The organism is Pelosinus baikalensis (assembly GCF_020819555.1).
Lineage (GTDB): Bacteria > Bacillota > Negativicutes > DSM-13327 > DSM-13327 > Pelosinus > Pelosinus baikalensis.
On the sequence record NZ_JAJHJB010000014.1, the window covers coordinates 1 to 111,469 of the forward strand.

Annotated in this window: 98 protein-coding genes, 3 pseudogenes and 5 riboswitches; of the genes and pseudogenes, 83 read left to right on the plus strand and 18 right to left on the minus strand. The window is 39.3% G+C overall.

Annotation, left to right across the window (positions count from 1 at the left end):
* The 7 genes and pseudogenes from LMF89_RS11340 to LMF89_RS11370 all read left to right on the plus strand — a co-directional run.
* A pseudogene (locus LMF89_RS11340) lies at positions 1 to 512 on the plus strand (ArnT family glycosyltransferase); the annotation flags it as partial.
* A gap of 25 nt (positions 513 to 537) precedes the next feature.
* The gene (locus LMF89_RS11345; RefSeq protein WP_229535172.1) at positions 538 to 2,190 is read left to right on the plus strand and encodes an ArnT family glycosyltransferase; all 1,653 of its coding nucleotides are present in this window, start codon (positions 538 to 540) and stop codon (positions 2,188 to 2,190) included.
* Between the two features lie 234 nt (positions 2,191 to 2,424).
* A complete protein-coding gene (locus LMF89_RS11350) occupies positions 2,425 to 3,186 on the plus strand; it encodes a transposase (RefSeq protein ID WP_229535173.1) in 762 nt (253 codons plus the stop codon).
* Positions 3,187 to 3,558: 372 nt separating this feature from the next.
* Positions 3,559 to 4,062: a hypothetical protein gene (locus LMF89_RS11355; protein WP_229535174.1), complete on the plus strand. Its 504-nt coding sequence runs from the start codon at positions 3,559 to 3,561 to the stop codon at positions 4,060 to 4,062.
* A gap of 167 nt (positions 4,063 to 4,229) precedes the next feature.
* Complete coding sequence (locus LMF89_RS11360) at positions 4,230 to 5,369, plus strand: alpha/beta hydrolase family protein (RefSeq protein ID WP_229535175.1); 1,140 nt, start codon at positions 4,230 to 4,232, stop codon at positions 5,367 to 5,369.
* A 39-nt stretch (positions 5,370 to 5,408) separates the two neighbouring features.
* Positions 5,409 to 6,539, plus strand: a complete 1,131-nt coding sequence (locus tag LMF89_RS11365) for an alpha/beta hydrolase family protein (protein WP_229535257.1) — start codon at positions 5,409 to 5,411, stop codon at positions 6,537 to 6,539.
* A gap of 279 nt (positions 6,540 to 6,818) precedes the next feature.
* Positions 6,819 to 7,421 carry a porin family protein gene (locus tag LMF89_RS11370; protein ID WP_229535176.1) on the plus strand — a complete coding sequence of 201 codons (603 nt, stop codon included), beginning with the start codon at positions 6,819 to 6,821 and terminating at the stop codon, positions 7,419 to 7,421.
* A gap of 97 nt (positions 7,422 to 7,518) precedes the next feature.
* On the opposite strand, the gene LMF89_RS11375 is transcribed toward LMF89_RS11370, so the two are convergent.
* The 3 genes from LMF89_RS11375 to LMF89_RS11385 all read right to left on the minus strand — a co-directional run bounded on the left by LMF89_RS11375 (position 7,519) and on the right by LMF89_RS11385 (position 10,826).
* A complete protein-coding gene (locus tag LMF89_RS11375) occupies positions 7,519 to 8,487 on the minus strand; it encodes a DUF535 family protein (protein WP_229535177.1) in 969 nt (322 codons plus the stop codon).
* Positions 8,488 to 8,536: 49 nt separating this feature from the next.
* Positions 8,537 to 9,451: a lysophospholipid acyltransferase family protein gene (locus tag LMF89_RS11380; RefSeq protein WP_229535178.1), complete on the minus strand. Its 915-nt coding sequence runs from the start codon at positions 9,449 to 9,451 to the stop codon at positions 8,537 to 8,539.
* Between the two features lie 517 nt (positions 9,452 to 9,968).
* Entirely contained in the window at positions 9,969 to 10,826 is an 858-nt protein-coding gene (locus LMF89_RS11385) for a helix-turn-helix transcriptional regulator (RefSeq protein WP_229535179.1), read from the minus strand.
* Positions 10,827 to 11,119: 293 nt separating this feature from the next.
* On the opposite strand from LMF89_RS11385, the gene LMF89_RS11390 reads away from it, so the two are divergent.
* The 24 genes from LMF89_RS11390 (at position 11,120) to LMF89_RS11505 (ending at position 36,943) form a co-directional block, all read left to right on the plus strand.
* Positions 11,120 to 13,294 (plus strand): glycoside hydrolase family 3 C-terminal domain-containing protein, encoded by a 2,175-nt coding sequence (locus tag LMF89_RS11390; RefSeq protein WP_229535180.1) that lies wholly within the window; start codon positions 11,120 to 11,122, stop codon positions 13,292 to 13,294.
* A gap of 38 nt (positions 13,295 to 13,332) precedes the next feature.
* Positions 13,333 to 14,841 (plus strand): sugar ABC transporter ATP-binding protein, encoded by a 1,509-nt coding sequence (locus tag LMF89_RS11395; RefSeq protein WP_229535181.1) that lies wholly within the window; start codon positions 13,333 to 13,335, stop codon positions 14,839 to 14,841.
* On the plus strand, positions 14,819 to 15,799 hold the full coding sequence (locus tag LMF89_RS11400; RefSeq protein ID WP_229535182.1) for an ABC transporter permease: 981 nt from the start codon (positions 14,819 to 14,821) through the stop codon (positions 15,797 to 15,799). The genes LMF89_RS11395 and LMF89_RS11400 overlap by 23 nt, the downstream gene beginning before the upstream one ends.
* A 122-nt stretch (positions 15,800 to 15,921) precedes the next feature.
* Positions 15,922 to 16,950: a sugar ABC transporter substrate-binding protein gene (locus tag LMF89_RS11405; RefSeq protein WP_229535183.1), complete on the plus strand. Its 1,029-nt coding sequence runs from the start codon at positions 15,922 to 15,924 to the stop codon at positions 16,948 to 16,950.
* 217 nt (positions 16,951 to 17,167) lie between these two features.
* Complete coding sequence (locus LMF89_RS11410; protein ID WP_229535184.1) at positions 17,168 to 17,413, plus strand: hypothetical protein; 246 nt, start codon at positions 17,168 to 17,170, stop codon at positions 17,411 to 17,413.
* A gap of 47 nt (positions 17,414 to 17,460) precedes the next feature.
* On the plus strand, positions 17,461 to 18,552 hold the full coding sequence (locus tag LMF89_RS11415; RefSeq protein WP_229535185.1) for a phosphotriesterase family protein: 1,092 nt from the start codon (positions 17,461 to 17,463) through the stop codon (positions 18,550 to 18,552).
* Positions 18,553 to 18,925: 373 nt separating this feature from the next.
* Positions 18,926 to 19,107, plus strand: a riboswitch (cobalamin riboswitch).
* A 186-nt stretch (positions 19,108 to 19,293) separates the two neighbouring features.
* A complete protein-coding gene (locus LMF89_RS11420; RefSeq protein ID WP_229535186.1) occupies positions 19,294 to 20,133 on the plus strand; it encodes a sirohydrochlorin cobaltochelatase in 840 nt (279 codons plus the stop codon).
* Positions 20,134 to 20,225: 92 nt separating this feature from the next.
* On the plus strand, positions 20,226 to 20,759 hold the full coding sequence (gene cobO, locus LMF89_RS11425) for a cob(I)yrinic acid a,c-diamide adenosyltransferase (RefSeq protein ID WP_229535187.1): 534 nt from the start codon (positions 20,226 to 20,228) through the stop codon (positions 20,757 to 20,759).
* Positions 20,760 to 20,834: 75 nt separating this feature from the next.
* A riboswitch (cobalamin riboswitch) is annotated at positions 20,835 to 21,016 on the plus strand.
* A 213-nt stretch (positions 21,017 to 21,229) separates the two neighbouring features.
* Positions 21,230 to 23,143 carry a TonB-dependent receptor plug domain-containing protein gene (locus LMF89_RS11430; RefSeq protein ID WP_229535188.1) on the plus strand — a complete coding sequence of 638 codons (1,914 nt, stop codon included), beginning with the start codon at positions 21,230 to 21,232 and terminating at the stop codon, positions 23,141 to 23,143.
* A 64-nt stretch (positions 23,144 to 23,207) separates the two neighbouring features.
* Positions 23,208 to 24,173 (plus strand): TIM barrel protein, encoded by a 966-nt coding sequence (locus LMF89_RS11435; RefSeq protein WP_229535189.1) that lies wholly within the window; start codon positions 23,208 to 23,210, stop codon positions 24,171 to 24,173.
* 3 nt (positions 24,174 to 24,176) lie between these two features.
* Positions 24,177 to 25,127, plus strand: a complete 951-nt coding sequence (locus tag LMF89_RS11440; protein WP_229535190.1) for an ABC transporter substrate-binding protein — start codon at positions 24,177 to 24,179, stop codon at positions 25,125 to 25,127.
* Positions 25,124 to 26,194, plus strand: coding sequence for a FecCD family ABC transporter permease (locus tag LMF89_RS11445; RefSeq protein WP_229535191.1), 1,071 nt, complete (start codon positions 25,124 to 25,126; stop codon positions 26,192 to 26,194). Before LMF89_RS11440 ends, LMF89_RS11445 begins: the two co-directional genes overlap by 4 nt.
* Positions 26,191 to 27,432 (plus strand): ABC transporter ATP-binding protein, encoded by a 1,242-nt coding sequence (locus tag LMF89_RS11450; RefSeq protein ID WP_229535192.1) that lies wholly within the window; start codon positions 26,191 to 26,193, stop codon positions 27,430 to 27,432. Before LMF89_RS11445 ends, LMF89_RS11450 begins: the two co-directional genes overlap by 4 nt.
* A 30-nt stretch (positions 27,433 to 27,462) precedes the next feature.
* Positions 27,463 to 28,110 (plus strand): MotA/TolQ/ExbB proton channel family protein, encoded by a 648-nt coding sequence (locus tag LMF89_RS11455; RefSeq protein ID WP_229535193.1) that lies wholly within the window; start codon positions 27,463 to 27,465, stop codon positions 28,108 to 28,110.
* Positions 28,097 to 28,507, plus strand: a complete 411-nt coding sequence (locus tag LMF89_RS11460) for an ExbD/TolR family protein (RefSeq protein WP_229535194.1) — start codon at positions 28,097 to 28,099, stop codon at positions 28,505 to 28,507. Before LMF89_RS11455 ends, LMF89_RS11460 begins: the two co-directional genes overlap by 14 nt.
* A gap of 5 nt (positions 28,508 to 28,512) precedes the next feature.
* Positions 28,513 to 29,250, plus strand: a complete 738-nt coding sequence (locus tag LMF89_RS11465; RefSeq protein WP_229535195.1) for an energy transducer TonB — start codon at positions 28,513 to 28,515, stop codon at positions 29,248 to 29,250.
* 124 nt (positions 29,251 to 29,374) lie between these two features.
* On the plus strand, positions 29,375 to 30,142 hold the full coding sequence (locus tag LMF89_RS11470; protein WP_229535196.1) for an SDR family NAD(P)-dependent oxidoreductase: 768 nt from the start codon (positions 29,375 to 29,377) through the stop codon (positions 30,140 to 30,142).
* 116 nt (positions 30,143 to 30,258) lie between these two features.
* A riboswitch (cobalamin riboswitch) is annotated at positions 30,259 to 30,439 on the plus strand.
* A gap of 332 nt (positions 30,440 to 30,771) precedes the next feature.
* A complete protein-coding gene (gene cobI, locus LMF89_RS11475; RefSeq protein ID WP_229535197.1) occupies positions 30,772 to 31,479 on the plus strand; it encodes a precorrin-2 C(20)-methyltransferase in 708 nt (235 codons plus the stop codon).
* 59 nt (positions 31,480 to 31,538) lie between these two features.
* Entirely contained in the window at positions 31,539 to 32,465 is a 927-nt protein-coding gene (locus tag LMF89_RS11480; protein WP_229535198.1) for a sirohydrochlorin cobaltochelatase, read from the plus strand.
* 85 nt (positions 32,466 to 32,550) lie between these two features.
* Positions 32,551 to 33,519: an ABC transporter substrate-binding protein gene (locus tag LMF89_RS11485; RefSeq protein ID WP_229535199.1), complete on the plus strand. Its 969-nt coding sequence runs from the start codon at positions 32,551 to 32,553 to the stop codon at positions 33,517 to 33,519.
* Entirely contained in the window at positions 33,509 to 34,525 is a 1,017-nt protein-coding gene (locus tag LMF89_RS11490; protein ID WP_229535200.1) for a FecCD family ABC transporter permease, read from the plus strand. Before LMF89_RS11485 ends, LMF89_RS11490 begins: the two co-directional genes overlap by 11 nt.
* Positions 34,525 to 35,313 carry an ABC transporter ATP-binding protein gene (locus LMF89_RS11495; RefSeq protein ID WP_229535201.1) on the plus strand — a complete coding sequence of 263 codons (789 nt, stop codon included), beginning with the start codon at positions 34,525 to 34,527 and terminating at the stop codon, positions 35,311 to 35,313. The genes LMF89_RS11490 and LMF89_RS11495 overlap by 1 nt, the downstream gene beginning before the upstream one ends.
* Before the next feature lie 50 nt (positions 35,314 to 35,363).
* A complete protein-coding gene (locus LMF89_RS11500) occupies positions 35,364 to 36,203 on the plus strand; it encodes an ABC transporter ATP-binding protein (protein WP_229535202.1) in 840 nt (279 codons plus the stop codon).
* Complete coding sequence (locus tag LMF89_RS11505) at positions 36,203 to 36,943, plus strand: ABC transporter permease (protein ID WP_229535203.1); 741 nt, start codon at positions 36,203 to 36,205, stop codon at positions 36,941 to 36,943. The genes LMF89_RS11500 and LMF89_RS11505 overlap by 1 nt, the downstream gene beginning before the upstream one ends.
* A gap of 109 nt (positions 36,944 to 37,052) precedes the next feature.
* Here LMF89_RS11505 and LMF89_RS11510 read toward each other — a convergent pair whose 3' ends face one another.
* On the minus strand, positions 37,053 to 38,240 hold the full coding sequence (locus LMF89_RS11510) for a M20 metallopeptidase family protein (protein ID WP_229535204.1): 1,188 nt from the start codon (positions 38,238 to 38,240) through the stop codon (positions 37,053 to 37,055).
* A gap of 217 nt (positions 38,241 to 38,457) precedes the next feature.
* Here LMF89_RS11510 and LMF89_RS11515 point away from each other — a divergent pair, with 217 nt between their 5' ends.
* Entirely contained in the window at positions 38,458 to 39,429 is a 972-nt protein-coding gene (locus tag LMF89_RS11515) for a metal ABC transporter substrate-binding protein (protein ID WP_229535205.1), read from the plus strand.
* A 42-nt stretch (positions 39,430 to 39,471) separates the two neighbouring features.
* On the opposite strand, the gene LMF89_RS11520 is transcribed toward LMF89_RS11515, so the two are convergent.
* Both LMF89_RS11520 and LMF89_RS11525 read right to left on the minus strand, forming a co-directional pair.
* The gene (locus tag LMF89_RS11520; protein WP_229535206.1) at positions 39,472 to 40,320 is read right to left on the minus strand and encodes a heparan-alpha-glucosaminide N-acetyltransferase; all 849 of its coding nucleotides are present in this window, start codon (positions 40,318 to 40,320) and stop codon (positions 39,472 to 39,474) included.
* A gap of 36 nt (positions 40,321 to 40,356) precedes the next feature.
* Positions 40,357 to 40,695, minus strand: coding sequence for a cupin domain-containing protein (locus LMF89_RS11525; protein WP_007940613.1), 339 nt, complete (start codon positions 40,693 to 40,695; stop codon positions 40,357 to 40,359).
* Positions 40,696 to 40,881: 186 nt separating this feature from the next.
* Between LMF89_RS11525 and asnB the strand changes: the two genes are divergently transcribed.
* Entirely contained in the window at positions 40,882 to 42,726 is a 1,845-nt protein-coding gene (asnB, locus tag LMF89_RS11530; RefSeq protein ID WP_229535207.1) for an asparagine synthase (glutamine-hydrolyzing), read from the plus strand.
* A 134-nt stretch (positions 42,727 to 42,860) separates the two neighbouring features.
* Here the strand turns inward: asnB and LMF89_RS11535 are convergent, their stop codons facing one another.
* Positions 42,861 to 43,169, minus strand: a complete 309-nt coding sequence (locus tag LMF89_RS11535; RefSeq protein WP_439651940.1) for a hypothetical protein — start codon at positions 43,167 to 43,169, stop codon at positions 42,861 to 42,863.
* A gap of 291 nt (positions 43,170 to 43,460) precedes the next feature.
* Between LMF89_RS11535 and LMF89_RS11540 the strand changes: the two genes are divergently transcribed.
* The 13 genes from LMF89_RS11540 (at position 43,461) to LMF89_RS11600 (ending at position 56,509) form a co-directional block, all read left to right on the plus strand.
* Positions 43,461 to 43,772 (plus strand): hypothetical protein, encoded by a 312-nt coding sequence (locus tag LMF89_RS11540; RefSeq protein ID WP_007959941.1) that lies wholly within the window; start codon positions 43,461 to 43,463, stop codon positions 43,770 to 43,772.
* Positions 43,773 to 44,260: 488 nt separating this feature from the next.
* Entirely contained in the window at positions 44,261 to 44,560 is a 300-nt protein-coding gene (locus LMF89_RS11545) for a hypothetical protein (RefSeq protein WP_229535209.1), read from the plus strand.
* 27 nt (positions 44,561 to 44,587) lie between these two features.
* Entirely contained in the window at positions 44,588 to 44,923 is a 336-nt protein-coding gene (locus tag LMF89_RS11550; protein WP_229535210.1) for a hypothetical protein, read from the plus strand.
* Positions 44,924 to 45,101: 178 nt separating this feature from the next.
* Positions 45,102 to 45,569, plus strand: coding sequence for a hypothetical protein (locus tag LMF89_RS11555; RefSeq protein ID WP_229535211.1), 468 nt, complete (start codon positions 45,102 to 45,104; stop codon positions 45,567 to 45,569).
* 250 nt (positions 45,570 to 45,819) lie between these two features.
* Entirely contained in the window at positions 45,820 to 46,959 is a 1,140-nt protein-coding gene (locus tag LMF89_RS11560) for an iron-containing alcohol dehydrogenase (protein WP_229535212.1), read from the plus strand.
* Positions 46,956 to 47,864, plus strand: a complete 909-nt coding sequence (locus tag LMF89_RS11565; protein ID WP_229535213.1) for a decaprenyl-phosphate phosphoribosyltransferase — start codon at positions 46,956 to 46,958, stop codon at positions 47,862 to 47,864. The genes LMF89_RS11560 and LMF89_RS11565 overlap by 4 nt, the downstream gene beginning before the upstream one ends.
* Positions 47,865 to 47,896: 32 nt before the next feature.
* Positions 47,897 to 48,241 carry an SMR family transporter gene (locus LMF89_RS11570; protein WP_007959948.1) on the plus strand — a complete coding sequence of 115 codons (345 nt, stop codon included), beginning with the start codon at positions 47,897 to 47,899 and terminating at the stop codon, positions 48,239 to 48,241.
* Between the two features lie 12 nt (positions 48,242 to 48,253).
* Positions 48,254 to 48,664 carry a divergent PAP2 family protein gene (locus LMF89_RS11575; RefSeq protein ID WP_229535214.1) on the plus strand — a complete coding sequence of 137 codons (411 nt, stop codon included), beginning with the start codon at positions 48,254 to 48,256 and terminating at the stop codon, positions 48,662 to 48,664.
* A gap of 23 nt (positions 48,665 to 48,687) precedes the next feature.
* Positions 48,688 to 50,382 carry a hypothetical protein gene (locus tag LMF89_RS11580; RefSeq protein ID WP_229535215.1) on the plus strand — a complete coding sequence of 565 codons (1,695 nt, stop codon included), beginning with the start codon at positions 48,688 to 48,690 and terminating at the stop codon, positions 50,380 to 50,382.
* Complete coding sequence (locus LMF89_RS11585) at positions 50,375 to 51,931, plus strand: DUF4127 family protein (RefSeq protein ID WP_229535216.1); 1,557 nt, start codon at positions 50,375 to 50,377, stop codon at positions 51,929 to 51,931. Before LMF89_RS11580 ends, LMF89_RS11585 begins: the two co-directional genes overlap by 8 nt.
* Positions 51,932 to 52,386: 455 nt before the next feature.
* A complete protein-coding gene (locus LMF89_RS11590; protein ID WP_229535217.1) occupies positions 52,387 to 53,283 on the plus strand; it encodes a C1 family peptidase in 897 nt (298 codons plus the stop codon).
* Positions 53,284 to 53,582: 299 nt separating this feature from the next.
* Positions 53,583 to 54,464, plus strand: coding sequence for an FRG domain-containing protein (locus LMF89_RS11595; RefSeq protein ID WP_229535218.1), 882 nt, complete (start codon positions 53,583 to 53,585; stop codon positions 54,462 to 54,464).
* Positions 54,465 to 54,632: 168 nt separating this feature from the next.
* Positions 54,633 to 54,717: riboswitch (cyclic di-GMP riboswitch) on the plus strand.
* A 103-nt stretch (positions 54,718 to 54,820) separates the two neighbouring features.
* Positions 54,821 to 56,509, plus strand: coding sequence for a methyl-accepting chemotaxis protein (locus LMF89_RS11600; RefSeq protein ID WP_229535219.1), 1,689 nt, complete (start codon positions 54,821 to 54,823; stop codon positions 56,507 to 56,509).
* 89 nt (positions 56,510 to 56,598) lie between these two features.
* Here the strand turns inward: LMF89_RS11600 and LMF89_RS11605 are convergent, their stop codons facing one another.
* On the minus strand, positions 56,599 to 57,432 hold the full coding sequence (locus tag LMF89_RS11605; protein WP_229535220.1) for an AraC family transcriptional regulator: 834 nt from the start codon (positions 57,430 to 57,432) through the stop codon (positions 56,599 to 56,601).
* Between the two features lie 332 nt (positions 57,433 to 57,764).
* Here LMF89_RS11605 and LMF89_RS11610 point away from each other — a divergent pair, with 332 nt between their 5' ends.
* Together LMF89_RS11610 and LMF89_RS11615 are read left to right on the plus strand one after the other, a co-directional pair.
* Positions 57,765 to 60,020: a TonB-dependent receptor gene (locus LMF89_RS11610; protein ID WP_229535221.1), complete on the plus strand. Its 2,256-nt coding sequence runs from the start codon at positions 57,765 to 57,767 to the stop codon at positions 60,018 to 60,020.
* Between the two features lie 526 nt (positions 60,021 to 60,546).
* Positions 60,547 to 62,118: a nitrite/sulfite reductase gene (locus LMF89_RS11615; RefSeq protein ID WP_229535222.1), complete on the plus strand. Its 1,572-nt coding sequence runs from the start codon at positions 60,547 to 60,549 to the stop codon at positions 62,116 to 62,118.
* A 328-nt stretch (positions 62,119 to 62,446) separates the two neighbouring features.
* Here LMF89_RS11615 and LMF89_RS11620 read toward each other — a convergent pair whose 3' ends face one another.
* Both LMF89_RS11620 and LMF89_RS11625 read right to left on the minus strand, forming a co-directional pair.
* Positions 62,447 to 63,142 carry an LrgB family protein gene (locus LMF89_RS11620; RefSeq protein ID WP_229535223.1) on the minus strand — a complete coding sequence of 232 codons (696 nt, stop codon included), beginning with the start codon at positions 63,140 to 63,142 and terminating at the stop codon, positions 62,447 to 62,449.
* A 1-nt stretch (position 63,143) separates the two neighbouring features.
* Positions 63,144 to 63,521 (minus strand): CidA/LrgA family protein, encoded by a 378-nt coding sequence (locus LMF89_RS11625; RefSeq protein ID WP_229535224.1) that lies wholly within the window; start codon positions 63,519 to 63,521, stop codon positions 63,144 to 63,146.
* A 168-nt stretch (positions 63,522 to 63,689) separates the two neighbouring features.
* Between LMF89_RS11625 and LMF89_RS11630 the strand changes: the two genes are divergently transcribed.
* The 33 genes and pseudogenes from LMF89_RS11630 (at position 63,690) to LMF89_RS11790 (ending at position 102,441) form a co-directional block, all read left to right on the plus strand.
* Positions 63,690 to 64,265: a YqaA family protein gene (locus tag LMF89_RS11630; RefSeq protein WP_229535225.1), complete on the plus strand. Its 576-nt coding sequence runs from the start codon at positions 63,690 to 63,692 to the stop codon at positions 64,263 to 64,265.
* 320 nt (positions 64,266 to 64,585) lie between these two features.
* The gene (locus LMF89_RS11635; protein WP_229535226.1) at positions 64,586 to 66,457 is read left to right on the plus strand and encodes a hypothetical protein; all 1,872 of its coding nucleotides are present in this window, start codon (positions 64,586 to 64,588) and stop codon (positions 66,455 to 66,457) included.
* A gap of 407 nt (positions 66,458 to 66,864) precedes the next feature.
* Complete coding sequence (locus tag LMF89_RS11640; RefSeq protein WP_007958474.1) at positions 66,865 to 67,653, plus strand: electron transfer flavoprotein subunit beta/FixA family protein; 789 nt, start codon at positions 66,865 to 66,867, stop codon at positions 67,651 to 67,653.
* An 18-nt stretch (positions 67,654 to 67,671) separates the two neighbouring features.
* Positions 67,672 to 68,715 carry an electron transfer flavoprotein subunit alpha/FixB family protein gene (locus LMF89_RS11645; RefSeq protein WP_007958472.1) on the plus strand — a complete coding sequence of 348 codons (1,044 nt, stop codon included), beginning with the start codon at positions 67,672 to 67,674 and terminating at the stop codon, positions 68,713 to 68,715.
* Between the two features lie 16 nt (positions 68,716 to 68,731).
* The gene (locus LMF89_RS11650; protein WP_229535227.1) at positions 68,732 to 70,159 is read left to right on the plus strand and encodes an FAD-binding oxidoreductase; all 1,428 of its coding nucleotides are present in this window, start codon (positions 68,732 to 68,734) and stop codon (positions 70,157 to 70,159) included.
* 125 nt (positions 70,160 to 70,284) lie between these two features.
* On the plus strand, positions 70,285 to 71,352 hold the full coding sequence (locus LMF89_RS11655; protein WP_007958469.1) for a nucleoid-associated protein: 1,068 nt from the start codon (positions 70,285 to 70,287) through the stop codon (positions 71,350 to 71,352).
* 26 nt (positions 71,353 to 71,378) lie between these two features.
* Positions 71,379 to 71,660, plus strand: a complete 282-nt coding sequence (locus LMF89_RS11660; RefSeq protein WP_229535228.1) for a hypothetical protein — start codon at positions 71,379 to 71,381, stop codon at positions 71,658 to 71,660.
* A gap of 452 nt (positions 71,661 to 72,112) precedes the next feature.
* Positions 72,113 to 72,505, plus strand: a complete 393-nt coding sequence (locus LMF89_RS11665; protein ID WP_229535229.1) for a PTS sugar transporter subunit IIA — start codon at positions 72,113 to 72,115, stop codon at positions 72,503 to 72,505.
* Between the two features lie 24 nt (positions 72,506 to 72,529).
* Positions 72,530 to 73,006 (plus strand): PTS sugar transporter subunit IIB, encoded by a 477-nt coding sequence (locus tag LMF89_RS11670; protein WP_229535230.1) that lies wholly within the window; start codon positions 72,530 to 72,532, stop codon positions 73,004 to 73,006.
* A gap of 64 nt (positions 73,007 to 73,070) precedes the next feature.
* Positions 73,071 to 73,334 carry an HPr family phosphocarrier protein gene (locus tag LMF89_RS11675; RefSeq protein ID WP_229535231.1) on the plus strand — a complete coding sequence of 88 codons (264 nt, stop codon included), beginning with the start codon at positions 73,071 to 73,073 and terminating at the stop codon, positions 73,332 to 73,334.
* A gap of 4 nt (positions 73,335 to 73,338) precedes the next feature.
* Positions 73,339 to 75,051 (plus strand): phosphoenolpyruvate--protein phosphotransferase, encoded by a 1,713-nt coding sequence (gene ptsP / locus LMF89_RS11680; protein WP_229535232.1) that lies wholly within the window; start codon positions 73,339 to 73,341, stop codon positions 75,049 to 75,051.
* Positions 75,052 to 75,136: 85 nt separating this feature from the next.
* A complete protein-coding gene (pfkA, locus tag LMF89_RS11685) occupies positions 75,137 to 76,099 on the plus strand; it encodes a 6-phosphofructokinase (protein ID WP_229535233.1) in 963 nt (320 codons plus the stop codon).
* A gap of 570 nt (positions 76,100 to 76,669) precedes the next feature.
* On the plus strand, positions 76,670 to 79,618 hold the full coding sequence (locus LMF89_RS11690) for a sigma-54-dependent transcriptional regulator (protein WP_229535234.1): 2,949 nt from the start codon (positions 76,670 to 76,672) through the stop codon (positions 79,616 to 79,618).
* 448 nt (positions 79,619 to 80,066) lie between these two features.
* Entirely contained in the window at positions 80,067 to 83,003 is a 2,937-nt protein-coding gene (locus LMF89_RS11695) for a sigma 54-interacting transcriptional regulator (RefSeq protein WP_229535235.1), read from the plus strand.
* Positions 82,990 to 83,475, plus strand: coding sequence for a PTS sugar transporter subunit IIA (locus LMF89_RS11700; RefSeq protein ID WP_229535236.1), 486 nt, complete (start codon positions 82,990 to 82,992; stop codon positions 83,473 to 83,475). Before LMF89_RS11695 ends, LMF89_RS11700 begins: the two co-directional genes overlap by 14 nt.
* Before the next feature lies 1 nt (position 83,476).
* A complete protein-coding gene (locus LMF89_RS11705; RefSeq protein ID WP_229535237.1) occupies positions 83,477 to 83,776 on the plus strand; it encodes a PTS sugar transporter subunit IIB in 300 nt (99 codons plus the stop codon).
* A 23-nt stretch (positions 83,777 to 83,799) separates the two neighbouring features.
* Positions 83,800 to 85,056 carry a PTS galactitol transporter subunit IIC gene (locus LMF89_RS11710; protein ID WP_007958442.1) on the plus strand — a complete coding sequence of 419 codons (1,257 nt, stop codon included), beginning with the start codon at positions 83,800 to 83,802 and terminating at the stop codon, positions 85,054 to 85,056.
* A gap of 116 nt (positions 85,057 to 85,172) precedes the next feature.
* Positions 85,173 to 86,201, plus strand: a complete 1,029-nt coding sequence (locus tag LMF89_RS11715) for a zinc-binding dehydrogenase (RefSeq protein ID WP_229535238.1) — start codon at positions 85,173 to 85,175, stop codon at positions 86,199 to 86,201.
* Positions 86,202 to 86,424: 223 nt separating this feature from the next.
* Positions 86,425 to 87,108: a deoxyribose-phosphate aldolase gene (gene deoC / locus LMF89_RS11720; protein ID WP_229535239.1), complete on the plus strand. Its 684-nt coding sequence runs from the start codon at positions 86,425 to 86,427 to the stop codon at positions 87,106 to 87,108.
* Positions 87,109 to 87,164: 56 nt separating this feature from the next.
* The gene (gene rpe, locus LMF89_RS11725; RefSeq protein ID WP_229535240.1) at positions 87,165 to 87,833 is read left to right on the plus strand and encodes a ribulose-phosphate 3-epimerase; all 669 of its coding nucleotides are present in this window, start codon (positions 87,165 to 87,167) and stop codon (positions 87,831 to 87,833) included.
* Positions 87,830 to 88,888 carry a galactitol-1-phosphate 5-dehydrogenase gene (locus LMF89_RS26210; RefSeq protein ID WP_229535241.1) on the plus strand — a complete coding sequence of 353 codons (1,059 nt, stop codon included), beginning with the start codon at positions 87,830 to 87,832 and terminating at the stop codon, positions 88,886 to 88,888. The genes rpe and LMF89_RS26210 overlap by 4 nt, the downstream gene beginning before the upstream one ends.
* Before the next feature lie 46 nt (positions 88,889 to 88,934).
* Positions 88,935 to 89,393: a ribose 5-phosphate isomerase B gene (gene rpiB, locus LMF89_RS11735; RefSeq protein ID WP_229535242.1), complete on the plus strand. Its 459-nt coding sequence runs from the start codon at positions 88,935 to 88,937 to the stop codon at positions 89,391 to 89,393.
* Positions 89,394 to 89,417: 24 nt separating this feature from the next.
* Positions 89,418 to 90,232 (plus strand): annotated as a pseudogene (locus tag LMF89_RS11740) (transketolase).
* 28 nt (positions 90,233 to 90,260) lie between these two features.
* Positions 90,261 to 91,193 (plus strand): transketolase family protein, encoded by a 933-nt coding sequence (locus tag LMF89_RS11745; protein WP_229535243.1) that lies wholly within the window; start codon positions 90,261 to 90,263, stop codon positions 91,191 to 91,193.
* Positions 91,194 to 91,469: 276 nt separating this feature from the next.
* Positions 91,470 to 92,383, plus strand: a pseudogene (locus LMF89_RS11750) (ATP-dependent 6-phosphofructokinase).
* A 532-nt stretch (positions 92,384 to 92,915) separates the two neighbouring features.
* Positions 92,916 to 95,798: a sigma 54-interacting transcriptional regulator gene (locus LMF89_RS11755; RefSeq protein ID WP_229535244.1), complete on the plus strand. Its 2,883-nt coding sequence runs from the start codon at positions 92,916 to 92,918 to the stop codon at positions 95,796 to 95,798.
* Positions 95,799 to 95,871: 73 nt separating this feature from the next.
* A complete protein-coding gene (locus tag LMF89_RS11760) occupies positions 95,872 to 96,321 on the plus strand; it encodes a PTS sugar transporter subunit IIA (RefSeq protein ID WP_229535245.1) in 450 nt (149 codons plus the stop codon).
* Between the two features lie 44 nt (positions 96,322 to 96,365).
* Entirely contained in the window at positions 96,366 to 96,674 is a 309-nt protein-coding gene (locus LMF89_RS11765; protein WP_007940120.1) for a PTS sugar transporter subunit IIB, read from the plus strand.
* 29 nt (positions 96,675 to 96,703) lie between these two features.
* Complete coding sequence (locus tag LMF89_RS11770) at positions 96,704 to 98,125, plus strand: PTS galactitol transporter subunit IIC (protein ID WP_007958431.1); 1,422 nt, start codon at positions 96,704 to 96,706, stop codon at positions 98,123 to 98,125.
* A gap of 27 nt (positions 98,126 to 98,152) precedes the next feature.
* On the plus strand, positions 98,153 to 98,953 hold the full coding sequence (locus tag LMF89_RS11775) for an HAD-IIA family hydrolase (RefSeq protein WP_229535246.1): 801 nt from the start codon (positions 98,153 to 98,155) through the stop codon (positions 98,951 to 98,953).
* A 304-nt stretch (positions 98,954 to 99,257) separates the two neighbouring features.
* The gene (locus tag LMF89_RS11780) at positions 99,258 to 100,613 is read left to right on the plus strand and encodes a sn-glycerol-1-phosphate dehydrogenase (RefSeq protein WP_229535247.1); all 1,356 of its coding nucleotides are present in this window, start codon (positions 99,258 to 99,260) and stop codon (positions 100,611 to 100,613) included.
* Between the two features lie 65 nt (positions 100,614 to 100,678).
* Entirely contained in the window at positions 100,679 to 101,374 is a 696-nt protein-coding gene (locus LMF89_RS11785; protein WP_304622602.1) for an L-ribulose-5-phosphate 4-epimerase, read from the plus strand.
* Positions 101,371 to 102,441 carry a 2-hydroxyacid dehydrogenase gene (locus tag LMF89_RS11790; protein ID WP_229535248.1) on the plus strand — a complete coding sequence of 357 codons (1,071 nt, stop codon included), beginning with the start codon at positions 101,371 to 101,373 and terminating at the stop codon, positions 102,439 to 102,441. Before LMF89_RS11785 ends, LMF89_RS11790 begins: the two co-directional genes overlap by 4 nt.
* Before the next feature lie 323 nt (positions 102,442 to 102,764).
* Here the strand turns inward: LMF89_RS11790 and LMF89_RS11795 are convergent, their stop codons facing one another.
* The 8 genes from LMF89_RS11795 to LMF89_RS11830 all read right to left on the minus strand — a co-directional run bounded on the left by LMF89_RS11795 (position 102,765) and on the right by LMF89_RS11830 (position 109,220).
* Positions 102,765 to 102,953 carry a hypothetical protein gene (locus LMF89_RS11795; RefSeq protein WP_007933564.1) on the minus strand — a complete coding sequence of 63 codons (189 nt, stop codon included), beginning with the start codon at positions 102,951 to 102,953 and terminating at the stop codon, positions 102,765 to 102,767.
* Positions 102,954 to 103,175: 222 nt separating this feature from the next.
* Entirely contained in the window at positions 103,176 to 103,910 is a 735-nt protein-coding gene (locus LMF89_RS11800; protein WP_229535249.1) for an MBL fold metallo-hydrolase, read from the minus strand.
* 150 nt (positions 103,911 to 104,060) lie between these two features.
* A complete protein-coding gene (locus tag LMF89_RS11805) occupies positions 104,061 to 105,131 on the minus strand; it encodes an APC family permease (RefSeq protein ID WP_229535250.1) in 1,071 nt (356 codons plus the stop codon).
* A 111-nt stretch (positions 105,132 to 105,242) separates the two neighbouring features.
* Positions 105,243 to 105,512 carry an amino acid permease gene (locus tag LMF89_RS11810; RefSeq protein ID WP_229535251.1) on the minus strand — a complete coding sequence of 90 codons (270 nt, stop codon included), beginning with the start codon at positions 105,510 to 105,512 and terminating at the stop codon, positions 105,243 to 105,245.
* 322 nt (positions 105,513 to 105,834) lie between these two features.
* Complete coding sequence (locus tag LMF89_RS11815; RefSeq protein ID WP_229535252.1) at positions 105,835 to 106,404, minus strand: DJ-1/PfpI family protein; 570 nt, start codon at positions 106,402 to 106,404, stop codon at positions 105,835 to 105,837.
* Positions 106,405 to 106,484: 80 nt separating this feature from the next.
* The gene (locus LMF89_RS11820) at positions 106,485 to 107,435 is read right to left on the minus strand and encodes a magnesium transporter CorA family protein (protein WP_229535253.1); all 951 of its coding nucleotides are present in this window, start codon (positions 107,433 to 107,435) and stop codon (positions 106,485 to 106,487) included.
* Positions 107,436 to 107,447: 12 nt separating this feature from the next.
* Positions 107,448 to 107,750 (minus strand): EutN/CcmL family microcompartment protein, encoded by a 303-nt coding sequence (locus LMF89_RS11825; RefSeq protein WP_007933542.1) that lies wholly within the window; start codon positions 107,748 to 107,750, stop codon positions 107,448 to 107,450.
* 309 nt (positions 107,751 to 108,059) lie between these two features.
* Positions 108,060 to 109,220: an iron-containing alcohol dehydrogenase gene (locus tag LMF89_RS11830; protein WP_229535254.1), complete on the minus strand. Its 1,161-nt coding sequence runs from the start codon at positions 109,218 to 109,220 to the stop codon at positions 108,060 to 108,062.
* Between the two features lie 301 nt (positions 109,221 to 109,521).
* Between LMF89_RS11830 and cobS the strand changes: the two genes are divergently transcribed.
* Positions 109,522 to 110,280, plus strand: coding sequence for an adenosylcobinamide-GDP ribazoletransferase (cobS, locus tag LMF89_RS11835; RefSeq protein WP_229535255.1), 759 nt, complete (start codon positions 109,522 to 109,524; stop codon positions 110,278 to 110,280).
* An 18-nt stretch (positions 110,281 to 110,298) separates the two neighbouring features.
* Complete coding sequence (cobC, locus tag LMF89_RS11840; RefSeq protein ID WP_229535256.1) at positions 110,299 to 110,910, plus strand: alpha-ribazole phosphatase; 612 nt, start codon at positions 110,299 to 110,301, stop codon at positions 110,908 to 110,910.
* Positions 110,911 to 111,015: 105 nt separating this feature from the next.
* Positions 111,016 to 111,212: riboswitch (cobalamin riboswitch) on the plus strand.
* The last annotated feature ends 257 nt before the right edge of the window (positions 111,213 to 111,469 follow it).

The window sequence follows — 111,469 nt, forward strand, 5'->3', positions numbered from 1 at the left end:
TTGTCTCATTCCTGATCGCAGGCTTGTTTTATTCCGGAACGGCGGTGACGGCAGAGCTGATGTATTCGGTGAAGGTGATAGCAGGAATTTTATTGCTGCTGACCACTTTTGTTCTGTTTCAGAGCTTTCGCCACAACTTTCGCGCTGTCTTTACCACCCAGGTATTGGGAACAATGATTTTTTTCACTGTTTTAATGACTCAAGTCCTGCCCATTATTACTCCTGGGCTTTCGGTGAAATCGTTTGTTCATGAGTTTCAGGAGTATTATGACGGACAGGCTCCGGTTTATGTTGAAAAATTTTACAGGCCGGGCTTTATGTACTACAGCGGTATAGCAGGCATTGAACTAAGCCAGGAGAATTTGGCGGCAGTTATAGCCAGCGAAAAAGACACAGCGTATTTGGTTATGAAAAAGAAAAAGTACGGGCAACTGCCCCCGGCAATTCAAAATAAACTTCGTCTACTTGTTGTGCAAGAGGATAAAATTCTTTTAATCCATGAAAACAAGTAGATGTCTTTAGAAAGGATTTATAGCAATGAAATTATTTGATGATGTAAGCAACTTTACCGCTTCCCCTAAAATCTATGGGGTCCTGTTTCTGATTTCGTTTTTTGGTTATATGTTTTTTAACCAAGCCATACCCATCACCGATCCGGTGGAATCGAACTATACGCTTACAGCAAAAGAAATGGTGTTGTCAGCGGACTGGGTGTCACCAAGGATTTATGGAAATGTCTGGTTTGATAAGCCAATATTTTTTTACTGGCTTACGGCATTATCATTTCAACTCTTTGGTTTTTCAGAGTGGGCAGCTCGGTTGGCGCCGGCTTTGTTTGCTGCCGTGGGAGTCGTGCTGCTGTATTGGTTTGTAAGCAAAACCAATACGCGAAGGTCCGCATTATTGGCAGTGGTGATTATGGGAACGTCCTTCGAGTATATATTGTTGGCTAAACTAGTGATTACCGATATGGTGTTCTTTGTGTTTAATTGCGCTGCTCTGGGATTTTTTTATCTGGGGTATGTAAAAATGGATGGCACCAAGCGATGGTATCTAGCTGCCTATGTCAGCATGGCGCTGGCTGTATTGACGAAAGGGCCGATTGGCGCTCTGCTGCCTACTCTAGTTATGCTGTTAGTTATTCTGTTGCAGCGCAATTGGACGGAACTTAAAGAAATGTATCTGCTGACAGGAGTTTTGCTCTTTGCCATTGTGGCGCTGCCCTGGTACGCTGCCATGTATACCTTGCACGGTATGGAGTTTATCAATAACTTTTTCGGTGTTCATAACTATCTTCGGGCAACCGTTTCCGAACATCCGAAAGATAATGTGAGCTACTATTATCTTGCTGTATTTGTGCTCAGTATGCTGCCTTGGTCTGCTCTGGCCGTAAAAGCTTTGATCCAAGGATATAAAGACTTGCGTTCCCGGAAGTCCCCGCTGCTGTTATTCCTTTTTCTGTGGATAGCTGCTTATTTTGGCTTTTATTCGCTAATGGCCACTAAATACCTGACCTATACGTTTCCCATCCTCTTTCCCGTGGCAATCCTAACAGCTATTCAACTGGAGCGGATGCTAGCGCAGGGGAAAACGAAGGAAATTTTCTACTGGATAGGGGTTCCTGCGGCCTTGCTCATGGTTGGATATATGATAGCGGCTTATCGCTATCTGGCGGGGTGGGAACTTGGCCTGGCTACAGCCGGTCTGCTACTGTTTCTGGTATTCAGCGTGTGGAAAGCAAGAAACCGGACTGCGGTCGATGTTTTCAAATTGCTTTGTCTGTGCCAATTGGGGTCATATATCATACTTTCCCTGTTTATATTTCCTGCCATAGCGGAAAGCCGGTCAGGAAAAGAGATTGCTAAAAGCATGGTCGATCTTGGAGTGGAGAAGATAGGGATGTATCAGTTTTACAGTACTTCGGCGGTTTTTTATAGCGGCAAGGTCGCAATCAAGCTTATACCGTCAAGTGAAGTGACTTTTCGTCAGGCGAAAGAGCTAGACTGGTCAAGCAAATACACCATGCCGACCCAGGGGATAGTTGAATTTGGGGCGAAGCCCCCGTTATCTGATCGTCTGATTATCGTGAGAGGTAAGCAAAGAGAGCAATTTCTGCTGGAGACAGCTAGGTTTAATTATCAATTGCTAAAAGATAGTAAAGGCTTGTCTTATTATTCTATTAAGGAATAAGGGACGTTGCTAATGCTGAATGGGACAGGGGGACAGATTCCTTGTCCCATTCTTTCTAATTCGCCCGGCATGTGTATGACATTGGGAACGGAAAACCTCAAAGGGGCGGTTCCGTTGAGGTTTATGCAAGAAATGAGAACATCAATGAGGTGTTAAAGTTCACTTGTAAAAACAGGGACAGGGATGTTGTTTCAAGAAAGGAGAAGTGATAAAAGAGAGTAAGAGGTGAAAGTTGTGGCAAGAAAACCAAGAGAAAAAAGCAACAGCGGAATATATCATATCATATTACGTGGAATCAACCGGCAAAGCATATTTGAGGATGATGAAGATCGGCAGAAATTAATCGAGGTTCTGGCGAAATCCAAAGAAATGAGTCAATGTCGAGTTTTTTCCTACTGCTTAATGGATAATCATGTGCACATCCTATTACAAGAAATCGAAGAATCTATTAGCATGATGATTCAGCGATTCAGTTCGAGTTACGTGATCTGGTACAATGGTAAGCATGAAAGATGCGGTCATTTATTTCAAGAGAGATTTAAAAGCGAGGCTGTAGAAACGGATAGTTATTTCTTAACGGTTTTGCGATATATCCATCAGAACCCCATAAAGGCAAAAATCGTAAAAGATGTAGCGAATTACAAATGGAGCAGCTATAGTGAATATACAGAGAGCGGACAGATTGTTGATAAAGAATATGCCTTAAATATGTTTTCGGACAAACCCGATGAAGCAGTTGTGCGATTTGTAAAGTTTTTAAGAGAAGCGAACGAAGATATTTGTCTTGAAATTCCGAGGATCAAAGTTAATGTAAGTGATGATGACCTTCGACGAATGGTCCGACAGGAATTTGGAATTGACGCAATAAAAATTTGCAATGAAACGAGGGAAAAACAAGACATTATATTGAAAGTAATGAAAGAAGTTGTCGGCACGAATATACGCCAGATAGCACGTATAATGGGGTTATCGTCAACAAGGATCTGGAAGGTCTGAAACAGAGTCCCTGTCCCTTTGTTTCTACAACATTTGTGCATGAAAAATCTTTGAAAAATTACTTCCTAATAGTATATAAAAACCTTTTCTGCGAATAAAAAGAGCTGATCAGTATCCTTGCAGGAGTTTTATATTTTAATGGCAAATAGAATAGAAATATGGTATTGCTTTTCAAAGAAAAACTTCTATTTATGTATTGTGTACATGATATAAGGAGATGGGAGTGACTCAAAAGTACTGTTCCTTTGAATTTTATATCCAACATGAATTTAAATAAGGAATAATATCCATAAGGCAATATCGGGAGATGGCTAGAGGGTATGTTTAGTTAATATTTGACGGTTTCAAGTGAGGGGGCAGTAATTATTTCTGATGAAGAACTTGCAAGGCAATTGCAGCAGGGAAAAGAGACCGCTTTGGAGACTATTGTTTCTCGCTACCATATATAAAGAGAATCTACTAGGCAAAGCGTATTATGAGGATGTGAAACAATTTTGGCTGCAGTATAAGCCAGTGCCTAACTTGGTGGCCGGCGAGGATGGGGATAGAAACCAGGCCGGGGGTGACAACCTGGTTGTAAAAGAGGTTTTTTTAATCCTTGATGATATTAGACAATCAGAGATCGGTGATGAGGGCGTAAAATCCTTTATGCAAAAAGTTCATGCGCTATCTATTGACACATACGACAGAGAGCTTGAGTGGCTCGATATGCTTCACATTATGGATGATCTTGGACAAGAGCTTTTACAAAAAGGCTATTCGATTCAGCAAGTCAATCGGATTATGGCAGAGCCAAGGCAAAAGGCGGAAACTATGAATTCCCTAAAATTATCTTCTGTGGAAGAAGCAAGGTCATTTAGGCTTAGGGTTCGTTGATGAAAGTGTTGATTGAGGATAAATAATAAATATATGTATGTATACAGACAAGGCACTTTTTTAGGTGCCTTGTTTTTCTATGAAAAATTGAACTTACTTTGAACCAAAGCTAATTCATTCTCGTATTTATTATGGAAAACAAAAATTGGGGAAGTAGGTGATTTTTTTTGAAGCGTTTATGGTTGATAGTTACTGTTTTCCTTTTAACTTTAGGAAATACCAGCGTTGGACTGGCACAGTGGGCTGGAGTTGAGTTACCTGCTGTGACTGGACCTTATGGGGTAGGAACAGTGGTTTTGCCGATGGTTGATTCGGGAAGGCCTGGAGTTTATGCCGATGGAAGTTCTTCTGAACACCGGGAATTTATGACTCAGATCTGGTATCCGACGGATCTAGGAGTCGATGGACCCAAGAGTACATATATGGATGAGGCTTCCGCCGAGTATATGCTAAAGGAAATCAATATGCCCGAAATAGATAAAAACATCCGGTTTCAGATTAAGACCCATGGGGTGGTTGGTGCGCAAGTTGCGGCTGGCCGCGATCGGTTTCCTGTGGTAATCTTCTCGCCGGGATGGCGGACCAGCTACTTCCTATATCAAAGCATTCTGGAGGATCTCGCTTCCCATGGATATGTCGTGGTGGGGGTAAACTCTCCTAATAGCGCGGGAATCGTGGCATTCCCAGATGGACATGTTCGTGTGACACCAGAAATCGAAGATAAAAGCGTTAAGGTACAATATAATCAGGATGTAGCAGATGATCTAAAGTTTGTAGCCAAGCAGTTATGGGTGCTTGACAGTAATTCACAATTACCGCTGAACGGACGAATTGATTTTGGACGTGTTGGTTGCTTTGGACATTCTTTTGGTGGCGCAGCGGCGGTTCAGGCCAGCATCCAAAGCATACGGCTCGCTGCCGCTGCAAACTTTGACGGTTCCCTGCGGGGAGAAGATTATAAAAAAAAGATTTCCAAGCCGATGATGATGATTTGGTCTGAGGTACATCCCCAAGGAGATTTGACAATGAGAACAATCTGGGGAAATCTACCTAAGGGGAGTTATCAGGCTCAGGTGAAAGGAACCAATCATATGAGTTTCAGTGATTATATGTTGGTAGTGAAATCAATAGGACTATCGGAAGCGGATGATAACCCTAATTCCATTGATTCGACTCGTGCGCTTCAAATTAGTAGGGACACTGTGCGAAGCTTCTTTGACGTGAATCTTAAACATGCCGATTCCAACCAGCTGAATAGGATAGGCCGGGAGTATCAGGAAGTTAAGCTTGAAGAAAAACGCAACTAATTTTAGATAGCAAAAGATATAGGAAGGGTAGAATATTTGATGAATGTAGGTTTTTTATTTGATTTTATTTTGGGGGTGTCAGATAATCCTAGTGTTGGGCTGACGCAGTGGAGAGGGTGTTCCTTACCTGCTATGACAGGACCTTATGGAGTGGGCACAGTGGTTTTACCGATGGTTGATTCGGGACGTTCCGGAGCTTATGCTGATGGAAGTACTTCCGAATATAGGGAATTTATGACACAGATATGGTATCCGGCGAATAGGGGAGTAGGTGGACCTAAAAACATATACCTAGATGGGCCTACTGCCAAGTACATACTAAAGGGGACGAGTATTCCGGAATTAGATGAAATATTCCGGTTCCTGATTAAGACTCACGCAGTGGTTGGCGCGAAAATGGTGACTGACTGTGAGCGGTTTCCAGTGCTAATCTTCTCGCCAGGATGGCGGATGAGTTACTTTATATATCAAAGTGTTTTGGAGGAGCTTGCTTCTCACGGATATATTGTGATTGGGGTGAACTCCCCCAATAGTGCACTGATCACATCTTTCCCAGACGGACATTTTCGTGTAACGCCAGATATTCAAGATGAAGGCGTTAAAGAGAAATATAATCAGGAAGTAGTAGATGATTTAAAGTTTGTAGTCAATCAGTTGATGGCACTTGACAGTAATCAACAATTGCCGCTGATCGGACGAATCGACTTCGGGCGTGTTGGGTGTTTTGGGCATTCTTTTGGTGGTGCAGCAGCGGTTCGGGCCGGTAGCCAAAGCTTACGGGTGGCCGCGATTGCAAACTTTGACGGTTCACTTCGGGGAGAAGATTATAAAAAAGTTATTTCTAAACCGATGCTGATGGTATGGTCTGAGTTACATTCCCAGGAGGATATGACAACGGAAGCGATCTGGGAAAATATTTTCCCAGGCAGTTATCAGATGGGGGTGAAAGGAACGGATCATATGAGCTTTAGTGATTACATGCTGATAGGGCAATCTATGTTGGGACATTCATTATCGGGAAATCCTGATCCCATTGATCCGGCTCGGGCGATTCAGATTACTCGGGATTGTATACGGACTTTCTTTGATGCTAAGCTTAAACATGCTAATCCGAATGAGATGGATAAGATAGCTAGCGGATATGGGGAGGTAAGGTTGAAAAAATCATAATGAAAAAAAGTGCTATGTGATGCTGCCAATCATAAAAAAAATTGCTGTTACTGAACTTATTTGCTGATATATATAGTTCTCTTACAAAACTATAAGATATGTGAACGATTAGCTTATGTAGATCGTATAAGTAGAGGATGGATAGCTTTGGTGGAATTGTTAGCACTAGTTACTGCAAAATAGAAGGTAGGGAGGAGAGAAAACCGTTTTGAATTACCTTACCATCTATCTATACTATATACGAGCTAGGGAGGGCATGAAAATAAAAAAGTATCTGTATTGACATTATTAGTAGCTACCGTATCTTTTACTGCAAGTGTGTTTGCAGCACCGCCAGTAACCGAGTTTAACAATAGTAGTGGGAGTATTGGTTTTTCGCAATGTAATTATAATGGCGAATTTGCAGGAAAAGGCAAAGAAAAAATTAAGGCAAAAGACTTTTACGGATCTTATGTATTAAGTGATAATCTGGCATTTACTGCAGATATTATGCATTCTGGTACAAAAAATATTACGGGTGTGGGGGATACTTCTTATCGGTTTAATAAAATAGGAGTTCAATATAAAATGACTGATAATATCTCGTTTTTGGTAGGGAATCTAAACAGAAATGTCTCTGTTAAAGGTGTCGATGATAGGAAAAACAGTCTTTATGCGGGAGCCTCTGTTGGTCAAAGACTCAGTGACAATATGAGTGCATATGCAAGTTATGTATTTGCTTCGAAGTATTCTGATTACAATCTAGGTATAATTTATGATATTACTAAAAATATTTATTTTGACGTAGGATACCGGAACATAAAGGCAAAAAATATAGGAGCATTCGTAGATAGAGATTTTACAGCCAAAGGAATTAATTGGTCAGTTGGATATAAAATATAGCCGCTAAGTTTAGATATCTTGATATCATAATAAAAAAGCTGCTATTTTACGTGAGTGCATTACGTAAAATAGCAGTTTTTTTAGCATATTTAGAGCTTTACATAATTTTTTTAATGGACATCAGATTTTCTTCTATAAGAGATGGCTTTAATGCCTCTCTAACATCTGCATCAATTGAATCAAGCATGGCAAATCTTTTTCTATAGAGATTGCGTTTATGTGAATCTACTTCTTCTAGACTTTTCCGAAGCTCAATGAGTGGTAGAGTGAAGAAACGTGAGTCGCTACATACTTCTCCTTGTGTTTCTTTCCAAAAATCATCCAACGATGTCTTGAGCCTTCGCTTAGAAGAAATGTGATGACTGGCCTGAAATCCATGATTAGATACCGCATAAATTTCTTCAAGTTGTAGCTGCTGAGCGATCGTACGCAAAACATAAATCATAAGGTTTTTCGGCCGATAACCGAAAAAGTGCTTTGTCAAATCACGGTTGGTTTGTAAATCCCCTTTTGAGCCTTGAAAAGCACCAATCCATAGTGCCTTTTGTCCCTTTATGTCTGAGGCGATCCAGAAAGTTACCAAATAAATTTTCTTTCCTCCCATAGTAAGTGTAACCGTCATTAAACCTTCTTTTCGATGACTGCGATTAAAATGCAGTATTAGTGAAAGAGTATCATGTTTATATTCCTGACTCCACAGTGGAATGCCTTCCCCAAAATAGATGTGCTGCAATGCCTCTTTGGAGAATTTGCTTTCAAAAAACAGGAAACATTCTTTCAACAAGGCTATTCTTTCCTGCATGGTAGAGTCATAATAAAACCATCGACGTACCGCTTGCTCAAGGATACATGTATTCGTATTTACAATATCCCGCCTTAGTGAATTTGTCATAAAAAAATCTAATAGTTCTGCCATCAGTTTATAATTGGCCAATGACTGGATGATAAAAACCAATCTACGACAATAATTTAAATGGAATGCATATGCTGACGAAGTACCCCAGGCTCTTCGATGTTGAATAAAGAAACTCAATTTATGTCCAAAATCTATATATTTATGTAACATAGGTTCTCCTTCTAATAAAATTAAAAAATCTAGCAAAATATAAGTGCTCTTAATTACACCTGAAATTCTCTGGAGAAGTGGCTACTTCTGAAGCAAAGTCTATCTTATTTATCGGTTGTGTCTTCCAACGGTTATGAAGCCAGAACCACTCACTAGGACATTTGCGAATTTGTTGTTCGATTATGGAAGTAAGTTGTTGCGTAATCTGAATAATGTCTTTTTCACGGTCGGCCGTCTTCAGCGGGCTGATAGGTTTGTAAAGGCTTATAATAGGTATTCCAGCTTCAGTTTCCGATATCATTATAGGCACGATAGGTGCATTGTTCATCCAGGAAAGTACTGCTGCCCCTTTTGCCGTTGACGAGGGGCGTCCCAGAAAATCGACAAAAATACCATCGCGGTGAGCATCTTGATCCATAAATATGGAGACCGCTTTTCCCTGATTTAAAAGACGTAGGACTTTGCGAACGTTAGTTTTATACGTTACGTGAATTCCTGCACATGTTCGATACTTATTAAGTATTTGATCTCCGAAGGAATTGGTTTGTTTTTGTACCACAGCCACTAACGGGATTCCACTGATAGCCAATGCTGCACCTGCTATTTCCCAATTACCGAAATGCGCTGTTGCCAAAATGACCCCGCGTTCATGTGAAAGCGCTTCTATCAAATTTTCTTTACCGCAAATAGTTACGTAAGAACTGATATTTTCTTTATTTAGCTTTGGTATCAATAGCATTTCCATGAACATCTTACCGAATCGTTTCGTACTGAGATATGCAATTTCTAAGGCTTCCTTCTCATTTAGTGCTAGAGCGTCCATAATATTTTTTACGGACATTTTTTTGCGATACTTCGGTAAAATAGTCCAAAACAGTTTTCCCAAAAGGAGCCCGACACCTATGAATAGTTGTCGTGGCAATGAAATAACGATAAAGGCAATAACTGTTATAATTCTTACCATAATATAATCCCCCTAATTGATAAATATACTGCTGATATAGCCAATAATTATATTACGATTCCTATAAACATATAGTTCACTAATTCATCCTACTACAGGGGAATTTGTTATTGGACGCACAAGGAGATTGTTTTTTTGAATCGGTGTGACAATTGTAAATGAAAAAAAGGAAGCAGCGCAGTGATGCTACTTCCTTTTTAAAAGTTTATAACATTGTTTAAGGTTTTAACTCTATTTTTGGCTTGTACGGATCAAGGTTAATGTAAGTGATGATGACCTTCGATAAATGGTCCGACAGGAATTTGGAATTGACGCAGTAAAAATTTGCAATGAAACGAGAGAAAAACAAGACGCGATATTGAAAGTAATGAAAGAAGTTGTTGGCACGAATATACGCCAGATAGCACGCATAACAGGGTTATCGTCCACAAGGATCTGGAAGGCATGAAACGGAGTCCCTGTCCCTTTGTTTTTGCCTTTGTTTTTGGGATACTGATGCTATATTCTTTGAAAATATCTAAAACTGCATTTTTTTGTACTCTACGGGTGTACAGCCTTTTAGCTTCTTAAAAGTTCTGTTAAAGGTAGCAATGCTGTTAAAGCCAGAGGAAAGGGCAATTTCGGTAATGGACATGTTATGAGCAATTAATAATCTAATTGCTTTTTTTATACGGCGTTCATTTAAATAGCTCAAAAAATGATTACCTGTCATTTCCTTAAAAATTCTTGAAAAATGGTATTCGCTAAAACCTGCGGCAGAAGAAACATCTTTAAGGGAGATGTCATTTTGATATTGTTCTTCAATATATTGAAATGCTAAATTTAATTTCTCTAAAATATGAAATTTTTTATTGCTGCTGCTGGATATTTCAGCATTGATATTGTTACAAACACTGCGGGATAATAACACCAGAATGTCAAATATTCGGGCATTTAGATATAGTGTATATCCCAATGCTCGATGCTGGTATTCATTAATTAGGGCAATAATGTTTTTTTCTAATTCGGTGTGCAATAAGGGGTCTTCTTTGGCAGAGATGAATTTTGTCATGGATAAAAAAGGAGTAAGCTGATGTGCTTGACCAAACACATCCAGTGTGGAGATTTCAAATTGAATAAAAAAACGATTTCCTTTGTTATTACGGGTATGAAAACTATGAATATCCCCACCAGCAATAAATAGAATATCTTTTTCACACATCGTATATTCTAGACCATTTACCGTAGCCCTATAGTCGTTTTCGACTGGATATACCAGTTCAGCAGCATGATGCCAATGCAAAGGCCAATCAAAGTTATCAAATGTATTTAATTCAATACGAAAGGGATAGGTTTCGGTATATATATCTTTTTCATGTAAGCCTTCTATGATCATAAATGCACTCCTAACTTATAATTTTACCCAAGATTAATTGGAAGACTATAAAATGGATCATCAAGAATATGGCTTAATTTTATTAGAAGATGTAATGGTTTCCTATGTAAAATACCATCAAGCAAGAAGTGATGATATTGCAGCAAGAAATGAGAATATTAAAAAAAATTAAAGTATTATACTATAGATTATAAACTAAAAGTTTCTGTTAGTGTTGCATTATTTAGGACAGAGATCTTATATTTTTTGATGAGCATGAAGCAAATAGCAATGGCGTGCAAGGGGATGAGAGAATGGAAATAGTTGATTATCAAGATGAGACATTGAGTTTTGAACAACGGGCAAAAGATTTAGTTTCAAGGATGACACTAGAAGAAAAAGTAACCCAAATGGTATACAGTTCACCAGCTATTCCTAGGTTAGGTATTCCGGCTTACAATTGGTGGAGTGAAGCACTGCATGGTGTTGCGCGAGCAGGTGTTGCTACTGTGTTTCCACAAGCAATAGGACTGGCAGCTACTTTTGATGAGAATCTGATTTATGATGTGGCCGAAGTAATTTCAATTGAAGGCAGAGCTAAATTTCACGAATTTCAGAGAAAAGGAGACCATGGTATATACAAGGGGTTAACATTTTGGTCTCCGAATGTCAATATTTTTCGAGATCCCCGATGGGGACGCGGGCAGGAGACTTTTGGCGAAGATCCCTATTTGACAGGGCGATTAGGCGTGTCCTTTATAAAAGGGCTACAAGGGCAGGATAAAAAATATTTAAGGGCGGCCGCCTGTGCGAAACATTTTGCCGTCCATAGTGGTCCGGAAAGCGAGCGACATAGTTTTGATGCTGTGGTTTCACCAAAAGATTTGCGAGAAACATATCTGCCTGCTTTTAAAGAATGTGTGAAAGAAGCAAATGTGGAAGCGGTAATGGGGGCATATAACAGGGTTAATGGTGAGCCTTGCTGTGGCAGTAACATGCTTTTAAAAGAAACATTAAGACGAGAATGGGGCTTTACTGGACATGTGGTATCAGACTGTTGGGCGATAAAAGATTTTCATGAAAACCATAGAGTAACCAGCAGCGCACCGGAGTCAGTAGCAATGGCGTTAAACAACGGTTGTGATTTAAACTGTGGCAACATGTATCTTAATTTATTGATTGCATATCAGGAGGGGTTAGTAACCGAGGAAGCCATAAATACGGCAGTAACAAGATTAATGCTCACCAGAATGAAACTAGGCTTGTTTGATGCTGCTGAGAACGTTCCATATACCAATATTGGCTTTCACCAAAATGATTGTCAAGAGCATCGAGAGTTTGCCTTAGAAGTATCCAAAAAAACCTTAGTACTACTAAAAAATGAAAATAATTTACTGCCCTTAGACCGCAATACAATATCATCCATTGCAGTTATTGGACCTAACGCTAATAGTAGAGAGGCGCTTACCGGCAATTATTGTGGTACAGCTTCGAATTATATTACCGTATTGGAAGGAATTCGCGAAGCAGTAGGAAAAGATACAATAGTCTCTTACGCCCAAGGCTGCCATTTGTATAGAGATAAGGCAGAGAACTTGGGAGAGGCGCGGGATCGATTTGCTGAAGCTGTTTCTACTGCAGAGCGAGCGGATATTGTCGTCATGTGCATGGGACTGGATGCGAGTATTGAAGGGGAAGAAGGCGATGTTTCCAACGAATATGCTAGTGGGGATAAATTGGGGTTAAATTTGCCAGGATTGCAGCAAGAACTGTTGGAAGTGATTTATAAAACAGGGAAACCGATCATTTTGGTGCTTCTTGCAGGAAGTGCTTTGACTGTTACCTGGGCTGCCGAGAAGGTGCCTGCTATTATACAAGCTTGGTATCCAGGAGCAGAAGGGGGAAAAGCGTTGGCTTCGGCGATTTTTGGTGAATATAGTCCTGTAGGTAAACTACCAATTACCTTTTATCGTACTACAGAAGAACTTCCTGAGTTTACAGATTACTCCATGAAAAATCGAACTTACAGATACATGACAAAGGAAGCTTTATATCCTTTTGGCTACGGACTTGGTTACACTACTTTTGCATATCGGCAGTTGCAGCTAAATCGTACAAAAATTTCTGCTGGGGAAAATGTTCAATGCTCTGTATTGGTTAAAAATACTGGGAATTTTGCATCTGATGAAACAGTACAGTTGTATATAAAAGATGTGAAGGCGAGCGTAGAAGTTCCTATTTGGGAATTACAAGGCATACAAAAAGTCCATTTGCTGCCTGGCACAGAACAAGAAGTATTCTTTGCCCTAACCCCAAGACAATTGGCACTGATTAATGAGGAAGGTAATTGTATATTGGAGCCTGGTGTATTTGAAATATATGTAGGCGGCTGTCAGCCGGATGCTAGGAGTCTTCAATTGCTGATTGGCAGGGTGATGGAAAAAATAGTATTAGAAGTTGTCGGAGAAGCTATAGAACTGGAGTATTAATGGGTTTTGCTATGAGGATATAAGGGGGATAACGTTTGATGCAAAAGAGACTGAGAATGGCAGGAATTGAAAAACGTTTTCCGGGTGTATATGCTCTAAGGGGTGTAAATCTTGAAGTTAACGCGGGAGAGGTACATGGACTCTTAGGTGAAAATGGTGCAGGAAAGTCAACACTTATGAAAATTTTAGGCGGAATTTATCCTCAGGATAAAGGGGAGATATTCATTAATGATGTTGATTGTACCGTTATGACACCAGAAAGAGCACAAGCACTGGGAGTCGGTTTTGTTCATCAAGAACTGAATCTTGCAGAAGCCTTAAATGTGGCGGAAAATATTTTCATGGGAAGAATGCCCTATAAAAATAAACTGTTAGGAATTATTGATTATCAAGAATTGTATAGGAGTACGCAAGCCATTCTAAAAAAGCTTGGTTCTAAAGTAAAGCCTACTGATATAGTGGGAACGCTGCCTACAGCGCAAAAACAGCTGTTAGAGATCGGCAGAGCAATTAGCTTGGATGCAAAAATCGTTATATTTGATGAACCAACTACTTCATTAGGTAATGATGATGTAGCCGCATTGTTTAAAATCATTAATACATTGAAACAAGACGGGGTTGCCATCATCTATATATCACATCGACTAAAAGAAATTTTCGAGATATGTGACCATGCCACCGTATTGCGGGATGGTCAGTATATAGGGACGGTTGATGTGAAAAGTGTGTCCCAGAATACCTTAATTACGATGATGGTTGGTCGAGATATTACAGAGTTATTTCCTAAAGAATATGGTAATATCGGGGAAACTATCTTGGAAATACAGGGATTATCGGACTATGCAGGCAGGGTCAAAAGTGTTTCATTTTATGCTAAGAGAGGTGAAATTGTTGGTTTTGCTGGTCTGGTAGGATCAGGTAGAACGGAAATCGTAAGAATGTTGTTTGGTGCAGATCCCATATCCCAAGGAACTATTAAAGTCAGGGGAGAAAAAGTCACGATAAATACGCCTAAAGATGCGATAAATCAAGGGATTTGTTTGCTTACCGAAGATAGAAAAGGCCAAGGATTATCATTGATCATGTCGGTAGCGGAAAACATCAACATGCCCAATATGCAAGATGCTATTTTAAAGCATAGCAAGCTTAAGGCAATTGCTGAAAAATTCAGAGTAAGTCTGCGAATTAAAACCGCATCCGTAGATACTGCGGTCGGTAATTTATCAGGCGGAAATCAGCAAAAGGTCGTTTTGGCTAAATGGCTAAATACTGCCTCAGAAGTATTTATTTTCGATGAGCCCACGAAAGGAATTGATGTGGGGGCTAAGGCTGAAATATATCAAATTATGAATCAATTAGTGAAAGAGAACAAGACTGTAATTATGATATCTTCTGAACTTCCCGAACTTTTGGGCATGGCAGACCGAATTTATGTCATGTGTGAGGGAAGATTAACAGGAGAAATATTGAAACAGGATGCAACGCAAGGGAAGATTATGGCGTTTGCTACCGTAGGGGGGCATCATGTTGAACCCAAAGCTCAATGACGGTTCATCTATATTTAGGAAAATAGATAGTAAGGATTTATTTCTGAAGTATTCCGTGTATATCGTCTTGGTTGTGTTAATAATTGCTTTTTCATTGATTAGTCCATTGTTCTTAAGCCAAGCTAATATTGGTAATTTTTTTCGGCAAGTTCCAACGGTTGGAATCGCTACTGTTGGGATAACGATGTTGTTAGTAACTGGAAGAGTCGATCTGTCAGCAGGAAGTATCGCAGCTTTTGCAGGAACGGCTGCTGTTTTTCTGGCTGTAAAAGGTTTTTCACCTCCTGTGGTCATTTTAGCAGCAATTGTGATAGGAATGTTTTGGGGATTTATCAACGGTTTCTTTATTGTAAGATTTAAGTTAGATTCATTTATCTTGACATTAGGTACTGACTATATGATTCGTGGTATTATCCTCTTTATAACCAATGGTATCTATGTGAAAGGTGTTCCCGATTGGTTTTATTTGTTATCCAATACGAAAGTGGGTGTAAATTTTATTTTCACAAATACCCTTGTTTTTGCAGCAGTGGTAATCGCTTTGACCTATGTGATGAACCATACTCGTTTTGGACGCTATTGTTATGCGGTAGGTTCTAATCAGGAAGCTGCTAGATTATCAGGAATTAACATTCAAAAACACATCATAAAAGTATATATGCTGGAAGGAGCTCTAGCGGCTCTGGCGGGTGTACTTTTAATGTCCAATCTAAATGTTGGAGCGCCAAGCGAAGCCGCTGGCGTCGGCTTATTTGCTATGGCTGCGGCAATCATTGGGGGTGCAGCTTTCAGTGGTGGTGTCGGGAATATCCCCGGAGCAGTTGTTGGTATTTTTACTTTAGAAATATTTCGTAATGGACTGGCTATTTTGGGTTTAAATTCTTTTATACAACAGGCTGTTACTGGCGGTATTATCGTTATTGCCGTAGTTGTAGATTACTATCGCCGCAATAGATAAAGGTAATACATAAAACACAATCAAACGTTATTAGGAGGTGTAATTTGGCAGATACTTTTAAAGCAGCATGATAGCTGCTAGCGGCAGGAGTATCAATAAGTAATATGTTGGGGGAGATGTAAATGAAAAAGAAGATACTGGCATTACTGCTCATTGGAATCATGATGGGAGTATTGACCGGCTGCTCGGGCTCCGATTCTAAATCTACTAGTAATGCGTCTGGCTCAGATAAAAAGACGTTATACTTCATCCCGATTGTAGATACAGGAGCATACTGGTCACCGATGAAAAAGGCAGCTGAGGAGCGGGCTAAGGAACTTGGCTATAATTTGGTATTTAAGACTTCACCTCCTAGTGAATCACAAAAAAATGAAAAACATATTGGATTTCTCCAGGAAGCTATAACGAGTAACGCTGTAGGAATTGCGATTGCGCCCATGGACCCGGATATGTTTGATCGGAAGGTGAAAGAAGCAAAGGATGCAGGAGTATCCATCGTTACTTTTGATGCAGATGTCAAAACAAAGGACAACCGAGCGGCTTATGTGGGAACCGATAACAAATTGGCTGGTGAAGAGTTGGGGAAAAAAGCTGCAGAATATTTAAAAGGAAAAGGAATTAAAAATGGTAAGATCGCTTTGGCAGCAGTAAATCTTACGCAAACAACTATGACATATCGGCAAGAAGGAATAAGAAAAGGGTTTGAGGGTGTAATGGGGGCGGATGCGCAAAGTTTTTCCTGGTTAGAACCCATCCAGGATAATGATCAAGCTTCTGAATCTAAAAGACAGTTAGAAGGGCAGATAACCTCTAATCCGGATTTAATTGCAGTATTTTCTCTAGGTTCCGAGGGGCCTGATACCGGGGTTATGGAAGCTATCAAATCACAAGGCAAGGCTGGGAAAATATATCACTTTGGTTTTGATTATACCCCTACTTGGGAAAATGGAATTAAAGAAGGATTGATTACAGGTATAGTAGACCAAGATTCCTACGCCATCGGTAAAACCATTATTGACGTAATGGACAAAATTATCAAGAAAGAGAAAATACAAGATAACTATCCAGTGGCGGTTAAATGGGTAGAAGCCAATCAAATAGTGGAGTATGGCAAAGATAAACAAAAACAATTTACGAATGAAACCAAGTAGTAAAAAGTAAAGGTGTGGTTTATAAGGGGCAAATCTTTGGTGATTATATATAGGTTGTGATGGAATCTATAAAAGAGGATACTACCTTAATCGGTGTGTATCCTCTTTCTTATGTTGCTGGCAGCTTTGATAATTGCCAGCTTCCAGTCCGTCTAGTTCCACTTTCAAAACAAGGGGACTGGGATGTTGTTTCAGGAAACAAAACAAGGGGACTGGGATGTTGTTTCAGGAAAGAAGAGGTGATAAAAATAGATTAAAATGTGAAAGTTGTGGCAAGAAATCAAGAGAAAAAGCAACAGCGGAATATAAGTCAGTATCAGGATCAAGGGATTATCATAAAAAAATGTTCCTCTGGCATTTGCATGGGCATATGATATTACGGATAATCGTGTCTGCCAGAATATACAACATTCCAGTTAAAATAACTTTTGATTTTCGGGGCGACTCTATCAAGCGTTCTTGAAGACACGCTAATGTAAAGGAAAGGATGATAGTATGTCGCAAAAGATTATGACGGTTTGCGGTCCGATCGCACCAGAACAGCTTGGTTTCACCTCTATGCATGAACATGTCCTTTCGGACTGCTCCATGTTTCGCAATCGAACTCGTAAATCCTGCTTTATCCCGAGTCGTCGCAACCTGAAGCTGGAAGATAAGCTAGTGCTGGAGAATCGTTCAGCCCTGCGTCATAACATAGTTTTATCTTTGGACAATATGAGGTTAGATGACAAGCAGATGATGACTGCCGAAGTCGGCGAATTTAAAGATCGTGGTGGCGATTCAATTGTTGAAGTTAGCGCACCTGGCATTCGCAGTTCGCCCAATGACCTTCTTGCCATTCGGCAGATAGCCGAACGTACGGGTGTTCATATTGTGGCTTCTACAGGTTTATATGCAGAATATACATGGCCAGCTTATTACCGTGATATGTCATTTGAACAGTTTGGTGCATTTTTGCGCCGCGAAATTGATCAAGGCGTTGGCGGAACTGGTATTTTTCCCGGCCATATTAAGGCGGCCTATGAGGTATACACTAAACAATTAGAAGACTATTTGCGCGCGGCAGCTTTCGTCTCCGGCGAAACGGGTTTGTCGCTGCAGGTTCACCTAGGACCTGATCTCACAAGGGACGAGGTGAGGCAGAATGTACTGCAGCCCCTATCTCGAGGTGGGTGTATTCCTGAAAGGACAATCTTGTGTCATGTCCAGCTGCTAATGGGCGTTCTTTCTATTGAACAACTTGTGAACAATCCTGGACATGTACCTTTTGATATCAGCCTGCACAGAGAGTTGCTTGATATGGGCTTTATACTTTCTTTCACTCCTTTTGGATTTGAGGCGGATGATGAGCCTTTGGGGATTGCTCATTATCCTGACTGGTATATTTTATCGGGGTTAGTGTCGTTGATCCGAGAGGGCTATGCAGGACAAATCGTTATCGGGAATGATGTATTTACTAAACTGGCTACACGTCGAGGTGGGGGTGAAGGTTATACGCGTCTCGCAGATTCTGTTGTACCATCATTAAAAAAATGCGGAGTGTCTGACAACGATATCAAAAAGATAATGGTAGAAAATCCAGCTCGTATTTTAGCCTTTTAAGGGTATAACTTATAAAAGCAAGGACCAGCTAACTTTGGTTAGCTGGTCTCATTTTTTATTCTGACTGTAATGGATAAAATTATCAGGATAGAAAAAATACAAGATAACTATCCAGTGGCGGTTAAGTGGGTAGGAGCCAATCAAATCCTAATCGGTGTGTATCCTCTCTCTCATATTGCTGGCAGCTTGGATAATTGCCAGCTTCCCAGTCCATCTATGGGTTTTCGAGGCATCTATTATATAGGTTCGTTTTAGGTTGTCATTCAACTAGAACTAGTGAAAAAATGGGTTTCTCAAATAGTCAATTCTTCCAGGGACTCTTACATTGACAAATCATACCGCTTGTTATACGATACAAGCGGTATGATAAAAAGTACATATGGATGGTATAGGTGCCCGTTAGGGCTTAATAGGGAAGTTCGGTTACATGCCGACGCGGTCCCGCCACTGTAATGAGGAGCATTCCCCTAGGTTTACCACTGAGATAAAATCTTGGGAAGGTTTGAGGAAGCGATGATTCTAAGTCAGGAGAACTGCCTATATAACAATCACCAATTGACCTGCGAGTGATGGGGAGGGGATTAAGTACAGATGTTAGTTGTATTTTTTCTGGCACATAAAGGCTGGAATTTTATAGAATGAGTCAGATTACTTAATGATAAGCTTCAATCTCCTGACCAATTGGTTAGGAGATTTTTATATGTATTCACTAACAGAAAGAAGAAATACGAGGAGTGGCTAATGATGAAAAAGGCTATTGTAGTTGTGAGTTTTGGTACAACCTATCAGGAAGGGTTACGACTAAATATTGAAAGTGTAGAAAATAAGATTAAAGCGAATTTTCCCGAATATGAAGTACGCAGAGCCTTTACATCTCGAATCGTTATCAAAAGGTTAGCAGCCAGAGATGGTATTCACATTGATACAGAAACAGAAGCAATCCAAAGGCTGGAAGATGAAGGATACAAAGAAGTATATGTTCAGCCATTGCATGTGGTTGGTGGCGAAGAATATGATAAGATCAAGAAAATCGTCGTTCAATACATTCATGGGCACCAAAAAGCATTTGACAAGATTGTAATCGGCCGTCCTTTGCTTTATTATACAGGGCAGGAAGACAGACCAGATGATTATGTAGAAGCCATTGAGGCTTTGACGGCACAATTGCCTAAAGTGGAAAGCAAAGAAGCCATTGTGTTTATGGGACATGGCGGCATACATCCTGCCAATACAGCCTATGCTGCATTGCAAATGAAAATCGAAGAAGCTGGACTGAATCATATATTTGTTTATACAGTAGAAGGTTTCCCGCCGCTAGAAAGTGTGATTGCAAAGTTAAAAAAGCGGGATATCAAGAAAGTAATATTGATGCCATTTATGCTGGTTGCTGGTGATCATGTCAATAATGACATGGCTGGTGATGATGAGGATTCTGCCAAATCCCAGCTAGTAAAGGCGGGTTTCACAGTGGATGTCTATCTCCATGGCTTAGGAGAAAATACGAAGATTCAAGATCTTTATGTGCAGCATCTTAAGGATGCTATGAGTCAAAAAGCCGGACATGGTATATGCAGGCATTGATATGTCGATAGCGAAATAGATAAAGGAGTAATAGCTAGATATTCTACAAAGTTGTTTCAAAGGGTTTTGAAAATAAGGGGGGAGGAATGGATATGGAAAACAGACATGGTTTAATTCTTGTTAACACAGGAAATGGCAAAGGAAAAACAACAGCAGCTTTAGGTCTTGGACTAAGGGCTTGGGGACAGGGATTCAAAGTGCTGATCATACAGTTTATTAAAGGCAGCTGGAAGTATGGCGAATTAAAAACGGCAGAGGCTTTGGGACCTAATTTTGTAATGCGTCAGATGGGGGAAGGTTTTGTTCGCAATGCGAATGAAGATGCTATGGCTGATCATCGTCATGCAGCTGAAGAAGCCTTGGCGATGGCGCGAAAAGAAATTGAATCAAACCAGTGGGATATGATTATTTTAGATGAAATTAACTATGCGATTAAGTTTGGCGTTCTATCTCTGGAAGCAGTATTAAAATTATTAGAGGACAAGCCCTCTGCATTGCATCTTGTGCTGACAGGGCGGGATGTACGTCCAGAAATTATTGATAAAGCGGATTTAGTGACGGAAATGAAAGAGATTAAACATCCCTATAAAAAAGGCATAAAAGCTCAAAAAGGGATAGAGTTTTAAAAAGAATTTGTTAATACTGATTCCTTGACAATTCTTTAAAGATATTATAAAGTGAATCTTATAATATGTAAAAAATTTCATATGGATGGTATAGGTGCCCTTTGGGGCTTAATAGGGAAGTCCGGTTTCATTCCGGCACGGTCCCGCCACTGTAATGAGGAGTGAACCCATGATATGCCACTGAGATAAAGGTCTTGGGAAGGTATGGGGGAGCAATGATTCTAAGTCAGGAGAACTGCCTATATAGCAATCACCGTTAGAACCTGCGAGAGATGGGGAGGGGATTTGTACGATAGTTTTTTTATTGTGCTTATTTTTCCCCGACGTATATATACGTCGGGATTACTATTTACTTTATGCTATTGTAAAATCTCTTGACCTTTTTGGGTTAAGAGATTTTTTTACGGGTTTTGTTGGAGAACTGCATAAATATTCTTTATATAAAAAAACAAAAATATAGGAGGAAAAGTGTGGGTAAGCAGATAAAGTTAAAACAAGCCAAGTTATGCGCCTGTGTACTGGGGAGTGCTCTATTATTACACATGCCAAATGTACAGGCTGCAGAGACAGAAGAACAAGAAGAGTATTCTTTTGACCAAATAGTGGTAACTGCCACTAAAACGCCAGTAAAAGTATTTGAAGCCAATGCGAATATGACGGTAATCACGCGAGATGAAATTGAAAAAAACCATTATCATGATTTGGTGGAAGTACTGCGAGATGTGCCAGGTGTCGCTGTGTATAATTATGGCGGTGGCGTAGGATACGAGCATTCTAATGGTTTAAGGATTAATGGAGCAAAAGAGATTGTCGTATTGATCGATGGAATAAAGATCAATGCTGCTACTAGCGGACCCTTTCCTTTTAGTGCCTATAGCTCTCTAGAAAATATTGAAAGAATAGAAGTACTAAAAGGATCTGCATCTGCATTGTACGGTTCCAATGCCAAAGGCGGCGTTATTAATATTATTACCCGCAAAGCGGAAAGTAATAGTACAACTCTAACTCTCACGGGAGGCAGTTATGGCAAAGAAAACTATTCGCTGCTGAATCAGGGAAAATCAGGAGATCTTAGTTGGGTTATAACGAGCCAGAAGGATATTCTAGGAGATTATAAAGATGGTCACGGTGTAAGGATTCCCCAACATCGAAATGGGGAAACTAACTCATTTAGGCTAACCCAAAATATCAACGATGACTCTGATGTAACATTGATGTATGATAACTACAAAGGGGATTACCGTTATGCAGATAGTGCTTATGGAATCGATAATCATAAAGCAGGCACTGCTGATAATTCTTCTTGGAAAATGATTTATAACAATAAGCTTTCGGAAAAAAGCCACAATCAATTATCTTTTCTCAGTGGTGACTACGATACAACCTATGATATAGGATCTACATGGGGCTCAACAACAACAACAGTTAAGACTATTGGAATTCAAGAGCAATTCACGCAAAAAATGGGTGATCGCCATATTTTTACTACGGGCTTTGATTTTAACCAAGATAAAGTAGTGAATATGAATGATATCAAACTGACAAATCGGGCTTTATACGCGCAAGATGAATGGAATATGACCAACCAATGGAAGTTAACCTCTGGTGTACGGTATGATAATCATTCTGATTTTGGCAGTCATACAACATCCCATATGAATCTTGGATATAAACAAAATGATAATACGAATTATTATCTTTCCTATAGTGAGTTTTTTATTGCTCCTACTCCAGTTCAACTATATGATGCTTATTACGGCAATCGAGACTTAAAACCAGAAGATGGACGGACGATTGAAGCTGGTGTGAATCATAAGTTTGATAATACATTAACGGGAACTTTTCATGTATTTCAAAGAAAGTCCAATCAAGTTGTTGCAGCATCTGCTGCTGATTGGAAATACTACAATATTAGTGAAGAGAAAGCTTATGGTTGGGATGTACAGTTAAACAAAAAATTCTCGAATCATGTTAGTGGTTTTGTTGGTTATACACAAACTACAGTTGAGTCACCAGGTAAGCAAGATAATGTAAGCGGGTACATACCAAAAGGTGCTTGGAATGTTGGTGTAAATTATCGTCAGGATCAATATGATGTTGCCTTGCTTGGTCATGGAATCATAGATCGAGTTGGTCCTACGCCAAGTAATGGATTACCTGCCTTACCTGCCACTACATATTGGGTATGGGATGTATCGATGAATTATAAAATCACGAAGCAAGCAAGGGCATTTATTAAAATTAATAACATATTTGATAAATATTATGCGGAGTTTTCTAATGTTGCTTACGGTAATAGTGGCAGTTCCTATACTCCAATTGCCGGAGACTGGTGGTCAAGTCCTGGTCGCAACTATCAAATTGGTATCCAATATCAGTTCTAGGTTATCATAAGAAGATGCTAATAGTAGCATCTTCTTCATAAATAAACAATAAAGGACTTATACTATGTTACAACTTGTGAATTTATCCAATTATGCATCTGATCTGGAGCTCATTTATAATAATCCCGTATGCTTAGAAGCTTTTTTGAATTATCATCATTTAGATGGTTTAGAAATGATGTTTTGTGATTCTTGGAATCCACGTGTCCATAAGAAGCAATGGATACAGGGGGTGCATCTGCGTTTTTGGCCGAACTGGCTGGATTTCTGGCGAGGAGACAAGACGGAACTGCTCAGGCAATTTGGCAGTGATGCAGAGATTGAAGCTTGTTACGGTGCTTTGACCCGTGAAGGCTGGCTAAATGTCTATCGTGAAAATCTTCGTATTGCTAAAATGGCAGGTGCCAAGTATGCCGTCTTTCATGTCAGTCAGACACGAATTCCAGAATTATTTCATTGGCAGTTTAGTTTCTCTGACCGACAAATCATTGAAGCTACGATTGAGGTGATTAATGAGCTGGCCCAGAGCATACCAGGGGATATGGAATTATTATTTGAAAACTTGTGGTGGCCAGGATTAACTTTAAAGGATAAAGAACTTACAGCGTTGTTACTTGATAGTGTAAAACATCCCAAGGCAGGGATTATGTTAGATATCGGCCATTTGATGAATACGAATCCAGAACTAAGGGATCAGGATGATGGTGTAGATTATGTACTGAAAATAGTTGATAACCTCGAAGAATATAAACATTATATTCATGGTGTGCATTTGCACCATTCCTTGTCCGGGAATTATATCAAACAGAGTAGAGGTACAGCTATGCCCCAAGACGATATTTTGGCAGCTGCCATGAGTCATGTGCTGCGCATTGATGAGCATTTACCCTTTAGTTCTCCATGTGTAAAGAAGATTATAAATTGTGTACAACCTACTTATGTAGTACATGAGTTTATGTATACATCGATAAATGATTGGTCCGAAAAAATCAGGATTCAGCAGGAAGCCTTGCAATATAAGGAGCGTTAATGGATGAAAAAATTGTCGTTTATTGCTTTACTCTTAAGTTGCTGCCTTCTGTTAGTAGTTGGCTGCAGCTCTAACCAACAGCAGGATGCACCTAAAACAGGAGGCTATGAAGTACAGGATTTCCAAGGTCATGTAATAAAACTTCCTCATAAACCCAGCCGAATTGTGTCCTTGTCCTTGGGGACAGATGAGATACTGGTAGACTTGGTTCCTTTGGAGCGCATTTTAGCTTTGACCTATTTGGCAGGTGACCCAGAAATATCCAACGTAAGTGAACAGGCTAAATTGGTATCCAAAAAGGTGAAGGCCAATCCGGAAGCAATTATCGCATTACAGCCAGACGTATTATTTATTGCTGATTGGCAGCCTATAGAATTAATTCAAACCATTCGTGACGCAGGAGTTCCTGTCTATGTATATAAAACACCGAGTACCATTGAAGACGTAAAACATGTGATTCGAGAAATTGCCCATGTTGTTGGAGAAGAGCAGATGGGACAGCGAATGGTAACCCAAATGGAGAATCAATTAGGAACGATTCAAAAATCACTAGAGAAAGTCAGTTCTAAGGAGCGAAAAACGGTAGTCCTTTTCTCTTTAATGGGAGGAATCGGAGGACAAGGCAGCTTATTTGATGATATCTGCCGATATGCAGGTGTCGTGAATGGGGCAAGTAAAGTAGGCATTGGTAAGAATGAAATGATGTCTAAAGAACAAATTATAGCTGCCAGTCCCGATGTTTTTATTATGCCAACGTGGAATTATAATGGTAAAACCAGTGTAGAGGAATTTAAAGCGGGAGTACGAGATGACCCCGCATTTCAAAGTCTTAGAGCAATCAAAGAGGAGCAGCTATTCACGATTCCCGATCGTCATTTAAGCTCTTCATCACAATATATTGTACAAGGAGTAACGGACGTTGCTAAGGCAGCTTATCCTCAATATAACCCATGAGAGAAACAATGCTAAAGAAGACACAAGGGAATCGGGCTAAAAAGGCTTGGAAGATTATGATAGTACTTAGTATAGTATTACTTGGTTTTATCGTATTTTCTATATCTTGGGGAACCATAACGGTGCCATGGGAAGATACACTAGCAATTATTGGACAGCATGTGCCCGTGATTAGCGGATATTTCCCCTCCGTTAATGCCGAATTTCAGGCTGTGGTGTGGAATATCCGTTTGCCCCGGGTACTTGTAGGGGTGTTAGTGGGAGCTGCATTAGGTGTATCGGGAGCCGTTATGCAGGGGGTATTTGGTAACCCTCTAGCTGATCCGGGAATTATTGGCGTTTCCAGTGGAGCATCTCTTGGAGCTGTTGCTGCCATTGCTCTTGGTCTAACGTCTTTTAGTATATTTATTATGCCGATGTTTGCGTTAGTGGGAGCCCTTGCCGCAGTGAGCGCAACGGTTTTTTTATCCATGTCACGGGGCAAAATTCTCGTGATGACCTTATTGTTGTCAGGAGTAGCCGTCAGTATGCTAATGGGGGCTTTAACATCTGGAATTTTGACTCTGATGAATGAATATCGGGTACGAGAATATTTATTTTGGGTGGTAGGGGGCTTAGATTATCGACGCTGGGAACATGTTTACCTGGCAGTTGGTCCAATTCTCATAGGTCTGATTGTTTTATGCTTGCTGGCACGGCATTTGAATGTTCTTGTACTAGGCGAACAAGAAGCTCGATCCGTAGGGGTGCCTGTAGTTGCATTGCGCCTGCTTTTATTATTTGTGGCTGCTGCTACTACGGCAATGGCAGTATGTGTGAGTGGTACCATTGGCTTTGTCGGTTTAATTGTACCTCATATTATGCGAATTATAGTTGGGCCGGAGCATCGCTGGCTGCTGCCAAGCAGTGCCTTAGCGGGTGCTTTGTTCTTAGTGTTCTGTGATACCTTAGGACGAATGATTTTTCCTCCTAATGAAATTCGTGTAGGTATTATGACAGCGTTACTGGGAGCCCCTTACTTCTTATATCTGCTGCGTAAAACGCAACAGTCTGGAGGAACCTCATGACACAGGAAATCATAACCGCCCATAATAGTAGTATTGTGCTTGGTGGAAAGAAAATTTTAGAGAATATTACCTGCAGCATAAGTGCTGGAGAATTTGTGGGGATTATTGGCCCCAATGGAGCAGGCAAAAGTACCTTGCTCCTTGCTTTGCGTGGTTTTCTGCCTTTAGCTGCGGGTGAGGTACAGTTATTAGGCCGTCCCATTACAACCTTGTCTGATAAGGAACTGGCTCGCCATATTGCCTATATGCAGCAGGAAGTAAATGTAGGTTTTGGTTATACGGCCTTAGAAGTGGTTTTAACTGGGCGTTATCCATATCTAAAATGGTGGCAGCATGAGCAGGCTGAGGATAAAGCAATAGTCCAGCAATATATGGAGTTTACAGGGGTGGAAGCATTAGCGGATAAACCGGTCCATTTGATGTCAGGCGGTGAGAAACAGCGTGTTTTATTGGCCAAAGTTCTGGCGCAAGAAACGCCGCTTATTTTTTTAGATGAGCCTACGGCTAGCCTGGATTTAGTCTATCAAGAAGAAATATTTCGTTATTGTCAATTGATCTCAAAGCAAGGTAAAACGGTATTGATAGTAGCGCATGATTTAAAATTGGCAGCTAAATTTTGCTCTCGGCTGCTGCTATTGGCAGACGGAAAAATGATTGCGGACGGCTCTCCTGAAAAGGTGATTACCAAAGAAAATTTACAAGCTGCTTATGGTTTGCATGCCGCTGTATTTATGAATAAAGTTACTGGTAATTTAGATATCCACACCTATGCTGCTGATGATGATAATCCCAATAAAGATACAAAGGTTCATATTATTTGCGGTGGGGGATCAGGGGAGAAAATTATTCGTTTGCTTTATGAAAGGGGGTATCGTCTGACCCTTGGTGTAATACAGCCAGGTGATGCGGATGCTAATGCAGCAGAAGCCTTTCATCTGCCATGCCTGCTGGGGCAGCCTTTTTCAAGCATTGATGAACTGTCGGCACAAGAGAATCGCAGGAAAATTAGCGCAGCCGATTGGGTAGTATTGTCAGATTTAACCTATGGGGAACAAAATATTGACAATTTACAAGCCGCTTTTATGGCTAAAAAATTAATTGTGATTGAGGATACACCGATTGAAGAACGGGATTTCCTTAATGGCCAAGCCAGTGATTTATATACAGAATTGGTAGAGATGCCTCAAGTTACCGTGATGACATTTCCGCGATTTATTACATTACTAGAGAAAAATTGAAAGTTTTTCAAGAAGGAGTGATAAAACAATATGGATTTTTTATTACAATGCATCAGTTTATTTTATAAGGGTGGTCCGGTCATGTATGTGATCGCGGCGTGTTCTTTTGTTGTAGTGGCAATTTCAGTGGAGCGGTTTATCTATTTTCGTCAGATGTCTACAGATGCTCAGCTATTTATTAATAAGCTGCAGCCTTTATTGGAAAGAATGAAAATTGCTGAGGCGCAGCAATTATGTGAACATACGCCAGCGGTAATCGGGCGCTTAGCGGCAGAAGGGTTAGAGGCTTATCAAAAGGAGAGTAACCTGGAAGTAATTATGGAAGGAACAGCCGCTTTATCAGCAGCCAGATTGAGAGAATACTTGAATTATCTAAGTTCCATTGTTACCTTATCCCCTTTGTTAGGATTATTAGGAACCGTAATCGGTATGATTAATTCCTTTAGCGTTTTCAATGTGAAAAATGGTCAGCCTATGGCTATCACTGGCGGAATTGGCGAAGCCTTAGTAGCGACGGCTACTGGTTTAATGGTAGCGATTATGGCGTTAGTTGTGCACACCTATTTTACCCACCGCTTAGATCAATTGATTACGGATATGGAACAAGTCTATACTCTCATCATAACTCGACTGGCGGGCAATAAAAAAACTCGGAGGGAAAATCATGAAATTGCGTAGCTTACGCATTGAGAAACAACCAGAATTAATGATTATTCCCATGATTGATATTATCTTTTTTTTATTAGTTTTTTTTATGATGAGTACGCTATATATGGTGGAGCAGCATACTATTCCTATCAATTTGCCGCAAGTTGCGGCTGTACAGCAGGAACTGTCCCAGAATATTAATATTACTATTTTACAAAATGGTAATATCATGTTTGATCAAGAGGAAATTCCTTTTTCCTTGTTGCAAAAACGGATTAGTATCGGGCTGGCAAAACAACCAGAAAATATATTTGTTGTACGAGCAGATAAACAAGCAGAGTATGGTCAGGTAGTGGCAGTATTAGATGAACTCAAAATGTCAGGGGCACATAGGGTGGCTGTGGCTACTGATCGGAAAGGAAGATAGAGCGCATGACATACCGACCACGTTGGCGTAAGGCCATTGGCATTTCTGTAATTTTTCATATATTATTTTTGGGTGTTATCGGTTGTCTGGCTGGCAAGGTTGTTACATCCATAGAAGCGGAACCTTACATTGAATTAGAATTACTTACGGATGCGTCTATAGAAGATTCAGGATCAGATGATACATTGCCAATTTCCCAGAGCGCACCTAGTGCTGCTCCTAACCAGACTATGCAAGTCAGGGCGAGTAAAGCCGCTTCGTCTGCTACCTCTGAGGTAGTGGCTGTGGCCAATGAGCTGGTGATGGAGGCAGTTGAGGCAGTAGCCTCATCCCAGTCTACAAGTAGTAATGAGTCGACTGGAGACTTTTCCGCTAGCAGCGATGCAGTTGGGAATAATGGGAGGAGCGGTAGCAGTGGCACTAATACTGGTTCTAATAGTGGGGGAAATGGCGGACGAAAAGGTAAGATTGTTCGGCCACAGATCTTATCTAAGGTAGATCCTGTTTATCCTGAAGGAGCGCGGACAGCTGGTTTGACAGGTACCGTAGTGATAAAAATTCAAATTTTGGCGAATGGATTACCTGGAGACGTAAGTATCAATACGACATCAGGACATGATATATTAGATGCTGCAGTGGTAGCAGCGGTTCAAAAATGGCGATTTGTGCCGGCTAAGGACCCAGAGAGCGGCGCCAGTATTATGTGTTATACAAACATGCCAGTCACTTTTCGTTTTAAGTAGGTAGACAGTAGAAAAGTAGGGGACTTGTTGTAATTTTATAGAGTAGATTACATTTTCAAAAATTAGATTTGTGATATAGTATAAGTAAGAAGCTAGTTTAGGATAATTTAGTAGGAGTTGAATCATGAATTACCAATTTGCGGGAAAAGTGGCGATGATTACTGGCGGTACTTCTGGTATTGGTTTGGAGGCTGCTCGCCAATTGCTGTCCCAAGGAGCTAAGACAGCCTTAATTGGACGTCAAAGGGAAAAAGGGCAAATGGCGTTACTCGAGTTAGCATCCTATGCTGATAATGTATGTTTTATACAAGGTGATGTCAGTTCTGTGAGTCAATGCCAAGAAGTAGTAGAAAAAACTGCAGCCCAGTTCGGCGGTCTGGATATTGTTATCAATGCTGCTGGTATATATATGGAAAAAATCATTGGTGAAGTTACGGAAGATGAGTTTGATCACATCATGAATATCAATATAAAAGGTACCTATTTTATTTGTAAATCTGCTTTGCCTTATTTGCGGCAGAGGGGTGGTGGAGCTATTATTAACGTGTCTTCTGATGCAGGGATTAATGGTAATTGTTTATGTACTGCCTATTGCGCTTCAAAGGGAGCGGTGACGACCTTTACAAAGGCATTGTCCTTAGAAAGTATTCACTATGGTGTCCGTGCTAATTGCGTATGCCCTGGTGATGTGGATACGCCTATGCTTAAACAGCAATTAGCAGAGGTAAACAATCCAGAGGAATATTTACGAGACATGGCATCGATGTATCCAATAGGGCGAATTGCCAAAGTTCATGAGGTGGCTCATGTAATCTGCTTTCTGGCATCGGATCAGGCATCCTTTGTTAACGGTGCAGTGTGGACAGTGGATGGCGGCTTAACTGCGTGTTAGATTGGTGCTGATATAACAAGATCGTTAAAATAAAAAAAAGAGTATAGAATATTACCAAGTATGTCCTTGACAAGAAAAAGTATTTATAATACTCTAAATAAGAGTGGACAGCAAAATTTCATATGGATGGTATAGGTGCCCTTTGGGGCTTAATAGGGAAGTCCGGTTAAATTCCGGCGCGGTCCCGCCACTGTAATGAGGAGTAACCCCATAATTATGCCACTGAGATTAAACTTGGGAAGGCTTGGGGAAGCAATGATTCAGAGTCAGGAGAACTGCCTATACAGCAATCACCGTTAAAACCTGCGAGAGATGGGGAGGAGATTCGTACAGTTATACTGTTGTATATTACACATGATAGTGACGTGTTTATATGATGGCAGGCTACTATAATTGTATTTATTGAAATCTTCCGTTATGTGTGACGGAAGATTTTTTGCGCTAGTAACGATGATTGTCCAGTAGGATTGTAGCTGAATTGGCTTTCATGCCAATTTTCTAATTTTTCAGAGTGCTGGTCAAGATTATTGGATAATGGTAAAATTAAGAGTGCAAATTCTCGTTTTACTCAGTTATCGTTATATGTACTTGTATATGTTGTACCACAAATTATAGTTAAGGAGGCCATTATGGCAGGAATTTTTTACGGTGTTGGTGTAGGGCCAGGAGACCCAGAGCTGCTCACATTAAAAGCAGTGGAGGTGATAAGAAACGCGGATGTGGTAATTGCCCCTAAAACAGAAAAAAAAGAAGGTAGTACAGCACTATCGATTGCTCATCCGTACTTGAAAACAGATGTTGAGATATTGAGGTTGGTTTTCCCGATGGTAAATGATGCTGCTACGCTAGCCAATGCATGGGAAAACAATAAAAATAGTATTCTGGCAGAACTGCAGGCTGGGAAAAAAGTTGTGTTTTTAACATTGGGTGATCCTATGTTTTATAGCACTTATATGTATGTATATCGTTTGTTAAAGGATTCTGGTTATGCTATTGAAACCATACCTGGGGTTCCGGCTTTTTGTGCGATTGGCAGTCAATTAGGTCAGCCGCTGGCAGAAGGAAATGATATACTTAGCATTATTCCGGCGACGATGTCAGAAGAAGAGTTAGATGCTATATTGGGAGTCGTCGATAATGTTGTATTAATGAAAGTTTACAAAAATTTTGGACAGGTTATAGCGAAGTTGAAAGAGCATGGTTTTGGTGAAAATTCTGTTATGATTAGTCGCTGTGGTTTGCCTGATGAACAAATTAGTTATAATTTGGATGAAGTGGATCCAACAAGTGTTAATTATTTGTCTACAATCTTGGCTAAAAAACGTAAGCTTGGTTAAGTGCAATATGATTACCCCAAAGACCTAGCACATAGAAAACTGAGTGGGGAGTTGTAGAAATGAAAATGAATTTTTTATATAAAATCGCTATGAGTTTTGCATTAAGTGTTTCCTTATTACTGGGTGCTAGTGCATTTGGCTTATCAAATGCAAGTGCGCAAGAGGTACCAAAAAGTCAAAAAGCCATCGTTGTGGTAAGCTTCGGTACTACTTTTGCAGAAGCTCGTCAATTAAATATTGAGAGTGTAGAAAAACGTATTGCCCAAGCCTTTCCTGAATATGATGTATATAGAGCTTTTACTTCCAAAATTGTTATGAAACGTTTGGCGGAAAATAGCAACATTCATGTGAATGATTTGGAAACCGTATTAAACAAATTAAAAAAAGATGGCTATAAAGAAGTTATTATACAAACAACTCATCTGACACCAGGTGAAGAGTATGATAAAAAAGTTGTGGCTACTGTAGAAAAGTTCAATGGAGCCTTTGATACCCTTTCTATAGGTCGTCCGGTATTATTCTTTCATGGTGAAAATGGTAAACCCAATGATTTCACCATTGCTGTAAATGCTCTTAAAAAACAACTTCCTGCATTGCAATTGCAAGGTAAAACTGTGGTATTTATGGGACATGGTTCACCACATCAACATAATCCAGCTTACCAAGCCTTACAAGAGCAATTTGATGCAGCTGGCTTACATGTGATTATCGGTGTAGTAGAAGAAACGGATCATCCTAATCTTCAAGATGTTGAAAAATTACTAAAAGAAAGAAATATTAAAAAAATTACCTTGATGCCACTCATGTTAGTTGCTGGTGATCATGCCAATAACGATATGGCTGGGGATGAAAAAGATTCTTGGAAGAATACGTTCCTTGCAGACGGATATCAAGTGGAAACCTATGTTCATGGTTTAGGTGAAAACACTGGAATCCAAGATATTTATGTACAGCATGTACGTGATGTCATTAAAGGTTTAAAATAAAAGTTAAGACAGTATTAAGAGGGGATGCCGGATCAAGTATATCCGGCCTTTCCCATTTGTTATATGTGTGGAAGGAGAGCGAGTCGTGAAAGGGAAATTGACATATTTAGTCTGTATGCTAAGTATAATGAGTGTAATCTTGGTAGGATGTGCTTCTTCAACTCAAGAAAAATCAACAACAAAATCTTCAGATCATTATCTGCAAATGACGGATGATGCAGGGCGCAATGTAGTATTGGAGCAAAAACCACAACGCATTGTTGTGTTATCCACCTCTTTCTTAGATGTATTATATGGGGTCGGTGGCAAAGCCGTAGGAAGACCAAGCTCTAAAACACCTCAGACCTTTCCCGCTCAGCATGAGATTCCAGAAGTAGGCTTTATTTATAATGTAAATGTTGAGCAAGTATTAACCCTTCAGCCAGATTTAATAATTGGTTTTCAGGGAATTCACGATAAATTAATTCCAACATTTGAAAGCAGTAAGGTTCCAGTGATGATATTGAAAATGAGAACCTATGATGATATTTTAGCGAAAGTCAAGTTATTTGGGGAGATTGCAGGCACGCAAGATCAGGCCGAAAAACTGCTTGCTGCTATGCAAGCCAAAATCAATGAGGTAACAGCTAAGTTGCCAAATCAAAGTAAAAAAGTGATTATATTGCACGCCACCGCCAAAAATGTTACTGTAGAGCTTGAGCATAGCATTGCAGGAAATGTGGCTGCTATCCTGAAACTCAAAAACATTGCGGCAGGTAGTACGCCAATCGCTGGTGATAGTGAAACGACTCCTTATAGTTTAGAGAAACTAGTAGAAGGAGACGCAGATGCTATTTTGGTTGTTACCATGGGTAATATGGCTGAAATTGAAAAAAGAATGAAAGCTGATATTGAAAGCAATCCGGCTTGGAGTGGTTTACGTGCAGTAAAAACAGGACAAGTATTTTTTCTGCCTGCAGAATTATTCCAACTCAATCCTGGTATTCGTTTTCATGAATCAGTAGAATATATGGCAAAAGTAATGTATCCTGAGGTTTATGGAAATGTTAAATAAGAAGATTTTCTCATGTAGAGGTACACGTGATCGGAGTGAATGGAGAGCATTTATTTTGGTGATATTCCTATTACTTGCTCTAGGGGGGATTGCCCTCAGTTTGAGTGTAGGAGCACTGTCCATTAGTCTGAATGAAATTATAACGGCTATTTTTTCTGATAATCCGGGGGCAAATCGACAAGTGATTTGGAACATCCGATTGCCAAGAACCTTAGTAGGCGCATTAGTAGGTGTTAATTTGTCCTTAGCTGGAGCGATTTTGCAAGGCGTTATGAAAAATCCCTTGGCTGACCCTCATATTATTGGGGTGTCATCAGGAGCTGGTTTAGCTGGCGTAAGCATTATGGTGCTGTTCCCTCATAAAGAATATTTAGTGACTCCCTTTGCCTTTTTTGGCGCTATGATAGCGGCTATTTTTATTTATATATTGGCTTGGAAAGGCGGCATTCGGCCAGTACGTATTATTTTAGCAGGGGTAGCTGTATCGGCCTTTTTGAATTCAGCTATTTCTGCATTATTAGTATTTTACAGTGATCGGGTTCATGGAGCATTGATGTGGATGGTGGGGGGATTGTCAGCTCGCAGCTGGCCTCACCTTGAGATTATTTTGCCCTATACGATGATTGGTGGAATCTTAGCTATATTGGGTGCCAGGCGGCTTAATATCTTAAATCTTGGAGATGAAATTGCCCGAGGGTTAGGTCTAAGTGTGGAAGTATCCCGCATTGCACTGACAGCAGTGGCAGCATTAATGGCGGCAAGTGCTGTTAGTGTTGTTGGTCTGTTGGGCTTTGTAGGATTGATTGTACCCCATGCAGCACGCTTGTTGGTCGGCTCGGATTATCGCTATCTTCTTCCAGCCTCTGCCTTATTGGGAGTCGCGGTTGTTACATTAAGCGATACCTTGGCTAGAGTGGCATTTGCTCCAATCGAAATTCCTGTAGGGATTATTATGGCCTTTGTCGGTGCGCCATTCTTTCTCTACCTGCTAAGGAGGGATGCATAATGTCCATTATGAAAGCAGAAGCATTATCTGTGAATTTTGATGATAAAATGGTCTTGAAAGATCTTTCCCTGGCAATTGAGGAAGGGAAAATTATTTCGATTTTAGGTCCTAATGGATCAGGTAAAAGTACCTTATTGAATGTCTTATCACGGAATATAAAACCTAATAAAGGGATTGTCTATTTAGACGGTCAGAATTTAGCTCAGCTTACCGGAAAAAAGCTCGCGCAGCAAATGGCTGTCTTGCCTCAATCTCCTCAGGCTCCCAGTGATTTAACAGTAAGGGATCTAGTCGAATTTGGGCGATTTCCCCATCAAAGCTGGTGGAGAGGAAAGTCAGAGCAAGATGAGGCTTGTGTTAGTTGGGCTTTGACGCAGACAGGTCTTACACAAATGGCTGATCGAGTGGTGAGTACTCTTTCTGGCGGTGAACGTCAGCGGGTATGGATAGCCATGGCTTTAGCACAAAAGCCAGAAATCCTATTATTGGATGAACCTACTACTTATCTTGATATTTGCCATCAGCTAGAAATCATGGAATTGTTAGCTGCTTTTAATCATGAGCATAAACTTACTGTTGTGATGGTGCTGCATGACATCAATCATGCTGCCAGATATTCAGACTATGTTGCCGTCTTGCAGCAAGGACAAATTTTTGCAGCGGGTAAACCCGCGGATGTCATTACGGAGCATACTCTGCGAGAAGTATTTAAGGTTGAAAGCGAAATCTCCTTTGATTCATCCGGTAAACCAATGGTAATGATCCGGGGGCTGACGTCAAGAAATTAATAATTAAGAATAGAAATAGATTTTTAAATAGGAGAAGTAGGGGATAGCAGATGATTCACATTGAGAATTTTAGTAAGAAATTTGGTGAACGCACCGCTGTAGATAATCTATCTTTAAAAATTGCCAAAGGAGAGATATTTGGCTTATTAGGACCAAATGGTGCAGGGAAAACAACTACCATTCGCGTACTAACCATGCTAACACGACCGACAGCAGGCAAGATTGTTATTGATGGCCGTGAGGCTTCTCATCAGGAACAGCACATTAAATCTGTCATTGGTGTAGTCCCTCAGCATTTTAATTTAGACAGTGATTTAACACCCTGGGAAAATCTTGAGCTTCATGGAAGACTTCACCATATGATGCCCCAGGTGCGTAACCAACGGATTGAAGAATTATTAAAGTTTGTAGAACTGGAAGATCGAGCTCATGAGATGGTGCAGAAATTTTCTGGCGGCATGAAGCGGCGCTTAATGATTGCCAGAGCGTTATTGCATCAGCCCAAAGTACTTTTCTTAGATGAACCCACAGTAGGGCTTGATCCGCAAGTACGCCGTCGTCTTTGGGATCTAATACGCCACTTGAAGAATGAGGGACTTACTGTTTTGTTGACCACTCATTATATTGAAGAGGCTGAAAATTTATGCCAGCGGGTTGCGATTATGGAAAAAGGGAGATTAATTGCCATAGATACTCCCATGGCATTGTGCCAGCGACTTGGCTCCTATGCAGTGGAATGGGCAGATGAAGAAGGCACAAAAACAAAATTCTTCGCTGATCGCAATGAGGCATCCACCTTTGCTGCTACATTAGTAACAACGACTACCCTGCGTCAGACAAACTTAGAAGATGCATTTGTAGAATTGACTGGGCGGAAGGTGGCAGGATAATGTTATATGATATTTGGACAGTCTTTTGGCGAGATTGGCTAGTGCTAAAAAGACGCATTGGCCGCTTTATTTTGTCTCGAATGGTCTCACCTATATTATATCTGGTGGCCTTTGGCTGGGGATTAGGACGGAGCATTCAGGTCAATCAAGGCAGTTATTTAGATTTTATTGTACCTGGCATTATTGCCTTGAATTCGATGAATATCAGTTTTAATTCAGTGGGGAGTCCTCTCAATATGAGTAGGGTATATCATAAAACATTGGAAGAATATTTAATTGCTCCCATATCTTCTATATCTTTTGTAATTGGTAAAGTCGTATCAGGTGCGTTACGCGGCTTATTATCATCTTTAATTATTATCCTGTTAGCATTTGCCTTTGGGGCACACGCGCTGATGAATATTTGGTTTGCAATCGCATTGGTGCTAAACTGCCTGGTCTTTGCTTCTATGGGACTTGTGGCTGCGATGGTGATGAATACTCATGAAGATATGGCTAATTTTAATACCTATGTATTATTGCCTATGTCTTTCTTATGTGCTACGTTTTTTATTCCGGACCATCTGCCGACAGTGTTACGCTGGCTGATTGAATTTCTGCCACTGACCCATGCCAGTCATGCCTTACGGGCGATTGTTTCTGGCGGGGAGACTCCTGTTTTCTCCCTGCTCATCATGGCAGCATACATTGCTGCTTTTTGTGGAATCGGCGTATGGCTGATGGAAAAAGTACGGGAGTAGACGTTGAATAAAAGTCGAGACTTTTTAAACCGCAGAGGCGCAGAGAACACAGAGAAAAGTATTAGAAATACCTCTCTATTGTGTTCTCTGCGCCTCTGCGGTTCATTTTTTATCTTTTAAAATTTTCATCGGAGGAAGACAGTTTCATGGCGGCACGTACCATTGTCTCTGTTCCGTAAGCTAATGCTTTCTCATCGATATCAAATTTAGGATGATGCTGAGGATAGATAATACCTTTATCTTTATTACCTGTACCAATAAAGATAAAGGCCCCGGGGACTTTATCCAGATAAACGGAGAAATCTTCACCACCCATTACTGGATCGATAGTTAAGGTATTTTCTGCGCCAAGGGTTTCGACACTCGCATTTGCAAATACTTCTGCAATTTGGGGATTATTGATGACAGGGGGGAAGCCCAGGTTTTTGTCAATCTGGAAGGTAGCGCCTGCTGCTAGGCAGATACCGCTGACAATTTGCTCCATACGGTCAAAAACGATTTTCTTGATATCCATTGTAAAGGAACGTACGGTGCCAATCAGAGTAGCTGTATCAGGAATGATGTTAAAGGTATCGCCTGACTTAAAGGAACCGATCGATAAGACTGCTTGTTCCAAGGGATCAATATTGCGGCTTATAATGGTATGTAACGCTGTTACGACTTGCGCGCCTACTAAGAGAGCATCTACGGTTTGATGGGGCATCGACCCATGACCGCCTCTGCCTTTTATAGTAATGGTAAACGAATCAGGCGAAGCCATCATGCGGTTATAGCTAATGCCGCTGGTTCCGGCAGAAAGACTTTGCCAAAGATGAGTTCCAATAATAGCATCAACATCTGCAAGAGCGCCTTCTTCCACCATGAGAGCTGCACCCCCGGGGAAACATTCTTCACTAGGCTGAAATAAGAAAATGATTGTACCAGCTAAACGATCCTTTAATTCTACTAATGTCTTGGCTACGCCAATCAGCATGGCCGTATGACCATCGTGACCGCAAGCATGACATACTCCTGGGTTTTGCGATTGATAGGGCTTGCCGCACTCATCTTGCAGTTCTAGTGCATCGATATCAGCCCGGATTGCAATGGTCTTGCCAGGAAGAGCCCCTTGAAGCTTGGCAATTACTCCTGTTCCTGCGATTTTGCGCGGCGTAAGTCCTAAGGCTGATAATTCCTCCAGAATCCTTTGTTGTGTATTAAATTCCTGGGTACTGAGTTCAGGGTATGTGTGAAAATGACGTCGTAAGGAAACAATAGAATCATAATGTTTTTCAACGAGATTTTTAATAATTTGCAAAATGAAATCCTCCTATTCGTAGGATACAAGTATCTGTAATGAAAAGATATGATGTTACAATATCTATCATTATATACTTGTGAAGTGTAAAATAAAAGATGAAAAATAGATTATGATTCTAAAAGCATAAGAAATAATGCTTAACAAAGATAGACAAGGATGTTATTATATGGTATTATTTATTAAATAAGAATATTACTATTAAGGGGAGTCGTAGATGATAAAGAATTGGAGAAGTCTTGTAAATGTTAGCATGTGTCTTTTGGTTTTACTTTTAGTAGTGGGATGTGGTAGTAATGCTGCAAAGCCAGCAGAGCCAGAAGTTAAGAAAATAAAAGTGGTTACTACTATGTATCCTGTATATGAATTTGTAAAACAAGTGGGCGGAGATAAGGTAGATGTGGTTATGCTCATACCTCCAGGGGCAGAACCACATGACTGGGAACCGACAGCGAAAGATATCATTCAAATTAAGAGTGCGAAAATTTTCGCTTATCATGGAGCCGATTTTGAGCCAGTTGAAAAATTACTAAATAAAGATGTATTAGGTGATGCTCTTCCTGTAGAAGTAAGTAAAGATGTTAAGAAGCTGGAAGCAAAACATGCAGAAGAAGAGGAGGAAGAGGAAGAACACGGTCATGAGCATGGAGATTCCCATGATGAGCATAAATTTGATCCTCATGCATGGCTGGATCCAATAGCAGTTCAGCAAGAGATTAAAACTATCGAGCAAGCATTGGCTACCGTTGATGAAAAAAATGCTGACTACTACAAACAAAATGCAGAAACATACAATAAAAAGTTAGCTGAACTTGATGAACAATATAAAAAGGCTTTAACTGGAATTACTCGTAAAGAAATTGTTACGAGCCATAGAGCTTTTGGTTATCTGGCAAATCGTTATGGATTTGAACAGTTAGGTATTATGGGGCTTTCTCCTGATGCAGAACCTACACCAGATCGAATGGCAAAGATCACTGAGTTTTGCCGTGAACATAAAGTGAAATATATATTCTTTGAAACCTTAACGAGTCCTAAATTAGCGCAGACCCTTGCGAAAGAAACAGGGGCGGAATTACTCGTGTTAAATCCGATTGAAAGCCTAACAGAGCAAGAAATGAAAGATGGAAAAAACTATTTAACCATCATGGGTGAGAATTTAGTAAACTTACAAAAAGCGCTCAAATAAATAAAGAGATGAAGAGTTGCATGATAAGCAAATCTTCATCTCTTATTTTTTATGTAATAGATATAAAATTGCCAATAGGATTGGTTGATGGATCAAATAGACAGCTAAAGAATGTCGGCCTAGCCAAGTAATTACTTTGGGAAGAGGTATAGAAACATAAGGCTGTCTGGATCTATAAAATAACTTGCCGATTAGAATTCCAATGACAAAAATTCCATACCAAGGAAATACAGGATAATAATCCAACGATGTAAAAGTACGAGTCTGCAAACCCAAAGGGAAAAGATATGGAGAAGCTGTGAAGCTTGCCGTAACAACCAGACCTATGATAAATGAAGCAATGGTTAACAGTAATAACCATCTAATTTGTAAAGAACCGATAAGATGTGACGAAAGTAAACTGATCCCAAGAAAATGCAAGATACCAAAACGAATATAAAAATCTGGATTGTAAAAATAGGTAATAGACGTTAGTAGGATTGCCCAGATAAAAATGTTGATGCCATGACGCACACTGTTACGGCTGAGGGTACTGCTTAAACCGCAAAGGAAGATAAATAAGATAGCCGATAGTTTTCCCTCCCAGTACCAAAATCCTCCCAGATAATCTAGATTATAAGCATACAAATCTTTTAGATCTACGATAAGATGAAAGAGTATCATTAGTAGTATTGCCAAACCGCGAGCAAAATCCAACTCTTCAAGACGGCTTTTAATAATAGGATCAGGGAACATAAGAATCTCCTTATAAAAGACTGAAGGTATGACCTCTAATATAACAAGTGTAATCAATTGATGATAAAAAGGCAATAAAAAGAAAAATACAAGCGCGCCTAGCGAAGCAATCCCCTGCTTGCCCGAAGATTGCTTCACTCTGCTCGCAATGACCATACTCCTATTTTTCGCGCCTTCGCGGTTCAAAAGGTTTTACCCTTTTACTAAAATAAGCATCATTTTAAAATTTTCTGTAGCGTCTAAACCATGGGGAATATTAGAAGGCATGACCAGAGTTTGGCCCTTAGTCGCAATGAATTTGTTTTCTCCAACGGTAATGGAGGCTTCGCCATCCAAAATGTATACCATAGCATCTCCAGGTGCAGAATGGGTGCTCACCGCCTCGCCTTTTGCAAAGGCAAACAATGTTAAGGTTAGCGTATCATTTTGTACCAGAGTAAGGCTGACGACGCGACCATCTTGATATTCTACTAGATTCACCATTTCTAATGCCTTGCTGAATTCAATATTTTTGATAAATTTCTTTTCCATAATGTGTAATCCTCCACTTCATTTGTTATTCCTTACCTTCATTCTACAGGTTAATTTATCCTATTTCTGTGATAACTATCACAATTATTATTTTTTTCGTGTCATATTTCTATTTTGATTCATATATTATCTTGTGGTCGACATATAGCGAAGGTGCTTTATTTTCTCAAAGGAGATGGATAACGTATGTGTGGAATTGTAGGATGGATAGATTGGGAAAGAAACCTTGAAAATGAGGGTCATATTATGGCCAACATGATGGAAACGTTAGCAGCTCGTGGACCTGATGCATCAGGTATGTATTTAACAAAACATGCAGCTTTGGGGCATCGGCGACTTAGTGTAGTCGATCCAGAGAATGGAGCACAGCCCATGATTCGAGATAGAGGGCAACGACGCTATGTAATAACATATAATGGAGAATTGTATAATACGCCTGAATTAAGGCAAGCTTTAGAATCCCTAGGATATACCTTTCGTACCAATTGTGATACGGAAGTCTTGTTAACGGCATATATAGAATGGGGTCCTTCTTGTGTAGAAAAATTTAATGGTATCTTTGCTTTTGGTATCTGGGATGAAGCGGAGCAGACTTTATTTCTTGCTCGCGATCGTATCGGTGTCAAACCTTTATTTTATACGAGACAAGGTAGTAAAATTATTTTTGGTTCGGAGCTAAAGGCATTGTTGGCCCATCCAGAGGTTAAGCCAGAAATTGATAGCGAAGGCTTGGCAGAAGTACTTATTATTGGACCTGGCCGAACACCGGGGCATGGTGTATTTCGTAATATAGCAGAACTGCGACCAGGACACAGCATGCTGTATAGTGAAAAAGGCATGTATCTTTGTCAATATTGGGCGCTGGAAAGTATGCCTCATCCAGATGATTTTGATACCACTGTGGGCACTATACGAGAGTTGTTGCAGGATATTGTAAAACGTCAATTAGTTGCTGATGTTCCCGTTTGTACCTTACTGTCAGGAGGACTTGACTCTAGTGCATTAACAGCGTTGGCATGCGATACATATCGTCAGAAAGGGCTAGGGGATCTTCATACCTATTCTGTTGACTATCTTGATAATGCACAATATTTTAAAGCGAACAGTTTCCAGCCTAATGCGGATGCTCCTTGGGTACAGCGTGTTTCTGAATTCTTTGATACTCGCCATCATAATATTATATTGGATACGCCTGAATTAGCAGGGAGTCTGCTCCAGGCTACGATTTCAAGGGATTTACCGGGCATGGCTGATGTAGATACCTCTTTATATCTATTTTGCCGTGAAATAAAAAAAGGTGCCACGGTTGCCTTATCTGGTGAATGTGCTGATGAAGTATTTGGCGGCTATCCTTGGTTTTATCGGGAAGATATGATTAAGGCCTCCTGCTTTCCATGGTCGCCTAATTTAGATGTACGTATGCAGTGGCTGTCTCCTGAAATGCAATCAGTAACAAGGGCTCATGATTATTTACAGGAACGCTATCAGGAAGCATTAGCTGAAGTGCCGCGGCTGCCTGGTGAGGATGCGAAAGATGCGCGTATGCGAGAAATTTTTTACTTAAGTCTAACACGTTGGATGCCTACATTACTTGATCGTAAAGATCGTATGAGTATGGCCTCAGGATTGGAAGTTCGAGTGCCATATTGCGATCATAGACTCGTTGAATATGTATGGAACGTTCCATGGCATATGAAAAATTTCCATGACAGAGAAAAAGGTCTTTTAAGGCAGGCATTGGTGGGTATCTTACCTGAAGATGTTTTATGGAGACGCAAGAGCCCTTATCCGAAAACTCATAATCCTTCTTATTTGAATGCTGTGCGTCAATGGGTCCTACAGATTTTAGATGATACTTCTTCGCCATTGCGAAGGATAGTGGATGTGGATAGAGTTCGTGCAATGGCTCAGCCTAATGCGGAAATATCAAATATACCTTGGTTTGGGCAGCTTATGACCAACGTCCAGTTATTTGCTTATCTGATTCAAGTGGACACTTGGCTGAGAGAATACAAGGTGCAATTGGTATAGCATACTGGTAGTGGTAAAACATAAGGGCACGAGTGCAGTTAAGTTAGCATTCTAAGGTTTTCATCATTGCAAAACAAGAGCTAGGGGTTCGTAAGGTTACGAATTTTCCTAGCTCTTGTTAGTTTGTCATGCCACTAACAGTCCTCTCGTGGCCAACAGCCTTGCCGTGGCCAGCAGCCTTCTCGTGGCCAGCAGCCTTCCCGTGGCCAACAGCCTTGCCGTGGCCAGCAGTCTTGCTGTGGCCAGCAGCCTTGTTGCGGCCAACAGTCTTGATGTGGCCAGCAACTGTGTTTAGGCCAGCAAAGTCTGGGAGAACAAGTATGACGAGGATGGCAGCCTATACCAAACCCAACTCCAATAGTTGAATGATAAGATTTTGCGCGAGATTCAGGGTCTTCTTCCCAATCCTCAATTTCAGGGTCTTTCCAATCTCGATAATCCATAAGTATTGCCTCCTGCCTTACATGAGTAGCATGGAAATGTATCTTATACATAATATGATTCCTGATACATAAGAGTGATTCATTTAGATGACAGGATGTATTTTGTTTATCTGTATTTTCTTATACTCCCCCCCTTTGTGTCCGCGTAAGCGGCTTCGTGTTTTTGTGGTTCCAACGGCTATGTTTTAAAGGACGTGTTTTTCTTATTATTGAAATGGATAGGAAATCTTAAAGGATTTATGTAGTATTTTAGCGAAGTATACAGGAAAGAATGTAAGGATGTGTTAATAAATGTGTACCGCATGTGATGAAACATACAAAATATTTACTATTGAACTTGTCACGAAAGATCCTGTTAGTACCAATATGGAATTATTTAAAGAAATAGCTCACAGATTGTTTCAAAATAAAGTAATATCAAATATTAATATCAATAATAATAAAGTTTACCATGTTGATGGGAAACAGATATTTGGATTCGATATTCATCTGGGCAATCCAAAGAACCCTTTGACAGTAACTCTTGCAAACGTTGAAAAAGCCCTTGAGGGTCTTGGAGATCAGTTTGACGATTATTCTGAAATGCAGATTAAACTTAGTTAATTTAATTATTTCATATTGAGAATGGTAAGCAATCGCATCTAAGCCGTGTCTAGGGAAGAAAAATCCTGGGCATGGCTTTTTTTACAAAAAAAATAAACCACGCCTTGGTGAAACGTGGCTGCAAGAGACATAGTTTGGCTATTGGCTTAGCAAGGGTTAAAAATTATCAAATGAGCACCAAAACAACAAAAGGATGATGATGATGATAATAATAAACCAGCTGCCACCCCAGCCATTATTGCCATTGAATCCAAAGCCCATGACGATTCCTCCCATTATGATAATGTTGTTGGTTACTATATTGTATGCTAACTATACATAGGAGGTGTCAAATTGAAAGCAATGGGAAATGTGCAGTAATAAGGCATAATTTCAAGAAAATTACTGATCTACTGTTGCATTAAAAAAATGTAAATTATGACTAAGCAGTCATAATTTTGTCACATTTCCAGATTATAATGATATTATCAAATTAAGGAGGGTTTTTCATGAAAGCATTTGTTAAAAAAGGAATCATTTACTCGCTAATTGGGATCATGCAACTTGGTATAGGGGCGTCAGTAATAGAAGCATCACCAAAACATGAGAATAGACACCATAAGCAGCATTGGGATAATCGGGATCATGAGATTCAAGAAGAAAGGGCTCGTCATGAAAGGGAAATGGAGCGGCGTGATCATGAAGAAGAATGGCAATGGAAAGAACGTCAGGAAAGGGAAAAAGAACATCATGAAGAAGTCATGAGAACGCTTGGAGGAATTGCATTACTTTATATTTTAACACAATAATTAGGGGTATAGTAAGGAGGGGATCTTATGAAAGGAATTGTTAAAAAAATAGCCATATATTCTATGGTTGGCATCATGCAAGTTGGTTTTGGTGCATCGATAATAGAGGCTTCGCCATTACAAAATAATCCTACTCCTATGCAACTAAGATATGACAGACATGATCAAGGTCGTGATAGACATGATCGTGAACGCTGGGACAGAGAAAGACAGAGACAAGAACGTCTTGAGAATGAACGGCACGAACGAGCAATGAAGCGTCGTCCGCATGAGACGAGAAAGCAATGGCGTGAACGGCAGAAACACGAGATTGAACGTCATGAAAGAGAATTGCGTAACATCAGGGAGCATAGGCACCGATAAGACCAAAGTCTGGTAATTTTCACAGATATCCTTGTTCTTGACAGTAGATGATTTCCATACTCTTTTGGAAAAGCCATAAAAAGGAAGCTGTAATATGGCTGACGAAAATCTATTTTTATGATAAGATACAAGTGTACATAACTAGTTTATGTTAGTTTATGCAGAAGGGGAATAAGGAATGCTTAAGAAAAATGTAAGAGTACTATTGACTGTGAGTATGTTAATCCTGGTGATACTAGTGGCAGGTTGTGGCGGTTCTTCAGGAGTTAAACGTGTGGCTGGATTGAGTACGACTGAAACGGTAACCACTTTTTTTGACGCAGCTAAGAATGACCGCATGTCAGAAGCTGGTTTATATGTATCGAGCGCTTCTAAGAATGATCCTAAAACCGTGTTAAAGTTTATGAAGGGACAATCGGGAATTCAAGAAATTAAGAATGCAAATATTGTATCCATTAAGCAAGTTGCACAACAAAGTAATTATGCAGCTGTTGTTGTAACAATTCAGGAGCAAAACACTGTCAAAATGAGTATTAAACCAGTGGGCCTGGAAAAAATAAATGGTGAATGGTATATTGTAGATTTTGATCAAATCTATAATGGTGCCAAATACAAAGTATTACAACAGCTACTTGCCAATATATAATACACCTAAAACTCTGGTAAAATAGTGTATGCTATTCTACCAGAGTTTTTTTATGCAAAAAAGTAATGAACCACAAAGGCACAATGCCGCTGCTCATAAACCCTTTGTGTCCTTTGCGTCTTTGTGGTTCGATTCGTTTTAAGGACGAGTCAGCATTTTTCTTATATGCAATTGAAACTTTTACTTTTCACTATACGATATTTTTAGTATAGTAATGAATGAGTTAATAAATAAATAGGAGTTGAATGCCATGCATTTTACTTATTATATGCCAACTAAAATATTCTTTGGCTGTGGTGAGTTTGAAAAGGCTCCCGCTTATATTAAAACCCTTGGCAAAAAGGTACTGATTGTTACAGGGAAATATGCGATGAATAAATATGGTTTCACCAGGAGGTTAGTAGATGGTCTTGCTGGTTTAGGCATTGAATCCATGGTATTTGAAGGAATTAGTGCCAACCCTCTGGCTAGTGAAGTCAACGCTTGTGTTGAGAAATTTTCTAGCTGGAAGCCTGAGGTTGTAGTAGCCCTGGGCGGTGGCAGTGCCATTGATGCTGGGAAAGGTATTCTTCTTGGTTTGTCCACAGGAGAAAAAGTGGAGCCTTATTTATTAGGTCAGTTACCGATTACTCATGTTGATATTCCTCTTGTAGCGATTCCTACTACGGCAGGTACAGGATCTGAAACCAATTGGGCGGCAATTTTAACCGACGAGAGCACTGGTACGAAGACTAGTTTTCGTCATAAAGGTTTTTTTCCTGCCATTGCTATCGTTGATCCACAAATGACAATGTCTTTATCACCTGAAACTACAGTAGAGACCGGTTTTGATGTCTTTGCTCATGGGGTAGAGACCTATATATCAAAAAGCGGGCTAAGTCCTTTGGTTGGCAGCAATTCTTTAAAAGCGATACAATTGGTAGGGCAATATTTGCCTCAGGTCTTAGCAGATGGTCAAAATAGTACTGCACGTACCTATATGATGTATGCCAGTATGCTAATGGGTTTCAATTTAGCTAACTCCAGCACTTGTCTGCCTCACCGTTTACAGTATCCAATTGGTGTAAAAACCAATAGTAGTCACGGCAGCGGATTAATGGCTCTCTTTGAAAGCTGGCTGGATTTGACCTATGAGATTTCCAATGAGAAATTCAATCATATTGCAGAAGCATTACATGGCACGAGATGCTCTAATAAGAGGGAATTTATGCATGTTTATCGCCAATTTAGGCAAAGTATAAATATAAATCCTAGTTTGACGGATTTTTCTTTGACAAAAGCGGATGTGAGTTATTTGGCAAGTAAAGTAACAGGTAACTTGTCCAATGATCCGGCGGGGGAGATTCCGGGTATTGTAGAGAAGATATATGATGGGGCGTTTTATAAATGAGCTTTTTGGAGCAGACGATTATAAAAAAAGATAAAGATGGGGACAAGGTTTTGCCCTATCTAATGGTATTGCGTCCGAAACAGTGGACAAAAAATTTGTTAGTGTTTGCTGCGTTGATTTTTTCAATTAAAACCGTATCTGTGGATATGTTGGTACAATCGGCAGTTGCTTTCATTTTGTTTTGTACAACATCAGGCTGTGTTTACATTGTAAATGATTATATTGATCGAGAAGCCGATGGCAAACATCCGGAGAAATGCTATCGGCCTATTGCTTCTGGCAGATTACATCCTTTGGGTGCCTTATTGTTTGGGAGTGTTTTATTATGCAGTTCACTTGCAGCAGCATTTATAGTGGAGCCTTGGTTTTGCCTATTACTTTTCGGATATTTTATGGTGAATGTAGCATATTCTGTGAAGTTAAAACAGATTGTGATTATTGACATTATGGTCATTGCCTTTGGTTTTGTTTTGCGGGCCATAGGGGGAGGACTAGCTATTAATGTTTCTTTTACTCCTTGGTTTTTAATTTGTACCATGCTATTGGCTTTGTTTTTAGCCATCAGCAAACGCAGACATGAGCTATATTTGCTCAGTCATCATAAAGGTGAGCACCGCAAGGTATTAGAACAATATTCTCCTGAATTATTGGATCAATTAAATAGTATTGTTACTACAGCGGCGATTATGAGCTATTCTCTATTTACCTTTACATCAGGCCATACCATTCATCTAATGTGGACCATTCCTCTCGTCATGTATGGGATTTTTCGTTATCTGTATTTAATTCATATAGAAGGGCAAGGGGGAAGACCTGAAAAAGTACTGGTAGAAGATAGTCATATTTTAGGCACTGTTTTATTGTTCGCTGCTATGGTTGTGACTATTTTATATTACTTTGAATAAAAATCCTAATGAAATTTAGAGGTAACATGTAAATGAAAGATTTACTATTAATTATCATCTCGGTAACCATTGGTGCAGTAGGTCAAATTGCCTTTAAATTAGGGGCCATGCAAATGGTTCAAAATCCTGGTGTTACGATAATAGAAAAAATCAAATGGCCGATTGTGCTAGGACTATTTTTGTATGGTATTAGCACAATTTTATGGATTATGGCTTTGAAAAAAGTAGAACTTAGCTATGCCTATCCTATGGTAAGTTTAGGCTATATTCTAGTGTTTATTGCATCCTATTTTATTTTTCATGAACCCATAAACTGGCTAAGGATGGGAGGAATGCTCTTTATTATAGCAGGTATTACCTTAGTAGCCAGATCCTAGGAGGATGTTACATTGGATTATAAATATGCCGTAATACCTGTTATTGCTTGGTTCGCAGCAGGTACAGTCAAATTTATCATAAATTATATTCGTTTTCGCAGAGAGGCTGTTACTTTAATTGGTAATGGGGGATTTCCAAGCACTCATACTACTGTCATTAGCAGTACAGTCTTTTTTATTGGTTTATCAGAAGGAATCAATCAGCCAATATTTAGCTTGGGCGTAGCAGTACTTATGATTACCATGTTTGATGCAATGGGGATCAGGCGGGCATTAGGAAAACAGGCTGCGATGATCAATCAACATATAGGACCTCATCAAATTACAAAACCATTAAGAGAGCGGCAGGGGCATACTCCCGTTGAAGTATTGGGGGGGCTTATAGTAGGATTCTTATTGGCTTTTGTTTTTTATCGTATGTAACAGATTCAGTTGGGAGGAAATATATGATAGGAAGCTTTTCTTTTATATTAGGGCTAACCTTATTGTCCTTTATGTTTTTTATTTTAGCGCTATCAGCTATTGGATTTGGAATGGGCATACCCTTGCTGCCCATTCATTTATGGCTGTCAGCCGCTGGTAGTCTTATCTTTGTTTTTATTAGTGGAATTTTTTACAAAAAAGAAAATAACTGGAAATGGCTTTTTAGTATAGGGAGTCTGTCCATAATGCTAATGTACTTTTTTATGCTGCTAAGTGGTATGTTTTATGATATCTCCTATGATGGGCAGGTGTATCATCAAGAAGCAGTCATACAATTGGTTAATCACTGGAATCCTTTTCAGCAGTATTTGACAAAAGAACAGTCCCAATCTGCTGTGCTGCTAAATCACTATGCAAAAGGGCCATGGATCTATGAAGCGGTTTTATATACGGTAACAGGACAAATCGAACAGAGCAAAGCCTTCAATTTGCTATTGATCACAGCATCTTTTCTATTAACGTTTTCTGCGTTACAGAATAGTCAGAGATGTAGTGTAAACCAAGCCATATGTTTTAGTTTGCTATTGGCTTTTAATCCGGTAAGCATTTATCAATCCCTAAGCTTTTACATCGATGGACAACTGGCATCTTTATTATTATGTTTACTGGCTTTGTCTTACCAAATGATCAGGCAGTATGATATATTTGTTTTAGCTGGTTTTATCATGAGCATTGGTTTGTTGGTGAATGTAAAATTTACCGGTATCGTATATGCCGTTGCCTGTATAGGGTTACTGGGCGGGTGGCTATGGCTGCTAAAGAAACGAGAAAGTTATTGGAACCTTGGGAAAGCGGCAATCATCGCTTTTATTGCGGGGATTTGCATACTTGGTTATAATCCGTATATAACCAACAGCCTTTTTTATGGGCATCCTTTTTATCCCTTATATGGTGCAGGATCAAAGTCGATGGATATTATGACCAGTAATTCCCCAAAGGGTTTTTTACAAATGAGTGGAATAAAGAAACTATACGTTGCTAATTTCTCTATGGCTACGAATCAGTTTGATATGGAAGAACCCGTGGTAAAGCCTCCTTTTCGTGTCACTGCACAAGAGCTTAGACCTTTCATTTATGGCGCGGATATTCGAATTGGAGGATTTGGTCCTTGGTTTAGCGGTATGCTGGTGATTAGTGGTCTTATCTTGCTATTCTTATTCTGGTCTCCTAAGAAGGATACATTTTATGGGGTAGGTTTGGTCGTGAGTATTATGATATCGGCATTCATAAATCCGGAATCTTGGTGGGCACGATATGTGCCGCAAATTTGGTTCGCCTGCATTTGTCTTGCACTCATTGCTTGGTCCAATCAGAAAAAAGCAATTCGTTATCTCGGAAGGATTCTAGCAGGAGCGGCTGTGATCAATCTGGCCTTGATTTCCTATCCCTATATTCTTGGTAATTATTACTGTACCCAGGCGCTAAGACAAGAATTAAAAGAGATTGCTGCATATCATAATCCCATCAATGTATGTTTTGGCGAGTTTACCTCGAACTATGTGCGGTTTGCCCAAAACAATATTTCCTTTGTGGATGCGCCAGCAGATATTGCTGATATGAATATTGAGGTCATGAGGTACAACTATTTAACTGCTCCAGCGAAAGAACAATCATTAGCAGCTATTTTTGCAAAAGAAAGGATGGATGAACATGAATAATAAAAAAGGTATTTTAACAGCAATTTTTCTCCTGCTATTCTTTATCCATGTACCAGGATATGCCCAAACCCTTATGTATGTCCCCTTTGACAATCGCCCTGTAAGTTATGAATACGTAGTCGATACCGTAAAAAAAGGTGGATTTGATATTCTGGTTCCACCGGAAGACTCTCTTGCAGCCAGAACGAGAAGTGCGAATCCCGACCAACTATGGGAATGGGTCTTTGCTCATGCGAAAGAAGCAGACGGAGTCGTAGTATCAGCCGATGCACTGATTTATGGCGGATTGGTTGCTTCTAGAACTCATGAAATCAGTGAGGAAGTGCTGCTGGAAAGAGTGGCAAATTTTCAAAAACTAAAGGAATTGAATCCTTCTGTACGCCTATATGTATTTAGTACGATTATGCGTAGTCCCCATGCTTCCAGCGGTGGGGTAGAACCAGCGTATTACGAAACCTATGGACCAGCGATTTTTCGCATTCACGCTCTCCAAGATAAAAGTGAAATGGAGAAGTTAAGTAAAAAAGAAAAGAAAGAATTAGAGACATTAAATGCGCAAGTTCCGAAAGATATTATGGAAGATTGGGTAAACAGGCGTGAAAAGAACTTTAAAGCAAATTTACAGCTTGTTTCCGCAGCAAAACAAAATATCTTTAATTACTTGCTAATCGGTCGTGATGATTGCTCCCCGCTGTCAAGATCTCATCAGGAATCCAGATGGCTAGGAAAAGAAACAGCCGATTTATCTGCCAGTAAATACTCTTCTTTTCCCGGTGCAGATCAGTTAGGAATGCTCATGCTGACAAGAGCCGTGAATGATTTGACCTTCACCATACCTACCGTCTCTGTGATGTATACTCAAGGTGTTGGTAATAAGACTATTCCTTCTTATGAAGATACTCCGGTTGGCAAAAATGTAAGAGATCATTTGTTTGCTGCAGGTTTTGTACCTTTATTATCGGATAAAGTAGCTGATATGATTTTGGCAGTCAATACACCAGTAGATGGCTGGACCAGAGAAGCAGGCATGGAATCAAATAAAACAAAAGCTAGCAAAGAAACCGTTGCCTTTGTAAAACAGATCGAAAGCTACTTAAATGCTGGCCGAAAAGTAGCGGTGGCAGATATTTCTTTTGCCAATGGTTCCGACAATGCCTTTATGAAAGAAATGACCGATAGCAAACTGGCGTCTCAGTTAGAATCTTATTCTGGCTGGAATACAGCCAGCAACACCATTGGTTATACCATTGGACAAGCTGCTTTCGCTCAGCGCATGGCAGCCTCCGACAAAAATAATCTCATTGCTGTTCGTCTCTTAGATGATTGGGCGTATCAAGCTAATGTGCGCAGTGATCTAATGAATGAAGTGTTAATCCCTCAAGGAATCAACAATGTACAATTAAATGAAATGCGCCCCACCCTTACCCAAGATGCTACCAAACGCATACAGAATTTTGCTCAGCAAAATTTGAGTGAGTTTCCGTTGGAAAAAGTAGAAGTATCCTTTCCTTGGAATCGCATGTTTGAGGTAGATGTGAAAGCGCAGTAATGCTGTAGAATATATGCAAAAAAAGCACACACAACGAATGAATGTTGTGTGTGCTTTTTTTGTGTAGTAAGTTGTTGTTTCTTGAAGACTGTTACAAATGAAAAGACTGTGAAACCGGAAGCACCGCTTATCATTTGATAAGCGGTTTATCTATCTTTTTCCTTGACGTTCTTCTAGATATATTGGATTAATTATTTTTTTTAATGTTAAAAAATGGAAGGATAAAAGAAATCTTAAGGAGAAGTAAATAATTAAATGATTCTAAGAATCCTGTTCCTGTGTTGATGTCTACGCTTCGCAGTGTACGTTACCATACCTCGCGCAAGGCTCAGTACATGGGACTGGTTAGGTGCCATGAAGATTATTTCAAATCGTTCTGTATTTCATCGACTTTTCATGGTGCAACTCTCACTGAATCATATGTAGAATGGTATATATATTTAGGAGGTATCACTATGAATCATCAAGCAATACTTTCCGACAATAGAATAGTAGGTACAGGATGGTTACCACCATTACCTGATTTGCGTGATTATACAGAGGTCCATCCTAAGATTGAGAAAGTCATGCAAAAGTTGGGGATATCTGACAATGTTCCGTTACCGACCAAGGCAGATCTACGACAATGGTGTTCCGAAATTCAAGACCAAGGTACGCTGGGGGCGTGCACTGCGCATGCGGCTGCAGGTATAATCGAATATTTTGAGAATAGATCTTTTTCCAATCACATTAAAGCCTCACGTCTTTTTATTTATAAAAATTCACGAAACTTGAGAGGTGTAACAGGAGATAAAGGTTCCTATTTACGAGATACTATGGGAGCTTTAGTACTTTGTGGCGTACCATCCGAAAGCTACTGGAAATATACTGATAATGATCCAGCCTTTGATAAAGAGCCATCCTCTTTTATATATGCAGTAGCAGATAACTATGAAGCATTGCAATATTTTTGCCACGATACGTTAGGTATGAATAAATCTTCCGCCGAAGTATTGAATAGTGTGAAAAAGTACATTGCATCTGGCATTCCATCGATGTTTGGTTTTTATGGTTTTAATTCATTTACACAGTCAAACGTTCCTGGTGGAATTCCTTATCCAGGTCCAGACGAACAAGCACAGTGGGGGCATGCCATTGTCGCAGTAGGTTATGATGATACTATAAAAATCAAAAATACCAAATATAATCAAGAAACTACAGGGGCTCTACTGATACGTAATTCTTGGGGAATCACTTGGGGTGATCAAGGTTATGGTTGGCTGCCATATGATTACGTTTTGAATAAACTCGCAACTGATTTCTGGTCTCTTCTAAGTATGGAGTGGATTGAGACTGATCAATTTGGTATTTAAAACGAGAATATTAATTACTGTATAACAAAACAAGAAGGTCAGTGAACATAAAAAATTCGCTGACCTCGCTTTTTCTCAGAGTGTTGCTTAATGATACATATTTATGACTAATATGCTTTTTTATGTAAGAGACAGCCTAGCCATTAAGTAGTGGAGTAGGTCTGTTTTTTTATAAAAAGGCGGAACTAACAAAAAAACAGGAAATGAATAGTAGTGGATTAAAATTGAGCAGAATGTTAAATGAGTATTATTGTTAAGCAGCGTGTAAAGTAGGTATTCGTTCTACAATAGGAGGATTTATGTTTAACAAATTTAATCTTATAGAAGCTAATACTGTTGATGAATTTTGGGATATATTATCGCCTCAAAAAACTCTAGGAGATAAGCCGAGCCAATTTATTTATCGTGGACAGAGGGATGCGAGTTGGCATCTCATACCCTCCATACTACGAAAAAATAGTCCCTCTAAAATAATATTTGGACAAAGAGAAATGACTGCAGATGAACAAATTTTTTCTGAAAGAGCTATCTTAGAACAATTTGTAAAACAATGTGATTTACTTGGTCTTAAAATTGTTAATGACTCTGCTGAACTTCGTGGAAATTTAGATCCACGAACGTATCCAACAGATAAATATTATATTAATCCATCTGAGTGGCCAAATGAAGAATTAATAGAGCTAATGGCTTTAGCTCAGCATCATGGTGTGCCTACTCATCTTCTCGATTGGTCTAAACGTTCTTATGTTGCAGCGTATTTTGCCGCATCCACCGCTTTAGCAAAGCACGACATTGAGGAGAATAATACTAAAATTGCAGTATGGGCATTGAATGTAGAAAAGATTCGTTCATACAAAAATATAAATATAATTAAAGTTCCAGGGTCTACTAGCAGTAATCTTGCGGCTCAATCGGGCTTGTTTACGGTGTTAAAGCAACCAATAGGCAGAGGACAGCCATTTCCCCAAAAACCTCTTGAAGATGAGTTTGCATCTTTCCCCAATACACCTTTATGGAAGATAACATTACCTGTAAAATATACTGCAAAAGTTCTTGATTTGTGCGAACTATATGGAGTTTCAGCCTCGACCTTATTCTCTGGATTTGATGGAGCAGCAAAAGCTGTTAAGGATTGGATTAACAAATGCAGATATTTAAATCTGCACCAAAAAAGCGAATAATGAACTTCTAAGTGGATTCTCGCTGTTAATCGATTTTATCGAATACAAGGACAGGCACATGGCCTTCCTCTACTCGATTTTGAGTTTAATAACAAGGCGAAATATTTGTCTTAATTTAGAGGATTTTGGAAGTTTGAGGAGAATTATTAATACATAAATTTAATACCATTTAATGTTCGGCAAACTTAGCGAAAGTTAAGGACGCAAAGCTATGGGACTAACGATTTTAATCTATGTCTGCCAGGTTGCTATATGAATTACAATTCATGTAACAATCTGGTTTTTTTTATGGAAGGAGATGCGATAAACGAGTTTATGCAGCCGTCTTAACAATTAAAATGTAAAGGAGTTATTTTATGCGTAGAATACCTATTGTTGCACAATTAGGAGGTATGTTTCTCACTTCCATTTCCTTTCTGCTTATACTGCTTGGATATACAGCATATCAGTATTCGACAGCAAGTGATACATATGAAAATTTAATTACACATACTTCCGCAAATATGCTCTTACTCACGAAGGCACAGGATGGTATGCATACTGGTATTGCTGAATTGCGAGGTTTTATGGCCTACTCGATTAGCAGCTATGAACAAAATTCCAGAAAAGAATTTGAGAATAGCGCAAAAGATTTAAAGGTATTTGTATCTGGTGTGGAAAATCCAGAAGTGAAAACAGAAGCTGTTAAACTAGAAAAGATGATGGATGACTATAGTCTTAAAATGGGACAGCTTATGGATGCAAAAAAAGCTAACAGCCCTTCCTTCAATACATTGCTTGTGGAAGGGAGAAATTTATCACAGCAGATAGACCTGCAATTTGATAAAACCTTTGATTTAGAAGAGAAATATTTAAAGCAATCAACGGTTAAACTTATGCAGGAACAAAAAGATACCAAGAATTTGGTTGGAATTTTAAGTATGCTTATTATACTATTCGTTTGTAGTTTAGCATACTGGTATAGTAGGTATATGGCGAAACGCTTACATCGTGTTCGGAATGAAATGGACGCAATCAGTCATTTTGATTTAACAGCTGCTGAGCAACATGCTGCTGTTAATGATGAGATAGGTGATATGGTTACTGCAATGTCCCAAATGAAGAATGCTCTGCGCTCGCTAGTAGGGCAAATACGCCAAAACTCTGAATCCTTGGCAGCATCTAGTCAAGAATTAAGTGCAACAGTAGAAGAACAGTTACGTGCAGCAGAAATTGTTTCTAATACGATAGCGGAAGTTGCGAGTGGGTCAGCCCAGAATACTACGAATATAACAGAGATGTCAGCTACGATTCAGGAACTTTCTGCAAGTACTGAGGAAATGAACTCGAATGCCTATGAAGTGAATGCAAATACTCAAAATGCTGTTGAAGAAGCAAGCCAAGGGATGAATTTACTGACTCAGATCGTTACACAGAATGAAACTGTTGCAAAATCAATGATCAGTATTACAGAGGCGGCAAATTCCTTGGCAAAAGGGTCTGAAAACATTCGAGAAATCGTTACAGTCATTCAAAGCATTGCAGGTCAAACCAACCTATTAGCGTTGAATGCTGCTATTGAAGCTGCTCGTGCTGGTGAAGCAGGAAGAGGTTTTGCAGTAGTCGCAGAAGAGGTTCGGAAGCTGGCGGAACAAAGTGCTGAGGCAACACGCCATATCGCTGAAATTATTAATAAAATGACGGAGGACATTGATTATGCTGTCCTACATGTAAGTGAAGGAAACCATGAGGTGGAAGCAGGAAAACAAGTAACATTCAATACTCAAAAAGGGTTTGAAGTTATTATTGATAAGCTCGATAAGGTGAAAATTGTAGTTGCTCAAATAACGCATACAATTGAGGAAACAGCAAAGGGAACGCAAACAATGGTAGAGAATGCCCAAAATATCAGCGGTGTTGCAGAAGAAACTGCAGCAAGTGCACAAACGGTAGCCGCTGCATCTGAAGAACAAAGTGCCAGTATGCATGAGATCAATCATAATGCTGAATCTTTAGCAAAAATGGCAGAAGAACTCAATGAGATTATCAGTAAGTTTAAGTTATAAGTAAATGAAAGTGCGTAATGGCATGACTAGACAACTTTGTCTAGTCATGCCATTTTTTAGAAAGAATATGAAAAAAGAGATACAACATCTTATATTAACCTGTTTTTTCTGTTAGACAACTTTGGCAGCATACTGGGGCAAAAACCTGTACGTTTCTTAAAAAGCTTACTGAAATAGTAAGGATCAGAATAGCCTACACAAGCTGAAATTTCTGCTATTGAGCAAGCTGTAGTACATAATAGTTCTTTGGCGCGGCGTACCCGGTATTCAATCAAATATTCATTTGGTCCCATGCCTGTATGTTTTTGAAATAAATAGGCAAATTGTTTGCTGTTCAGAGCATATTGCCCAGCCAGCATTGGCACACTAAGAGATTCCATATAATGGCTATGGATGTATTCCATGGCCTGTTCTACGATTTCCTGTCCACCTTCGTTGCGCCGGTTGACAGCACTAGTTAGAATCTCATCCATAATACTGAAAAATAATGATTTAGCTCGCAATCCTGGCAGTTTGCCTGGAGTTGTGCAGCTATTATACAGTCGATGCAGCAGATCATTGATGCGCGTATTATAGCCAGCCTCCAGCTCAAAATGGGCCAACGCATAAGGAAAGGAATCAGCTGCATTATCATCAGTCTGATAATGTATGACCATAAAAACCCATTCGGATCGTCCCTGCACCTCTTTATCTAATGACATATTTGGACCGGCATGAAAGATTTTTCCGTATTCCATTTCATAAGGAACATCGTTAAAGAACATCCGCGCCCGCCCGCGCAATGGAAAAACAATTCCTGAAAACGGGGGAGTATGTCGACCAAAGCATCTTCCGCCAGGAGGCACGACAGTTCTGGCGACATCAATAATACTAATATTGATTGTGGCATAATAATGGGCCAGTTCATTAATATTTACATTCATTTAGGGGTTGCCTCCCTTTTTCCTAGAAAGATAATTAGTTCTGTGTTATAATTGATATCGATTATCAATTATAACTTTTTCATCCAGCGATTGTCAATGATTTATCTAACCTATTAATTAAAGAAGTTTTATCAGGAGAATGGGGCATTATTTAATTTATTTGGAAAAAATCCAGGATTCCTTGGAAATATATCCATTTACTCCTGCACTTGTACTTGCTATTCTGTTTAATAAGCATTGAGATTAATCCTCATTTAGATTAGATGCTTAGCAATTATAACTAACATATCATGTCCACCTAGAGTAAAGTGCACGTAAAGGAGTCGAAGAATATGAAAAAAAAAATGTCCCGTACCAGAAAAAGCCTGCTATATGCCTTAATCGGCAGTAGTCTAGTCTGGCATGCACCGATAGTTTCCTATGCGGCGGAAGAAACACAGGAACCCGCCCCTGCTACCGGACAAGCTACCGAAGAACAGACCGCTTCCAGTAGTGAAACTAACGGACAGCGTGAATTTGTCTTGGAAGGAGTTGAAGTTACCGCCAATCGCGGCCAAGCTCTTCCCCTTGCTTACCCCGGCGGCCAGGTGGCTCGCGGCGCCAATCTCGGCGTACTGGGCAACAAGGATTTTATGGACACTCCCTTTAACGTCACCAGCTATACCGCCCAGACCATCGAAAATAAGCAAGCCGACACGCTGTACGATGTGCTCATCAACGATCCGTCCGTCCGCTTCGCCACCTCTACCGGCCATAGCAATGAAAACTATATGATCCGCGGGTTAGAAGTAAATTTTCAGCATCTCTATTTTAACGGTATGCAGGGTTTGGCGCCGCAATACCATGTTCCAGTTGAATTTCTGGAACGGGTGGAAGTACTTAAGGGGCCCAGTTCCTTCCTTTACGGCGGCGTAAGCACTTCGGTGGGCGGCGCCATCAACCTGGTGCCTAAACGCGCTGGCGAGGAGGACATCACTACTTTTACCACTGACTATACTTCCTCGTCCAAATTAGGCGGCCATATTGATATTGGGCGCCGGTTTGGCGAAAATAAAGAATGGGGCATTCGTTTCAATGGCGTCTATGCAGACGGTGACACCGAAGTCGACGGTCAGTCCAAAGAACGGTTGCTGGGCGCTCTAGGTGTGGATTATCAAAAAGACAAATGGCGACTGTCCCTGGATGCATATGGTTCGCAGGAAAGTCATGACAATGGATCTACCTCTATGTATTACCTAGCCAACGGTTACGTAGAATCAGCTCCGGACGGCTCAACCAATGTGTACAAGGGAACATCAGGCACGACACGGAACAATGGTGTTCTGTTTAAGGGTGAATATGACATCCAGGACAATCTAACCGCTTATGCCGGTATCGGTATATTATCATCCAACGCAACCGGCTACATCAACGGCAATCATGTTCTGAACCTACAGTCCGATGGAACGGCAACTGCCCGGAATGTCTTTAAGCAATACTTTTGGACCGACACCACTTCATCCGATTTTGGACTGCGCGGCACTTACCAGACCGGTTCGGTAAAGCATCAGCTTGTTTTAGGTGCAAGCTTCCAGGATACGGATTATTCCAATGCTTATAACCAAGGCAGCGGTAATTATCCAACGAATATTTATAACCCGATCTCACTTGCAAATTACTATAATAGCCTGGCGCAGCCAGCTAAGGGTAATAAGACACTCGTTACTGAACTTTCCAGTTATCTTCTGTCCGACACGCTTTCCTTTGACGAAGATAAAGTTCAGCTAACGTTGGGGGCACGGCGGCAAAATGTGAACCAGACAAGCTATAAATACTCCAATACTGCCGCCACCGGAACACCGACCTCAACTACCACTTACGACGCCGACGCCACTACACCGATGGTCGGCCTCATAGTCAAACCGTGGGGAGAAGCGGTTTCACTCTACGCCAATTATATTGAAGCACTTTCCCCTGGAACTGTGGTTGCTACAACGTATGACAACGCCAATGAAGTACTGGCGCCATATAAAACCAAACAACAGGAAATCGGCGTCAAGTGGGACAAAGGAAATTTCGCCAATACGCTGGCCTTTTTTCAAATCAAAATGCCAAGCTATATGACTACTGATAATATTTATTCCTATGACGGCAAACAGAAAAACCGCGGCATTGAATGGAATACCTTCGGCAGCGTAGCGAAAAATCTTCGTCTTTTAGGAGGAATTGCCTATACACATGGCGAACTGGTTCGTTCACGCACAACCGCAAATAACGGCAATACACCTTTTGGCGTACCTAAATGGACGATGAATGTCGGTGTCGAATGGGACACGCCGTGGAAAAAAGATTTAACACTTTCTCTCCTGACGGTATACACCGGTTCCCAATATATTAATAATGCGAACACCATAAAAATCCCAAGCTGGGTACGCTATGATTTGAGCGCGCGTTATAAAACCACCATCAACAATGTCCCGGTCACGTACCGTGCCAGCGTTGAAAACTTATTTGATAAACACTACTGGGCAGGTTGTTTTAGTAACGAGAATTATGCCACCTTAGGCGGACCCCGTACCTTTAAATTATCGGCAACCTTCCAGATATAAACGAGGTATTTAACTATAAATACCACCACACTTGAGGCTTTTAAACGGCTAAAAGAACTTTTAGCCGGCACTGACAAAACAACTCAAACCATATTGCGCATTCTAGCCGCCGTTTTCGGCGGCTATGCGCTTACCTCCAGCATGTTGGCGGCTTTGGTGCTGCTGTTGCCCTGGGCAACAGCGGATGCCTTGTTTTTTAGTGTGCTGTTTCCCCCTCTCTTTTACACTGGGGCACTGCTCTGGGCTTTTACCGCTCCTACTGCCCAGCGCGCTTGGCGGAATTTACTTGTCGTTACGTTTTCTTGCGGGTTCCTGGCGCTAGTTGTTGCCTGGGTAAGATAAGGAGAAGTTGTTCTGCGTATTTTTTTATCTTGCAGTTTAAATCCAGATGCAAGCAAGTATAAGAATAATATAATTAACGATCAGTTGGATTATCTCTTATACCTGTATTTTTCTTGAAATGTCAATACTATGTTGTTATAATCATTCCATGGGATAACATTACGGATAAAAGAGGTAATCAGATATGATAACAATTACAGAAGATATTTTAAAAAGTGTTGAGAATTTTAAAGAAAAGCTACAGCAATATCATGAAGGCAAGTTAGAAAATTTGAAAGCCTTTAGTTCTATTATGGGAATTTATAAAGAAGGACCTAAGGACACATATATGGTAAGACCCAGAATTGCTGGTGGAGTAACAACTGCAAATCAGTTGCAGGGATTAAGTAAGATCGCTGAGAAATACGGTGTTGATATGCGTTTTACAACAAGGCAGGACATTCAACTTCATTCCGTAAAAGTTGGGGATTTAGGCAATGTGTTAGATGACTTGTTAAAATGCGGACTCATTACACGAGGAGCGGGTGGTGATGGTGTAAGAAATGTTGCCTGTTCACCTCTTTCCGGAGTCGCACAAGATGAGATTTTTGATGTTACTCCATATGTTAAGGCTGTTACGAATTTCATGATGACAGATCCTGTTAATCTTAATTTACCAAGAAAATATAAAATTGCATTTTCAAATAGTTTAGAAGACACAGCGAATGCAACCATAGCTGATATAGGGTTTATTGCTAAAATAGTTGATGGCAAAAGAGGCTTTGAAGTATATGGGGCTGGTGGACTTGGTGGCAATGCTAAAGTGAGCTTAAAGCTTGAAGATTTTATTGTGGATACAGAAGCATTATATTATGTAGAAGCAATGAAAAAAGTTTTCGCAAGAGAAGGCGATAGAACGAACAGGCACAAGGCTAGATTGCGATTTGTTCTTCTAAGATTAGGAGAAGAAGAGTTTATTAAGATGTTTAAAAATGAATTGGATGAATTAAAAAAATCCGGGCAGGAATTAGCACTTCATATTGAATCTGTAGAAGAAGACTTGCAAACCACCCAGGAGAAGCAATCTCCATGGGATAAGCAATATAAAAATGTAATATTTCCACAACAACAAGCAGGATATTATTCTGTATATATTCACCCTAGAAAAGCGACAATTACTACCCATGATCTAAATGAATTATTGACTTTTTTAACAAACTTAGATTATGAGACATCAATACGTGTAACCTTAACGCAAGGACTTTTTGTAAGAGATGTAAAAGAAAAAGACGTGCAAAATTTACTTGTGATAGCGTCTAAATTTTCATCTATATTTAATATAGAAAATACGGTTGCATGCGTAGGACCAACGATTTGTAATTTTGGACTTAACAATTCTCATGAGTTATTAGACAGTATTCTGGAAACTTTTAAGGATGCACCAGAGGATATTAAGGCTGCATTACCAAGGGTATTTATCTCGGGCTGTCATAATTCCTGTGGACAACATCAAAAGGGGTTAATTGGATTTACTGGAAAAAGAGGCCGTACGGAAAATGGAGTAATTCCAACCTATGCGATGTCTTTTAACGGAAAAGTCGGTCCTGGTGTAGCAAGATTTGGAGATGTATATGGAGATATCCCTGCTGAAAAAATAGCAAATCTCCTGGTGGACTTAGCTAACCTAAAAGTAAATTCAAAGTGTATATGTTTTGATGAATTTATAAAAGAGAAAGAAACAGAAGTAAAAGCATTAGTTGCTAATTACTCTTTATAAGGATTGGTAACAAAATTCTGGAAAATAGGCAATCATAAATGACATAAGTCAGCCCTCATTCAAAAAGGAAGATTCCTTTGAATGAGGGCTTTTTTGTATATAAGAATGAAAGATGACATTCTTCAGTATCCTTTTCATGGAATGAATGCACAAAAAACATAGATAAAACCCTTTGTGTCCTTTGCGTCTTTGCGGTTCGATTGTTTATTATGTTTTAAGAGAAACGTCAGTATTTTTTCTTATCCGATTATATATGAGATATCCTTATCTATAGATTCTTTACTTTGAGGATCTGTTAGGCAGTGGCAAATCGCAAGATGACGTGCAATTATAAGTTCACTAGCCAAGGAATATACAAAGGGGCGATAAAGGAAATGAAAATAGCGGATACAGCCATGGCTACTCCTGCCATAGCACCTTGAAGTGCCCCTTCTTGGAGAATGGTAGCTGTACCTTGTCCATGAGAAGTAACTCCCATGGCTAATCCTCTGGCGATTGGATTTGTTATTTTACAAGAGGAAAGAAGACTAGGTCCAATGATAGAACCTAAGGTACCTGTAAAAACTACGAAGGCAACAGCAATAGCTGGATCGCCGCCGGTTAGACGGGAAATCTCAATAGCAATAGGAGCTGTTATGGATTTAGGAGCGATGGATGCAACAATAAGAGCATCAAGCCCACTTAATTTGGCCAGCAAAACAGCTGTTGTCAGGGTTGCTAGAGCGCCAAAGCATATGCCAAATAATATTGGAAACAAGGCTTGAAGCAGTACCCCGCGATTTAAATAAAGAGGCAAAGCCAGGGCTACGGTAGCAGGGCCCAGCAGAAAGGTCATAATATCTTTACCTGGTTTGTATTGGTCAAAGGTAATGCCCGTATAATGAAAAACAATTATAATGACCGTAGTACTTAATAATACTGGGTTGAATATGGGATTTTTAGTGTGTAAAAATATTTTTCGACTCATGAGATATAATATAACAGTAAGAAGAATCGTAAGGAAGATCAACATTGTAGTAGGCAAATTAGTTCGCTCCTCCCTCTTTTTTGCAAGATTTAGTTAGAAGTTGAACAACGATTCCGGTTGCAATCAAGGCAACTAAAGCGCTGATGACTAAAGGAAAAAAGAGAAGATGTCCTTTTTGTGTAAATAACTCTCCCCACTCCATAAGTCCGACGGCAATGGGAATGAAGAAAAAAGATAAATGTTTAAGTAATGGATTTGCGCCGAGAGCAAGCCATTGTTCTTTAATGATTCCCCCAGAAAGTAGCGCAAACAAAAGAAGCATGCCCAGCACACTGCCTGGTATTGGCAAGTGAAAGAACTCTACGGTCCACGTACTGATAAAATAAATCAGCCATAATAAGAATATTTGTCCGACTGTCTTTAGTAGGTTCTGCAATCAGTATCACCTCTTCATGTATGATGTACAAGTCGTTTAAGTCTATAGTATAACGTAAATCAGAAAAATGAGTAATAGAATTTAGGAAAATAATGCTTATTATATACATTCTAATTGAAATTAGTATATAATACTTCTATAACGTATATTTTTTATTGAGGTGTAGTTGTGGAACAATTAATAGTATTCTTTCAGAATTTTGGGGTATTGGGACTCTTTATCATATCCTTTATCGAATCGATTTTCTCGCCGATTTTACCTGACTTGCTATTAATCCCTATGGCTTTGTCAGTTCCTGAAAAAGCGATTTATTATTCGATCATTGCGACTGTCGGTTCAGTATTAGGTGGAATTATTGGATACTTTATTGGTAATAAATATGGGATTATTGCTGTAAAAAAATATGTTCCCAATAAATACGTGGAGAAAATTAGCGGTTGGCTGGAACAATATGGGGGATGGGCCATTTTTCTTGCTGCCCTTGCACCAATTCCTTATAAATTTGTCAGCATTAGTTCCGGTGTCTTTCGCATTAACATGGTAGTCTTTTTAATCGCTTCTGTTTTTGGAAGAGGAAAAAGATTTCTCTTGGAAGGAATCTTGATCTTTTATTATGGCCCACAAGCGATTGAACTAATTAAGACTTACTCCAATGCTTTTATGATTGGCGTAACCATCTTTATCGTTCTTCTTGCTGTGGCAATTGCCGTGATGAGAAAAGTTCCTCAAAGAAAATTAAGCTAATCAATTTGTAGTTAAAAACCAGCCTGCATTTATCCTGCGGGCTGGTTTTTTTATAAATAAAGAGAGCATAGGTTTTGTAGGTGGAAATACAGATGGAAAAATATAAGATTTTACGAACCACAAAGGCACAATGCCGCCGCCGCGGCACACAAAGGAGAGCACAAAAAAGAAGTTGTAAATAGCCCCTTTGTGTCTTTGTGGTTCAATTTGTTTTATATGTTTTTAAGGACGCTTTAGGGTTTTCTCAATTTTAGACTAGGATTCTACAATCGTTTACCGTATACTGGTATTATAATGGATGCTGAAATAGAGGTGGATACATGGAAATCGGGAAAGCTCCTCAGACGCCTGGAAAGGTTACAGAAACTGCTCAAGTAGGGAATGCTCAACGATCTCAAGAAGTGAGTGAATTATCGAGTAGCAATCAGTTGGTACAAAAGGATTTTCAAGTTAATTTAGAAGATAGTATAAAAACAAAGCTGGCGGACTTAGCTAAATCACTGCAAAATCGGGAACAATTACTGCAATCATTGCCAGAGGATATAAAGAAAATCGTCCAGCAGCTTTTGCAGCAAATGTCGTCAACAAAAGATGTATCCCAGGGGATGGATTACTTATTAAAAGCACAAAAAAATATCGCAGAGCAGCTCCACAACTTAGGAAATATCTTAGAATTAGCTCTAACTTTGCAGCAGGATAAGTATCATGATGTAAAACTTTTTTTAAATAAAGTAGCAGAATTTCTAAAAGGACAAGGTGGAATGTCCCCTGATCAATTGGCCAATCAATTGCTGCTACTAGCAAAAGAAGGGACGGTTTTGGTTCAAAGCAATCTTAGGCAGGCTGTAGAACAATTTTTACAGCAGCTCTCTCCAGAAAATCTGCAGCAATTCGATAGTGATAGCCAAGAAAATACAATACTGCAGCTAGCCAAACAGTTAACTGGGAGCAGCAGTTTATCTCAAGGTGATGTAAAACAGATCGCAAAACAATTATTGCAGCAAATTATGCCAGAAAATATGACTCTGCTTACGGAAAATGACCAGAAGGCTGTTGTCCAATTGATGAAATTGTTGGAAAGTAAGATACCGCTAACGCAGCAGCAAGCAGCGGAAATTGGCTTGCCCGATTTACCTGAGATCTGGTCAGTTGCAAAAGGGGTGGATGCCCAGCAATTTAAAGATATTGCACCGAAGGTTCTTCAGCAAGCTGCAAATACATTAGAGCATCTTCTACAGGAGATGAAAGCATCACCAGACAAAAGTGCGGTGACTGCAAAGCTAGAAGCTTTTGGGCAAAGTTTGCCGTCGGAAATTGGTAAAACGGTGCAGCAGCTCATTAAGCAAGGTATAACAGAACAAAGTCTAGTGACCTTAGGCAAAACTCTTGAAAATGCAGCGCTATTAAACGGAAAAATATCGGAACAAGTCAAAAACCTTGTGTCAAATTTGGCCGAAAATATGACGGCGAAATCTTTGGCAGCTCCAGCAGCAGATTTACTGGCGCAAGTTGCAAAGCAATTAGCAGGGACCACTACAACGATTGAGCAATTAACAACACTTATGAAGCAGATTAATCAACAAATGTCTTTAAATCAAGCCAAACTATTGGAGAAGGCCCAGTCTGGATTAGAACAACTGACAAAGGCCGTGGAGCAAAATATACCCCAAGCATTGCAGGATATGGCAGTTAAAAGTAAACTGCCTGAATTATCGAAAATGTGGGTGCTATTAAAAGCCGCAGGAGCTGAGCCATGGCAAAATGCGGATTCACAGAATTTGCAAAGATCGGCAAGTACCATAAAAGAATTAGCTCATTCTCTGTATAAATCAATCGCCGGTGAGACGGAAAGACAAGTCGATCATAAAACATTGTCCTTTTCTGTACCACTCTATTTTGCCGATGGAACATCTTATCCTACCCATATTCATATTTATCATCAAGAAAAAGAAAATAATAGTCAGGGTACAAAACGACAATTTGAAACATGGATGAGAGTAAGTGTGGATACACAAAATATTGGTATTGTGGATAGCGTATTTCGGTTATATGAAGAAAATAAATTAGACTTGCGAGTCCTCTTTCCCGATACGGAAGCAATTAGTGAATTTAAGCAAAGCTTGCCAGACATTCGAAAAAGTATTGAGGATACGACTCTTACACTCACAAATATTATGATAAACAAAATTTAATTTTCACGTAATGTGTGAAAAAATGGTTGTTTTCTGGAAAACAGAAAACAACCATTTTTAGATTGTGAAATCACCGAACAAAGTTGATTTTACTGGAAAGTGAGTAAGGATCAGGCTCCAGCAATGGTAACGATTTAGAATTAAGTAAGTTAAAAAAGTAACATTCTACATGAGAATTACTTCACAATTACATATAGCTAAAACGCATGGGTTCGATTACTATAAAAGATTTTACCTCCTGTATTTTCTGTTGTAAAATAAAAAACAAGAATTGTCCGATTAAATACTAAATTCACTAAATACAGTTTATTTTGGCTTTTTGCAATATTTAAATAATATTGTGGAAATATATGTGTAAGTGTAAAATTCCCCGTAATCTCGCAGAATATAATAGGAGGTGTATTTATTTGAAAATTATAGTTCTTGTCAAACAGGTTCCCGGAACTGATTCGGTAAAATTAGATCCTGTAACCGGTGTCATGGTGCGTACTGGTAAAGATACGATTATTAACCCATTAGATGAAAATGCATTGGCTGAGGCAATTCGAATTAAGAATACCTATCCTGATGTCAAAATCACTGCTGTTAGCATGGGGCCAATCTCAGCAATGAAAGCAATCAAAGAGGCAATTGCAATGGGGGCTGATGATGGGGTTTTAGTATCAGGCAGAGAGTTTGCTGGTTCCGATACCATTGCAACAGCTAAAGTTATTGCTGCAGCTATCAAGAAAACCGGCGATTTTGATATGATTCTCTGTGGAGAGCGGGCTACTGATGGCGAGACTGGTCAGACCGCCGCCATGATTGCTCACTACCTAGGGGTCCCAGCCCAAACCTATGTCTCTGCCTTAGAAGTGTTAGAAGATGGTGTTATTGTTAAACGTACTGTTGAGAGTGGTTTTGAAAGAGTTCAAGTTACTTTCCCAGTATTAGTTTCTGTAAATAAAGATATTAGTGATACAGGATTCCCTACGTTAGACGGTAAGTTAAAAGCAAAGAAAGTTGAAGTTCCAATGCTTGGGAATGCAGAACTTGGTTTTGATAAAAGTGAGCTTGGTCTAACTGGATCACCAACTCGCGTGGTTAAAATTTTTAGCCCTAAACTATCTCGGGATACGATTATGGTCAAAGCCAATGCGACAATGCAGCCAATTGATGAATTGATGTCGTTCTTAGTTCAAAAGGATGTTTTATAAAAGGAGGTAACAATAAAGATGTCAATGTATGTAAATTGCAGCATAGCGGAAGCTAAGAATCTTTCCGAGTTTAAAGGTGTATTTATACTAGGTGAGCAACGGGATGGTAAAATTCAAGCCGTTACTTTTGAACTCTTAACTTGGGGACGTGGCATTGCCGATGACCTTGGCTGTGAACTTGCCTGTGTACTACTAGGTGATGAAATTGAGAATTTGGACGAAGTCATTCTTCGCGGTGCTGATAAAGTCTTTTTCATCCAAGATCCTATTTTCAAGAACTTCTTAACCCAACCTTACAGTAATGCAATTACTCGTTTAGTGAATGAAGAAAAACCAGAAGTTATCATCGCTGGTGCAACAACTACGGGCCGTACGGTAATGCCTTTAGTTGCAGCTAAAACCAATACTGGTTTAACAGCTGACTGCACAGAACTTACTGTCGATCCTGATACAAAACTGTTATTACAAACTCGTCCAGCGATTGGCGGCAATATTATGGCTACCATTAAGACGCCTGATACACGTCCACAAATGGCAACCGTACGTCCAAGATCTGCCAAACAATCTCCTGTGGATACTTCTAGAACTGGTCAAATCATTGTTAAGAATTATGCAGGTGCAACAACAATGACAGTTGAAAAGTTCCTGGAGTTCATAATCGATACTACGCAAGCAGTAAGTATTGAAGAAGCAGATATCATTATTGCCGGTGGCAAGGGAATGAAAAATGCCGCAGGTTTCAAATTAATAGAAGAATTAGCAGAGTTAATGGGAGCTGCCGTGGGTGCTACTCGTGATGCAGTTGAGCTTGGCTGGTCTACGTATCCCCATCAGGTTGGTCTATCTGGTAAGACCGTGTCTCCTAAACTAATTATTGCTGCGGGTATAGCAGGTAAAATTCAATTTTTAGCAGGTATGCAGACCTCGGATGTTATTGTGGCAATCAATAAAGACCCTGAAGCACAAATCTTCAAAGTGGCCGACTTCGGTATTGTAGGCGATGTGTTTGAAGTGATGCCTATGCTGATTGAAACAGTCAAAAAAATAAAAGCGAGTGCATAAGGAGGTAGGGGTAGTAATGCAATTTAACAAAGTAACAGAGAACATTATTAAACAATTAGAAGCAATTCTAGGTAAAGCCAACGTAGTTGTAGATGAAGAAAAAATGGAAATGTACTCTCGTGATGAAACATCTGATAAACTTTGGGAGAAAATGCCTGAAGTTGTTATAAAACCGGAAAATGCCCAGCAGATTGCTGAAGTTGTGAAGCTGGCAAATCGTGAATTGGTTCCCATTACGCCTAGAGGCGGCGGCTCTGGACTTGCAGCAGGTGCTGTTCCACTCCATGGTGGTATGGTATTATCATTAGAAAAAATGAATAAAATTCTAGAAATCGACAAAGAAAATTTATTCATGGTCTTAGAGCCTGGTGTAACGACAGGAGAAGTGCAAAAAGAAGCCAAAGAGTTAAATCTCTTTTATGCTGGTGATCCTTGTTCTGCAGAATCTTCCTTCATTGGGGGCAATGTTGCAACAAATGCTGGTGGCAACAAAGCAATTAAATACGGTGTAACAGGACGTCATGTATATGGTTTAGAAGTGGTTATGCCTGACGGGGAAATCGTTGTTTATGGTGGTAAGAACGTAAAAGATGTTACTTTCTATGATATGGTACATTTAATGGTTGGCTCAGAAGGTACGTTGGGAATTATTACAAAAATTTGGCTAAAATTAATGCCATTGCCTCAATATGTTGCAGATTTATTGGTTCCTTTCCCAGACATGCAATCTGCTATTAAAGTGGTACCCAAGATTATGACTGCTGGTATTATCCCGACTGCTGTTGAATTTATGGATAGTTTGTCAATTAAAGCAGCGGAATTGTATTTGAATAAAAAGCTGCCATTTAGTGATGCAGGCGCATATATTATCTGTGAGGTGGATGGCAATACAGAACTGCAAATACAAGAAGATTATGAAACCATTGGAAAGCTATGTAAAGAAAATGGCGCGCTAGAAGTATTCGTAGCAGATAATATTTCTACACAAGATCGCATTTGGAAATCACGTAAAGCCTATGCGGAAGCACTTCGTATGCTGAGCCCAGTGTATTGCATGGAAGATATTGTAGTGCCAATTGCAAACATTCCTGCAGCACTGGATGCGATTGAAAAAATTGCAGCAAAATTTGAGTGCAAAATCCCCAGTGCTGGTCATGCTGGCGATGGAAACATTCATGCTACCATTTTGCGTGAAGATCGTGATGAACATGCTTGGCATGATTTGAAAGATGCCGTTTTAGCTGAAATCTATGATGCTGTATATGCTCTTGAAGGTAACTTATCCGGAGAGCATGGTATTGGTGCAAAACGAATATCAGCTATGTATAAGCACATGACCGAAGGACAAAAGAAAGTCCTAAAGACAGTGAAAGAAGCTTTTGATCCAAATAACATTATGAATCCTGGAAAAGTCGTACTACTTGGTACAATTGCCGAATCATAAGCAAAAGCAGTCTAAGTCTCTTATCCCGAGATTTAGGCTGTTTTCTTGTTAGATTTAAAAATGTATAAAAGTATGATACAATAATAAAATACTAAGTTTGTCAGTAGCAGGAAGGATGAAATAGGTTGTTTGATTTTTCGAGTATGAGTTTAGAGCAGTTAGTAATACATAAAGTAGGGAATAAGTTGCGGGATGAAGGTGTTTTTCTTTCACCAAGTTCTTATGATATGAAAGATGGCAATGTAGAGGAACTGTTGCTAAAATATTTTTTATCATCCTTTAAAGAAAAAGTATTGTATAAATTTTTTCATGAAACAGATATTCATTTGAACGAATTATACATGTATGTAAGCAGTATTTTTATAGAACCCGAAACTTTTTATGAACAATCCATTAGCATCTTAAAACATCTATATGAGAAATCTTCTCATCCGCAAATTAAAGGCGGAGAATTCTATATGGCGTATTTTAAAGATTGTATAATCAATGATCAAAAAGCTGATGGAATTGGTATTTTTAAAACAGAAAAAAAGGAAACCTACTTAAAAGTTACCAAATATGCAGATGAGTTTATGATTGGCAGCGATAAAGGGATTAACGTTAAAAAGCTGGATAAGGGATGTATTATTTTTAACGCCAATTCAGCTGATGGTTATCGAGTTGCCATTGTGGATGCAGTAAATAAAGGTGACAATCAAGCTTTATATTGGAAGGATGAATTCTTACGCTTGACCAATGTACAAGATGAATATTTTCATACGGAAAATTGTTTGCAGGTGTGCAGAGATTTTGCAGAAAATATTTATGGTGAAATATATCAAGCCGATAAAAAAGATCAGGTAGTATTTGTCAATGAAGCTGTGGCATATTTCGACAAACATAACCAATTTCATTTAGAAGAATTTGTACAAACCGTTGTGAAAGAGCCGGAATTAATTGAGCAGTTTATCGAGCATAAACAAAATTATGAGAGTAATCAAGGCTTTGTCCCTGCAGAAGGGTTTACGATTTCCACTCCAGCCGTAAAGAGTGTGAAAAAGAAATTTAGAAACATGATCAAACTGGATACTGAAATTGAGATTAAAGTAAAAAGTCCTACGACAGAAACTGGCAATATGCAGTTTATTGAACGAGGCTTTGATGATGAAAAAGGTATGCACTTTTATAAAGTTTTTTTTAATGAAGAAGAATAAGCTAAGGGAAATGGAGAGAATATAAAATGAATTCTAAAGCTGAGTTAGTTGAACTCATTCAGCAATTGCCAGAAGAAAAAGTTGCCATTGCTATTACTCTAATCAAGGAATTACAGGAAAAGACGGAAAGTAGTGAGATAAATCCAGATCCTATATTCGATTTGATGAAAACAGTTATATATGCTATGAATAATAGTTTATATGATTTATCCATAGAAGCTGGGCGTAGAGAAGAAAAGGTACTGGCTAATCGTTTGGAATCCTATCGTAAGAGAGTTTCAGAAGCTTGGGAAGTTTATAAAAAATAGCATACCTTAATCTGTAAAAGGCTTTATCTTCAAGATAAGGCTTTTTATTAACTACAGTATAGTCTTTGAACGACAAAGGAGAACGTTAAAAACAGAGGTTTTTAACCCTATCTATCTTTTCTCAGTGTTCTCTGTGCCTCTGTGGTTTACTTTATATGTTTTAAAGGACGCGAACGTTTTCTTATGGATATAAATGGAAATAGTATGAATTGTTACATAAATCAAAATAAACACATAATTACAACACGATTAAAACACAAATAAAACAAGTTCAATTGTATTGTTTGGTATAACAACAGAAGCAATCTAATCTATGAGGAAAGCTAGGAATTGTCTGTCAAATAGCTGTAGTACAACTTCTATTTTGAATAAGACAGGTTTTGGCATGGTTATTGCAAGAATATTAAGAAGATAAAAAGATAAAAATATAAAAATATATGCGAGGGCACAAGATGGTTGGTGTGGTAATTGTTGCACATGGAAGTTTCGCAAGTGCCTTGCTTACTACTGCAGAACAGATTGCAGGGAAACAGGAACAGGTTGTATCTCTTGATTTTACAATGGGAGAAAATACAGCTGATTTGCAGTTACGCATTAGAGAAGCCGTAAGAGGTGTAGACACTGGTCAAGGTACTATCATATTCGTTGATTTACTAGGAGGGAGCCCCTATCAAGCAGCGGCTATAGTGGCTATGCAGCAGCTAGGGATTGAGATGGTTGCAGGTGTAAATATGCCCATGCTGTTAGAAATATTACCTGCCAGAAATGATAAATTGATGAATGTAACAAGTGCCGCTCTAAACGGAGGCCATGATGGCATTCGTAATTTCGATATCATGAAGTAACTATAGTAAGAAGGAAGAGATTAGGTGGGAATTGAATTAGTAAGAATTGATGATCGTCTCATTCATGGCCAAATTGTTATGGCGTGGTGTAAGACCATGCCAATTGAACGCATTGTCGTGATTGATGACGAAGTTGCGCTAGACTTCATTCGTAAGATGCTTCTCGAAACCGTAGCACCTCCTGGTATCAATGTTACGATCTTAAATGTGACTCAAGGGGTAGAAAGCTTGAAAACGGATGTGTTTGCAGAAGAAAAGCTGCTTTTATTAGTTACCAACCCTACTACTATATTGAATTTAGTAGAAAATGGCTTAGAGATTAGTAAGGTCAATATTGGCGGGATGAGTTTCGGTCAAGGAAAGACCCCGGTGACAAAAGCTGTATCGATATCTGATACTGATAAACATGCTTTTAAAGAGCTTCATGAACATGGCATTGATTTACAAATTCAAATATTGCCTCATGATACTCCGCTAGACCTTATGCCCGAGATAAATTAAGGGGTATCCACTGCTATTGTAGTGTAATAATATATTTAACAAAAAGAAAGGTTGTGTAAAAAACATGGAATTGAATTTACAAATTAAAAATCAGGCGGGGTTACACGCTAGACCAGCGGCTATGTTCGCACAAAAAGCTTCTTCCTTTAAATCCAACATTTTAATATTTAAAGATGGAAAAAACGGCAATGCAAAAAGTATCATTAGCATTATGGGATTAGGGGTAAAAAAGGGTGATACTTTACTTGTCAAAATTGATGGTCCAGATGCTGCTGAAGCAGGTGCAGCCCTGAAAAAATTAGTGGATGACAAATTTGGGGAAGAGTGATACTATGTGGAAAATAAAAGGAATCGCAGCTTCAGCAGGAATAGCTATTGGAAAAATTATGCATATGCAAGAGGCGGTACATGATTTCTGTCGTCTGGTAGATGCATCACAGACCCCGGCTGAAAAAGAACGTTTTTATGCAGCGCAGCAGGCTGCTGAAAAAGAGTTAGAGATATTGCAAGAACGTACAGCAGCCAATATGGGAGAACAGCAGGCAGAAGTTTTTGCTGCTCATAAGCTAATGGTCACAGATCCTTCTTTTGTTGAAGTTGTTTTGAATCATATTGACAATCAGGCAAGCGCTGAAGCAGCAGTAGAATATGCAGCCAATGAAATTGCTGCGATGTTTGCTGGTCTTGATAGTGAATATATGCAGGAGAGGGCAGCTGATATCAAGGATATTGGCAAACGCTTAGTACGCATATTGCAGGGCGGTACGGCCGAGGTCAACTATACAGGTATTTTAGCAGCTCAGGATTTATTGCCTTCTGATACGGCTGCTCTTGATTTAGATTGTGTATCAGGTTTTATTACTGCTCTAGGAGGAAAGACTTCTCATAGCTCCATTTTGGCTAGGGCAGCAGGTATTCCCGCTGTTGTAGGGGTTGGCAGTGCATTAGAGAAGTTAAATAATGGAGATACCGTGATTGTTGATGGACATGTAGGAGAGGTCCTAGTGAATCCTGAAGAGGATATACTAGCTGATTATCGCTTGCGTATTAAAAAAGAGCAAGAGAGAGCTGCACTTTTAGCATCTGTTGGCCATTTACCCAGCGAGACATTAGATGGTCATCATATCGAGTTGGCTTGCAATATTGGTACACCTGGGGATATGGAAAAAGTAATTGCTGCAGGTGCAGAGGGTGTTGGCTTATTCCGTACTGAATTTTTGTTCCTAGATAAAACCAGTGTGCCAACTGAAGAAGAACAGGTAGAATCTTATAAAGCCGTACTTGCGGCAATGCCTGATAAAAAGATTGTAATTCGTACGCTGGATGCTGGTGGAGATAAACAGTTGCCCTTTATTGGCGGACTGCCAGAAGCGAATCCGGCCCTTGGGTTACGAGCCATCCGTTTGTGTATGGTGTACCAGGATGTATTTAAAACGCAATTGCGTGCTTTATTACGCGCAAGCGTAGCAGGAAACTTGCATATTATGTTTCCAATGATTGCTACCGTTGATGAACTGTTAAGTGCAAAAGCCTTATTACAAGAAGCTGCTAAAGAATTAACGCAAGAAGGAGTCCCTTATAAGAGCGATGTGGCAGTAGGGATTATGGTTGAGGTTCCGGCAGCAGCTGCGATTGCAGATATCTTGGCAGAAGAAGTGGACTTTTTCAGTATTGGCACTAATGATCTTGTTCAATATACAATGGCGGCAGATCGCATGAATGAACATGTGGCGTATCTAAGTGATTATTTTCAGCCGCCAGTCGTTCGCTTAATTGGCAATGTTGCAAAAGCTGCACAAAAAGCTGGTAAATGGGTAGGTATGTGTGGTGAGATGGCAGGGGATCCTCTAGCGACTCCTTTATTAGTGGGACTTGGTTTAACAGAATTATCCATGAATGGGCGTGCGGTTCCTATAGTGAAGCATCGTATACGCCAGCTTGACGTAAAGCAGACGCAAAAATGGGCTGATGAGATATTAAGTCTGCGTACTGCATCTGATATTAAGAAAAGGTTAGAAGAAATAGCCTTAGAATTTGAAATATAATAGTTGTAATACATTCTAAGGAAGGTGGGCGGAGAGCAGTCTTCGCCCTTTCTGGAGAAGTAGCAAAAAAGAGGTGGAATGTGTGATGTTAAAGCGTATTGCTGTCATGACTAGTGGTGGCGATTCTCCTGGTATGAATGCAGCTATTCGTGCTGTTGTTCGTGTAGCTATCCATGAAGGGGTAGAAGTGTGGGGAATTTACAATGGCTATGCAGGCATGTATGAAGATAAAATGATAAAATTGGAATCTCGTTCAGTAGGAGACATTCTGCATCGGGGAGGAACTTTTTTAGGAACTGCGCGTTGTGAAGTTTTTAAAACGTTAGAAGGTCGACAAAAAGCTGCTGAAAATCTTAAACGCCGAGGAATCGAAGGTGTAGTTATTATTGGTGGCGATGGATCTCTTACAGGTGCTCAATTGTTATCTGAATTAGGAATTGCTGTAGTTGGTTTACCTGGTACGATCGACAATGATATTTGGGGGACGGATTATACCATTGGCTTTGATACTGCTATCAATACAGTCGTAGAAGCGATTAATAAGCTGCGGGATACGGCCTCTTCACATGGACGGGTAATGGTTCTTGAAGTAATGGGACGAAACTCAGGATGGATTGCTATGACGGCTGGGCTTGCTGGTGGTGCAGAACAGATACTGATTCCAGAAATGACTGTTAATTTAGATGAGCTGTGCGCCAAGCTAAGCAAGTCGCGGGATGCAGGAAAAAAATATAGTATTGTGGTTGTAGCAGAAGGTGTAGGCAGTGCTGTAACCATTGGTGAGAAGATTGCTAAGGATACTGGTCTTGATACCCGAGTATCTGTATTGGGGCATATACAGCGGGGAGGATCTCCGAGTGTATTTGATCGTATTTTAGCCAGTACACTAGCGGAACATGCAGTGATGGCTCTGATTTCCGGTATATCCAATGTATTATTCGGTTCGAAGAACGGCGCAGTCGTTGCAATTGACTTAGTCGATGCCATTGGGCATAAACGGACAATTGATACCTCTACATTTCGGCTGGCAACATTACTGTCCAAGTAACAAAGACAAGAAACTGCGGGTTAGAGTTAGAGACCTAATAACATAATTTGATCGTCTGATAAAGCGATAAAAGCATCGGTATATAAAAACCATGCTTTTATTTTTTTTAGTATCAGAGTTTATAAGTTTTGTAGGTGAAAACTTAAATTTTATGAACCACAAAGGCACAATGCCGCTGATGCGGCACACAAAGGAGTACACAAGAAAATATAAAAAAATCCCTTAGTGTCCTTTGCGTCTTTGTGGTTCAAAATGTTTTGTTTTTTTAAGGATGCGATAATGAGTTTTCTCATCTCCTTTACTAGGGATAGAAAGTAGCAAAGCATAAAAAAATTTGTATTACAGATTATAACGTTTTATAATGTACTATAAATGACTAGTAGTCCACCAAGCCTAAATCCATGGTGCTCTTGTCGCGATATTTCCCGCCCAGCTTCGTTGTCGTCACCTTACATATGTCCGATATGCGCGACTCCTCCGCCTTGCTGGACGAAAAATCTCGCGCAATTCATCCCATAGCTTTAGTCTTGGCGGACTACTAGCTGATGCTGTCTTAAAGGAGAGCGAAAAATGAAACGTCAATTAAAAATTTTAGAAATCTTAGATGAATTATGCACGAAAAAACTAGATAAGAATATGATGCAGCAGCATAAACCATTAGGTTTTACAGCAGAAGAAGTGGCAGTTTTAACAGGGTTTTCTCGTAGTAATGTCAGCAGTGATTTAAATGCCTTACATAGGGAGAAGTTGGTAGTAAAAGTAGTGAGTCGATCCACCTATTATGTCACAGTGAAATGGGTAGAAAGTATTTATCCCGCACTGAAGGGAAAGGTTCCCGAAATGGTACGGCACCAGCGGCAAATTGAAGAGTTAGCTACGAATGAATTTTCCCAATCAGGAAGGGCGGGGGATGTATCTGATACCACGCGCCTGAAAAATGATAATGCCTTATATGACAATGCTCAGAATTATGATTCTTTTGATGGTTTAATTGGTGCCCAAGATAGTTTAAAAGTCGCAGTCGAGCAAGCAAAGGCTTCAGCTCTATATCCCCCAAAAGGTTTAGATACGCTATTAGTTGGTTCTACAGGTGTGGGAAAAACCTTATTTGCTGAATATATGTATAGATTTGCTTGCAGCCAGGGAAAAATTGCTCATGGTGGACAGTTTATTGTATTTAACTGTGCTGACTATGCAAATAATCCTCAGCTTTTGATGTCTCAGCTTTTTGGTCATGTACGAGGCGCTTTTACTGGGGCTGATAAAGATAAAGCCGGCTTAGTGGAAAAAGCGGATGGCGGCATGTTATTCTTAGATGAAGTACATCGCTTGCCGCCAGAAGGGCAGGAAATGCTGTTTTATCTACTAGATCGTGGAGATTTTCGCCGCATGGGTGATACTGATAAAATTCGCCATGTTACCATAAGGTTAGTCGCAGCTACTACCGAAAATCCAGATTCTGCTTTATTAAAAACATTCTTGCGCCGTATACCTGTGGTCATATCGCTGCCCGATTTAGCCATGAGACCATTACACGAACGATTTGAACTAATTAAATTTTTACTGGCACGTGAAGCCGTACATATTCAGTCGAAGCTAATTGTTAGCCAAGAAGCCTTGTGGGCATTATTGTTATACCGCTGTCAGGGCAATATTGGGCAGCTGCGCAATGACTTGCAACTAATATGTGCAAAAGCTTTCTTGCATCGAGGAGATAAGGCGGCACCTGTTCGCCTGGTTTACGAAGAGCTGCCGCCTAAGATTAAACAAGCCATTGTCTATGATCCTCAAGCCCGCCTGGAAACTAGTAAAATTTTATGTACCTTAGGCAGTGAATTATTCATTCAGCCAAATGGAGTAGCGGCGGATGAAGAGGCAGATCGGAGCTTACCAAAGAATTTCTATCAGACTATTAGTGAGCGCATGCAGTTTCTTAAGTCCCAAGGAATTGGACAGGCAGAGATTGTTCAATGCATTGAGATGGATTTTGAAAACTATTTTCAGCGATTAGGTCCTGAACAACTGGAAATATCCCAGGAATATTTACAAAGTGTTTTGCCACAAGATTTTCTCAGTGTTTTTGACCTAGCCTGCAGCCTGGCTGAAAAAATGGGGAAAACCCTGAGCCGTAGATTATATTATGCCTTAGCCATTCATATTGCTGCTACGGTAGAAAGAATTCGCAGCGGCCTGCCTATTGTAAATCCTAATGTTAGATCCGTGGCTGAGCAGCATCCTAAGGAATATATTGTAGCAGAAAAAATGGCGAAGTGCATTGGTGAACAGATGGGCATCTTGATCCCGTTGGATGAAATCGGATTTATTGCTTTAATGCTGGCAACCTTTGACGATCGCCAAGGCAGGGAAGAGCGAAAAGTTGGTGTTTTGGTGATTACACACGGTAACTCGACTGCTACCAGTATGGTAGATTTTGCGAATAAGCTGCTAGGAGTTACTCATGCCAAAGCAATTGATATGCCTCTAGAAGCCAATGTAGATTGGGCAATTGAAAAAGCAGTTCAGGTGGCAAAAGAAATTGACCAAGGGAAAGGCATAATTCTGCTGGTTGATATGGGCTCGCTATCAGGTGTAGCGAAAGCTCTTACGAATCGAACGGGTATCATGGTAAAAAGTGTAGAAATGGTAAGTACATTAATGGTACTGCATGTATTACATAAAGCCATATTACCGAAAAATGATATCAATATTGTCTATCGATCTGCTTGGACAGCGCGTAGTATGGTTCAAACGGTAGTACAGGCAAATAACCCGACTGATTTTATGAATGGTAAAGATAAGGCTATTTTGACTACTTGCCTTACAGGGCAGGGAGCAGCCGCCAAAATTAAGGGCTTATTAGAAAAATTACTAAATCAGTGGCAGTTATTTAATATTCGTGTAATTGCTGTAGAGGCTGGCAATCAGGAAATGTTGCAAACTCGCCTGATGTCTTTGCAGCATTCCTATGATATCGTAGCTAGTGTAGGCAGTATTGATCCTCAAATGGAGGATAGACCTCATATTGCCATCGAAGAGCTCATGCAGGGTGGTGCTGGCAGTGAACTGCGCCGTCTGCTCACGGAAGGGTTAAAGGCCTCTGATATTGCAGATCGTTATACAGATAGGGGCATGGATTGGGAAGTGATGCGTGGTATGGTTGCAGGTATGTTGGATGAATTTCTGACTTTTGTGAATCCGCGTAAAGTGATGGATACTCTTATGATCTGCATTAGAAAGCTAGAAGATGAATTGCAAGTGGAGTTTTCTTCTTCTGGACTGGTACGCATGTTAGTACATTCTGCCTGCATGGTAGAACGCTTGCTTACTCATGCAGGAATCAGTTATCCAGAAACAGCTGCATTTATTGCTGAGCATCCTCTTGAATATTCAGTGTTAAAAAAAGTAAGTAATGCTCTAGAAGAACAATTCACTGTGAATGTAAATGATGAAGAAATTTGCCATTTAATTGAGATTATCAAAATGGAGCGGCGAAAGAATAATAATGTAGAAGAAGGGTAAGGCTGATAACAAGGAAAGAGGCTTTTTAATAAGAAAAGCCTCTTTCCTTGTTATAGTAGTGCCTATAGGTTTTGTAGGTGGAAAAATAAAAAAATTACGAACCACAAACGCACAATGTATAAATAACCCTTTGTGTACTTTGCGCCTTTGTGGTTCAATTCGTTTTATCTGTTTTAAAGGATGCGTAACATTTTTTTTTTTTTGAGATTATATAAATATAAAATTCAGTTATTTTTACGTATTTTAAAAATGCGCAAAAGTGTAAGGGGGACAATGAAAAAACGTAAGTGATTTTATAAAAAAAGTAAATAAACACAAAAAGTGTGACTAGATTCAACTTTGGAAAATATATTTAGTTCAATATTATCCAAGCCTCTCTCTCATCACTAACATAATTGACCACTAGTTGGCACGAGTCTTGCAATAATAAAAGACAGGAGGGTTAGATGTGAAAAATAAACTCCGCAGTATCCTTTTAAAAGAAAATAAAAAAGAACCGCTAACGGATCTGCAATTAGGTGAAAGTTTATTAGTAAGCAGAGAATATATGACGTTACTCCGCAAGGAACTAAAAATTGCAGACTCTCGAGAACGAAAGAAGATCTATATTTGCGAGGAAATATCCCAGATATTACAGAAAAATGAGAATATCTCTTACCGTGAATTGACTAAGATGCTGCAAAATAGAGGATATAAATTATCGCGCTACTTGGTAGTCAAATATTTAGAAGAAATCAAAGGCTCGCAAGCTAATAAACAGATCATAGATGAAGTTTCGCTGCTGAAAGACGGCAGTAAAACGCAAGAAGAGAGTCGAGAAATTCAAGCCTTTCAAAATTTAATTGGTGGAAAAGGAAGTTTGGAAATACAAATACAGCAGGCTAAAGCTGCAGTATTATATCCGCCAAATGGGTTGCATTGCTTGATTTTAGGGGAAACAGGTGTAGGCAAAAGTGAGTTGGCAGAGTCCATGTACAAGTTTTCCATCGAAAGCGGCAGGCTAGCCAAAGAATCTCCCTTTATTGTTTTTAACTGCGCCGATTACGCTGAAAACGCCCAATTGTTAATATCTCATCTGTTTGGGAGCGTAAAAGGCGCTTATACAGGAGCCGCGCAAGATAAGAGAGGGTTAATCGAGCAGGCAGACGGTGGAATTTTATTTTTAGATGAAGTGCATCGTCTTACATCAGAAGGACAAGAAATGCTGTTTCAACTCATCGATAAGGGGTGCTTTCGCAGGTTAGGAGAGTCTGATTTTACTAGAAAAGCGGTTGTGCAGCTCATTGCCGCCACCACAGAAAATATTGAGACTACATTATTGGCAACCTTTAAAAGGCGAATTCCCATGATTATTGAGGTCCCGCCTTTAAGTAAACGGCCCTTAAATGAAAGATTGAAATTAATTAAAAATTTCTTTGGTTATGAATCAACGAGAATGAATGCACCAATTCATGTAGCCTTAGACGTCATGAAATCGTACCTGCTGTATGAGTGTTATGGGAATATTGGACAGCTAAAAAGTGATATTCAAGTTGCTTGCGCCAAGAGCTTTTTAACCTATGTTATGGATAAAGAAGACTGTGTGAAAATTGATGTAAGAGATTTAAATCTTCACGTTAAAAAGGGACTTTTGAAAATAAAAAGTATGCGGGATGAAATTGAAAGCCTCGTCTGGCAAGATTTTAGATTTAGTCCTAAAAAGTATAAAAAAATCGCTGAGCTTGAAAACGATATTTATAGTTTCCCAAAAGAGTTTTATAGCGATATCGAAAAAACTTATACCGAATATGTAAAGCAAGGACTAAATACAGAGGAAATTAATCGTATTATCGGGATTGAGATTGAACGCAAATTACAGAATGTTATCAAACACGTTAAAGACAATTTGCATCCTTTATCTCCTGATGAGATTGCTAAAGTCGTGGGAGTTGAGATTATTTCCCTTGTGGAAGAACTTCTTAAAATTGCTGAAATGACATTAGGAAAGATGGATCATTCCATATTTTATTGTTTAGCCATTCATTTGAATGCTACTTTTCAGCGTATTAAGCAAGGACGGGAAATTATTAATCCCAACTTAGAAGAAATCAAAAGAAAATACAGCATTGAATATGCTGTAGCCCAAGAAATGATCGCACATATTGAAAAATACTATCGAATTCATTTACCAGAGGACGAAGTTGGTTTTATTGCACTCTATCTTAGAGGCAATAAACAAGAAAAAGAAGGTAAAGTTGGTATTCTGGTTGTTACTCATGGCAATGTAAGTGTTGGTATGCTGGAAATTGCGAATAAGCTGCTAAATATGAATCATGGCAAAGCGGTAGTCATGACTTTAGATGAGAATCCTAGTGAAGTATTAGAACGTTTGGCTACGATCATAGAGGCAACTGATGAAGGTAAAGGCGTATTAATGCTGGTGGATATGGGTTCTTTACTGACCTTCGGAGAAATCATTTCAGAAAGGACAGGTATCCAGATCGAGACGATTGACCGTGTGGATACAGTAATGGTAATTGAAGCCATTCGCAGAAGTATTTTACCTGGATCCCATATTAAAGATGTGGTGTATGCGGTAGAAAATTTAAATTATACCTTTAAGAAGACGCGAGTGGATCATAAAGTTTTAAAACGGAAAAAAGCAATTATTACGGTTTGCTTGACAGGAGAAGGGGTAGCTCTTCAGTGCGGAAGTCATCTGAAGAAAATATTTGGTGAAAAACTAAATGATATAGAATTAATCCATATGGGGGTTATTGGGAAACGTGATCTTCATAAGCAAATACAAGATACGATCAATACCTATGAAATCATTGCGATAATAGGCAGTATTGATCCTAAATATCACGGTATTCCTTTCTTATCTTTAGAGGCATTATTTAACGAAACAGGAAAAAATCAAATTATGAATTTAATTGAATGTAACAATCATTATCGTATGAAAAGTTACAGTGGCCTGATTCCTCATGTCGTACGAGAGGCGAAATTTATCATGCTGCCAGAAGTAGGCGGGAAAGAAGAAGTGCTGCAGCGTATTTGTAATAGCTTGTTAGCAGAAGGATATGTCAAAGAAGGATATTATGAGGCTGTTATGGAGCGGGAAAATATGGGAAGCTATGTGATTAATCAAGAAGTTGCTTTGCCCCATGCTGACAGTAGCTATGTGAATCATCCCGTAATTGTAATTGCCAAAGCGGCAGTGCCGATTGCTTGGGATCATGAGAACACTGTATCATTGATTTGTTTGTTGGCCTTAGATATCGATGGTAAAGATGGAGTACGGTTTTTATATAACAAATTTGAAAGTGAAAAATTTATTGCGCAAATGCAGCAAGCAAAATCAGAAGACGAAATTAGGGAGGCTCTATTACATGAATCATGTTAAATTTGATGAAACATTAGTGATAAGAAATGTAGAAGGTGAAAATAGTTCAGATATTTTAAAGCACATGGCAGCCAACTTATATCAGAAAGGTTTTGTAAAAGAAAGTTATGCCGAGGCCGTTATTGCAAGAGAGAAAAAATTTGCAACAGGCTTGCCGACCAAGGGTTGTGGTGTTGCCATACCACATACAGATATTGAACATGTTAACCAATCTGCCATTAGTGTTGGAGTTTTAAAGGAACCTGTAGATTTTGGCATTATGGGTGAGGAGACAGAAAAAACTCCTGTGAAATTAATTTTTATGTTGGCGATGCATGATAGTCACTCCCAGCTAAAAATGCTGCAAAGTTTAATGGGAATCTTTCAAGACGAAGAGATTCTGCTATATTTAGCAAGCGAAGAAAGCGAAGTGAAAATCAAAGAAGAAGTAAGTAAACGACTTAATTTAAACAATGTGAAGGGAGGTGAATAAAGTGAGTGAAGTAAGAAAAGGGAAAAAAACTGTATTAGTAGCTTGTGGAACCGGAATTGCAACATCTACTGTTGTATCTGATGCCATTGAGAAAATGGCTAAAGAAAATAATATTCAAGTTGAAATTGTTCAATGTAAAGTGACAGAAGTTCCTGCATATGAATCACGGGCAAGTTTGCTTGTTACCACTACGATTGTTTCCAAAGAATATCCCTTCCCAATCATTAATGCAAGAGCTTTCTTAACTGGAATAGGATTAGATAAATTGAAAGAGCAGATCTTAGAAGAACTTAAGAAATAATAAAAAGCTGAGGAGGTATTATTATGGATGTAGTTCAGATTTTCCAAGCCTTTCTAGGGCTAGGACCAACGGTTATTCTGCCAGTTGCAGTTTTTTTGCTGGGAGTAGCATTTGGGCAGCCGGCAAGTAAAGCCTTTCGTTCTGGTTTGACGATTGGCGTAGGTTTTACAGGTATCTTTTTAGTGGTTGATTTACTGGTCTCGAATCTTGCACCAGCAGCACAAGGTATGGTAGCAAGGTTTGGGGTGCAGCTAAATATCATTGATATTGGCTGGCCAGGAGCTGCAAGTATAGCATGGGCTTCTCCGATTGCAGCATTTGTTCTTCCATTAGGTTTATTGGTTAATGTCATTATGTTAGTTACCAAAACCACAAAAACAATGGATATCGACCTTTGGAATTATTGGCATTTCACTTTTATGGGAGCCTTTGTATATTCAGCAACTGGAAGCCTTGTACAAGGCTTAGTGGCAGCAGTTATTTTTGAAATTATTGTTTTAAAAATTGCTGATTGGACAGCACCAATGCTGGAAAAATATTTTGATCTACCTGGTATTTCTGTTCCAACTGGTAGTACTGTGTCCTATGCAATTGGAATTCCCCTTGTAAAATTGGTACAGAAAATCCCGATCATTAAAGATTTACATGCAGATCCTGAAACCATTCAAAAAAGATTTGGGGTATTTGGCGAACCGCTTTTCATGGGAGTATTTCTAGGAGTTGGACTAGGTGCACTAGCCGGATATCCAGCAGGGCAGACCATAAAAGTTGGTATAGCAATGGGTGGCGTTATGGTGTTAATGCCTCGAATGGTTAAGATATTAATGGAAGGTCTTATCCCACTTGCTGAATCTGCCCGGGAGTTCTTAAGCAAAAGATTTGGCGATAGAGATATTTATATCGGACTAGATGCTGCCGTTGCAATTGGGCATCCTTCCGTAATCGCAACAGCCCTAATCTTAGTTCCGATTACGATCCTCTTAGCAGTTGTATTACCAGGAAATAATGTTTTACCCTTTGGTGATTTAGCAACCATTCCCTTTATCGTCTGCTTTATCGTAGGAGCGGCTCGAGGTAATATCGTTCATTCGGTTCTTGTTGGAGCTGTTGTAATTGCGATGTCATTGTACATGGCGACTGATGTTGCAACATTCCATACGCAAATGGCAGTAGATGCTCATTTTAAAATGCCAGCGGGTGCAACGACGATTTCTAGTATTGACCAAGGTGGTAACGTAATTCACTATGTGATATACAAAATTTTCACACTATTTAATTAATAAGACACGATTAAAATGTGATTCTTGTCTTGAGCTAACATAATTATGTTTGATGATAAGAAATGTTAGCTCAAGATGTCATCTAGCATAAATTTTTGAAACGAGGAGGAATAAGAATGCGAGCATTAGTTAAAACAGCATTAGGTCATGGGAATTTAGTTATTGTTGACAAAGAAGAACCAAAAGCTGGTAAGGATGAAGTGAAAATCTTAGTCAAATATGCAGGGATATGCGGCTCTGATTTGCATACCTATGAAGGAAAATATAGAGTTAAGGTTCCTGTAACATTAGGTCATGAATTTGCTGGTGAAGTAGTAGAAGTAGGAGAAAATGTAACCGATATCCATGTGGGTGAGCGCGTCACTTCAGAAACTACATTTTATATATGTGGTAAATGTAAATATTGTAAATCGAAAAATTATAATTTATGTAAAGAACGTAAAGGTTTGGGAACACAGCAGGATGGTGCTTTTACTAAATACATCATAGCAAATAAAAACAGTATTCATAAACTGCCTGAAAATGTTGATTATTTATCTGCTTCTATAACCGAAGCATTGGCTTGTGCACATCATGCGGTGGCAAAGAGCAGCATCAAAAAGAATGATGTCGTAGTAGTATTAGGACCTGGCCCAATTGGTTTGCTTGTGGCACAAATTGCCAAGACTTTTGATACGAAAGTCATTATTACAGGGTTAGCGAAAGACAGAAGTCGATTAGATAAAGCAAAAGAATTGGGAATTGATGTAGCCGTTGATATTCAGAATGAAGATATTAAGCAGACAGTAGAGGATCTTACCGACGGGTATGGTGCTGATATTGTATTTGAATGTACAGGAGCTCCGCCATCCGTAAATTTAGGTTTGGATATTCTCACTAAACAAGGTGAATATGTGCAGGTTGGGATTTTCCCAACAACGGAAATTCTGACTGATTTTGAAAAAATCATTCAAAAAGAACTTAAAGTAATGGGCTGCAGAAGCCAGAAACCAAGTGATTGGGAACCATCCTTGCAGCTTATGGATCAAAACCTAGTGAATGCCAAAGCATTAGTTTCACATCAATTCAATATTACAGAATGGGATAAAGCATATGAGACCATTAAAAAAGGGGACGCCATTAAAGTCGTGTTAACTGTTGAATAAGAAGTATTCAAGTATCATAGTTTGACTAAATAAGCTGATTCAGTTAGGCCTAACTGTTCAGAATAAAGAAAAAATCTGTTACTGAGCTCAATAGCAATTTTTGATTTTAAACCATTTAATTTTGAAAGAAATGATCCTTCAGTATGCATAGTGCGGGTTGGATCTTATATAGAAATATGCAAAAAAGTTTTAATTACGAAAAAGTGATAAGTAGGTGTTTGTAATGAATCAAGAAGCTCTGATCGAGATGATTGACTATACCTTATTGAATCCCATTGCGACCAAAGAGCATATCCAGATATTTTGTCAAGAGACGATTACACATGGTTTTAAAACGGTATTTGTTAATCCGTATTATGTCTCCTTCGCCAATCAGTTGCTGAAAGATCATAATATTAAAGTAGGTGTACCCATTGGTTTTTCTCTGGGAGGTGCTACTACGAAAGTGAAAGTGGCAGAAACCGTAGATGCCATTGATAATGGTGCAAAAGAAATCGATATGCTGATTAATTTAGGGGCTTTAAAGTCCAAAGAATATAATATTGTGAAATATGATATAGCAGAAGTTGTCAAAGCTTCTCAGGGTTTAGTCACCAAGGTTATTATAGAAACGGCACTTTTGACCCAGGAAGAGAAAAAAATTGCCTGCAACTTAATCAGGGAAGCCGGTGCTGACTTTGTTAAAACCGCTACTGGGTTTAATGGCGGTGGAGCAACGGTAGAGGATGTTGTATTATTACGATCTGTAGTTGGTAAAGACTTTGGCGTAAAAGCGGCTGGAGGAATCAGAACTTACGATGATGCGATTAAGATTGTAAAAGCTGGTGCAAATCGGATTGGAACAAGCAATGCAATAGCGATTATATCAGGCAAGACCGGCTCTGATTCTAATAAAAACGGATATTAAACAAAAAAGAACTGATTTTATAACAAATAGTAATGATAGCTGAGATTGGAGGTCTTATGGATATTATAATTTCTCCCTCTTTATTAGCAGCAGACATGGGTAATTTGGAACAAGAGTTGAAAACAGTAGAGTCATGTGGTATCGATTCACTGCATATTGACGTGATGGATGGAACTTTTGTTCCTAATATAGCTTTTGGCCCAGATCAAGTGAGTATGCTCCGGCCCATAAGTAACATGCATTTTGACGTTCATATGATGGTTCAAAATCCAGACCGTTTTATCTCTTCCTTTGTGGATGCAGGGGCTGATTGTATTACTGTTCATGCCGAAGCTTGTACTCATTTGCACAGATCCATACAAGTGATCAAAAGCTTTGGCATGAAGGCTGGCGTGGCATTAAATCCTGCAACCCCTATTGGTGTTCTTTCTCATGTCTATGAGATGCTGGATTTAGTACTCATTATGACCGTAAATCCAGGTTACGGCGGTCAAAAGAATATTGCCGCAATGAATCAGAAAATAAAAGAACTTGCTGACATGAAACGAGCGGGTGGTTATTCTTTTGAAATTCAAGTAGATGGTGGAATTAACTTGTCTACTATTCGTGACGTAATACATGCAGGAGCGACTAATATTGTCATTGGCTCAGCTGCCTTTCAAAAAAACAAAACGAAGCAAAATATAGAAGCATTTCTAAAAATAGTAAATGAGGTGACACTGTGAAAGGTGCAAAAATATATGGAATTCGGGATTTAAGAGTAGAAGAGTGTCCGAAACCAGAAATTAAGACTCCAGATGATGTAATTGTTAAAGTAAAGGCTGTAGGATTTTGCGGCTCCGATATATCAAGATATGGAAAATTAGGGCCACATACAGTGGGAGCCATATTTGGCCATGAGCTTTCAGGTGAGATTGTAGAGATTGGCGAACAGGTAACCAATGTAAAAGTAGGCGATGGTGCTGTTGTCTGCCCAACAACACCATGCTTTCACTGCGAATATTGTCAGTTGGGGAAATACTCCAAATGTGAATCCCTACAGGTAATCGGAGCAAAAGAAGATGGGGGCTTTGCCGAATATGTAAGGCTGCATTCTAGAAGTGTACTAAAAATGCCCGAAGGCTTAGATTTTGAGACGGCTTGCGGTATGGAACCAGCTTGTGTGGTAATGCATGGTTTTTATCGTACGAAGATTCAAGCTGGCGATACAGTAGCTGTTTTGGGTGTGGGTCCTATTGGGTTATTTGCTGTACAATGTGCCAAAATATTTGGTGCCACAAAAGTGATTGCCATTGATATCTTTGATGAAAAGTTAGAGATTGCTAAAGAGCTAGGTGCTGATTTGTGCATTAATGCAAAAGACATTGATCCAATACAGGTTGTAAAAGAGATGACGGGAGGCATTGGTGTTGATATTGCTGTAGAATCTGCAGGAAATCCATTTACTAGTGCACAGGTTTTATCGTTGCCTAAGAAGGGGGGGACTGTTGTATTCATGGGGATTCCTTATGGTGATGTGGCGATTTCCCGGGAACATTTTGAAAAAATAGTGCGGAATGAACTGACAGTATTAGGTTCCTGGAATGCAGTTTCTGGTCCATTTCCCGGGAAAGAATGGCCAACTACACTGCATTTCATGAAAGAAGGTAAGATAAAGGTTAAGCCCATGGTAACTCATCGGATTTCTCTTGATCAAATCCCCGAAACTTTTGAAAAAATATATAAACGTGATAGCTTTTTTGGTAAAGTCATCGTCTTTCCCGAGGGGAAAGAGTGTTAAGTGAGGTATAAGTGATACTTCTTTAAAAAGAAGGGACGAGGATGAAATGGAAAATGCAAAAATTATAATTGGCAGTGATCATGCGGGTTTTACGCTCAAAGAAAAGGTTATTCGTCTGTTAAAAGAATTAAAAATCGAAGTCGAAGATGTGGGTGCTTATTCTGCAGACAGTGTTAATTACGGACCTATTGCAAAACGTGTAGCTGAGAAAGTAGCCGGTAATGATGATTGGAAAGGGATTCTAATTTGTGGTACTGGCATAGGAATGTCAATTATGGCTAATAAGGTAAAAGGTATTAGGGCTGCTGTCGTGCACGATACTTTTTCCGCTAAAGCCACAAGAGCACATAATGATTCTAATATATTATGTATGGGGGAAAGAGTAATCGGCAGTGGCTTGGCACTGGAGATTACGAAGGAATGGCTTACAGCATCTTTTGATGCAGGTAAACATGCGCAGCGGATACAGTTTATTCTTGATTATGAACTTGGAAAGCAGCAGTAAGTAAATATGTAGGGAGGTTTTTTTATGGAGCCAATGAAAATATATGCAAATCAATTACGAATCCATATTATCAATATGTTAGCCGCGGCGGGATCTGGGCATCCGGGAGGAGCCTTATCGGCAGCCGATCTTTTAATCTACCTATATTTTAAAGAAATGAAGATTGATAGTGAAGACAAAGACAATCCAGATCGAGATCGGTTTATTTTGAGTAAAGGGCATGCAGCTCCAGTACTATATGGAACTCTTGCATGAAAGGCTTTTTTAATACTAGTGAATTGACCAACTTGAGAAAGCTGGGAAGTTTTCTGCAGGGGCATCCTGATATGCTGAAAGTTCCTGGCGTAGAAATGTCAACAGGATCATTGGGTCAAGGTTTTTCCGCATCAGTGGGTGTGGCATTAGGTGGTAAAATCGATGAAAAATCATATCGGATTTATACCTTGTTAGGTGATGGAGAGCTTCAAGAAGGAATCGTTTGGGAAGCTGCCATGGCGGCTTCCCATTATAAATTGGATAATCTAGTGGCGATCATTGATCATAATGGCTTACAAATTGATGGTACGAATGATGAGGTTATGAAAGTCAATCCATTAAAAGAAAAATGGGAAAGCTTTGGCTGGAATGTGATAGAGATTGATGGTCATTGCTTTACAGATATTGAAAAATCATTTAAACAGGCAAAAGAAGTTAAAGGGAAGCCAACGGCAATTATTGCGAAAACCAGTAAGGGAAAAGGTGTTTCCTTCATGGAGAATCAAGTAGGCTGGCATGGGGTGGCCCCGTCAGAGGCAAAACGAGCTAAAGCCATTGAAGAATTGGAACAAAATATTCGATAGTCGATAATAATACCTAGGAGGAAACAAAATGATTGCTACAAGAGAATCCTATGGAAATATTTTAATTGAACTGGGAAAAGAAAATAAAGATATTGTAGTCTTGGATGCGGATTTATCCAAATCCACTAAGACAGCAGGATTTGCAAAGCACTTTCCAAAACGCTTTATTAATGCAGGCATCGCCGAGCAAAATTTGATGGGAATGGCAGCAGGACTCGCCACTACAGGAAAAATTCCTTTTGCCAGTACCTTTGCTGTTTTTGCTACAGGCAGAGCTTTTGAAATCATTAGAAATTCCATTTGTTACCCAAAGCTGAATGTGAAAATTGCTGCAACTCATGCAGGAATTACAGTGGGAGAAGATGGGGGTTCTCATCAGTCCATTGAGGATATTGCCATTATGAGATCCTTACCCAACATGAAGATCATAGTACCTGCAGATGATGTGGAAACAAGGCAGGCAGTTAGAGCAGCAGCTCATATTGATGGTCCAGTCTATCTACGTTTAGGGCGCTTGGGAGTGCCGTCGATTTTTGATGAAAATCATACTTTTACCTTCGGTAAAGGAAATGTCCTAAAGGATGGTAAGGATATTACCATTATCGGTATGGGGCTAATGATTAGTAAATGTTTAAAAGCAGCAGAACTTTTAAAACAAGAGGGAATTTCTGCTAGGGTAATTAATATTTCAACGATTAAACCAATTGATGAGGAACTGATTATTCAAGCAGCAAAAGAAACAAAGAGAATTCTAACCGTAGAAGAACATTCTGTTATTGGCGGTCTGGGCAGCGCGGTTTGTGATGTATTATCGACGCATTATCCGGTACAAGTCGTGAAAATCGGTATGAATGATACGTTTGGCGAATCAGGAAAACCAGAAGAGTTATTAACCAAATATGGATTAACCGTTGAAAATATTTATGATACAGCACAAAAGACAGTGAATAGCAAAAAGTAAATAGAAAAACACTGCGCATCCTTTCAAGTAATAAAATGAATTGAACCACAAAGACGCAAAGGGCACAAAGGGGTTATTTATATATTTTTGTGTACTCCTTTGTGTGCCGCATCAGCGGCATTGCGTCTTTGTGGTTCATAAGTTCTTACATTATAAAGCTTCAATATCGATTGTTGGCTTGCTAAGAATGAAATATCGATTTCAGCATAGATGGAAAAGGAGATCTGATTCGTGAAGAAAATAGGAGTATTAACCAGTGGAGGGGATGCCCCAGGCATGAATGCCGCTATTCGAGCCATTGTGAGAACCGCCATATATAACGATCTCAAGGTCGTTGGAATCCAAAGAGGTATACGGGACTCTTAGATGGTGAGATAAAAGAAATGCATATCTCATCTGTGGGAGATATTATTCACAGGGGCGGAACCGTTCTTAAAACCTCAAGATGCGAGAAAATAAGAACGGAAGCTGGTATCAACGAAGCAATTGGTATATTAGAGAAAAATGAAATTGATGGATTGATTGTAATTGGTGGAGATGGCTCTTTTCAGGGAGCCAATAAAATTAGCCAGACTGGTATAAAAGTTGTGGGAGTTCCAGGTACGATTGATAATGATTTAGCATACACCGATTATACAATTGGTTTTGATACGGCGGTTAATACAGTACTTGATTCCATCAGTAAAATAAGAGATTCATCCATGTCTCATGAGAAAGTAACGATTATTGAAGTCATGGGAAGGTGCTGCGGGGATATCGCTCTTTATGCAGGTCTTGCTGGAGGAGCAGAAAGCATCTTAGTTCCAGAAGAAAAATATGAAGCAACTAAAATCTGTGAGAAAATGTTGCAGGGAAAAAAACGGGGGAAAGCTCACAATATTATTATTTTGGCTGAAGGCAGGGAATCCGCTGTAGAACTGCAAAAAGAGATATTTGCAATTACAGGTATTGAATCGCGGGTTACGGTACTTGGATATTTACAGCGGGGCGGGGTTCCAACGGCTTTTGACCGAATTCTAGCAAGTAAAATGGGCGCTAAGGCTGTTAATTTATTAATCGAAGGAAAATCCAATCGTGCAATTGGCATAAAAGACAATCATTTGATTAATATTGATATGATGAAGGCACTTAGCAAAACAAAAGTATTTGATCACGAAATGTATAATTTATCTCAAATCTTGTCAATATAAAAATTCTTTTCATAAAATGCAATAAGAACCAAGGGGCTGCTTCGCCGCGATTTTAAAAAAATCGTGGCAAGGCAGTCCCTTTATTGTTGCGTTTAATTCGATGTATCATCAGTACAGCATCTATACAGAGGGCACAGAGATCCCACAGAGAACGTGGAGAAGTGTTTTTTTATTTCGATCATACAATCTTTTTGACTCATGGGAATCGTTATATAATGTGGTTGGGATAGTTGATTAACCATTATATGGGGATTTATATCGATTTCATTAATAATCTAGAAAGTATAAGTTTTTTAGGAAACGGTAAACGCAGAGGACACAGAGATGCACCGAGAGCACAGAGAAAAATTTAGGAATGTACAGCCTTTTCGTATACATTTACTGATTTTACTATGATACTATGTATGAAATTTTCAGAAAAAGGTGAAAAATCATTTCAGTTCAGGGAAAATGCTGATTGCAGGGATGTGAAAAATTATTTTTTGTATGGCACGGGACTTGCGTATTATATAAGCAGAAGAGGGGTTTTGTAATGGATGTAAAGGAAAAGATACTAAGTATTATAAAAACGGAAAATGGAAAGGAACCATTTACAGATGCAAAATTAGGGAAAATGCTATCTACTACAAGGGAACAAATTACTATTTTGCGCAAAGAGTTAGGGATTGGCAATTCAAGAGAACGGCGTCGACCTCATTTGAAAAAAGCGATGGAAAGAATCATAGCGGAAAATGGGAAGTTAAACATTGCTGAACTTACGAAGAGGCTAATGGAGTCTGGTTTTGATATATCCAGACATGTAGTAGAAGACTTCTTCAGTGAAGTAAATAGCGGTGAGTTTCAAGTACAAGAGGAGACCCACGTATTGCAAGATCCTTTTTCAAATTTGGTGGGTCATGATGGCAGCTTGGAACAAAGTATTACACAATCAAAATCGGCAATATTATATCCTCCCTTTGGGCTGTCTACGCTGATTATCGGGGAAAGCGGCGTTGGGAAAACACAATTTGCTGAATGTATGTATCATTTTGCAAAGCAGCAGCAAATCATAGGCGATAACGTACCTTTTATCGTTTTTAACTGTGCTGATTACAGCGATAATCCCCAGCTTTTATTGTCGCTATTATATGGTTACAAAAAGGGTGCTTTTACTGGTGCTGATAATGATACGGAGGGGCTGGTGGAGCATGCCAATAACGGTATTTTATTTTTAGATGAAATACATAGGCTGCCGCCGAAAGGTCAAGAAATTCTTTTCTCAATATTAGACCGGGGGCAATTCAGAAGATTAGGTGAAACCAGAGACGAAAGAAAAGTAAAAATCATATTTATTGGTGCTACTACAGAAAATTTGGAATCAAGCTTACTGCTAAGTTTCAGAAGACGTATACCCATGATCATTGCCATTCCGTCTCTGCATGAACGCGTCTTCATTGAAAAAGTTGAGATTATCTATGAGTTTTTCCAACAGGAATGCAATCGGATTAATGTGAAAATCTTTGTGCAGTCGAAAGTAATCGAAATTTTAACATTAAAGCGATTTAGCGGTAACATCGGTCAATTAAAAAGTACAATCCAAGTGGTTTGCGCTAGAGCCTTTATGAAAAATATAGGAAAGGATCAAGACATTATCAGCATCGGGTATGAGGATATATTAGAAACCAACAGCATTCAGCATGATTTTATTTTAGAAGATATTAATATTTTAGAAATCAGAAATTATATACAGGATATGTTGTTTATCCCCTTCGTCAAGAATCATGTGAATGTAATGAAACGAAATCAAGATGGCGAAAGCCTGCTTCCGGAAGATTTCTATCGACAGATTGAGAAGAAGTATTATGAATTGACCAAACTGCATATCGATTTTTCGGAAGTAGAGGAAATATTATGGACTTTTATTATCAATAAATTTAGCAATCTTGAACCCAAATCTACGAGCAATCACAAATACTTCTCCCTAAATGAATTAGTAAATATAGTGGACAAAGACATTATTGATTTGGTGAAAAAAGTAAGGCTGCTATTACTAAATGAGCATATGCATAATGACATTAATGAAAATATCTTTATTTACTTAGCCATTCATCTGAATGAGACCATCAAAAGAGTCCGATTGAAACAGCAAATTATAAACATCAATTTAGCAAAAATAAAAAAAGGTTTTATTAAAGAATATGAAATCGCCATTCAAGTTGCTGCCTGGCTGCAGGAATTGAAGAAGGTAGAAATACCAGAAGATGAAATTGGCTTTATTGCCATGTATATTAAAGCAGCTCTTCAAAATAAACTGCCTCAAAATAGGGTAGGCGTTATCGTAGTATCACATGGGCGTATTGCGACGGAAATTATCAACGTAGTTAGAGCATTACTGAATGTGAATTTTCCCATCGCTATTGATATGCCTCTAGATGAAAGTCCGTCTGTAATCTATGAAAAAATTATTGGGATTTCAAGAATTGTGGATGAGGGAAGAGGGATCTTGTTTTTAGTGGACATGGGTTCCCTTGTCGACATCGGTAAGATGGTTACCGAAAAGCTGGCGATACCGACCAAGACTCTAGACCGGGTAGATTTGCTTACGGTAATAGAAGCGGTGCGCAAGGCATCCATCCCTGAAAATAATTTGACCCAAATCTATTCTAGCTTAGTGAAGACACGCTATAACTATCCTTTATTGATCATAGAAGAAACCAGCAAACCAATGGCGTTAATTGCCTTGTGTCTTACTGGTGAAGGGACAGCCCAGCACATTAGACAGGCGATTGAAAGGAAATATGCCAATGTTACCGTGTTCCAAATGGGCATTATGGATGAGCATTTAAAAGAGAAAATAAGAGAGCTTCAAGAGAAATATAAAGTACTGGCGATTATCGGGACCATTAATCCGGAGATTGAAGGAATCAACTTTGTTGTATATGAACCCTACTTGTTCGATAGTGGTATTAGAGAGTTTGATGTATTTTTAAATGCCGAAAAAACAAATGCATGGGTGGATTTTCCGAAAGAAGATTTACTTGTTTTTGAATCTGATATGAGTTCCCAAAAAGAGTTAATTGAAGTGATGTGCTTATTACTGATTAATAAAGGCTATGTAAAAAAAGAATTTTTGGAATCTGTCGTGCAGCGTGAAGAGATGTCACCTACTTTTTTAAAAGGGGGAATTGCTGTTCCTCATGGTGACTCCCATAGCGTTATGAAATCGGCGATTGTGGTTGCTAAATTAAAAGATCCCATTCAGTGGGGAAGAGGTTATGTAAATGTTGTATGCTTACCTGCGTTTAAAATTAATGATAAAAAAATTGTGAAGAGTTTTTTAAAACCTTTTTTGAATCTGGATTTTATAGAGAACTGGAAAGAGATAAGGGATATGAATCAATTTAAAGAAATGCTTTATGAAAAAATGAAAGAATAAAAGGAAAAAGTGGTATGCTTTCTGATTTTTGTAAAAACATATAGATATTTAATTTAAGGAGTGGTTATACATTATGCTGGATTTGGATTTAGTTGTATTACATATGGAAGCAGAAACTTCAAATGAGATTATTCAAAACTTAGGAGCCTTGATGTTATCGAAAGGCTATGTGAAGGATAGTTATATTGAAGCGGTACTGGAAAGGGAAAGAAATCTTCCTACAGGACTTCCCATAGGTGATTTTTGTGTAGCGATTCCTCATACGGATTCGGGTCATGTGAATCAATCGAATATTGCCATAACAACGCTGAAAAAACCATCTGTATTTCATTCGATGGTAAATCCAGAAGAAGAATTAAATGTAGAAGTTGTATTTTTATTAGCTGTGAAAGATCCCAACTTACAAATTCAATTATTAAAGAATCTAATGTCTGTTTTTCAGAATAAAGAGCTGCTGATCAAAGTTCGTGATGCCGGCTCCAAAGAAGAGATTTCAGAGTTATTAAGTTGCCTGGACCAATAGGCCAAGGCAATGAAATAAAGTAAGAGTTAGAAGGGAGTAATGAAATGAGAAAGTTTAATGTACTATCAGTGTGCGGTTCTGGTACAGTTACTTCATCAATGATCGCTGAGAAGCTAAAGGAAGCAATGGAGGAACAAGGGATCAAAATTACGGCGACAGAGGCAAAGCCAACGGAAGCACTGCAATTATCCGAAGGTGGTAATTATGATTTTATTACCCACACAAGTCCGCTGCCAAAGGGCAACTATCCTGTTCCTACCATTGATGCAGTCGGTTTTTTGACTGGCTTTGGTGAAGATGAATTTTTGGATGAGGTTATGCGTGTCATCAAAGAAATAGAAAGTAAATCATAAAATAAATAAAGTAAAAGGGGGAAATCAATGTGTTTTTTGAAACCTTAAAAGAAGTTTTTCAGACCTTTGGATCGCCTGTATTTGTTCCAGTTATCATTTTTATTATTTCCAAAATATTAAAAGTGAATAATAAAAAAGCTTTCTTCTCTGCCTTATATGCTGGAGTTGGGTTAGAAGGGTTTACACTTCTACTGAATGCATTTACACCGATTATTACACCCGTAGTCAAAAGCATGGTAGAAAATACGGGGATTCAACTTCCTGTATTTGATGTAGGCTGGCAGGCTACCGCATTGGTAGCTTACTCTACCGAAGCGGGCATGATTTTCTTAGGAGTTGGATTATTAGTACAGACGGTACTGTTTCTCACCAGATGGACCGATGTATTTCAGCCTGGTGACTTATGGAATAACTACTCCTATATGGTATGGGGTTCGATGATTTATATGGTAACTAAAAATATGATCCTATCATTAGGATGTATGATTTTATTGAATATGTATAGTCTGCTCATCGCAGAGCTCATCGCCAAACGCTGGTCAACCTATTATAAATACCCCAATTGTACAATTATTGCTATGCATAATATTGAGGCGGCACTGTTTACAGTAGCCTTTGATCCGATATTAAACGCTTTTGGTTTGAATAAAATTAAATTGAGCCCTGAAGAACTGCAAAAAAAATTAGGTTTTTTTGGTGAGCCTGTTTCCCTAGGGTTATTGCTGGGCATCTTTATCGGCATTATGGGGAATTTCAAAGCCTTAGGTACATTGGCTGCATGGGGGCAAGTTGCGACAATGGGGATTGCTACAAGTGCGATCATGGCGATCTTTCCTCGTGTTGCAGGCTTATTTGCCCAAGCCTTTCTGCCAATAACCGATGCTGCTAAGAAGTCCGTTAAGAATGGCAGTAAGTCACGTAAATGGTATCTTGGTGTAAATGATGCTACTGGTTATGGTGAACCTGCGACGTTAATTTCCGGTATCATTCTCATTCCCATTATGGTCTTCATGGCTCTTGCCTTACCAGGAAATCAGGTACTGCCCGTCGTTGATTTGTTAGCATTGCCTTTCATGGTACAAGGGATTGTGCCCCTGGTAAACGGCAATATCTTTAAAGTACTGATTACTGGTACCATATGGTTTAGTGCTGGTTTGTATATGTGTACCTATACAGCGCCCATGTTCACTGATATTTGTGCATCAGTAGGCGTTCATTTACCAGTAGGTGCTTTATTGATTACTAGCTTTAATATCTTAGGAAAACCTTTGATGGGCTTAGTCTTTTTAGCTTTCCTCAGTCAATCCCCAATATTGATTGGTATTGCAGTAGCAGTCTATCTGGTCTTGTACGTCTTGTTCAGAAAGAACAAAGAAGCTGTGTATGATTATTTGGATCAAAATGCCCTGAAAAATACGGCAGAAGAGGCAAAATCAGAAATAACTGCATAATACATAAAGGCAGAGAGGAGATACAGGGTGGATAACTTACAGGTATTAAAACAGATAAAGTGCTTTATTCTTGATTTAGATGGAACTGTTTACTTAGGAAAAAAAGTGTTGGATGGTTCAATGGATTTTTTAGAAATCTTAGGAGAAAAAAATATACAGTTCAAGTTCTTTACCAATAACTCATCTAAAAATGCAAAATTTTATGTGAAGAAGATAAGAAATATGGGGTATGATGCAAAAGATGACATGATGTTGATTTCCAATCAAGTCATCATCAGTCATATACAAAATACAATGCAGGATAAAAAAGTCTTTGTCCTAGGTAATGAATATTTAAAGAGTGATTTTATTTACGCTGATATTAATGTAGTAGAAGATGATCCTGATGTTGTAGTGGTTGGTTTTGATACATCCTTAGCCTATGAGAATGTCTCGAAAGCTTGCAAATTTATTAGAAATGGCGCGGTTTTTCTAGGGGTACATCCGGATTTTAATTGCCCGATTGAAAATGGTTTTATTCCGGACTGCGGGTCAATTTGTGCGATGATTACGGCCTCTACGGGAGTAAAACCAGAGTATTTTGGCAAACCGTCCATTCACACTTTGCAGTATATTTTAAATAAAACTGGATTTAAGGCAGAGGAGATTGCTTTTGTAGGAGATCGATTGTATACGGATATCGCTATCGGTCAAGGCAATGATGCGATTACCATTCTTGTATTGTCCGGAGAAACGAAGTTAGAAGATTTACAGAGATCTAACATACAGCCAACCCTGATCTTTGACTCACTTAAAGAAGTAAAGAATGCCTTACAAGAAGTATGTTAAATTGTAAAAATAATGGAGTCCAATTGAATCCCAGTACATTGCGTCATTTAAAGCATTGGAAGAGTTTGCAAGGATTTTTTCGACCAGCGAGGCGGAGGAGCCGCTCAGATCGGGAATCTGTAAGGTGACGACAACGAAGCAGGGCGGAAAAAGACTGCAAAATTACCATTGTTTTAGGTGATGCAATGTACTAGTTGGTGTAAAATGTAAAAGAGGTGCTGCAAGAAGCACCAGTGAGCTCCTTGCAGCAGTCTTTTATACAAGTAACAAGTTATATAAATAAGAATACGGGGTGGTTCGTGATATGAATGAATTATTGCAGAAAAATCCGCAAGAGTTGGCAGGTTTGGAATTTGTGTGTTCCTGCGGAAAAACTCATAGTATTGATATTAACGATGTTCGCATTGGTAATCACATCCTTACGGATATTGTCGATTCTTTGCAATCCTTTCCAAAAGGGACATTGCTATTGGTTGCCGATTGTAATACTTACGAGGCGGGAGGAAGAGATGTTGAAAAGATCCTTAGCAAGACCTTCCAACTGGAAAAACTGATTTTCTCCAATCCTCATCTCCATCCGGATGAAACTTCAGTAGAGCAGCTGCGATCAGCCATGAATTCAGATATAACAGGAATTGTCGTTGTCGGTTCGGGAACGCTGAATGATATTACCCGCTATGTCAGTTTTGAAACAAAAGTTCCCTATATTGTAGTGTGTACTGCGCCTTCTATGGATGGGTATGCTTCTATGGTGTCACCGATGATTACCAAAGGCGTTAAGGTTACCTATAATGCAGTGTATCCATATTCCATTATTGCCGATCTTAGCATTATGAAAGAGGCACCATTTCATATGATTCATGCAGGGCTTGGCGATATTGTAGGGAAATACAGCGCTCTGGCAGATTGGAAATTAGCCAATATTCTTCATAATGAATATTACTGCGAGACTACAGCCCAGTTAGTAGAAAAGGCTGTTGAACAGTGCGTTTCCAGTGCTCCTGGTATTATGACAAGGTCACCAGAGTCCATTCGCAGTATCATTGAAGGTTTAATTTTATCGGGCATGTGTATTGGTATGACCGGAAGTTCTCGTCCAGCTTCAGGCGAAGAACATCTTTTATCCCATACCTGGGAGATGTTAGGTCTCATTCGAGGGCAGGAAACTCACTTACATGGCAATCAAGTAGGGATCGGAACGGAGATTATCCTTCATGTATATCAATTTTTATTACAGCTGGATATACATAAAGTATATGCGGACGGGAAGTTCAGATCGTTTACGCGGGAGAAATGGGAAAGCCATATAAAGCAATTATTTGGTAATGTTGCGCCTCAGATTATTAAACAGAAGGAACCCTATGTGAACTTTAATGAAGCGGCTCGCGAAGAAGCTGCCCAGCATATTGTGGAAAAATGGGAGCAGATGAAAGAACATGTTTTCTTAAAAATGCCATCACCATCTTCTTACCGTAAAATGATGGAAGATGCAGGATCACATCTGGGTCCTTTGGATCTTAAGCTTGATAGAGAATCCTTCCGTTTAAGTTTGATTACGGCAAAAGAAATTCGTCAGCGGTTCGGTGTGATGCAAATGCTGGATGATTTAGGACTTTTAGAAGAAGTAGCAGAAATGATTACTGCCAGGTACTATTTATAATCTTTTGAAGATAAATCCTACTGTGGAGAGATCTTTATTCTAAAAGTGAAAGGAGAGGTTGTCATTTGCTGGAGGAACTTAAAGTGCAAGTATGGGAAGCCAATTTAGAACTGCAAAAAAGAGGACTCGTCTTATATACTTGGGGTAATGCAAGCGGCTTTGACAAGGAAAGTGGATTGGTTGTCATTAAACCCAGCGGTGTTGAGTATGAGAAATTAGAACCCAAGGATATGGTAGTAGTGGATTTGGCAGGGAACCAAGTGGAAGGGGGGCTTCGGCCTTCATCTGATACTCCCACTCATTTAGTGCTATATCGGGAATTTTCTGGTATTGGAGGCATTGTTCATACCCATTCTACCTATGCTACGATTTGGTCCCAAGCCGGCAGAGGCATTCCAACATTTGGTACGACTCATGCAGATTATTTTTATGGTGAGGTCCCATGTACTCGTAAATTAAAATCAGCGGAAGTCGAAGGACGCTATGAAGATGAAACCGGACACGTTATTGTAGAGACTATGAAGGGAAGAGTTCCTGTTCATGTTCCGGGAATTTTAGTAGCGAACCATGGCCCATTTTCCTGGGGGAAAGACGCTCATGAAGCTGTTTATCATAGCGTAGTATTAGAGGAGCTCGCTAAAATGGCTCTTCATACTTGTGCTTTAAATAAAGAAATTGAGGAGATTGATCAGGTGCTGCTTGATAAGCATTTTTTAAGAAAGCATGGAAAAAACGCCTATTATGGGCAAGGCGCAATATGAAAATCGTAGTAGTAGGAGATACCTTAGTAAGTGCTGACTATATGGAAGAACAAGCAAAAAGACTATTTCCAGGCATTGATAAAGAGATTGTAAAATTTGATTGGGAAGTAACAACCAAAAAAGAATTTCAGAAAATCATTTTTGATTTAGAGAAAAATGGTTCCCGGGCGAGGGCGTTATCTGAGCCCATTATGAAAGAATTAGAAAGGGCAGAAATTTTTCTAGGCCACTTTGCCCCATTGTCAGAAGAGACATTGGACAATGCAAAGCAATTACAACTGATTGCTACATGCCGGGGCGGGGTAGAGCATATTGATGTAGAAGCGGCAACAAAGAGAAATATTCCTGTGGTTCACGTCATTCGAAATGCAGAGCCAGTAGCAGAGTTTACCCTTGGTCTAATCTTAAATGAATGCAGAAACATAACACGGAGTCATGAAGCTATCAAGAAAGGACTATGGCTCAAAACCTTTCCAAATAGTGCATTTACTACTGTTCTTTTAGAAAAGAAGATTGGTCTATTAGGATTAGGTGCTATTGGAAAGTTAGTTGCAAAAAAAATGAGCAATTTGGGGATTCAGGTGATTGCTCACGACCCTTACATTACGAAAGATCAGTTGGAGCAAGAAGGCATTCAGATTGACTTAGTTTCTCTCAAGGAATTGTTTCAAGAAGCGGATATTGTATCATTACATATTCGATTAACAGATGAAACGGAAAGATTGGTAAATCTAAAATTGCTTTCTCTCATGAAGCCAAGTGCTTACCTGATTAATACAGCACGGGCTGGAATTTTAGATGAAGATGCTATTATCAAGGTCCTGCAAGAAAAGAAGATTGCAGGTGCAGCATTAGATGTCTTCTGGCAGGAGCCCATCCCCGAGGATCATCCCCTTTTAAAGCTGGAAAATGTAACGTTGACCTCCCACATAGCAGGAGATACCATCGATGCCATACCTAAGGCCCCCAAGTTATTAGTGAACGAGATGATTGCGTTCTTAGATCATGGAAAAAAAGATATGATAGTAAATTATAATCGTATCAATTGGAGGGGCTGGATGCCTTGAAGAAAGTAGATGTAATAAAGCCTTTTGAACCGCAAAGACGCAAAGGGTTTTAGTGATCTTTTTGTGTTCCCCTTTGTGTGCCGCGTTAGCGGCATTGTGCCTTTGTGGTTCGTAAAATCTTATGTGTTTCCCTTACAAAACTTGTACGTTCTATACTTATAAGAAAAACTTGAGGTTTCCTTTTGTCATTGCGAACAGAGTGAAGCAATCTCCAGCAGGGGATTGCTTTGCCCTGCTCGCAATGACAGATTGATATTATTTTAAAAAAATAAGGGGGCGAAGAAATCATTCTTCGCCCCTCTAAACTCATAGCATTCTGAAGTTTATATTTGTTCTCCACGGTCATAAGTATAATCAAATTCTACATTGGAAATGTTGTTTGATACAATGGGATCTCTTACTGGATCGGGCAATAATGTGTAATCCTTTTGAGAGTAGGATTTCATAAATCTAGGCTTTTGTTCGAAAAAACCTCTTTTATTGGGAGCATAGGCAGGCTTACTTTTTTTCATAATAAATAATATACCTCCTTGATGATTACGTGTTTACCTGAAAAAAATTAGTCTTCATTATGAATAGTGTGCCACGTAATAAGAGAACTATTTATCCGATGACTAAACCGCTCTAAAACTCCCATCTCCAATAAGTGGGAGTTAAGAGCAGCTAAGTCCCTGGATAAGTGCGACTAAGATTCAGGTGGAGTTAAAACCCATCTGAATCAAGTCTTCTTTATCTTATGAAAAAATGATTTCTTGCCCTTTGTGACTAATTTCGGTTGTAGTGATTCCTAGTATTTTAGCTTTTTGAGCAAAAGCTTTACTGGCACCGTAATCCTTGCCGAAATGCATAGGCAGTAATAATTTGGGATTGACTTTCGCAGCAAAATATTCTGCACCCATAGAATAGGCTTCTTCTAGACGACGGTCTACAGGGAAGAACGCAACATCTACTTTTTTACCCTCTATTTTTTCCATTTCCGCTTTAAAGATTTTCTCGGCATATTTTCGCTCGTCTTTTGCCTCTCCCGACCAATGCCACCAGTTCAAATCTCCTGCGTGGAAAATGGATATACCATCTGCCTGTATGAGAAAGGATATGCCTTGGTCTGTGGAGCCAAAGGTTTCAATGACGATGTTATCAACTGTCAATTCTTCATATGCAGAAACAATATGGAAGTGTAGGCTATCACTCTTAACCTGTATATCACTGCTGAGTATGTAATGAATATTAGGGTTGTCTTTTCCCCATTTTAGTATAGTTGGATCAAAGTGATCAGCATGGGCATGAGAAGAAAACACCATTACATTTTTTTTGTTCTTTAGAAATTCGCTGGTAATCACTCCATCAGCGATACTACGTTTATTACCGGAAAAAGGCTGATAATAATCGAAAATAATAAAATGATTTGCAGTTTCCACAGCATAGCCGCTATGGAATAAGTAAGTAATTTTTGCTTTCGAAGGATTCATTTTATTCACCTCATAGTATTTTTTATTACGATAACCGTTTTAAAAGTCATTACAAGAGTATTCATCTGCTTTTAAAATCATTATAGCATTAGTCCTGTTATTTTAGAAATGAAGAAGCTGTTACGAAAATATCATAACAGCTCTTCATTTTTAGTTTGAAATTGTCTTAGTATCTTTCCGATTACTCCATTTAGCGATTGAAGGCAGTATGAGCCCTAAGCCTAAAAGGACAAAAGGTGTCAATAAATTAAGGAACAATTGGAAATACCATTGTGAGGTATAAAGCTGCACGCCTTTCGGGAACATACCCATGATACAGGCGAAGGCGGTAAAGAGGAAACACCATAAGCCAATCGCCCTTGCTAAGAAAGAATTTTTCAAAAAGGTATAATCGGAAGAAAATTGACCGATAAGGCGACGAACTGCTATATATGCTGCGAATACCCATAGATAGCGAAGCGGCATTACGATAGAGTTTAAATCGAGTAACCAGTTATAGAGATCATTCATATTACCAATTCCCAGTGCGGGAATGATAATAATGATACCGACTAATACCGCCGTCATTTTATAGCCATTAATTGGTGCACCATACTTATTGGTTTTGCTTAAGACATTAGGAATGTATTTGGAATCGGTTTCTGCTAACAATACTTTAAGTGGTGCATCAATTGAAAATATCAATGCAGAGGTATGGGTAAGAAAGTTTGTAATTGCATATAAAACAAGGAATAAGTTGCCAACGCCATAATATTCTCTTAATAGTTTGAAAGCATAATATGGACCATTCATTTTTAAGTCTTTTGGAATATTATTAGAATCAAACATCATGCCCATGGCAAGTGAACCTAAAAGTGCCGAGAGGGCAACTAAAACTGCTAAAATAATCATGGCTCTAGGGAATTCTTTACTTGCATTGAAAGTGTTTTTTACATAAGGCGAGATCTTTTCACATCCGCCTACTGCAAAAACCAGCATGGAGATAGTGGTAAAGTAGGTAAAGTCAAAATTGGGGATAAAGGTATGTAAGCTTAAATCTGTGGTTGCTATGGGAACTCCTCTAAGAGAAGGGGCTGCCAGCATTAAGAGTACATACATAAATGACATGATTAGCGTTGAAGTGCCAGCAACCATGCCTATGCGTTTTAAGGATGTAATACCTCGAGATGCAATCCACATAAAAAAGAGGAATAAAACCAATGTTGTAAGCTGTAATACCATGGGAGTGAATGTTTTAATAAAAGTTCCGTTTTGATATACACTCCAGCCTAAGGCAATTAAAATTTGCTGTGGCTTTTGGGCAAGATAGGGAACATGTACTACCCAATAAGTTCAGCCAGCTAAATAGGCAAGCAATGGTCCCATAGTAGAAGCAACCCAGGTACTAACGCCTGCCTTACCTTCTTGAAATGTCGAACCCATTTCTCCTACCATGAGTACGTAAGGAACAAAGTAAAATGAAATAATGAGTATCCACGAAACAATAACTGTGAGTCCTTGGTTGGCATAGTTATTAACCACATTGCCAAAACCCCAAACCATGACAAAAACCATAAGTGCAAGATTATACCATCGGAGTTTTTTTGCATCATCTTGGGTCATATATAAATCTCTCCTACGAATTGTCTTCTCTGAGAAGACAATTAATTCTATCATTCTTTTAGAAAGGAGGCAATCAGTCTTAAATTTAGGACTGATTGCGTTGGAATTATTTGAGCCTGTGGAAGGAAACTCAAGTTTTTTATAGTAAAACAATTATAACAAATATAGATTCCAAAAAGATTAGATTAAGGTAATAAATTCACTAATAGTACACTGTAGATGGAAAATACGTCCTATATATGGACGTATTTTAATGGATAAAAATATGAGATATTTAAAAAATAAAGGTATCAGCATACTACTACTGATACCTTCTACTGAATTAAATTGTAATCTGAGCACCTAACAAGTCAACAAAAGCTTTGAGCCAAGCAGGATGATTAGGCCATGCTTGAGCGGTGACTAATTTGCCGCAGGTGACAACAGGCTGATCTTGCCAAGTGGCTCCGGCCAGACGGCATTCTGCTGAGCATGCAGGGTAAGAGGTAACATTGCGATTAGATAATACATCAGCAGCAGCGAGGAGCTGCGTACCATGGCAAACAGCGGCAACAGGTTTATCTGCTGTGAAAAATGCTTGAACAATGGTAATGCTTTCATCATACATTCTAATATATTCAGGTGCCCGTCCGCCTGGAATGACGAGACCTACATAATCATCGGGATTTACATCAGCAGCTGCTATATCTACAGGGATACGATGACCGGTTAATTCGATATAGGTATCTAGATTAACAAAATCATGCACGACTAGCTGTAATGTATCACCAGCTTTTTTGTTTGGAGCGGCGACATCCACTTGATAGCCTAGCATCATTAATGCCTGTTGAGGTACTTTCACTTCATAGTCTTCTGCACAGTCACCCGTTAACAATAAGATCTTTTTTGTCATGATTGTAAAACCTCCTTTTTGATTACCACAGACGTTCTAGATCATAAGCTATCTTTCCTGCATACATCATTCCGTTCTGATTAAAATATTCCTTTTTTTCTAAGATAAAGACCAGCGCAGCAGCTTGTAGTAAGGGCAAGAAGTAAAACGAGCCAAAAACCTATCGTTGTATCATCTCCAGGTACAGGCAGGGTCATACTCCAAAAGCTTGAAATCATCGTTGGAATAGAGACTAAGATCGTTGCGGAAGCCAAGAATTTCATAATATGATTTAGATTGTTATTGATAACAGAAGAAAAGGCATCCATCATACTGCTTAGAATTTCACTATATGTCCGCACGAGTTCCAATGCCCGTTTATTTTCAATAATAACACTTTCTAAGACATCTTCATCCTCTTCGTGCATTTGCAGCAAATGGCGCATTTGAGGGTTCGAACGCATACGAAGTATCGTCTCAGCCACAATTACATTGCCACGCAGGGCAGCGGTAAAATAGGTGAGCCCTTTTTCCAAATCAAGGAGCTGAAATACTTCTTCGTTCGTTGTAGATTTACGCAGGCTAAGTTCAATCTCATCGGTCCGCCTGCGGATTTTGCGTATGTACTTTAAAAATACCGTATCTGCATGATATAAGATTTGAAAGAAGAAGTGAGTTCTCTTAGCTGTATCGAATAAGAATCGGCTACTATCGTTATGCTCAGGGAGTATCTGCACCAAATCATTACATATGGTGATAGTTGTATGTGGGGTTAGTATAATACTAAGAGGAGAGGTTTCATAACGATCCTCACCGCGAGAAAGAGGTACGTGAATAATAGCAAGAATACAGTTCTGTCCCACGATGATCCGAGGACAGTCATCTTCATCAATTGCAAAGCGAAAAAAGTATTCGGGAATTTGAGCTGCAGCTGACAGTTGTAAGATTTCTTCTGCTGTTGGGTCAATGAGTTTTATCCAAACTCCTCTTTCAGAAGGGTCCCATGGAACTTCCTGGAGTTTGTCTTGCAATGTTTTGTAGGTTGTCAGCATATTCTTCTCCTATTAGCCTTTTTGCACCCAATATTGTGCTTTAGAAATACCTTCTAAATCGATATTTTCTACAATTCCGACAATGGCTGCGTCAACTGCACTATTGTCGTTGTTCATTACCCGTCGTGCAGAGCTTCCAGTAGATACTAACACTGTATCGCTATTGCCTGCTCCTACAGTATCTACTGCAACTTGCAGGCTGATGGTGTTCATTCCGTCTAAATTTAAGGGTTGAACCACTAACAACTTATTACCAATTAAACTTTCATTTTTGGTCGGGGCTACAACTGTTCCTACCACTTTGCCAAGCCACATAAAATTTCCTCCCAGTCCTTTTTCGATTTAGTCTTTTCCTTATCTATTGTCTTTATTGGATAAAAGATTACAATTCCCTTTGTATTATTTTGTGTCACCATGGAATATTATTGTTTTGCAATTATGAACATAAAAGGGATTACATTGGAAATGATATTTTTACAAGTATGAGTTTTTTAAGGAGAACGCTGAACAGCAGAGAGCACAGAGGAGAGTACTTTTTTTACCCTATCTATCTTTTCTCTGTGTTCTCTGCGCCTCTGTGGTTCAATTATGTTTTATATTTTTAAAGGGAGGCGAGTATTTTCCTTAGATGGCTGATCTGAGGATACCTTCAATTTCCTCCTGAGGACCTTGGCGAGGATTGGTTACGCAGCAAATGTCTTTGAGAGCGTTTGCAGCAAGAGTTGGAATATCTTTTTCATTAAATCCCCTTACTTCAGAAAGGGTCTTAGGGATCTTAAGATCCTGAGTTAGTTCTTTAATTGCTGTTACTGCCAGCAAAGCCGCAGATTCGTCAGCTAGATCTTTAGTATCCTTACCTAAAGCACGGGCAATGGCAGCATAGTGATGAGGGACAGCATGTCGATTATAGTCGACAACATAAGGCAGCATGATAGAGTTGGCTAAACCATGGGGCAAGTTATACATTCCGCCTAGTTGGTGTGCTAGAGCATGTACATAACCTAAGCTGGCATTATTAAAGGCAATTCCAGCCAAATATTCGGCATAAACCATCATTTCTCTTGCATGTATATCACTGCCATTTAAAAAGGAAGCTTTAAGGAAACCCGCAATCAATTCAATGGCTTTTAGAGCTTTACAATCTGTGACAGGGGTGGCATTTGTAGATACATAGGCTTCAATCGCATGAGTCAATGCATCCATTCCTGTAGCGGCAGTAAGACCGGGTGGCATTCCTAACATCAGTTCTGCATCATTTACGGCGATAATCGGCGTTACATGCCAATCCGTAATGGTCATTTTAATGTGATTTTTTTCATCTGTAATTACACAAAAACGAGTCAATTCGCTGCCAGTACCGGCAGTCGTATTGATGGCAATTAAAGGAGCGGAGGTCTTCTTGGATTTATTAAGTCCTACATAGTTTTTAATCTCCCCTCCATTGGTTGCGAGTAAGGCAATGGCTTTAGCGCAGTCATGAGGTGAACCTCCGCCAAAGGAAATCAGAAAATCACAACCATTATCCTGAAATAATTTTAAGCCATAATCCACTTGCGGGATTGTTGGATTAGGGGAAACATCATCATGGATGATGTAAAATACACCCGCACTTTTTAAGACATCTGTTAATTTATCAATTAATTTCATTTCTACTAGTATTTTATCGCTTACAATAAGAGCCTTGCGAAATGCCATAGGCTTTATATAGTTTACGATTTGATCCAAGCAGCCAACGCCTAAAATGCTTATAGGTGTCATAAAATATTCAATGACTTTTTTGTTCATGTTTTTTGTTAACCTCCTTATATCAGCGTAGTTAAATAACCATAACATTGCTATTTTATTTCAGCAAGGGTTATTATGGTCAGTTTTGGTGATTGAGCAATAAATCAATACAAGATAACAAGGGAGAACCTATATGTGATTTTACTTTGCTAGTTGTAAGAGTAAATCAGATTATGAAATTTTATTAACATATTACGAAAAAAAATTGCTAAATGTCTAAATGTAAGAAGGAAAGGAACTTTACGTTACGGAATGATTAAAATTATGGAAAGTGCAGCAAGGTACGAGGGAGGCAAAAAGTTTGTTTGGAAATGTGATTGGCGATTTTATCACTGGGTTTCAATTTTTGACACGAATTCCAATCAAAGCACAAACCCAATGGTCGCCAGATAGCTTCAGTCAGAGTGTTAAATATTTTCCTCTTATTGGTGGGATTATTGGTTTACTATTAGCTGGGATTGTGTATGGAGCGCAAGGATTTTGGGGAGTAAATTTACCGGTACACCTTCTGGCAATTGGATTGATTTTGGTTGAAATCATATTGACTGGGGGCTTACACTGTGATGGGTTAATGGATACCATTGATGGTGTTTTTTCAGGAAAACCTCGTGAAAGAATGTTAGAGATTATGAAAGACAGCAGAGTCGGTGCCTTTGGTGCCATGTCGTTTTGTCTGTTAATCTTTGTAAAATATTCTTTGCTTATGGATATGGACCCTAGGTTGTTACCTTTAGCTATCTTAATTATGCCGATTGTAGGGCGGACGGCCGTTGTCATTCCGATTACTTTCTATCCTTATGCCAGGGCGGAAGGGCTAGGAAAGGCATTTTATCAATCTTCTCATAAGTATACCCTCTATGTAGCAGGAGTATTAGCAGCGTTACTACTAATTCCTTTGGGTAAAGTTGTAATAGTTAGTGGAGTAATCGGTATTGGTTTTGCGTTTCTTCTTTCTGAGTATGTCAGTAAACGTCTTGGTGGTTTAACAGGAGATGTATATGGAGCTACGATTGAACTGACGGAAATTGTTACCTTGTTGGTATTCATTATCTATTCATAGCAGAAAGAAGGTGATTCTTTGACTAGGGTAATTTTTGTGCGCCACGGTCAGACTTCTTGGAATCAAGAGGGGAAATATCAAGGACATAGCGATATTTCATTAAATGAAAGAGGAATAAGACAAGGAAATTTAGTAGCAAAACGCTTAGCGAATGAAAAAATAAGCGCAATCTATAGCAGCGATTTACTGCGAGCACAGCAGACTGCTGAGGCTATTGCCGAGTATCATGGATTGCCCGTTATAACTAAGCCGGAATTTCGCGAAATTAATTTTGGCATTTGGGAAGGACTTACGTATCAAGAGATTATGGCAGATTGGTCAGAGATCTTAACTGTGATGTATTCTAAGCCAAGTGAAATCGGTCCGCCTCAAGGGGAAAGCTTTCAGGTTGTTAAACAGCGTGTAACTCGCTCACTGCAAGAGTGTATTGCAAAGCATCAAGAGCAGAACATTGTGCTTGTTTCCCATGGCGGAACGATGAGAGTGCTGCTTTGTGCTGCATTGGGAATCGGTTTAGATAAAATGTGGTCAATGCGCCAGGATAGTTCGGCAATCAATATAATTGAGTATATTGATAATCGGGCAGTAGTATCGTTAGTGAATGACACTTGGCACGTCAAAGATATTTGATTTAGGTTAAATGGGATTTTTTTAACTAACTACTTGATTATATTGCTCATCTACAAATAGTAGATAGGAGAATGAGATAAACTGTAGTACTATTGTGATAACAGAATAAATTGCCACCAAACAGGTGCCTCTTTAACTAGAGGAGAATAGGGAAGTTCGGAAGGGAAGTATATTCCTTAAACGACGCGGTCGCGCCACTGTAATCGGGGAGAAAGTCCTGCAAATGCCACTGGGAAACCAGGAAGGCGCAGGAGTTTTAAAGATCCGTAAGTCAGGAGACCTGCCTGTTATGGCTGTCATCTACCCTCGCGTAAGGGGTAATGCCAGAAGGATGGGATTTTTATATAAAATACCTAGCCTTTTGGGCTAGGTATTTTTGTGTTTTAATATCAGCAATCATGAGGAAATGTTGAACATAAAGAGTAGAAGTTTTAGGTGCGAAAAAGATGAGATTTTCGAACCACAAAGGCACAATGCCGCTGATGCCCTTTGTGTCCTTTGCGCCTTTGTGGTTCCTTTTTAGCCCCCTAGAAGATTTGAACAATATGCCTTAACTCTG

Bases quoted from the DNA above. Each gene is read 5' to 3' on its own strand.
- LMF89_RS11795 (WP_007933564.1), bottom strand. From the start codon at position 102,953: ATGAAAAAAAGTAAGCCTGCCTATGCTCCCAATAAAAGAGGTTTTTTC.
- pfkA (WP_229535233.1), top strand. From the start codon at position 75,137: ATGTTAAAGCGTATTGCTGTCATGACTAGTGGTGGCGATTCTCCTGGT.
- LMF89_RS11420 (WP_229535186.1), top strand. From the start codon at position 19,294: ATGATGAAAAAGGCTATTGTAGTTGTGAGTTTTGGTACAACCTATCAG.
- LMF89_RS11810 (WP_229535251.1), bottom strand. From the start codon at position 105,512: ATGACCCAAGATGATGCAAAAAAACTCCGATGGTATAATCTTGCACTT.
- LMF89_RS11495 (WP_229535201.1), top strand. From the start codon at position 34,525: ATGTCCATTATGAAAGCAGAAGCATTATCTGTGAATTTTGATGATAAA.
- LMF89_RS11445 (WP_229535191.1), top strand. From the start codon at position 25,124: ATGAGAGAAACAATGCTAAAGAAGACACAAGGGAATCGGGCTAAAAAG.
- LMF89_RS11490 (WP_229535200.1), top strand. From the start codon at position 33,509: ATGTTAAATAAGAAGATTTTCTCATGTAGAGGTACACGTGATCGGAGT.
- LMF89_RS11460 (WP_229535194.1), top strand. From the start codon at position 28,097: ATGAAATTGCGTAGCTTACGCATTGAGAAACAACCAGAATTAATGATT.
- rpiB (WP_229535242.1), top strand. From the start codon at position 88,935: ATGGAAAATGCAAAAATTATAATTGGCAGTGATCATGCGGGTTTTACG.
- LMF89_RS11555 (WP_229535211.1), top strand. From the start codon at position 45,102: ATGCTTAAGAAAAATGTAAGAGTACTATTGACTGTGAGTATGTTAATC.
- LMF89_RS11380 (WP_229535178.1), bottom strand. From the start codon at position 9,451: ATGGTAAGAATTATAACAGTTATTGCCTTTATCGTTATTTCATTGCCA.
- LMF89_RS11405 (WP_229535183.1), top strand. From the start codon at position 15,922: ATGAAAAAGAAGATACTGGCATTACTGCTCATTGGAATCATGATGGGA.
- LMF89_RS11790 (WP_229535248.1), top strand. From the start codon at position 101,371: ATGAAAATCGTAGTAGTAGGAGATACCTTAGTAAGTGCTGACTATATG.
- LMF89_RS11820 (WP_229535253.1), bottom strand. From the start codon at position 107,435: ATGCTGACAACCTACAAAACATTGCAAGACAAACTCCAGGAAGTTCCA.
- LMF89_RS11435 (WP_229535189.1), top strand. From the start codon at position 23,208: ATGTTACAACTTGTGAATTTATCCAATTATGCATCTGATCTGGAGCTC.
- deoC (WP_229535239.1), top strand. From the start codon at position 86,425: ATGAATCAAGAAGCTCTGATCGAGATGATTGACTATACCTTATTGAAT.
- LMF89_RS11615 (WP_229535222.1), top strand. From the start codon at position 60,547: ATGATAACAATTACAGAAGATATTTTAAAAAGTGTTGAGAATTTTAAA.
- asnB (WP_229535207.1), top strand. From the start codon at position 40,882: ATGTGTGGAATTGTAGGATGGATAGATTGGGAAAGAAACCTTGAAAAT.
- LMF89_RS11400 (WP_229535182.1), top strand. From the start codon at position 14,819: ATGTTGAACCCAAAGCTCAATGACGGTTCATCTATATTTAGGAAAATA.
- LMF89_RS11585 (WP_229535216.1), top strand. From the start codon at position 50,375: ATGAATAATAAAAAAGGTATTTTAACAGCAATTTTTCTCCTGCTATTC.
- LMF89_RS11760 (WP_229535245.1), top strand. From the start codon at position 95,872: ATGCTGGATTTGGATTTAGTTGTATTACATATGGAAGCAGAAACTTCA.
- LMF89_RS11610 (WP_229535221.1), top strand. From the start codon at position 57,765: ATGAAAAAAAAAATGTCCCGTACCAGAAAAAGCCTGCTATATGCCTTA.
- LMF89_RS11800 (WP_229535249.1), bottom strand. From the start codon at position 103,910: ATGAATCCTTCGAAAGCAAAAATTACTTACTTATTCCATAGCGGCTAT.
- LMF89_RS11805 (WP_229535250.1), bottom strand. From the start codon at position 105,131: ATGGTATTACAGCTTACAACATTGGTTTTATTCCTCTTTTTTATGTGG.
- LMF89_RS11365 (WP_229535257.1), top strand. From the start codon at position 5,409: ATGAATGTAGGTTTTTTATTTGATTTTATTTTGGGGGTGTCAGATAAT.
- LMF89_RS11540 (WP_007959941.1), top strand. From the start codon at position 43,461: ATGTGTACCGCATGTGATGAAACATACAAAATATTTACTATTGAACTT.
- LMF89_RS11515 (WP_229535205.1), top strand. From the start codon at position 38,458: ATGATAAAGAATTGGAGAAGTCTTGTAAATGTTAGCATGTGTCTTTTG.
- LMF89_RS11815 (WP_229535252.1), bottom strand. From the start codon at position 106,404: ATGACAAAAAAGATCTTATTGTTAACGGGTGACTGTGCAGAAGACTAT.
- LMF89_RS11675 (WP_229535231.1), top strand. From the start codon at position 73,071: ATGGAATTGAATTTACAAATTAAAAATCAGGCGGGGTTACACGCTAGA.
- LMF89_RS11465 (WP_229535195.1), top strand. From the start codon at position 28,513: ATGACATACCGACCACGTTGGCGTAAGGCCATTGGCATTTCTGTAATT.
- LMF89_RS11390 (WP_229535180.1), top strand. From the start codon at position 11,120: ATGGAAATAGTTGATTATCAAGATGAGACATTGAGTTTTGAACAACGG.
- LMF89_RS11450 (WP_229535192.1), top strand. From the start codon at position 26,191: ATGACACAGGAAATCATAACCGCCCATAATAGTAGTATTGTGCTTGGT.
- LMF89_RS11635 (WP_229535226.1), top strand. From the start codon at position 64,586: ATGGAAATCGGGAAAGCTCCTCAGACGCCTGGAAAGGTTACAGAAACT.
- LMF89_RS11535 (WP_439651940.1), bottom strand. From the start codon at position 43,169: ATGGATTATCGAGATTGGAAAGACCCTGAAATTGAGGATTGGGAAGAA.
- LMF89_RS11595 (WP_229535218.1), top strand. From the start codon at position 53,583: ATGTTTAACAAATTTAATCTTATAGAAGCTAATACTGTTGATGAATTT.
- LMF89_RS11440 (WP_229535190.1), top strand. From the start codon at position 24,177: ATGAAAAAATTGTCGTTTATTGCTTTACTCTTAAGTTGCTGCCTTCTG.
- LMF89_RS11755 (WP_229535244.1), top strand. From the start codon at position 92,916: ATGGATGTAAAGGAAAAGATACTAAGTATTATAAAAACGGAAAATGGA.
- LMF89_RS11780 (WP_229535247.1), top strand. From the start codon at position 99,258: ATGAATGAATTATTGCAGAAAAATCCGCAAGAGTTGGCAGGTTTGGAA.
- LMF89_RS11480 (WP_229535198.1), top strand. From the start codon at position 31,539: ATGAAAATGAATTTTTTATATAAAATCGCTATGAGTTTTGCATTAAGT.
- cobO (WP_229535187.1), top strand. From the start codon at position 20,226: ATGGAAAACAGACATGGTTTAATTCTTGTTAACACAGGAAATGGCAAA.
- LMF89_RS11825 (WP_007933542.1), bottom strand. From the start codon at position 107,750: ATGTGGCTTGGCAAAGTGGTAGGAACAGTTGTAGCCCCGACCAAAAAT.
- LMF89_RS11605 (WP_229535220.1), bottom strand. From the start codon at position 57,432: ATGAATGTAAATATTAATGAACTGGCCCATTATTATGCCACAATCAAT.
- LMF89_RS11520 (WP_229535206.1), bottom strand. From the start codon at position 40,320: ATGGTCATTGCGAGCAGAGTGAAGCAATCTTCGGGCAAGCAGGGGATT.
- LMF89_RS11700 (WP_229535236.1), top strand. From the start codon at position 82,990: ATGAATCATGTTAAATTTGATGAAACATTAGTGATAAGAAATGTAGAA.
- LMF89_RS11660 (WP_229535228.1), top strand. From the start codon at position 71,379: ATGAATTCTAAAGCTGAGTTAGTTGAACTCATTCAGCAATTGCCAGAA.
- LMF89_RS11500 (WP_229535202.1), top strand. From the start codon at position 35,364: ATGATTCACATTGAGAATTTTAGTAAGAAATTTGGTGAACGCACCGCT.
- LMF89_RS11745 (WP_229535243.1), top strand. From the start codon at position 90,261: ATGATTGCTACAAGAGAATCCTATGGAAATATTTTAATTGAACTGGGA.
- LMF89_RS11395 (WP_229535181.1), top strand. From the start codon at position 13,333: ATGCAAAAGAGACTGAGAATGGCAGGAATTGAAAAACGTTTTCCGGGT.
- LMF89_RS11710 (WP_007958442.1), top strand. From the start codon at position 83,800: ATGGATGTAGTTCAGATTTTCCAAGCCTTTCTAGGGCTAGGACCAACG.
- LMF89_RS11525 (WP_007940613.1), bottom strand. From the start codon at position 40,695: ATGGAAAAGAAATTTATCAAAAATATTGAATTCAGCAAGGCATTAGAA.
- LMF89_RS11600 (WP_229535219.1), top strand. From the start codon at position 54,821: ATGCGTAGAATACCTATTGTTGCACAATTAGGAGGTATGTTTCTCACT.
- LMF89_RS11345 (WP_229535172.1), top strand. From the start codon at position 538: ATGAAATTATTTGATGATGTAAGCAACTTTACCGCTTCCCCTAAAATC.
- rpe (WP_229535240.1), top strand. From the start codon at position 87,165: ATGGATATTATAATTTCTCCCTCTTTATTAGCAGCAGACATGGGTAAT.
- LMF89_RS11415 (WP_229535185.1), top strand. From the start codon at position 17,461: ATGACGGTTTGCGGTCCGATCGCACCAGAACAGCTTGGTTTCACCTCT.
- LMF89_RS11410 (WP_229535184.1), top strand. From the start codon at position 17,168: ATGTTGTTTCAGGAAAGAAGAGGTGATAAAAATAGATTAAAATGTGAA.
- LMF89_RS11570 (WP_007959948.1), top strand. From the start codon at position 47,897: ATGAAAGATTTACTATTAATTATCATCTCGGTAACCATTGGTGCAGTA.
- LMF89_RS11590 (WP_229535217.1), top strand. From the start codon at position 52,387: ATGAATCATCAAGCAATACTTTCCGACAATAGAATAGTAGGTACAGGA.
- LMF89_RS11765 (WP_007940120.1), top strand. From the start codon at position 96,366: ATGAGAAAGTTTAATGTACTATCAGTGTGCGGTTCTGGTACAGTTACT.
- LMF89_RS11580 (WP_229535215.1), top strand. From the start codon at position 48,688: ATGATAGGAAGCTTTTCTTTTATATTAGGGCTAACCTTATTGTCCTTT.
- LMF89_RS11505 (WP_229535203.1), top strand. From the start codon at position 36,203: ATGTTATATGATATTTGGACAGTCTTTTGGCGAGATTGGCTAGTGCTA.
- LMF89_RS11560 (WP_229535212.1), top strand. From the start codon at position 45,820: ATGCATTTTACTTATTATATGCCAACTAAAATATTCTTTGGCTGTGGT.
- LMF89_RS11650 (WP_229535227.1), top strand. From the start codon at position 68,732: ATGCAATTTAACAAAGTAACAGAGAACATTATTAAACAATTAGAAGCA.
- LMF89_RS11545 (WP_229535209.1), top strand. From the start codon at position 44,261: ATGAAAGCATTTGTTAAAAAAGGAATCATTTACTCGCTAATTGGGATC.
- LMF89_RS11565 (WP_229535213.1), top strand. From the start codon at position 46,956: ATGAGCTTTTTGGAGCAGACGATTATAAAAAAAGATAAAGATGGGGAC.
- LMF89_RS11385 (WP_229535179.1), bottom strand. From the start codon at position 10,826: ATGATCATAGAAGGCTTACATGAAAAAGATATATATACCGAAACCTAT.
- LMF89_RS11375 (WP_229535177.1), bottom strand. From the start codon at position 8,487: ATGTTACATAAATATATAGATTTTGGACATAAATTGAGTTTCTTTATT.
- LMF89_RS11715 (WP_229535238.1), top strand. From the start codon at position 85,173: ATGCGAGCATTAGTTAAAACAGCATTAGGTCATGGGAATTTAGTTATT.
- LMF89_RS11665 (WP_229535229.1), top strand. From the start codon at position 72,113: ATGGTTGGTGTGGTAATTGTTGCACATGGAAGTTTCGCAAGTGCCTTG.
- LMF89_RS11470 (WP_229535196.1), top strand. From the start codon at position 29,375: ATGAATTACCAATTTGCGGGAAAAGTGGCGATGATTACTGGCGGTACT.
- LMF89_RS11455 (WP_229535193.1), top strand. From the start codon at position 27,463: ATGGATTTTTTATTACAATGCATCAGTTTATTTTATAAGGGTGGTCCG.
- LMF89_RS11830 (WP_229535254.1), bottom strand. From the start codon at position 109,220: ATGAACAAAAAAGTCATTGAATATTTTATGACACCTATAAGCATTTTA.
- LMF89_RS11645 (WP_007958472.1), top strand. From the start codon at position 67,672: ATGTCAATGTATGTAAATTGCAGCATAGCGGAAGCTAAGAATCTTTCC.
- LMF89_RS11690 (WP_229535234.1), top strand. From the start codon at position 76,670: ATGAAACGTCAATTAAAAATTTTAGAAATCTTAGATGAATTATGCACG.
- cobI (WP_229535197.1), top strand. From the start codon at position 30,772: ATGGCAGGAATTTTTTACGGTGTTGGTGTAGGGCCAGGAGACCCAGAG.
- LMF89_RS11550 (WP_229535210.1), top strand. From the start codon at position 44,588: ATGAAAGGAATTGTTAAAAAAATAGCCATATATTCTATGGTTGGCATC.
- LMF89_RS11355 (WP_229535174.1), top strand. From the start codon at position 3,559: ATGAAGAACTTGCAAGGCAATTGCAGCAGGGAAAAGAGACCGCTTTGG.
- ptsP (WP_229535232.1), top strand. From the start codon at position 73,339: ATGTGGAAAATAAAAGGAATCGCAGCTTCAGCAGGAATAGCTATTGGA.